At 55.9% G+C, this 115,343-nt stretch carries 89 protein-coding genes, 1 other RNA gene and 2 pseudogenes (1 of these 92 cut by a window edge); 46 read left to right on the forward strand and 46 right to left on the reverse strand.

Annotated elements, in window-relative coordinates; genetic code table 11:
- Both HG15A2_RS01320 and HG15A2_RS01335 read right to left on the reverse strand, forming a co-directional pair.
- Nucleotides 1-1,192, reverse strand: the 5' portion of a protein-coding gene (locus tag HG15A2_RS01320) for a peptidoglycan-binding domain-containing protein (RefSeq protein WP_145057074.1). The gene continues 401 nt to the left of window position 1, outside the view; only the first 1,192 of its 1,593 coding nucleotides appear in the window; it begins with the start codon at nucleotides 1,190-1,192; its stop codon lies off the left edge, out of view.
- A gap of 724 nt (nucleotides 1,193-1,916) precedes the next feature.
- Entirely contained in the window at nucleotides 1,917-2,678 is a 762-nt protein-coding gene (locus tag HG15A2_RS01335) for a thioredoxin domain-containing protein (protein WP_145057078.1), read from the reverse strand.
- Nucleotides 2,679-3,062: 384 nt separating this feature from the next.
- On the opposite strand from HG15A2_RS01335, the gene HG15A2_RS01340 reads away from it, so the two are divergent.
- Nucleotides 3,063-3,275, forward strand: a complete 213-nt coding sequence (locus HG15A2_RS01340) for a hypothetical protein (RefSeq protein ID WP_145057080.1) — start codon at nucleotides 3,063-3,065, stop codon at nucleotides 3,273-3,275.
- Nucleotides 3,276-3,458: 183 nt separating this feature from the next.
- On the opposite strand, the gene HG15A2_RS01345 is transcribed toward HG15A2_RS01340, so the two are convergent.
- On the reverse strand, nucleotides 3,459-5,690 hold the full coding sequence (locus tag HG15A2_RS01345) for a serine/threonine-protein kinase (RefSeq protein ID WP_218932250.1): 2,232 nt from the start codon (nucleotides 5,688-5,690) through the stop codon (nucleotides 3,459-3,461).
- A 259-nt stretch (nucleotides 5,691-5,949) separates the two neighbouring features.
- Between HG15A2_RS01345 and HG15A2_RS01350 the strand changes: the two genes are divergently transcribed.
- From HG15A2_RS01350 to HG15A2_RS01360, 3 genes are all read left to right on the forward strand, one after another.
- On the forward strand, nucleotides 5,950-6,528 hold the full coding sequence (locus tag HG15A2_RS01350) for an ECF-type sigma factor (RefSeq protein WP_145057084.1): 579 nt from the start codon (nucleotides 5,950-5,952) through the stop codon (nucleotides 6,526-6,528).
- A gap of 453 nt (nucleotides 6,529-6,981) precedes the next feature.
- Nucleotides 6,982-8,064 (forward strand): PEP-CTERM sorting domain-containing protein, encoded by a 1,083-nt coding sequence (locus HG15A2_RS01355; protein ID WP_218932251.1) that lies wholly within the window; start codon nucleotides 6,982-6,984, stop codon nucleotides 8,062-8,064.
- Between the two features lie 226 nt (nucleotides 8,065-8,290).
- Nucleotides 8,291-9,811, forward strand: a complete 1,521-nt coding sequence (locus HG15A2_RS01360; protein WP_218932252.1) for a sialate O-acetylesterase — start codon at nucleotides 8,291-8,293, stop codon at nucleotides 9,809-9,811.
- A gap of 160 nt (nucleotides 9,812-9,971) precedes the next feature.
- Here HG15A2_RS01360 and nirB read toward each other — a convergent pair whose 3' ends face one another.
- From nirB to HG15A2_RS01375, 3 genes are read right to left on the reverse strand one after another with little or no spacing between them, the layout of a single operon-like run.
- The gene (gene nirB / locus HG15A2_RS01365; RefSeq protein WP_145057090.1) at nucleotides 9,972-13,025 is read right to left on the reverse strand and encodes a nitrite reductase large subunit NirB; all 3,054 of its coding nucleotides are present in this window, start codon (nucleotides 13,023-13,025) and stop codon (nucleotides 9,972-9,974) included.
- A 33-nt stretch (nucleotides 13,026-13,058) separates the two neighbouring features.
- Nucleotides 13,059-15,314, reverse strand: a complete 2,256-nt coding sequence (locus HG15A2_RS01370) for a molybdopterin oxidoreductase family protein (protein ID WP_145057092.1) — start codon at nucleotides 15,312-15,314, stop codon at nucleotides 13,059-13,061.
- A complete protein-coding gene (locus HG15A2_RS01375) occupies nucleotides 15,311-17,020 on the reverse strand; it encodes a DmsC/YnfH family molybdoenzyme membrane anchor subunit (RefSeq protein WP_145057094.1) in 1,710 nt (569 codons plus the stop codon). The genes HG15A2_RS01370 and HG15A2_RS01375 overlap by 4 nt, the downstream gene beginning before the upstream one ends.
- Before the next feature lie 522 nt (nucleotides 17,021-17,542).
- Between HG15A2_RS01375 and HG15A2_RS01380 the strand changes: the two genes are divergently transcribed.
- Nucleotides 17,543-18,928 carry an MFS transporter gene (locus tag HG15A2_RS01380; protein WP_145057096.1) on the forward strand — a complete coding sequence of 462 codons (1,386 nt, stop codon included), beginning with the start codon at nucleotides 17,543-17,545 and terminating at the stop codon, nucleotides 18,926-18,928.
- Nucleotides 18,929-19,034: 106 nt separating this feature from the next.
- Here the strand turns inward: HG15A2_RS01380 and HG15A2_RS01385 are convergent, their stop codons facing one another.
- Complete coding sequence (locus HG15A2_RS01385; RefSeq protein ID WP_145057098.1) at nucleotides 19,035-19,523, reverse strand: DUF4394 domain-containing protein; 489 nt, start codon at nucleotides 19,521-19,523, stop codon at nucleotides 19,035-19,037.
- Nucleotides 19,465-20,253 carry an ABC transporter ATP-binding protein gene (locus HG15A2_RS01390; RefSeq protein WP_145057100.1) on the reverse strand — a complete coding sequence of 263 codons (789 nt, stop codon included), beginning with the start codon at nucleotides 20,251-20,253 and terminating at the stop codon, nucleotides 19,465-19,467. The genes HG15A2_RS01385 and HG15A2_RS01390 overlap by 59 nt, the downstream gene beginning before the upstream one ends.
- Nucleotides 20,254-20,753: 500 nt before the next feature.
- Between HG15A2_RS01390 and HG15A2_RS01395 the strand changes: the two genes are divergently transcribed.
- From HG15A2_RS01395 to HG15A2_RS01415, 5 genes are all read left to right on the forward strand, one after another.
- Nucleotides 20,754-23,066, forward strand: a complete 2,313-nt coding sequence (locus HG15A2_RS01395; protein ID WP_145057102.1) for an autotransporter-associated beta strand repeat-containing protein — start codon at nucleotides 20,754-20,756, stop codon at nucleotides 23,064-23,066.
- A 161-nt stretch (nucleotides 23,067-23,227) separates the two neighbouring features.
- A complete protein-coding gene (locus tag HG15A2_RS01400) occupies nucleotides 23,228-23,437 on the forward strand; it encodes a hypothetical protein (protein ID WP_145057104.1) in 210 nt (69 codons plus the stop codon).
- Between the two features lie 708 nt (nucleotides 23,438-24,145).
- Nucleotides 24,146-24,469, forward strand: coding sequence for a hypothetical protein (locus HG15A2_RS01405; RefSeq protein ID WP_145057106.1), 324 nt, complete (start codon nucleotides 24,146-24,148; stop codon nucleotides 24,467-24,469).
- Nucleotides 24,470-24,594: 125 nt separating this feature from the next.
- A complete protein-coding gene (locus tag HG15A2_RS01410) occupies nucleotides 24,595-25,728 on the forward strand; it encodes a Fic family protein (protein ID WP_145057108.1) in 1,134 nt (377 codons plus the stop codon).
- A gap of 106 nt (nucleotides 25,729-25,834) precedes the next feature.
- The gene (locus HG15A2_RS01415) at nucleotides 25,835-26,104 is read left to right on the forward strand and encodes a hypothetical protein (RefSeq protein ID WP_145057110.1); all 270 of its coding nucleotides are present in this window, start codon (nucleotides 25,835-25,837) and stop codon (nucleotides 26,102-26,104) included.
- A gap of 161 nt (nucleotides 26,105-26,265) precedes the next feature.
- On the opposite strand, the gene HG15A2_RS23730 is transcribed toward HG15A2_RS01415, so the two are convergent.
- The 7 genes from HG15A2_RS23730 to HG15A2_RS01445 form a co-directional block, all read right to left on the reverse strand.
- On the reverse strand, nucleotides 26,266-26,691 hold the full coding sequence (locus tag HG15A2_RS23730) for a hypothetical protein (protein WP_218932594.1): 426 nt from the start codon (nucleotides 26,689-26,691) through the stop codon (nucleotides 26,266-26,268).
- The gene (locus tag HG15A2_RS24995) at nucleotides 26,607-26,993 is read right to left on the reverse strand and encodes a helix-turn-helix domain-containing protein (RefSeq protein WP_145057112.1); all 387 of its coding nucleotides are present in this window, start codon (nucleotides 26,991-26,993) and stop codon (nucleotides 26,607-26,609) included. Before HG15A2_RS24995 ends, HG15A2_RS23730 begins: the two co-directional genes overlap by 85 nt.
- A gap of 57 nt (nucleotides 26,994-27,050) precedes the next feature.
- A complete protein-coding gene (locus HG15A2_RS01425) occupies nucleotides 27,051-30,143 on the reverse strand; it encodes a TrlF family AAA-like ATPase (RefSeq protein ID WP_145057114.1) in 3,093 nt (1,030 codons plus the stop codon).
- A complete protein-coding gene (locus HG15A2_RS01430; protein WP_145057116.1) occupies nucleotides 30,140-31,420 on the reverse strand; it encodes a DUF2130 domain-containing protein in 1,281 nt (426 codons plus the stop codon). Before HG15A2_RS01430 ends, HG15A2_RS01425 begins: the two co-directional genes overlap by 4 nt.
- A 15-nt stretch (nucleotides 31,421-31,435) precedes the next feature.
- Nucleotides 31,436-32,359 (reverse strand): Abi family protein, encoded by a 924-nt coding sequence (locus HG15A2_RS01435; RefSeq protein ID WP_145057118.1) that lies wholly within the window; start codon nucleotides 32,357-32,359, stop codon nucleotides 31,436-31,438.
- A 553-nt stretch (nucleotides 32,360-32,912) separates the two neighbouring features.
- Nucleotides 32,913-33,167: an HTH domain-containing protein gene (locus HG15A2_RS01440; protein WP_145057120.1), complete on the reverse strand. Its 255-nt coding sequence runs from the start codon at nucleotides 33,165-33,167 to the stop codon at nucleotides 32,913-32,915.
- Nucleotides 33,168-33,308: 141 nt separating this feature from the next.
- Nucleotides 33,309-34,208, reverse strand: a complete 900-nt coding sequence (locus HG15A2_RS01445; RefSeq protein ID WP_145057122.1) for an ArdC family protein — start codon at nucleotides 34,206-34,208, stop codon at nucleotides 33,309-33,311.
- 364 nt (nucleotides 34,209-34,572) lie between these two features.
- Here HG15A2_RS01445 and HG15A2_RS01450 point away from each other — a divergent pair, with 364 nt between their 5' ends.
- On the forward strand, nucleotides 34,573-35,154 hold the full coding sequence (locus HG15A2_RS01450; RefSeq protein WP_145057124.1) for a hypothetical protein: 582 nt from the start codon (nucleotides 34,573-34,575) through the stop codon (nucleotides 35,152-35,154).
- Here HG15A2_RS01450 and HG15A2_RS25000 read toward each other — a convergent pair.
- From HG15A2_RS25000 to HG15A2_RS23735, 3 genes are all read right to left on the reverse strand, one after another.
- Nucleotides 35,134-35,427 carry a GIY-YIG nuclease family protein gene (locus HG15A2_RS25000; RefSeq protein ID WP_145057126.1) on the reverse strand — a complete coding sequence of 98 codons (294 nt, stop codon included), beginning with the start codon at nucleotides 35,425-35,427 and terminating at the stop codon, nucleotides 35,134-35,136. The two genes, HG15A2_RS01450 and HG15A2_RS25000, sit on opposite strands and share 21 nt — an antisense overlap.
- A gap of 40 nt (nucleotides 35,428-35,467) precedes the next feature.
- Nucleotides 35,468-36,748, reverse strand: a complete 1,281-nt coding sequence (gene repC / locus HG15A2_RS01460) for a plasmid replication protein RepC (RefSeq protein ID WP_145057128.1) — start codon at nucleotides 36,746-36,748, stop codon at nucleotides 35,468-35,470.
- A gap of 346 nt (nucleotides 36,749-37,094) precedes the next feature.
- A complete protein-coding gene (locus HG15A2_RS23735) occupies nucleotides 37,095-37,247 on the reverse strand; it encodes a hypothetical protein (protein WP_218932254.1) in 153 nt (50 codons plus the stop codon).
- Nucleotides 37,248-37,422: 175 nt separating this feature from the next.
- Between HG15A2_RS23735 and HG15A2_RS01465 the strand changes: the two genes are divergently transcribed.
- The 18 genes from HG15A2_RS01465 to HG15A2_RS01550 all read left to right on the forward strand — a co-directional run bounded on the left by HG15A2_RS01465 (nucleotide 37,423) and on the right by HG15A2_RS01550 (nucleotide 62,033).
- A complete protein-coding gene (locus HG15A2_RS01465) occupies nucleotides 37,423-38,010 on the forward strand; it encodes a hypothetical protein (protein ID WP_145057130.1) in 588 nt (195 codons plus the stop codon).
- Between the two features lie 595 nt (nucleotides 38,011-38,605).
- The gene (locus tag HG15A2_RS01470; RefSeq protein ID WP_218932255.1) at nucleotides 38,606-39,034 is read left to right on the forward strand and encodes a hypothetical protein; all 429 of its coding nucleotides are present in this window, start codon (nucleotides 38,606-38,608) and stop codon (nucleotides 39,032-39,034) included.
- 122 nt (nucleotides 39,035-39,156) lie between these two features.
- Nucleotides 39,157-39,894, forward strand: coding sequence for a heavy-metal-associated domain-containing protein (locus HG15A2_RS01475; RefSeq protein ID WP_145057134.1), 738 nt, complete (start codon nucleotides 39,157-39,159; stop codon nucleotides 39,892-39,894).
- The gene (locus HG15A2_RS01480; RefSeq protein WP_145057136.1) at nucleotides 39,891-40,424 is read left to right on the forward strand and encodes a hypothetical protein; all 534 of its coding nucleotides are present in this window, start codon (nucleotides 39,891-39,893) and stop codon (nucleotides 40,422-40,424) included. The genes HG15A2_RS01475 and HG15A2_RS01480 overlap by 4 nt, the downstream gene beginning before the upstream one ends.
- Before the next feature lie 64 nt (nucleotides 40,425-40,488).
- Nucleotides 40,489-41,658 carry an ABC transporter permease gene (locus HG15A2_RS01485; protein WP_145057138.1) on the forward strand — a complete coding sequence of 390 codons (1,170 nt, stop codon included), beginning with the start codon at nucleotides 40,489-40,491 and terminating at the stop codon, nucleotides 41,656-41,658.
- 43 nt (nucleotides 41,659-41,701) lie between these two features.
- Nucleotides 41,702-43,327, forward strand: a complete 1,626-nt coding sequence (locus tag HG15A2_RS01490) for an HlyD family efflux transporter periplasmic adaptor subunit (RefSeq protein ID WP_145057140.1) — start codon at nucleotides 41,702-41,704, stop codon at nucleotides 43,325-43,327.
- Nucleotides 43,328-43,365: 38 nt separating this feature from the next.
- Complete coding sequence (locus tag HG15A2_RS01495) at nucleotides 43,366-44,076, forward strand: ABC transporter ATP-binding protein (protein WP_145057142.1); 711 nt, start codon at nucleotides 43,366-43,368, stop codon at nucleotides 44,074-44,076.
- A 45-nt stretch (nucleotides 44,077-44,121) separates the two neighbouring features.
- Nucleotides 44,122-45,264 carry an ABC transporter permease gene (locus tag HG15A2_RS01500; protein ID WP_145057145.1) on the forward strand — a complete coding sequence of 381 codons (1,143 nt, stop codon included), beginning with the start codon at nucleotides 44,122-44,124 and terminating at the stop codon, nucleotides 45,262-45,264.
- Between the two features lie 61 nt (nucleotides 45,265-45,325).
- Nucleotides 45,326-46,744, forward strand: a complete 1,419-nt coding sequence (locus tag HG15A2_RS01505; RefSeq protein ID WP_145057147.1) for a TolC family protein — start codon at nucleotides 45,326-45,328, stop codon at nucleotides 46,742-46,744.
- An 808-nt stretch (nucleotides 46,745-47,552) separates the two neighbouring features.
- Nucleotides 47,553-48,959, forward strand: coding sequence for an efflux RND transporter periplasmic adaptor subunit (locus HG15A2_RS01510; protein ID WP_145057149.1), 1,407 nt, complete (start codon nucleotides 47,553-47,555; stop codon nucleotides 48,957-48,959).
- Nucleotides 48,960-49,012: 53 nt separating this feature from the next.
- Nucleotides 49,013-52,195 carry an efflux RND transporter permease subunit gene (locus HG15A2_RS01515; protein ID WP_145057151.1) on the forward strand — a complete coding sequence of 1,061 codons (3,183 nt, stop codon included), beginning with the start codon at nucleotides 49,013-49,015 and terminating at the stop codon, nucleotides 52,193-52,195.
- Between the two features lie 55 nt (nucleotides 52,196-52,250).
- Entirely contained in the window at nucleotides 52,251-52,925 is a 675-nt protein-coding gene (locus HG15A2_RS01520) for a hypothetical protein (RefSeq protein ID WP_145057153.1), read from the forward strand.
- A gap of 55 nt (nucleotides 52,926-52,980) precedes the next feature.
- On the forward strand, nucleotides 52,981-53,505 hold the full coding sequence (locus HG15A2_RS01525; protein ID WP_246117851.1) for a hypothetical protein: 525 nt from the start codon (nucleotides 52,981-52,983) through the stop codon (nucleotides 53,503-53,505).
- 55 nt (nucleotides 53,506-53,560) lie between these two features.
- The gene (locus HG15A2_RS01530; protein WP_145057155.1) at nucleotides 53,561-55,042 is read left to right on the forward strand and encodes a trypsin-like peptidase domain-containing protein; all 1,482 of its coding nucleotides are present in this window, start codon (nucleotides 53,561-53,563) and stop codon (nucleotides 55,040-55,042) included.
- A 795-nt stretch (nucleotides 55,043-55,837) separates the two neighbouring features.
- Nucleotides 55,838-56,371: a hypothetical protein gene (locus HG15A2_RS01535; RefSeq protein ID WP_145057157.1), complete on the forward strand. Its 534-nt coding sequence runs from the start codon at nucleotides 55,838-55,840 to the stop codon at nucleotides 56,369-56,371.
- Between the two features lie 583 nt (nucleotides 56,372-56,954).
- Nucleotides 56,955-59,102 carry a heavy metal translocating P-type ATPase gene (locus HG15A2_RS01540; RefSeq protein WP_218932256.1) on the forward strand — a complete coding sequence of 716 codons (2,148 nt, stop codon included), beginning with the start codon at nucleotides 56,955-56,957 and terminating at the stop codon, nucleotides 59,100-59,102.
- 75 nt (nucleotides 59,103-59,177) lie between these two features.
- On the forward strand, nucleotides 59,178-61,661 hold the full coding sequence (locus HG15A2_RS01545; RefSeq protein WP_246117852.1) for a heavy metal translocating P-type ATPase: 2,484 nt from the start codon (nucleotides 59,178-59,180) through the stop codon (nucleotides 61,659-61,661).
- 102 nt (nucleotides 61,662-61,763) lie between these two features.
- Nucleotides 61,764-62,033: a hypothetical protein gene (locus HG15A2_RS01550; RefSeq protein WP_145057159.1), complete on the forward strand. Its 270-nt coding sequence runs from the start codon at nucleotides 61,764-61,766 to the stop codon at nucleotides 62,031-62,033.
- 106 nt (nucleotides 62,034-62,139) lie between these two features.
- Here the strand turns inward: HG15A2_RS01550 and HG15A2_RS01555 are convergent, their stop codons facing one another.
- The 5 genes from HG15A2_RS01555 to HG15A2_RS01575 form a co-directional block, all read right to left on the reverse strand.
- Complete coding sequence (locus tag HG15A2_RS01555; protein ID WP_145057161.1) at nucleotides 62,140-63,597, reverse strand: relaxase/mobilization nuclease domain-containing protein; 1,458 nt, start codon at nucleotides 63,595-63,597, stop codon at nucleotides 62,140-62,142.
- The gene (locus tag HG15A2_RS01560) at nucleotides 63,587-63,970 is read right to left on the reverse strand and encodes a plasmid mobilization protein (RefSeq protein ID WP_145057163.1); all 384 of its coding nucleotides are present in this window, start codon (nucleotides 63,968-63,970) and stop codon (nucleotides 63,587-63,589) included. Before HG15A2_RS01560 ends, HG15A2_RS01555 begins: the two co-directional genes overlap by 11 nt.
- Nucleotides 63,971-64,690: 720 nt before the next feature.
- Nucleotides 64,691-65,113 carry a DUF6876 family protein gene (locus HG15A2_RS01565; protein WP_145057165.1) on the reverse strand — a complete coding sequence of 141 codons (423 nt, stop codon included), beginning with the start codon at nucleotides 65,111-65,113 and terminating at the stop codon, nucleotides 64,691-64,693.
- 116 nt (nucleotides 65,114-65,229) lie between these two features.
- Nucleotides 65,230-65,502 carry a hypothetical protein gene (locus HG15A2_RS01570; RefSeq protein WP_145057167.1) on the reverse strand — a complete coding sequence of 91 codons (273 nt, stop codon included), beginning with the start codon at nucleotides 65,500-65,502 and terminating at the stop codon, nucleotides 65,230-65,232.
- Nucleotides 65,499-65,771: a hypothetical protein gene (locus HG15A2_RS01575; protein WP_145057169.1), complete on the reverse strand. Its 273-nt coding sequence runs from the start codon at nucleotides 65,769-65,771 to the stop codon at nucleotides 65,499-65,501. Before HG15A2_RS01575 ends, HG15A2_RS01570 begins: the two co-directional genes overlap by 4 nt.
- 133 nt (nucleotides 65,772-65,904) lie before the next feature.
- Between HG15A2_RS01575 and HG15A2_RS01580 the strand changes: the two genes are divergently transcribed.
- Nucleotides 65,905-66,129, forward strand: a complete 225-nt coding sequence (locus HG15A2_RS01580; protein WP_145057171.1) for a hypothetical protein — start codon at nucleotides 65,905-65,907, stop codon at nucleotides 66,127-66,129.
- Nucleotides 66,130-66,209: 80 nt separating this feature from the next.
- On the opposite strand, the gene HG15A2_RS01585 is transcribed toward HG15A2_RS01580, so the two are convergent.
- Together HG15A2_RS01585 and HG15A2_RS01590 are read right to left on the reverse strand one after the other, a co-directional pair.
- The gene (locus tag HG15A2_RS01585; protein WP_145057173.1) at nucleotides 66,210-69,032 is read right to left on the reverse strand and encodes a serine/threonine-protein kinase; all 2,823 of its coding nucleotides are present in this window, start codon (nucleotides 69,030-69,032) and stop codon (nucleotides 66,210-66,212) included.
- The gene (locus HG15A2_RS01590; protein WP_145057175.1) at nucleotides 69,025-69,624 is read right to left on the reverse strand and encodes an ECF-type sigma factor; all 600 of its coding nucleotides are present in this window, start codon (nucleotides 69,622-69,624) and stop codon (nucleotides 69,025-69,027) included. The genes HG15A2_RS01585 and HG15A2_RS01590 overlap by 8 nt, the downstream gene beginning before the upstream one ends.
- Nucleotides 69,625-69,836: 212 nt before the next feature.
- On the opposite strand from HG15A2_RS01590, the gene HG15A2_RS01595 reads away from it, so the two are divergent.
- From HG15A2_RS01595 to HG15A2_RS25005, 8 genes and pseudogenes are all read left to right on the forward strand, one after another.
- The gene (locus tag HG15A2_RS01595; protein ID WP_145057177.1) at nucleotides 69,837-70,712 is read left to right on the forward strand and encodes a vWA domain-containing protein; all 876 of its coding nucleotides are present in this window, start codon (nucleotides 69,837-69,839) and stop codon (nucleotides 70,710-70,712) included.
- A 78-nt stretch (nucleotides 70,713-70,790) separates the two neighbouring features.
- On the forward strand, nucleotides 70,791-71,597 hold the full coding sequence (locus tag HG15A2_RS01600) for a MotA/TolQ/ExbB proton channel family protein (RefSeq protein WP_145057179.1): 807 nt from the start codon (nucleotides 70,791-70,793) through the stop codon (nucleotides 71,595-71,597).
- 38 nt (nucleotides 71,598-71,635) lie between these two features.
- Nucleotides 71,636-72,205, forward strand: a complete 570-nt coding sequence (locus tag HG15A2_RS23740; protein ID WP_218932257.1) for a hypothetical protein — start codon at nucleotides 71,636-71,638, stop codon at nucleotides 72,203-72,205.
- Entirely contained in the window at nucleotides 72,202-73,650 is a 1,449-nt protein-coding gene (locus tag HG15A2_RS01605; RefSeq protein ID WP_218932258.1) for a type IV secretory system conjugative DNA transfer family protein, read from the forward strand. Before HG15A2_RS23740 ends, HG15A2_RS01605 begins: the two co-directional genes overlap by 4 nt.
- 41 nt (nucleotides 73,651-73,691) lie before the next feature.
- Nucleotides 73,692-74,234: a hypothetical protein gene (locus HG15A2_RS01610; protein WP_145057183.1), complete on the forward strand. Its 543-nt coding sequence runs from the start codon at nucleotides 73,692-73,694 to the stop codon at nucleotides 74,232-74,234.
- Nucleotides 74,235-74,287: 53 nt separating this feature from the next.
- The gene (locus HG15A2_RS01615) at nucleotides 74,288-74,737 is read left to right on the forward strand and encodes a hypothetical protein (protein ID WP_145057185.1); all 450 of its coding nucleotides are present in this window, start codon (nucleotides 74,288-74,290) and stop codon (nucleotides 74,735-74,737) included.
- A 47-nt stretch (nucleotides 74,738-74,784) separates the two neighbouring features.
- On the forward strand, nucleotides 74,785-75,057 hold the full coding sequence (locus HG15A2_RS01620) for a helix-turn-helix transcriptional regulator (RefSeq protein ID WP_145057187.1): 273 nt from the start codon (nucleotides 74,785-74,787) through the stop codon (nucleotides 75,055-75,057).
- Nucleotides 75,058-75,570: 513 nt separating this feature from the next.
- Nucleotides 75,571-76,056 (forward strand): annotated as a pseudogene (locus HG15A2_RS25005) (tyrosine-type recombinase/integrase); the annotation flags it as partial.
- A 331-nt stretch (nucleotides 76,057-76,387) separates the two neighbouring features.
- On the opposite strand, the gene ssrA reads toward HG15A2_RS25005, so the two are convergent.
- Nucleotides 76,388-76,751, reverse strand: a transfer-messenger RNA (tmRNA) gene (ssrA, locus tag HG15A2_RS01630).
- A 263-nt stretch (nucleotides 76,752-77,014) separates the two neighbouring features.
- On the opposite strand from ssrA, the gene HG15A2_RS01635 reads away from it, so the two are divergent.
- The gene (locus HG15A2_RS01635) at nucleotides 77,015-79,543 is read left to right on the forward strand and encodes a 3-keto-disaccharide hydrolase (protein WP_145057189.1); all 2,529 of its coding nucleotides are present in this window, start codon (nucleotides 77,015-77,017) and stop codon (nucleotides 79,541-79,543) included.
- 25 nt (nucleotides 79,544-79,568) lie between these two features.
- Here HG15A2_RS01635 and HG15A2_RS01640 read toward each other — a convergent pair whose 3' ends face one another.
- From HG15A2_RS01640 to HG15A2_RS01700, 13 genes and pseudogenes are all read right to left on the reverse strand, one after another.
- The gene (locus tag HG15A2_RS01640) at nucleotides 79,569-82,055 is read right to left on the reverse strand and encodes a DUF4132 domain-containing protein (RefSeq protein ID WP_145057191.1); all 2,487 of its coding nucleotides are present in this window, start codon (nucleotides 82,053-82,055) and stop codon (nucleotides 79,569-79,571) included.
- A gap of 3 nt (nucleotides 82,056-82,058) precedes the next feature.
- Nucleotides 82,059-82,460, reverse strand: a complete 402-nt coding sequence (locus tag HG15A2_RS01645; RefSeq protein ID WP_145057193.1) for a hypothetical protein — start codon at nucleotides 82,458-82,460, stop codon at nucleotides 82,059-82,061.
- A 189-nt stretch (nucleotides 82,461-82,649) separates the two neighbouring features.
- Entirely contained in the window at nucleotides 82,650-82,991 is a 342-nt protein-coding gene (locus tag HG15A2_RS01650) for a hypothetical protein (RefSeq protein ID WP_145057195.1), read from the reverse strand.
- Nucleotides 82,992-83,217: 226 nt separating this feature from the next.
- Nucleotides 83,218-84,183, reverse strand: coding sequence for a hypothetical protein (locus tag HG15A2_RS01655; RefSeq protein WP_145057197.1), 966 nt, complete (start codon nucleotides 84,181-84,183; stop codon nucleotides 83,218-83,220).
- Nucleotides 84,184-84,316: 133 nt separating this feature from the next.
- Complete coding sequence (locus HG15A2_RS01660) at nucleotides 84,317-85,150, reverse strand: PEP-CTERM sorting domain-containing protein (RefSeq protein ID WP_145057199.1); 834 nt, start codon at nucleotides 85,148-85,150, stop codon at nucleotides 84,317-84,319.
- Nucleotides 85,151-85,714: 564 nt separating this feature from the next.
- Nucleotides 85,715-86,020: pseudogene (locus HG15A2_RS24450) on the reverse strand (DUF1559 family PulG-like putative transporter); the annotation flags it as partial.
- Between the two features lie 90 nt (nucleotides 86,021-86,110).
- On the reverse strand, nucleotides 86,111-86,611 hold the full coding sequence (locus HG15A2_RS01670) for a hypothetical protein (RefSeq protein ID WP_145057203.1): 501 nt from the start codon (nucleotides 86,609-86,611) through the stop codon (nucleotides 86,111-86,113).
- A 316-nt stretch (nucleotides 86,612-86,927) separates the two neighbouring features.
- The gene (locus tag HG15A2_RS01675) at nucleotides 86,928-88,127 is read right to left on the reverse strand and encodes a HupE/UreJ family protein (RefSeq protein ID WP_145057205.1); all 1,200 of its coding nucleotides are present in this window, start codon (nucleotides 88,125-88,127) and stop codon (nucleotides 86,928-86,930) included.
- A gap of 2 nt (nucleotides 88,128-88,129) precedes the next feature.
- On the reverse strand, nucleotides 88,130-89,233 hold the full coding sequence (locus HG15A2_RS01680) for a tetratricopeptide repeat protein (RefSeq protein WP_145057207.1): 1,104 nt from the start codon (nucleotides 89,231-89,233) through the stop codon (nucleotides 88,130-88,132).
- Nucleotides 89,234-89,645: 412 nt separating this feature from the next.
- Nucleotides 89,646-90,698 carry a DUF4331 family protein gene (locus HG15A2_RS01685; RefSeq protein ID WP_145057209.1) on the reverse strand — a complete coding sequence of 351 codons (1,053 nt, stop codon included), beginning with the start codon at nucleotides 90,696-90,698 and terminating at the stop codon, nucleotides 89,646-89,648.
- Nucleotides 90,699-90,982: 284 nt separating this feature from the next.
- On the reverse strand, nucleotides 90,983-92,128 hold the full coding sequence (locus tag HG15A2_RS01690) for a hypothetical protein (protein ID WP_218932259.1): 1,146 nt from the start codon (nucleotides 92,126-92,128) through the stop codon (nucleotides 90,983-90,985).
- Entirely contained in the window at nucleotides 92,094-93,689 is a 1,596-nt protein-coding gene (locus HG15A2_RS01695) for a metallophosphoesterase family protein (RefSeq protein WP_145057213.1), read from the reverse strand. The genes HG15A2_RS01690 and HG15A2_RS01695 overlap by 35 nt, the downstream gene beginning before the upstream one ends.
- A 233-nt stretch (nucleotides 93,690-93,922) precedes the next feature.
- Complete coding sequence (locus HG15A2_RS01700; RefSeq protein ID WP_145057215.1) at nucleotides 93,923-96,406, reverse strand: c-type cytochrome; 2,484 nt, start codon at nucleotides 96,404-96,406, stop codon at nucleotides 93,923-93,925.
- Between the two features lie 168 nt (nucleotides 96,407-96,574).
- On the opposite strand from HG15A2_RS01700, the gene HG15A2_RS01705 reads away from it, so the two are divergent.
- Together HG15A2_RS01705 and HG15A2_RS01710 are read left to right on the forward strand one after the other, a co-directional pair.
- The gene (locus tag HG15A2_RS01705) at nucleotides 96,575-97,411 is read left to right on the forward strand and encodes a 3-keto-disaccharide hydrolase (protein ID WP_246117854.1); all 837 of its coding nucleotides are present in this window, start codon (nucleotides 96,575-96,577) and stop codon (nucleotides 97,409-97,411) included.
- Nucleotides 97,412-97,853: 442 nt separating this feature from the next.
- Nucleotides 97,854-98,429: a VOC family protein gene (locus tag HG15A2_RS01710; protein ID WP_218932260.1), complete on the forward strand. Its 576-nt coding sequence runs from the start codon at nucleotides 97,854-97,856 to the stop codon at nucleotides 98,427-98,429.
- A gap of 41 nt (nucleotides 98,430-98,470) precedes the next feature.
- On the opposite strand, the gene HG15A2_RS01715 is transcribed toward HG15A2_RS01710, so the two are convergent.
- Nucleotides 98,471-100,864: a sulfatase gene (locus HG15A2_RS01715; protein ID WP_218932261.1), complete on the reverse strand. Its 2,394-nt coding sequence runs from the start codon at nucleotides 100,862-100,864 to the stop codon at nucleotides 98,471-98,473.
- A gap of 208 nt (nucleotides 100,865-101,072) precedes the next feature.
- On the opposite strand from HG15A2_RS01715, the gene HG15A2_RS01720 reads away from it, so the two are divergent.
- Nucleotides 101,073-102,620: a YHYH protein gene (locus HG15A2_RS01720; RefSeq protein ID WP_145057219.1), complete on the forward strand. Its 1,548-nt coding sequence runs from the start codon at nucleotides 101,073-101,075 to the stop codon at nucleotides 102,618-102,620.
- Here HG15A2_RS01720 and uraH read toward each other — a convergent pair.
- From uraH to allB, 3 genes are all read right to left on the reverse strand, one after another.
- On the reverse strand, nucleotides 102,547-102,885 hold the full coding sequence (gene uraH / locus HG15A2_RS01725) for a hydroxyisourate hydrolase (RefSeq protein WP_145057221.1): 339 nt from the start codon (nucleotides 102,883-102,885) through the stop codon (nucleotides 102,547-102,549). The genes HG15A2_RS01720 and uraH overlap by 74 nt on opposite strands.
- Before the next feature lie 132 nt (nucleotides 102,886-103,017).
- Nucleotides 103,018-103,536 carry a 2-oxo-4-hydroxy-4-carboxy-5-ureidoimidazoline decarboxylase gene (uraD, locus tag HG15A2_RS01730; RefSeq protein WP_218932262.1) on the reverse strand — a complete coding sequence of 173 codons (519 nt, stop codon included), beginning with the start codon at nucleotides 103,534-103,536 and terminating at the stop codon, nucleotides 103,018-103,020.
- Nucleotides 103,533-104,885 carry an allantoinase AllB gene (allB, locus tag HG15A2_RS01735; RefSeq protein ID WP_218932263.1) on the reverse strand — a complete coding sequence of 451 codons (1,353 nt, stop codon included), beginning with the start codon at nucleotides 104,883-104,885 and terminating at the stop codon, nucleotides 103,533-103,535. Before allB ends, uraD begins: the two co-directional genes overlap by 4 nt.
- Nucleotides 104,886-104,912: 27 nt before the next feature.
- Here allB and pucL point away from each other — a divergent pair, with 27 nt between their 5' ends.
- Nucleotides 104,913-105,818, forward strand: coding sequence for a factor-independent urate hydroxylase (gene pucL / locus HG15A2_RS01740; RefSeq protein ID WP_145057223.1), 906 nt, complete (start codon nucleotides 104,913-104,915; stop codon nucleotides 105,816-105,818).
- A 249-nt stretch (nucleotides 105,819-106,067) separates the two neighbouring features.
- On the opposite strand, the gene HG15A2_RS01745 is transcribed toward pucL, so the two are convergent.
- The 3 genes from HG15A2_RS01745 to HG15A2_RS01760 all read right to left on the reverse strand — a co-directional run bounded on the left by HG15A2_RS01745 (nucleotide 106,068) and on the right by HG15A2_RS01760 (nucleotide 110,202).
- Nucleotides 106,068-107,315, reverse strand: a complete 1,248-nt coding sequence (locus HG15A2_RS01745; protein WP_145057225.1) for a M20 family metallo-hydrolase — start codon at nucleotides 107,313-107,315, stop codon at nucleotides 106,068-106,070.
- Between the two features lie 206 nt (nucleotides 107,316-107,521).
- Nucleotides 107,522-108,274 carry a (S)-ureidoglycine aminohydrolase gene (gene allE, locus HG15A2_RS01750; RefSeq protein ID WP_145057227.1) on the reverse strand — a complete coding sequence of 251 codons (753 nt, stop codon included), beginning with the start codon at nucleotides 108,272-108,274 and terminating at the stop codon, nucleotides 107,522-107,524.
- Nucleotides 108,275-108,897: 623 nt separating this feature from the next.
- A complete protein-coding gene (locus HG15A2_RS01760; RefSeq protein WP_145057231.1) occupies nucleotides 108,898-110,202 on the reverse strand; it encodes a Zn-dependent hydrolase in 1,305 nt (434 codons plus the stop codon).
- Nucleotides 110,203-110,564: 362 nt separating this feature from the next.
- Between HG15A2_RS01760 and HG15A2_RS01765 the strand changes: the two genes are divergently transcribed.
- Genes HG15A2_RS01765 through xdhC form a run of 3 tightly spaced genes read left to right on the forward strand, consistent with a single transcriptional unit; the run spans nucleotide 110,565 to nucleotide 115,326 of the window.
- Nucleotides 110,565-112,154, forward strand: coding sequence for a xanthine dehydrogenase small subunit (locus HG15A2_RS01765; protein ID WP_145057233.1), 1,590 nt, complete (start codon nucleotides 110,565-110,567; stop codon nucleotides 112,152-112,154).
- A complete protein-coding gene (xdhB, locus tag HG15A2_RS01770; RefSeq protein WP_145057235.1) occupies nucleotides 112,154-114,559 on the forward strand; it encodes a xanthine dehydrogenase molybdopterin binding subunit in 2,406 nt (801 codons plus the stop codon). Before HG15A2_RS01765 ends, xdhB begins: the two co-directional genes overlap by 1 nt.
- Nucleotides 114,556-115,326, forward strand: a complete 771-nt coding sequence (gene xdhC / locus HG15A2_RS01775; RefSeq protein WP_145057237.1) for a xanthine dehydrogenase accessory protein XdhC — start codon at nucleotides 114,556-114,558, stop codon at nucleotides 115,324-115,326. The genes xdhB and xdhC overlap by 4 nt, the downstream gene beginning before the upstream one ends.
- Nucleotides 115,327-115,343: the final 17 nt, after the last annotated feature.

Consider the following 115,343-nt stretch of genomic DNA (forward strand, 5'->3'; position numbering starts at 1 on the left):
ACGCTGTCCCAGGGCGAGCCGCGCGGATGCCATCGTAGATGTCTTCATTGGAAGTGATGATGCGAATAATTCGCCCACTATCCGAACCGGCACTAGCGCCCGCGTCGATGTAAGCGACCGCCGTGCTGATGACTTCTATCTCTGCGCGGGAGGTCGATCCATCGCCGAAATTGTGCGTAGAACTATTCGTGTGCATGTCGATGTCCATGCCGACTCGATGCGTGGAATGCGCCGCTGATGAACCATATCCGTCAAACGTCGACATGGCGTTCATCAGTTGCGTGATGCTAGTCGCCGTTTTAGCCGCTGCAGAACCGTTGCGCCACAACTCGTGAGCCCAACTCGTACCGAACCGTTCGGGCTGCGGCGTGTTGCCGGTGCGAGCATTGGTCCCTGGGTCACGTCCCGGCAGAATGTCGAAGTCGCCAATCGCGCCAGCCACGCTGAAAGTGCCGGGCACCTGCGGGTCGGGATCGATCAGCTCTTCCCAAGTCGGTGCGTTCGCAGCGTTGAGCCAGCCAGCCGTGTTGGGACCGACGATACCGTCGACACTTGCTTGTGTGGTATTAATCCCTGCCACGAATGCTGCTTGAAAGGTACGCACCGCCTCATCTGTGTTGGCACCGAACACGCCATCGACCACCAACGACCCGCCACCCTGTGGTACGAAGCCAAAGTAATTGAGCCGGTGTTGCTGCTCAGCCACGAACAGCCGATTGTTCGCCGGATCATTGAGCGATTCAAGACTTTGCCCCACCGAACCCGTGCCAGCGCCCGTGTAACCTGGTCGCACAGTAGCGGAAAACTTCTTCGGTTGGCCGTCAATTAATAGCGAACCGTTGAGCGTGCCCTGAAAGCCGCGCGCTGCGGGATCGGTATCACCCAAGGTCGGTGTGTCGCGCGTGGGATTTGGAAACACCCACAGGCGACCGTCCGACGCGAAACTACCCTGCTGAAGCTCCGAGCTCGTCCGCACGGTATGCCCCGAGAACCCCGACAGAGACAGCCCCGAGAAGTTCGCGCCCGACGGCACACCGGCAAGATTGCCGAAGTCCAGTTCAATCGCATTGCCCGAGCGCCCAAAGAAATCGAGATCGCCGGCAATTGCCGGCTGCAACGCACCGCAAGCGATCAAGTGCAATGCACTGCTGGCGACCAAGACTACAGTCAATTTGCGACAACGATCGATCATCCCTCCATTTTACCAGAACTTCAAGGAACTACGATCTTCTTGACGCGCAATCGTTTCTCACAATATCGCAAACGGAGGCGCCACGATAAGCCCACCTGCCCGCGCCTATTGATAGGCTGGCAGTTGCCTTCGACGTACTGGCGCAGGCGGCATCGAGCCCTGACCCTATAGTTTCCCCGGCGGCCTAAATCACACCGGCTTCTCAAGGCTCATCTGGTTCAGAGCATTATTGTGACGACTGCTCCTGTTCTTATTGGGTCGGGCATCTCGCTGTTCGGAATGCTCGACAACGATATCCTCCTTCAGCATCTAAAGACACGAGCGCTCGCTCGTGGCTTGGTACAGAGCGAGTATCTGGTCGTTTCGTAATGAACGCCGACGTGAAACGTCGAGCACAGTAACGGTGCTGTGCTAAGCAGCAGAGAACAGATTGTCATGTGTCACGAACGGCAAATTGCTACGCAGCAAATGGGTAGCCCACCTGCGCTAGAAAAGGGGCCCGAAATACAACACCACCCGCCGGCGCCCGGGGAAACGGGTACGCCGGCGAGCGGAGCGCTTTGCTCCAACTCGGAACTGTGCTACGTTTCCTCCGGCCCGCAACGGGAGTGATCAAGCGAGCAAGAGCACCAGTGTAGACGGCTCCGGAACGCTTGCCAGTTGTGCAGTGAGTGCTGGACTTGCGCCGAAGTTCGACTACCATTCGGCACCGCTACCGACGGCTCTAAAACGGAGCTTCGCCTTCCAGCATCTTCCGTACCCCTGGCAGCAATTCTCGATAGAGATCGTGCTGCTGATGGGATCGCCCTGTGCCATCGGCACGCAAAACCATTTCCTGGTCGATCAATTGCAGGCCCGGAATCATTCGGTACGATGCGTCGCCAATCATTGAGGGTAAACCGGCCAGTACGATTTCGTTCTTAGCACGTTCCAAACCAAAGTGCTCAGCCCATGCTCGCGCATCTTCAGCCGTTGGGGCACGCATGGCTAGGCTATAGAGCAGTAGGCGAATCTTGACGATCCGATCGTCGGAAAGATCAAAGCCTCCGTACTTCCGAGCTGCTTCCTCGATTGAGGGCAGCCCCGGTTGTGGCGGGATGTCGCGGAACCCACCCCGTTCATGTCCACCGCTAAAAGCTTGGCATGCTTTGCAGGGCATGCCAATGGGCTCAAGCAAGATGATCTTCCCTTTGAATTCGGACAGACGTGTCGGTGTGCCCTCTTGATCGATCAGTTGAAAATCGGGGTAGGTTTCGTTGAGTTTGGGTGGCCAATCGAAATCCTGCGTCGTCGCTCGACTGCTCGGCAAAATCGTTGCCGCGGCAGTTTGCAGCTGTTCTTCGAAGCGAAATGTCAGAAAAATCGTCCCGCAGACGATTATCGAGGTCAGAAGAATCGTTCTCATCGCTACCACCAGACGTACAAGTGTCTTGTTCGACAGTAAGAGTGTAGCTTGCAGAAAGTACCCCAGATGGATGGTCTCCACAGAGAATCTCAGCGCTACTCTCAGGCGACACAAGGACGATATCGAGTCGATCGGCCACATCGACCAACTTACGAGGTGAGTGTCGCTCGACGCCGTATCGCGTTAGAATGAGGGGCACAGCACAAGCAAAGATCCACTAGAAGCCTATCCAACAATTCACAGGGAACTTATGGCGAAGAACCAAAACACAATGGAAAAGCGACGTAGAGAAATGGAAAAAAAGCAAAGAGCAGAAGAAAAGAGAACCCTTCGTCGCGAGAAGAAGGAGCAGAACCAAGAACGAGAGACCCAGGACGCATCCTCGTAAAAGAGGTTTATGTCTATCAACACCAACGGCTGAAGTCGATCCAACGCTGAAGTCGATCCAACAAGTAGAGGTAAGCGATGTTAACAGTAGCTGAGCGGCGAGTATTAGACACCTATCAAGAATATCTAATTACGCCGGGGCAAATGCTATGCTTTTCCGGCCCCAATTTAGAACGGGACAAAGAAACACTGGAGCTCATGAGCGAAAAGGAGCTATTGACCAAAGAGTCTTTCCGAGGTGGATATTCTCTCACAAGATCCGGCTTCGCAGCCATGAAGGATGGCGAGTAGCTCGTTGAGATGCTTGTGGAAGCCGAGCTCACGCAGCGTGCTCTCACTACGAGGGGCCAGATCCGAAGTGAGTTCTGTACTTCATCTTTCCAGAATAGGTGCGACTTTGCGGCAAGTGTTTGTTGGTTCTTCAGCGAATTGCATGGGCTGCTTGCTGCTCCGGCGTTGGCACATAGTTCACGATCAATCCTCTTCCGTGCTTTCAATCTCCTGATTGAGCACCGCCCTGCGCAGCGTAATTCGACAAGCCGCCTCGTAAAACGCGGTGGGATCGTTGGGCCACGATTGAAGAATACTCTCGGTCAGCGATTGCATGAGCTTCACTTGCTCAAGTGCGTGGCCCGGTTTGTCTTGGGCGTCGATCTCTTGCAATTCCGCGACGAGCCGCTCGAAGATTGCGGCACTGTTGGGCTCAGGAGTATCTGCTAATTGGCGGCGTAGCTCCAGCGCTGCTGCTGCGGCTGCTTGTGACTCGTCCTTGTTGGCGGTGTTATTCACGAGCTCGGCGAGGCACTCTGCCAGGGCGGACTGCAGAACGGGATCGCCCGCGCGCTGCTTGAGTAGTTCCTCGAGTGCCGTTTGTGCTTGGCGCAAGTGGTCCTCAGCTGGTGCTTTCTTGTCGAGTGCCGCATACATGAAACCGAGAGCAGAGTGGAGTTTGGCCTGTTCTTCGGGGCCGTTGGCGGTAGGCCAGTTATCTTCGCCGGCCTTAATGATTTGCTGCACAAGCCTTTTTTGCCAGCTCGGTGCGATATGCTCGATGCCGGGTACCTTGCCAAGGAGCTCGTCGAGGCGCCCCTCGAGTACTTGGTTCTTCTTGCCGAGGCGTTGCTTCTCTTCTTGTGCTTGGGCGATGGTTTCGATTTGGGCTATCGAATTTTGCTTGAGTTGTTCGTTTTGCGATTTCATCACAAGGGCTGCCGTGGGGCCGGCGAGAGCAATGAACAGGGTGAGCATTGCGGCGCTGGCGAGTGCCGGTTTGCGTTCTGCCCAGCGCCACAGACGGTCAGCCCGGCTAATGGGGCTCGCCTTAACAGGCTCTCCGGACGCGAAGCGGCGCAGTTCGCTGGCTACTTCTTTAGCGGTAGAGTAGCGCCGATTGGGGTCGCGCTCCAGGCATTTGAGACAGATCGTGGAGAAGTCTTTGGGAATGTGGCGATTGAACTTGCGAAGCTCAGGCACGTCTTCGGTTTGTTTGCGGAAGAGTTGCCACTGATAATCGCCGCGATAGGGCAGCTCGCCTGTGGCCAGTTGGAAGAGCATAACTCCCAGGGCGTAGATGTCTGTTCGGCAGTCCGTCCAATGCGACTTGCCGCCGGCCTGTTCGGGCGACATGTAAGCGGCGGTGCCAAGAATTTGCCCGTCGACAGTCATCGTGACTTCGCCCGTCTGCCGTTTGGCCAAACCGAAGTCCATGAGCCGCGGTTCGCCCTGCTCATCGACCATCACGTTCGAAGGTTTCAGGTCGCGATGAATCACGCCGTGGGAGTGCGCATGCTCTAGCCCATCGGCAATCTGCGCGCCCAGCTCGGCGATATCTCGCGCGGGTTGCGGTGGAGTGGTCGACCAAGAGGCGACCGTGATGCCGCGGATGAACTCGCTGACGATGAACACGACTTCGTTTTCGCGACCAATCTCGTAGACAGGTACGATGTTCGGATGGTGAAGCTGCGCGGCAGCCCGTGCTTCGCGGAAGAAGTAGTCGATCTCTTGAGAGCTAAGATTGCCGCGTCGTGGGATCTTCAGTGCCACGATGCGATCAAGGTCTGTGTCGCGCGCTTTCCAAACTGTGCCAAACCCGCCCATGCCCACGCGACTAAGCAGTTCAAAGCGCCCAATCGATTGCAAAACTGGCGCAGCTACGTCGATCTCGTTGCTCTCGACTAAACTGAAGTGGCTTCCGCAGCTCACGCAGGTCACTTCTTCCAGCGGCGTATCGGCGAGCAACTCCACCGCTTCGCGACAATGTGGGCAACGTATGTGTAAGCCTTGCGAGTCGAGGTGCTGCTTTGCTGGGATGGCACTTGACGAACTAGCCTGTTGCCACTGAACGGTTTCACGATTTGCAGGGCTGGCTTGGTTTTCCCGCGTCGTGACGTGACTCAGCGCTGCGAGTATTTCCGCTCTGAGCAAAGGGTAGGCATCGGCCAGTTCTTTGGGAGTAAGCAGACGCCCATCGGAATTCCGACGATAGTTGAGCTCAATCTCTGCAAGTTCAGCGAGCGCCACGTTGCGACATTCGGGGGGGGCTTCTTGGAGATAATCAAGCAGACCTAGCGTGCCGGTCTTCCCAACTTCTTCCGGCTCCTTCCATGCCGATTCAAAGCGATCGCATAGTTCATCGACCTTCTGCGCAAGTCGCGGAGTGAGCGACGATTCTCCAGACACGACGGTACTCCCATGCTTGCTAGCCATAGTGTGATTGTACTCTATCTGTCGAACAGAATGGTATCTGGTAGAGCCGTGTAGGGTTGAATCCATCCCACAAAGGGCACGAAGATCACAAAGTATTGTTCTACGAATGTAATTCCGATTTCGAGCTTCGTGATCTTTGTGTTCTTTGTGGTAAAAAGCGTGCTTCCAAAATGTGTTGACCGTCACGCTAGGTTAGCAAGTTGGATCGAATTGTCTAAGAGAGTAGGATATAGGGAGGCATTCCCCGAGCGAGACGGAAATGAGCAACGAAGACCCTGGATCGATTACCCACTGGCTACACCAGCTGGCTTCTGACGACGAGTCGGTGGCACAGCAAGGGTTGTGGAATCGCTATTTCACGCAGTTGGCTGGCATTGCGCGCGGACGTTTAACTACCGTGAAGGGCCGCGATGCCGATGAAGAGGACGTGGCGCTCAGTGCGCTGAACAGTTTTTTCTGTGCCGCTCGCGAGGGACGTTTCCCCAACCTGCAAGATCGCACAGGCTTGTGGCCGTTGCTGGTGAAGATGACCGCGTGCAAAGCGATCAATGAAGTGAAACGCCAGCACGCGCAGAAGCGTACCAAAAAGGCAGAGCAGTACGTGCCGGAAATGACTGAGCTGATGGGCGACGCCCCGACGCCGCAGTTTGCCATGGAACTGGCAGAGCAAGTCGATCGATTGATGGCAAAGCTTCCCGACGAACAGTTACGCACGATTGCCGTCATGAAGCTCGAAGGGCATACGAACGCGGAAATCGCGGAGCACTTCGAGATCGTAGAACGCTCAGTAGCGCGAAAGCTGGCCCGCATTCGCGTTGAGTGGCAAGAGCACGCGTAGGAGGGAGCAGCTATTCGGGTTCTCCAACGGTTTTCGTAGCCCCGTAGCAGGACGTCTCTGCCCCGCTCCGCAGGAACTACGCCTTCGGCGTAATTGTTTGTCGTCATTCCTGCTTTGGAAAAACAGCGAAGAGCAAGCTGAATTACGGGCGTAGCACTCTTCTTTAACTTCTCTGCTCGAGCGTGTCCGGTTTCTCTCCGGATTGTTGATCTTACTTTCAGCCCCCCCTTTCTTTGCTTGAAAGCCCCCTGTCTGAAAGCGAGTATTCCCATGCCTGGCCCCGGCACAGCATGCGGGCGACTCTTGTCGAGGACAAGACCTCGCGCCCCTCCTGTAGAACCAGACTGAGCTTCCAAAACCTAACTGGGTTTTGTTTTCCAATTCTGTTTCTCAATGGAAGCCCGTTTTCTGCCGCCTTACTTTCGAGCCGGCCCCACTCAGAGGAGAGTTCTAATGACTACGCTAACAATCAAAGAGATTGCAACCATCAAACGCACCACTTTCAGAAGCTGTGCTGTTACCTGTCTCGTCGCTCTTTGCCCATTGTTGGCACTTGCTGACGAGCAGTACACGCCCGTGGTAAATCCTGTTTCGCCGTTAGGCGTCGATGTCGTTCCTGAGGTGGCTCGTGTGCCGGGTAAGCACTTCACCGATTCACGTGACATGAACTACCAGACGACGCCGCACAGTGTAAGCCCGACCCAGATCGGCCAGTGGGACGGTACGGGTGGCGCACAAAACGGCTTACATTTGGCAAGCTTCAATGGCGAAATGGATGTCTACGAAATCGATGCGATGGCCCAGATCCGTGATCCCCTATTGAACGCCGTAGTCGCAAATCGCACCTCGCTGGTCGTATCGACAAGCTTCGACCAAATGCTCGGCAACGATACGTCGCTTGCTGTGGAGCGTACTAATGGAGCAGCTGAAACCTTTGCCGTGCGTTCGCAGATTGTATCTCACAATCATCCAGGGGGCTTACTCCGTGACATCGACTCAGTCGATTTGTGGGGAAGAGAAGACGTAAACCGCGCCGGCTTCTATTCCTTCCAAGGCGATCCTAACAACACGGCCATCTACACCCATCAAATCCTCGCACCCGGTGGCGTGCAACCCTATGTGAGTTCACTGCAAGTCGCCCTCGCGCTAGGGAACCCCGATCTCGAACCACTATTGGACATCGACGCCCTCATGGTGCGTGACATCGGCACAGGCTTTAATCCTTTCGATGGAACGTTTGGTGCAGGCGATTCGATTCTCTTCAGCATCGCACCGATTCCCAATCCAAACGGTGGCCCTAACGTCTTCGATGGTGGTGAAGTTTGGCACTGGCGTTTCGGACAGCAAGCAGAGTTCCTCAAGCATGGTGGGCACCTGTGGGACACCGCCTTTGATGTGCAAGGCACGTTTGGTACCCAAAGCGAGAACATCGACGCCCTGGAAGCAGTGAGTGCTGTGCCGGAACCAACTTCGCTCTTGCTTGGTGCGACAGGCCTTGCGTGTTTATGGTGCGGAAGACGCCGTCGCATTGCTTGAAGTGAATGACGACTCGACTCTCTGAAAGCCCCTTCGGCGGCCCGTCGCGAAAGATCGCGGCGGGTCGTTTTCTCATTTGTGTAGAGACCGAAACCCTTGATTGCATAGTCGCTGTAGGGATTTGGGTGGCTATCAAAATCGTAGCGGGACAGTTATTCTACGTCTCTAGAAGACTCTTTTGATTCGTACCAAATTGTCAGGCACCTAGCAGGAGCGAATGAGCTTTATGAGAAACCTTAATCTGATTAATTTCTTCCGTGCGATAGTGGTCCTTACTTGCCTCGCCCCCCTACCCTGCTTCGCTGAGGTAAAACTGCCCAACATCTTTGGCGACCATATGGTACTGCAGCAAGGACAGCAGAATAAAGTGTGGGGCAAAGCAGAGCCTGGTGAGCAGGTGACGGTGAAGATTCACGAGCAATCGCAGCAGACAACCGCCAACGATGCCGGACTGTGGAGCGTCTTGCTCGATCCACTACCCGTGGGCGGGCCCTATACGTTGAAGGTGAGCGGCACGAATGAGATTTCGATTGACGATGTGCTCGTCGGGGAAGTCTGGATCTGCTCCGGTCAATCGAACATGCAATGGGTTGTCAACAAAGTATACGATGCCGATCTCGTCAAAGCGGAAGCAAACTACCCGCGCATCCGGATGATTAACTTTCCCAATGTGGGCAGCCAGGAGCCAGTTTGGAAACACGACAAAGCGGCTTGGCAATTGACTACGCCAGAGTCGGTGGGAGCTTTCTCCGCCGTCGGTTACTTCTTCGGTCGGCAGCTACACAATACGATCGACGTACCGATTGGATTAATCAACAACTCCTGGGGCGGTTCGGCGGCCGACGCGTGGGTCAATCGCGACGTTTTAGCGGAACAAGAGTTTTACCAGGAAACCATGAACAAATGGAAACAACGCGAAGAAGCGTACAACGATCTTGCGCTAAAGACCGAGCTTAGCGAGCAAGACAAAAAGAAGCAGCAGCAACTCCGAGGAGCAATGTTCGGCAATCAAAGGCCCGCGAATATCTACAATGGCGTTCTGAAGTCGCACCTGGGTTACGGTATCAAGGGAGCGATTTGGTATCAGGGTGAGTCGAACGCGAGCCGTGCGTACCAGTATCGCAAGCTCTTTCCGCTGATGATTTCCAACTGGCGTGACGAGTGGGGCCAGGGAGATTTTCCTTTCTATTGGGTGCAACTTGCCGACTTTCAGGCAGAGCAAGCCGAGCCAGGCGACAGCGCCTGGGCCGAGTTGCGTGAGGCCCAGACGATGACCATTGCGGCGCTCCCCAATACGGGCGAAGCGGTCATTATCAACGAGGGGGAAGGCTACGACATTCACCCGCGTAACAAACTGATCGTCGGGCAACGCCTGGCCCGCTGGGCGCTAGCAAAGCAATACGACATCGGCATTCCCTGCCAAAGTCCGACGTTTAGTTCGATGGAAAAGCAGGACGGGAAGATCGTACTGTCCTTCACCGAAGTGCATAAAGGATGGCGACCGTTTGATGTGAAGAAGCCGCTCGGCTTTGCCATTGCCGGTGAAGACAAAAAGTTCGTTTGGGCTGAGGCGAAAATTCTGAAGGATCAACGCATCGAAGTCAGCAGCAAGGAAGTAAGTAACCCCGTTGCGGTACGCTACGCCTGGGCAAACAACCCGGTGTGCAACCTTTTCGACGGCGTAGGCCTGCCGCTCACGCCATTCCGAACGGACGACTGGCCGGGGGTTACGGTTGATAATCGCTAGCGCGAGGTGGCGTAGTCGACCCACTCGTTCCTAAAACTGGTGACGTTTGTTGATGGGGTCGTCGCAGCAACCAAATAGGGGCGCGGCGGCGGTAAAAAAGTGACTCTGCCGTAACTCGTGCTACTCTTAGATGAGGCATGATCCTGCGGGAACATGCCATCTAGACTTCTACTGCTTCATGGACTGAGCAGGCAGTACACGCGCTGGGCAATTCCTCTCCGATGATGTGCAGCTTGGTGGCAAGCAAAGCGTCGAGCTGATGCTTGGGCGGCAATTCTACCATCACGCTTTCTCCCTCAATCTTCACAGGGAATACCTTCACGGAGAACTCTTCCCCCGAGAGAGACTCACCACTCTTCAAGGAGAAGGGCTTTTTGTGCAGTGGGCAGGCGACCTTGGGGGTATCGTCTGCGTCGCCGAGGATGCCGCGTGATAGGACGAACGCATTCTTGTGCGGACACATGTTTTGGCACGCATACCACTCGCCACGACTTGTGAAGTTGAAGACCGCGATTTGCACGTCGCCGTACTTGATAGCTGCTCCCCCATCGCGTGGGAAGTCGCTCACCTTACCAGCTTCAATCCATTGCGGCTTGGGAGCCTCGGGGCGCTTTGGCTTCCCGTTGGTTTCCTGCTTCTGCGCGACTTCTAGCTCTTCCTTGGGCATCTCAATTTGCACAAGCTCGCCATCCTTGGGCCAATTTGCGGGCCGATGCTGGCCCCGTTCGTCGATGAACTCGATGCTCGGCTCGTTTTCTTCGGTATTAACGAACTGTCGGTAGAGCTTGCGTTTCTCGGAATCATCGACGACTGCCTTCCATTCGCATTGGTAGGTATCCACCAGATGCTGCATGCGCTCTTCGAGTTCATCGCAAAGGCTGAGTTTGTCTTTAATGACGACTTCTTGTAGGTGAGCAAGACCACCCTCGAGGCCTTCGAGCCAAGTCGAGGTCCGCGTGAGCTTGTCGGCAGTGAAGATGTAATACATCATGATGCGATCGACGTACTTGGTGGTTGTCTCTTCGTCGAGATCCGAAGCGAACAGATCGCCGTGCCGAGGCTTCGCTCCGCCGTTGCCGCCGACATACAGGTTGTATCCCTTCTCGGTAGCTATGAGGCCGAAGTCCTTGCCTTGAGCTTCGGCACATTCGCGCACGCAGCCGGAGACGCCAAACTTGATCTTGTGCGGCGCACGAATGCCGCGGTAACGTTGCTCAAGACGAATCGCAAAGCCGACACTATCCTGGACTCCATAACGACACCAGGTCGTGCCCACGCAACTCTTCACGGTGCGCAATGATTTGCCATAGGCATGGCCGCTCTCGAATCCTGCAGCAACGAGTTCTTCCCAAATTTCGGGGAGCTGATGCAGCTGAGCACCAAACAGGTCAACTCGCTGACCGCCGGTGATCTTCGTATAAAGGCCGTACTTTTTGGCGACTTCACCGAGAACGATTAGTTTTTGAGGGGTAATCTCGCCACCGGGAACGCGTGGCACGACCGAGTAGAGTCCGCCCCGTTGCATATTGGCAAGGAAGCGATCGTTGGTGTCTTGCAACGTGTGGTGATCGGAATCGGCAATGGTGTCGTTCCAAAGCGAAGCCAGGATCGACGCGACAGCTGGCTTGCAGGTTTCACAGCCGTTGCCTTGACCAACATAGCTCAGCAGTTGGTCGAAGGTGCGAAACTTTTTGACTTTCACGATGGTGAATAGTTCCTGTCGCGAGTACGCAAAGTGCTCGCACAGGTTGTTGTTGACTTCGACACCCGATTTCTTAAGTTCGGCCTTGAACAAGTCGGTAACCATCGGCATACAACCGCCGCAGCCGGTGCCAGCTTGAGAGCATGTTTTCACATCAGCGAGCGTCGTGAGGTTGCCTTCGCTGATCGCGTCGCAGATATCGCCTTTGCTCACGTTGTTGCAGGAGCAAACCTGAGCGTCGTCGGGCATCCCATCGACACCCCCCAATGCAGCGGCGGCACCGCCTCCTGAACCGCCGAGCAGATCGCCAGCAGGACAAGGCAGTTCGGTAGCTGTCTTCGCCATTATGGAAAGCGTGCCGTAGTCAGAAGTATCGCCGATGAGGATGCCGCCCAGCAATCGTTTCCCCTTGGGATCGAAAAAGAGTTTCTTGTAGTTGCCACCAAAAGGGTCTTCATAGACCAGCGGCACGGCGGCGCCTGGTTCTGGGGCATTGTTGCCAAAGCTGGCCACGCCGACGCCCATCAGTTTGAGCTTGGTCGATACATCGGCTCCTGTGAACTGAGCCTCGCTACCGGTGAGGTTCATGGCTAGAATCTCTGCCATTTCGTAGCCCGGAGCAACTAATCCGTAGACACGTCCTGCATGAAGTGCTGCCTCGCCGATGGCGTAGATGCTCGGATCGGAGGTTTCAAGTCTATCACTGACAACGATGCCGCCGCGTTCGTGGACATCGAGTCCCGATTCTTTGGCGAGTTCGTCGCGAGGGCGGATACCGCACGAGGCGATAATCATATCAACATCCAGAGTCGAGCCATCTCCGAATTCGATCTGCTCAACGGCTCCTTGGCCATGGATTTCCTGGGTCACTTTGCTGAGGTGGACCTGGACCCCGAGTTCCTCAATTTTTTTTACGAGGATCTTTGAGCCATCTGCGTCGATCTGCCGTGGCATCAGGCGAGGGTTACGCTCGATCACATGCGTTTCAACCCCCAGATCGTAAGCGGCTTTCGCCGCTTCGAGCCCGAGCAGACCGCCACCCAAAACGGCGCAGCCTTTGGCTTTCTTGCCATACTCAATGATTCGTTCTAGGTCTTCAATCGTGCGGTAGACAAAAACGCCAGGTCGCTTGATGCCTTCGACCGGCGGGACGAACGGGTACGAACCGGTTGCAAGTACCACGTGGTCATACGGGATGCTGATGCCCTTAGCGGAGTGGACTACTCGCTGCTGGCGGTCAATTTTATTGGCAAGGTCGCCAATGTGGAGCTCGACGCCATTTTCTTTGTACCAGTCCAGGCGCGCCAGCATGAGTTTCTCAGCATCGCGATGGGCAAAGAAAGTAGTCAACCCAACACGGTCGTAAGCAGCCCGCGGCTCTTCGCAGAACGTAACAATCTTGTACTGTTTGCCGGAATCAAACTCGATCAGCTTTTCGACAAAGCGATGGCCAACCATGCCATTGCCAATGACGACGACTGTTTCTCTATCCTTGTTCGTGGTTGAATGCATGATTGAACCGCCTAGGGACTATGGTGGGAGTTACTAACTGGTGGCAACGTGGTGAGAAGGCGAAATTCGCACAGCGCAATTCTTGTAGGAAGGTTGCCGTGAATAGGGATCGAAATGAGCCAACGTGAGCTGATTCGTGGCTTCATAATGCATGGGGATAAATAACTGTCCCGGTGAAATGGTGGGCGTCACAAAAGCCTTGGCTGTGACACTGCCTCGTTGCGAATCGACTTGGACTACTGAATTGGGACGAATGCCTTCTCGGCGTGCATCCTGGGGATTCAGTTCCACATAGATTTCTTGAGGGTACAGCCCTCGCAGCACCGCAGACTTCGAAGTGCGAGTCTGCGTATGCCACTGCGAAGCGGTTCCCCGTCCGGTCATCAGGAGATAGGGGTAGCGCTCATTAGGTGGCTCTGGCATATCGCGAGAGTCTTCGAACAACAACTGAGCCTTGCCATCGGGGTGGAAGAATCGCCCATCGGCAAACAGTCGCCGCTGGGTGTCGGATTCTTTGCAACCCTCAGGATAGGGCCACTGGATGCCTCCCCGCTGGTCGAGCATCTGATAATTTTCAACGCCTGTGATGTCACAAGGTTGGTGGCGCGATAGCTCCTTGAGCGACTGAAAGACATCCTCAGGTTCTTGCCACTTTTCAAACAGGTCTTCGCAGCCCCAATAATGCGCTGCGAGCCGGAAAATAGAAAAGTCGGCCAGCGCCTTCCCTGGCGCCTTGGCGACCTTCTTCAACAGACCGATCCTTCGCTCTGAATTGATGAATGTGCCCTCTTTTTCGCCCCACCCTGCGGCTGGTAGGTAGAGATCCGCGCGTTGAGCGGTCTCCGTCGAATGATACATGTCCTGGACGACGAGAAAATCGAGCCGCTCGACAATCTCCTTGTAGGTGTTTTGGTTAATCCACGAATGGGCCGGATTGGTGCAGATCACCCAGAGCCCCTTAATCTCGTCGCGCAGAATGCCCTCGATGATGCGGTCGTAAGCCCAACTGTCTTCCGTAGGAATCAGGTTTTCATCGATGTGGAGCGTCGAGGCGACTTTCTGACGATGCTCTGGATTCTTGAAGTCGTGCCCGCCAAGCAAGTTAGTCGTGTTGCTGAACAGTCGCGAGCCCATCGCATTGCACTGTCCAGTGATCGAATTTGCGCCTGTGCCAGGTCGACCGATGTTACCGGTAATCAGCGCCAGGTTAATAATCGCTTGCGCCGTACGGACGCCCTGGTAGCTTTGGTTAACGCCCATGGTCCACCAGAGGCTGACACGCTTTCCTTTATGAATCGTGCGTGCTGCGTAGTGCAGGCTCTCCTTAGAAATGCCGCTGACTCGTTCAACGTATTCGGGAGTATACTTTTCGACGTGCTGAGCGAACTCGTCGAACTCGTTCACGTGCTGCCTGATGAATGGCTCGTCGATCCAGCCTTCGCTGATCAAGATATGAGCAATCCCGTACAGCAACTCTAAATCCGACTTGGGGTTCAACGCTAAGTGCTGCGTCGCGGCTACTGCGGTTTCAGTGGTCCGTGGGTCGAGGACAATGATCTCTGGATTGTGGGGATTACGACAAACACGTTGCCACATAATCGGGTGAGCGATACACAGATTCGAGCCAACTAGTACGATGACGTCCGACTCTTCAAAGTCTTGATAGGTGTAGGGCGGAGCGTCAAACCCGAACGCCTGCTTATAGGCCACGACTGCCGTCGCCATGCATTGCCGTGTGTTGCCATCGCCGTGCAGCATGCCCATGCCGAACTTTGTCAAGCTGCCGAGGTAGGCCATTTCCTCGGTTGGCATCTGACCGGTACTTAGAAAAGCAACCGAGTGATTTCCATGCTTCGCCTGAATGTCTTTGAAGCGATTGCAAAAGGCTTGCATTGCGATGTCCCATTTCACTGGCACCCGGCGACCATGATCGTCGCGTAGCAGCGGCATGGTGCCGCGATCCGGAGAATCAAGCACCGAGAGCGCCTCCCACCCCTTGGGGCAGGCCATCCCTGTGTTCACGGGATAGTCGACCGTCGGTGTTAGATTGACCGCCTCATCATCCTTAAGATGGATGTTGAGTCCGCAACCGGTTGAACAGTATCCACACACCATGGTCGTGGTGGCGTCAGGCTGCTTAGTCGTCGGCAATTGCCCAAGCCCAAACTTGCCTGGAGTGCGGAGCAACTCGTCAGTCAGCGGCCCCTGCCATTGACGGAGAAGCGAACCGAGGGAATCCTTAATCTCGGCGGCCACAGAGCGGTCGGTATTTGACTGTGTTATGCTCATGTACCGGTTGCTCCGGGCATTTTTGGAGCAACCGAGGCGGCGAAGAAGAGATACCGTTCCATCATCTCACCAACAACCAGAAGGACGGTGCTTAGCAGCACAATCAGACCGATGAACAAGGGCTGATAGCTCGTTGCTCCTGAAATCGATGCCTTCTCAGAGAGCAAGACGAGCGGTAGGAGTAGTCCTCCCATTGCTCCTAGGAAGAAACGCAGTAGGTTTGTCATGCTGAGTTCTCCGGTTAATAACAAGGCGGTACGTTTGAGCGGCGAGAATTGTCGGCCCTGTAGCCATACCAAAGCGGAAGCTTCTAGAGACAGTTTTGTGGCAACGGCGATCATGATCCAACGGCAGATGGACTGGCCATAGAGCTGCATGATTGAGTGGGCGGACAATTCTGTGTTCCAGTAGCAGGCAACCAGCGACACCAGCAGAGCGATCGGCAAGCCGAGCACTGCGCTCGTCAGTAGGAAACCGCTGCCCGTTCTGTGCAGACTCCAAAACGGACGGCGCGTCTTCACGTAGATCATGACCGAGCAAAGCACGGCAACGATGCCACTCAATGCCGTCATCAGACCCAAGCCATCAGCCAAATACACGAGCTTGGGTTGGTCCTTGGCCAACCACACGACGGCAGCATTCGCGATTGCAAACCCTGCAAACACCGAGAAGGCGAGAATCTCACGACTCAACCACGAAGTCCGCAATCCTAACAGCGCCCGAAACGCATAGAGCGGCCGTCCCAGGTGAAAGACCGCTGCATTCATTCCCACCAATCCAACAAGAAGTCCGGCAATCGCATAGGCAGGACGAATCGTAGCGAGCATGAGCGGATCAGCCCAAGCTCCCGACACCAAAACTTGTCCAACAACAAAGGCACCGACGGAGAGCTGCGTGAATACTAACATCACGACAAGCGCTAGATGACTATGCTGACGATCGGCTGAGTAATAGTCAGCCGGCAGCATGTTGCGCGGGAGTGGCTTTTTCGATTTGTAAACGGTCGTCGGGAGTGTTATTCCCGGTTCTGGAGCAGTTGGCAGAAACTGATTCGACTCGCTCGCTTCAATCACTGACTCGACATTTACGGTACGTATACTAATGGCTTGGTTTGGGCACGACTGTACGCAGGCAGGTGCTTCGCCAACCGCTAGTCGGTCGTGGCACATGTCACACTTACGCACGATTCCCTTGGCAGGGTTGTATTGAGGCACGTCATAGGGGCACATGAAGATGCAGTACTGGCAACCAATACACTGGTCGTCCAAGTGCCGCACGATGCCGGTCAAGGGATCTTTGTCATAAGCCAACACGGGACATCCAGACAGGCAAGCTGGGTCAATACAATGATGGCAAGCGGTTGTGACGTGTTGAAGAACCGGGAGTTGCTCCGATCCGCCATGCAACATGCCCACGTTGCGCCACTGCTCCGCTTCTTCCAAACCGTTCAAATTGTGGCAGGCAGCCACACACGCTTTGCAGCCTGAACAAACATCGAGATCGACTTCAAAAGCGTACTGCTCGCCCGGCTTTGGCTTGGAGAGTGGTATCAAGTCTCGATAATGGCTCGCAAGCAACGGCTCGCTAGCTTGCTCGTGCTGCTGAGCAAAACGCTCTACCGCCGTGGTCTGCTGTTGCTCGGCGAGCAACGATTCGACCAAAGTTATGCCAGATTCGGGAGCTGCAGGAGCTTCGAGGGTGGGCATGCGGACGGGAGGATCGGAGATGGGAAGGATTCTTAGCAGGCCAGCGCGCAGCTCACCCGTAGGAGCTCACGCAATTCTCGCGCCCAAGAAGCTCCAGGGGGCGTAGCCTGTCTTCAGGTCGCAGCTTGGAGGCATTGCAGGATTCGCAAGGCTAGCTGCAGGCAGCGCCGTATGCGCGTTCTCTAGGCAACGACTGCTTAGAAACCCTACGGGGTCGATGTACTGGTGTAAGAGACATGGACACGGCTATCAATCCAGAAGTGCTAGTGCAGGCGTTTCTGCCTTACTTTCGCAGTAGCGATCTCGACGGCACGTGTTTTGCTTTACTGACCGACGAGGGCAGGCACCATTGAGTACACAAAAAATTCGTTCCTCACAAAGAGAAATGACAACCCACCTCGAAACGCCTCCCTACATACCGCCACCGGTATCTTAAAACGACTCTCTCTACACTTTTCCAAGTATTTGCCATTCGCGGAGCTGCGCTAAAGGTGAGCATCAAAGCCCACGGGATAAAGAACTATGGAACTTCAAAATAAATCCACCTCGCTGTGGAGCAACTTCTTCAAGCTTTCCATGCCGCAGATTCGTGCCTTCCACATGTCGTGGTTCGCGTTTTTCCTCTGCTTCTTTGCCTGGTTTGGCATCGCACCGTTGATGGCAGTGGTGCGAGATGAGTTGTCGCTGACTAAAGAACAAGTGGGCTGGTCGATTATCGCGTCAGTAGCAGTAACCGTCCTGGCTCGTTTGGCTATCGGTTGGTTGTGCGACCGATTTGGGCCGCGCTTAACCTACACATGGTTGCTGGTGCTTGGCTCGCTGCCGGTTATGGGGATCGGATTTGCCCATGACTTTCAGACTTTTCTGATCTTCCGACTCTTGATTGGTGTCATCGGCGCTTCGTTCGTGATTACCCAGTACCACACATCCGTCATGTTCGCGCCGAACGTGGTCGGGACAGCAAACGCAACCTCCGCTGGCTGGGGTAATCTTGGCGGCGGTGTGACGCAATTTGTAATGCCACTGGTTTTCGCCCTATTTGTGACAGTCATGGGTTTCAGTGCGGCTGTTGGTTGGAGGGCTTCGATGGTCGTGGCCGGTGCAATCTGCTTCCTCACAGGACTTGCCTACTACCGTTTCACACAGGACGCTCCCGATGGCAACTTTAAGGAGCTACGCGCAGCTGGCAAGATGCCCTCGACCAAGAAGGCCAATGGCGAGTTCTGGACCGCCTGCCGCGACTATCGGGTGTGGGCATTGTTCGTCGTCTACGGAGCGTGCTTCGGGATCGAACTCACGATCAACAACATCGCGGCCCTGTACTTCATTGATTACTTCGGCCTAGGTTTGGCCGCCGCTGGTGCGATGGCCGCTTCCTTCGGTTTAATGAACCTGTTCGCTCGTACACTTGGCGGAATCTCGGGCGACAAGTTTGGAGCAAAATGGGGACTCCGCGGTCGCGTGACTTGGTTGTTTATCGCACTGTTTTGCGAAGGCATCGCACTGATGTTCTTCTCACAGATGACTGCCCTAGCGGTTGCGCTTCCCGCGCTGATCCTCTTTAGTCTGTTCACGCAGATGTCCGAAGGAGCCACCTTCTCAGTGGTCCCTTTCGTCAATAAGAAAGCTCTAGGAGCAGTTGCTGGCATCGTGGGTGCCGGAGGTAACGCGGGCGCTGTGGCTGCGGGATTTCTGTTCAAGAGCTCAATTGAGTGGCCCACGGCGCTACTAATTCTCGGTGGCTTGGTAACCGCTAGTTCGTTCTTGGCTTTCGCAGTTCGGTTCGATACTGAGGCCGAGGCCGAAGCGAAGGAGGACTTCGTCACCGCCATCAAGAAGAAACAGCTTCCTGCGGCGCGGCCCATCGCCCAGCCCACTCTGGAGCTGGAGTCGGCCCTGAACGCCTAGCACCGTTTACGACACCGTTTCCAGGAAGTGGAGCTCTGGTCTTCGACGAGGCTGCGCCGCGTCAGTCCACGGAAAATTGCCGAAGTGCGCCTCTCCCCGCAGGCAACTACGCCGCTGCGCCGGCTAACTTCCCTTTCAAGCGGCGGGCGTAAACACACACGCAGGTTGCGCGGCGAGGCCGTCTTTGCCTTCGAACCTTCCCCGAGGTCGCCACGGTCCTTAACTCGCCACGGTTGGGCACGCTGCTGGTCGCAAGCCAGGACTTGTCGTCCGCCTCCGAACTCGTATCGCTGTAATACGCGGTGGTGCTCACGGCTCCTGCAAATTTGTTTGCGTAAACCACCTCAGTAATGAGCGGCACGGTGTCATCATGCCCATCACCCGTCGCGTACAACAAGCTGCTATCAGTAGCTGTAGTTCCAGAGTCTACGTTGACTCGAAGGTGCTCTTGGAAATCGTTCACCATCCACAGTTGGTCGGCTAGCGGAAATCGATTGAGCAGAGCTGTTGTCTCTGGTTGAATCGCGACCCTACAGTTACCACACAGGCCAAACACGTCCGTTACTGCGGATCCATTGCGGTGACGAGACATCATAGAGTTGAGTCATTAGCGCAGTGGTTAACAGTTCCGATGATTCGCCCTTGGCGACAACGGCGCCATTTGCCATGGCCAGCGTATTGGTGAAAGCCGGCATGATCTCTTCGACATGATGCGTGACCAGTACTAGGGCAATGTCGTCGGTTCGCTGAGCGAGTTGCTCGAGCGCGGCGAGGAGGTGCTCGCGTGCGCCAGGATCAAGACCTCCGCATGGTTCGTCGAGAAAGATGACCAGCGGTTTGGCCATCCGCGCCCGAGCGATGAGTACCTTTTGACGTTCGCCTTGCGAGAGTGTGCCGAAAGCCTGCGCGGCCAGACTGTCGGCACCGAGCGCAGCGAGCTGTTCGCGCGCTTCATCGAATAATCGCGCATGTAACTCGTCTCGCAGTAATTTGCGGCGCAAGCCAACTTGCGCAAAGCGACCGCTCACGACCGTGTCGAGCGCAGGTTCGTCGGCTGGTACCTTGCCCGGCATATCGAGCGTGACCCAGCCGATGCTCTTGCGTAGTTCTCGCAAGTCGAGCAAACGCTGGCCCAGTCGAGTGACTTCGCCACCGGAGTTCGGCCACAAATATCCACAAGCGATCTTCAGCAGTGTCGTCTTGCCCGCCCCATTTGCGCCAAGAATTGCCCAGTGCTGCCCAGGCTCAACTTGCCAGTTCACACGATCCAGGATGAGTCGCCCGCCGGCGCGGTAGCTTACGTTGGTGAGTTCAAGGATCGACATGCGGAGTTTTGGTTGCGCCCGTTCGTTAAGTGTCGCTAGGAGCCTTGTTAACTTGCAATCTCGAACGCACCGCGAAAGCTCCTAAAGCTCCTGAGGAGGACAGTAAACAAAAACCCTTGCCAAAGCAAGGGTTACGACGCCGCAATTCGCCGACTCGCCATAACAGAATGATTCACGACAGAGGAGGGCGTCGTCGACGCTGATTTGTGATCTGCCAAACCTGCTGAGTTGAAAATCACCTCGTGCAGTTCGCGCGGTTATTAGGCACTAAAGTTTGTCCAAACTAGTGCAATTCGCGAACTCACTGATTTGAAGCGATCAAGAAACCTCTAATAGCCACCAAATCGATTATATCCAGTTCCTGACTGCTACGCCGATGCAGGAATCTGTTAGCAACGAAGCCGCCGAAGAGTTCGAGCGGGCAGAAGTTTCTTGGATTCGCAGGTTTGCGATGCTACGATGATCTAAATGAAACCTGCCTGCATCCAAAAGAGGTCGCCATGACCCGTTTACTTACTGTTGCCGCGTTCCTCCTCTCATTCTCATCTACCGTCCGCGCACAAAGGGCCTACTTTTCGCTCCAGGGGACCATCCCCAACGGTAGCGCTGAAATTGACTTTGGCTTTGATATCGAACGCAGCGTCAGCAAGCCTGAGTTCTTCCGGTTTGAAACGGATAGCTGGGCAGGCGGGACGAACGCCGCGGGCGACGTGATTTCGGCAACCGGGTTCGACTCGGAGCTCGAACTGTTCCTAGGGGCCGCATCGACCCTGGCGCTCAGCAACGAGATCGACGACGGCGGTTCGGGCGAGCCCGACTTCGACGCGCTCATCTCTTGGGACAACGTGCAAACCATTGGCGACCCGCTGCCAAACACGCTCGCGGCAGGCTTTCCCTATCGTTTGGAACTCCGCGGCGTGAATAACGACACCGGTGCCTGGTCCAATGAGTTGGTTGGCCCCGCCGATGCACTCGAATTTACCGGAGCGATAGGAATGAGCGGCGGAACGATCTCCTCCTTGAAGTTCGGCACCACCGGCGCCGGCACCACTCCTGCGACTTACAACCACTCGGTCGGCAGCGGCAACTTGGACCTGACTGGCGACTTGGTTATTGCTAACACGGGGAACGCCGTGCTCGATCTCAGTAGCGAAACCATTTCCGTCGGTGGCACGGCAACCATCAACTCCGGCGGGACGGTCAGCATCACCGGCTCTGGGACGCTCGATGCCCCCGGCGGCGTGAACTTGAACGGTGGACAGATCGTCATGAACAACACCACCGGCCTGCAGGGCTCGACCGTCATACTCAATGCCGATAACGGACTCGACATCACCACTAACTCCGTCAACGCAACACTCGGTGGGCTTGCGGGCGTGGGCAGCTTGGATCTCGGCGGCCAAATCGTCACTTCCGGGGCGGTCGGCGGGGACACCACTTACGCTGGTCGCGTGACGGGGACCAACGTCTCTCGACTACGGCACAATGGTGCTGGCGTGCTCACGCTAACCGGCGGCACAAACGCCAACCCTTCGACTTTTGGCACGCTCAGCGCCGACGGCAGCACGGGCGGGCTCGTGGTCGACGGCGCCCGCATCGACCTCACCAGCACCGTGCTATCAGCCGGTTCGAACACGGCGGTTTCCGCCGTCGACGGCGAGATCACGCTCACCGGCGGCGCCGACGTGGGGATGCCCGCCACGTCGATCGCCATCACGCGGAGCGGCACGCTCACCCTCACCGGCGCGGGCACGTCGCTCTCTGGCCACCGATTTCAAGGCACCGCGGCAGGGGCACTCATTGTCGAGGAGAACGCCAGCCTGCAACTGAACAACACGCTCGCCTTCGGAGTCTTTGGCTCTGCGAGCACAACTTACGACTTTCAGGTGCGATCCGGCGGCAACGTCTCGGTGGCCTCGCTAGGCATCAGTGACACCGCCGATACCCGGGCCGACGCTGTGGTTACCGGCGCCGGCAGCCAGCTATCCGTAAGCTCGATATTGAAGATCGGTTTCGAGGGTTCCACCGCGGCCGGCGCCGTCGGCACGTTGAGCGTCGAACAGGGCGCCGCAGTCGATGTGACGGGCGTTACGCGGCTCACGAACTCGGGAAGCAGCCTTACCATCGATGTCGGGACATTTGAGACCGGAGAACTGCGTAACGATGCCGGAACAACGCCGACAGTCAGCCTCTCCGATCCCGCAGGGGATGTTGCCCTCACCGTGGGCACCGCCAACCAGAGTTCAACCTTCGGCGGCACGATTCAAGATGCCGCCAGTGGGCCGGGCTCGCTCAAAAAAATCGGCGCGGGGACTTTCACCCTCACCGGCGCCAACACTTACACAGGCGACACGATCATTGACGCCGGCACGCTGAGCATTGCCCAGTCCTTCCTCGCCGACGCCGCCGACGTACATCTGCTTACCGGAGCAACCTTCGACTTAGACTTCCTGGGCACTGACCTGATCGACGAGCTTTTCATTGATGGAAGTTCCGAGCAGGTGGGGACCCACGGCGCGATCGGATCCGGTGCCGACTTCCAGTGGTCGCTCTTCAGCGGAACCGGGCTACTGGAAGTGTCGACGTTCTCGGGGATCCCTGGCGATTTCGATGCGGACGACGATGTTGACGGTCTCGATTTCCTCAGCTGGCAACGCAACCCGGCAATCGGAAGCCTCGCAGATTGGGAGTCGAACTACGGCACGTCGACATCGGCATTAGCCGCTTCCCAAGCAGTGCCCGAGCCTGCAGCGTGGGTCCTGCTGGTGGCAGCATGGGCTCCGGTTGTCCACTTGCGTCGACTGAGAAGCTGACTGCTTTGACCCCTAAGGGCACTTAGCCGTTTTGCCGATGGTGAGAAACTTCTGTTCGCCTTACAGCTAGCCGAACGCATATTAATTACATTAATTTTGTGAAAGGACGAGCCGTACTGTAATGTATCTGTGAGCCATCGGCTTCCCCCAATGATCGCAATATGCCCACCCGCAAATTCGCGAAGTTGCATCATTTGCGCCAAGCAATTCTTGGCACTTGGATCTCTGCCCTCGATTCATCGATTCTAGATTCCGCTAAAGCTGTATCGACTGCTGCGGTGATGTTCCGGTCCGATTCGTATCTCCGAGCGCGACTTCATCAGGAAACGGCAACCTGCTTGCACACTTCGGACCTGGCGATGATCGAGTGACAGCCCGTAGCAGATAGGTCAGCACTTGTGACGGCGAAGGGGCTGATAGCAGAACGCTGCACCCACTCGAAACTCATGCCCTGCAACAACTTAGAACAGTGGGCGGCTTGGCAATAACAAGAGGCCGCGGGTTACGAGCCCGCGGCCTTGTTTGCTGCAAGTCGTTACAAATCAAATTACTGATAACGACAAAAGTGGAGGCGGCGGGAATCGAACCCCCCTCGGATATCGAGCTAACTCCTGAAGGCCTATGTGATTGCGCTGAATGCCGCACGTGTCGCGCTGCAAATGCGCTGCACGGATATGGCCCAAATTGTCTTTGCGTGGCATCGATGGACAATGATCTGCGAAAACTACTGCATTCTTGGGGCGATCTGCCGAACCTCATTCGGAAGGCAATCATGTCGCTCGTCGATCACCAAGACGGTAGCAGTTGACTTAGCAATGCGGATAAATAATTGACAAGCGGCTTACAGCTGTGGCAACTTGCTTGCAAGAAGAGAAGGAAGGCAAGATGCGACTGACACAACAACTCGTCCCCTTGAGAATCCGCTTTGCCAAGTACAGCGCGGCTCGCTTAGCCTGCCGCCAGCAATACTCGCCCAAGTTCCACTGGCTCGGGCCGAAGCCGAAGCCCAGCTCTCCCAAGCCGCGACCAAAGCTAGAGCCACGCGGCCCGTCGGGAAGAGGTAAGCGGAAGAGTAAGCGGTGAGTCCAAAGCCACGAAAGCCAAGCTACGAAGCGGCCGTCTACCAGGACGACCCTGATGCGATCGCCACGGTGAGCGTCTTTGACCCCGATCGCAACGCGGTTGTCCCCGTCGAGATTGGCTACTACTACCACGACAAGTCCGTAGGCTCGATCTACCTGCTTGCTGATGTGCGTTCCAAGCAGTTGCTCGCTGAAGCCACTTCCATCGACTTGGTCCGCTTCACTAAGTCGCGCCCCTCGAAGATTTCGCCGAACAAGGACGCAAAGCCCGCCCAGAGCTACCGCCCAACTCCCCCGGCCAAGCCTTACTTGATGTCCTGATCAGGCGTTTGGCCGAACTGTCCAGCTCCACGACCATTTATGCCGAATTTGAGGACAAATAGCGATCTTTCTTGCGCCTTGCGGTGAATAGGGGCTATAATCACCGCATAAGGAGCGGTGATTAGATGCCCTATATCCACGAACTGACTGACTGGCCGGCACTGACTTGGGATAGCGAGATTCTCGCTGCACCCCTGGCCGCTGTGCGCCATCAGCAGGGCCGTCTGCTCGGCAAGATGGACTCCCTAGGTTTTGATCTACGCAACGAGGCCAGCCTAGTTGTCCTGACGGCGGATGTCGTCAAATCCTCCGCAATCGAAGGCGCGACGTTAGATCCCGAAGAGGTTCGATCATCGATCGCCAGGAAGCTTGGGCTCGATGTCGCTGGTTTGCCCCGCCCGAGCCGTGATGTCGATGGAGTGGTCGAGATGATGCTCAACGCGACACAGAAGTTTGACGAGGAGCTGACCGGCGAACGCTTGTGGGGCTGGCACGCGGCGCTCTTTCCAACTGGGCATAGCGGAATCAACCGTATCGCCGTGGGGCAATGGCGTCACGACGAAGAGGGACCGATGCAAGTGGTTTCTGGCCCGATCGGCAAAGAGAAGGTCCATTTTCAAGCACCTTCAGCGGAGCGTCTCAGCGAAGAAGTGAAGCGGTTCCTTGATTGGTTCAACACGCCTCAAGTAGGGGAGTCCCTAACAACTGATCCCGTGCTGGTAGCTGGGCTGGCGCATTTCTGGTTCGTAACGATCCACCCGTTCGAGGACGGCAATGGTCGGATCGCACGGGCGATCGCCGACATGGCACTAGCGCGAGCCGACGGGACGGAGCAACGCTTCTACAGTATGTCTTCGCAAATCGAACTTGAACGTAAGGACTACTATCGGCAACTCGAACATGCCCAACGCGGTGAACTCGATGTGACCGGCTGGCTGGCCTGGTTCGTCGATTGCCTCGGCCGTGCAATCGAGAGCAGCGATGAGCGTCTTTCCGGAGTGCTCAAAAAGGCTCGCCTTTGGCAACACCTCAATACGCAGACGGTCAACGAACGCCAACGCCTCGTCATCAACCGAATGCTCAATGGGTTTGAGGGTTTCCTGACGACCTCGAAGTACACCAAGTTCGCTAAGTGTTCCGCCGATACGGCGCTACGCGACATCCAAGAATTATTGAGCTGGGGCGTCTTGCTAAAGAACCCCGGTCGCGGGCGAAGTACGAGTTATCGTTTGGCGGAACCGGAGAATATTGTTGAGTGAAGCGGATACCTCATCGCGTTTTCTTCAGGGGTATCTTGTCGAATCCACGCACCGATCTGATGCCAGAGTCAAGTCAGATAGATATTACCAAGAGTGCAAACTGAAGATGGTCAAGCTCGTGAAGAAGTCTTTGACTCGCGACATATCCAACTGCTACGCTCGCGCGATGACGAGCGAGAAGAAATACAAACAACTAATTGGTGAGCAGACCCAACTTATTGAGCAACGCAAACACGCAGCTAAAGTACTGCGTGACTTCAATCTCATGAAAGAACTGCTGGCTCCCGAGACACGTATCCAGGGTGAAGTCGAACTTACGGATCGACTAGGACAACTCGACCGACGTCTCGAAGAGATCGATTTCGAACTGATGTGAGCAACGATGGAGTGCAGAAAGAGCAAACTCTAACTGACGTTCCATTAGTGCGCCATAATTGAAAAAGCCTCGGTAATTGCGATGCAGAAGCTCGGAACTTACCACTTCGAGACGGTGGCCATCAACCAGTGGCCAGATGAGAACGTAGGCTCACAAGGAGCTTAAGGCTGCAACTCTGTTGGCCGTCCGTTGACTTTCAACCAGTGGACCAGTTTCTCAATCGCGGCTGGCGGCATTTGCTTGTCATGCCATTGCCACCCATGCAGAGTTGGTAAGTCTACATCCGCTATCGTTCTTAATTCTCCGTTCGTAATAGCTGGCAACGAACTTAGGTCGATTTCCAAGGAAATCGCAAGAACATCAAACGGGCTCTTTCTTGTTGAGGCTTCGCGTATAGGCTCATCCAAGACTGGCTTGGCGGAATTTGCCTGATCTCGCGTGTTTGCAGAAGGCTTGCGAATGGTACTTTCTCTCTTGCGCCCTGGAGTCTCCACGCGAATATTTACCTCTTTCTTAGCTGACTTTTGGCTGGCCCGTGTTGTGTCGGTTGCTGAAGCGATGTGCGTTGTTCGTTCTTGACGAGCCACCGCGCAATCTCTGACTGTCGGTAACGCACCGACTTCCCTATTCGCACAAAAGGAAGCCCGCCGTTGCGCGTGAGATTGTGCACATGACGGGGGCTAATGCCAAACAAGTTGGCGACCTGCTTTCCGGAGAACAATCGACAATCGTTTTCGCCCAGTATAGCCTCAGAAGTCGGAGTGCTTGCTTCGCTTCGTGTCCGGTTATCGTTGACGACTTCGCAGACCAAATCAGCAATCGCAGTCCGCAGCAACGCTAGAGTTGTGCGGACTAATTGCTCAATCTCTTGCTTACCCAAGTCGATCATTGTGATAGCCCGTCAAGAACGCAATTTGTCAGAATCTTTATTATCACTCTCCATGACTTAGGCGATCGGCTTCTGCCATTTCTTGCGACGATTATCAAAAGCTGGATACGTCCCCTCCAAGACATTCACGGCAAAGGCGTTAATGTCATAGTCTTCAATGGCTCCCGTCGCATAAGAGATGCGATTGCCGTCGGCCTTGTCTATAGAAGAACAGATTACTTGGTCGGCATCGCAATACACAGCCAAATTTGGATTGTGGGTGACAATAATGACCTGCCGCCGTTGGCTTGCTGTTCGAATGCACTCCACCAGCAGACGCACAACCGACTCGTTGTCGAGGTTATGCTCAGGCTGATCGATAACGATCGGAATCTGCTCGGTGTCTAGAAGGAGATAGAAGACCAGGAGAAGGGCGCCTTTTTCTCCGGGGGAAAGTTGGGAAATATCCTTGCCTCCAAGCTTGAGATTGTATTCGATCTCCAGGTAGCTCAACCCAAATACATAGTCGTAAAGATCTTTCACCTTTTTCTTCTCTCTCAATTGCTCCTTGATCTGCATCGGTGTCTTTTCGCCTTCACGGACATGGTTTGTTAGCGCATCCACGATTTCCTCTGCGAAAGCCATCGCATTATCCGCATCATTGAAGTTGCATGATTTGAGCCTGCGCTGTACCTCCGCCCGGCTCTCATCTTCTCCATAAAAAGTCCCTTTCTTACCTCTATGTATGAAGTCGAGAAAGTCGCCTTGGAACGACACGGGTTGTATCGATGCGCTGAATTGTATCTCCATCGATTGCGTACTCGATGCAGCGATTTCGGCCACATTTTGGACTGGAGCAAAAAGTCCCTCGTAGCTCTTCTGGATTGCAGAGAGTTCCGAATAAATCTTCTGGACCAACGTTCTCCGCTCGGCTCGCAGTTTCAAGAGCTCACCTGGGATGATATCGGACGCTCTCCTTATTCGAGCGGCATAGAACTCAAAGGTGTCAGGGGTGTCTGCATCTCCCTTGATGCCAGCTCTTCGCACTTCAATGTCCTTAACCTTCTTGAGATACGCCTGGTAGGCTTTTTGAGGGGCAGCAAGCTGCGACTGCAATTTCTCAACACGTCTTTCTGCAGCATTTTCCTTGCCTTCTAGGCCGAGGATTGCGGGTTGGTCACCTTCTGCCTTTATTCCTTGAATGGCAATATCAGCTGTCGACGCGGCAGCTTCAGCTGTTGCGAGATCGCGGTCAATCGGCTCGCGACTTACTTTTAGCTCGACAACGGAAGTAAGCTCAATTCCAGCATTTGCAAATTCTTCTTTATGATCAGTGACGAACGACTCATAGGCAGACTGGAAATTTAAAACGTGTCCCAGCAGTCGGCGAAGTACAGCGGCATGAGCCTTGTTCGTGGCTTTCTCAGTTCGCGCTGAGGCTAGTTCAGCCGTTATGTTGAGATTTGACTCTTGAGCAGCCTCCAATTCTAGCATCCGCTTCTTGCTTTCATCGTCATCTGGCGCTTCTGCGGGCTTATCCACCACCTCAAGCGAGTCAGATTCCTTTTCTATTGCGTCGAGTTCGCGTTGCTTGAGTGCTTGAGCGGACCGATACTCTTGAATCCGAGCAGGGCCGCACTCTTCTTCGTTCCGAACAATGGTGTCGTTTAATTCCTGAAGCTCGGTGCGGAGCTGGTTGATCGCTGTTTCCCGAGCTTCGACAAGGTAGTCGATGAGCTCATCAAGTGTGCCAAGTCCCAGCTGTTGCTCAGTTGGGATATGAGAGAAGATCACCTTCTTAAGCTCCCGACCAAAGTTGGTGTCATTTCCAGCAGCGATCTCATTGCACAACGTCTCGATGAAATTCTGCGGGAGGTAACGGATTCGCTCGGGGCTCATTGTGTCGATTGAATTACTCAGCAAGACTTCGATTGAATTTCCATCAAACCAGTGAACGCAAGAGAGAAACTGATCTGCGCGATTTCCAGGACCAAGAAACCTATCTTCTGTCAGGAACTCCATGGAATTGCAATGAGAGTTGCCGAGCAACGCAAGAATGTCGGCCAGTGCGCTCTTGCCGCTGCCCTTGTTGCCGATGATCGCGATTAAACCTGAGTTTAGTGGCACATCAGTGCCATCGAACCATTGTTCGGTCAGCGTCGAGTCTGCGAGCTTGTTGATCGTTATCCGTTCGATGTACTTAGTCGGATTGCGCGAGACATGGGCTAACTTCGGCGGCTCGTCGCCAATGAAGCACCTTTGCGATGGCTCGTGGCAGACCTGCTTGAGCCCTTTGAAGGTTGGCTGAGCCTTTAGCCACGTAGCACGATTGCTTGGAAACTTGCCGTAGTCAGATGCCCGGTGCGCGTCGCTTCCGCTCAGTACAGGCTTAGCCAATCCGCCAAGATTGTCTATGAATTCGGTGCCAACATTTGGCTTGGTGGGATGGCCGTGTCCAAGAAAAAGATCTACATGCAACGGATCGCGCGTCTCAAAAAAATCAGCCCACTTCATTAGGTAAGAGTCCGTATACGGATGACGTTGCCAATCTAGGTCTTCCATGCCATCGCTCGTGTCGTACGGCTGCACGACTAAGCAGTTATCCTTCCCGACAATCTCTATAGCACGACAAACGGATTCTCGAGTCACTAATGCTGTTTCATGTCCGAGCCGCAACATTTTGTCTTCATCGGTCTTGTCAGCCAAGGAGTAGCCATGAGTCCGAAGTTTTGCTTCATCGTAATCCTTAGCAATATCGATGAAGTTTGGTCGAGTTGCCGAGCGATCAGCTTCCCCAGCCAAACGAAGGTGAGAGATAAAGTCTGCAAAAGACTCGCGAGGTATCGCGGGGTCTAACAGCACGTGCGTATTCAGGCGGAAGTCGGTTGGGGCCGTCATCCTCAACTCCACACCTGGGAAGATTGCCTTTGAACATGATTCCGGATTCCGCTCCAAGTAGTCACGGAGCTTCAGATATCCGTCGAAAGTCCAGTAGTCCATTACACCGAACGCGATGACCTCGGAGTCCTCTATCGCTTTTAATATTGTGCTGCAGAGCGCATCAGACTGCTCTGGCGTGCAATCAGCGAAGCGTTGGCCGTTCCAGTGGAACGACGCAGGCGTATGAATGTGGAGATCCCAACGATTCCAAGACGATCCGTAGTTGCTCACTTTGAGCCTCCTTCGGTGTGATCGGAGGAAAGCCGGGGTAACTCCAACCCCTCAATCTCCTGCAAAGTCTTCCCTGCAATCCCCTGCAAATCCCCATACATCCCAGCCGTCGATTCGACCACGCCGCGAATCTGTGCCTCACGCTTTGCCCAAAGCCGCGTCATGGTTTTCCGCTCCTTCTCCAAGTCTTGTTGCATATCAGAGAACTTCTCAACAATCGCCTCCACGCGATGCCGGAAGCGCGGCCCAGTCAGATACTGGTAAACCAACTCCATCTTGGTCTGTTGGCCTTCGCCTGCTTGGCGGGCCCCCTGCAACTCGATCAAAGCCTGTCGCAGACTGATGGCTACCGGGATCATCAGTCGGGGACAGGTCACCCAGACGCCATCGATGTGCTCGAACGTATCAGATTCGCCGGGCATTGCCTGGGAGACAATGATCGCGCAATCGGCACCGGCGACCCGCTTGTCGTTTCTCAGCTTGGCAAGCCAGCCGTCGCTCCAGTTCTTGGTGCGTTTGGATTCCCAGAGGATCGTACCGCAATGAACAAGGTTATCGCTCATCACCCGGTGCAGGGTGTCGCCGCCGAACTCTCCCTTGGGCACCGGTTCAATCTGATCGAGGGGGAAGGCCGATCGCAATGAGGACTCAACCTCTAGCTCTTGGATTTCTCCTTGAAGCTGCTGCGATCCTTGCTCCGCCTTTTGCTTCAATTCTTCAATCTGCTTCTGCATCGAGGAAATGGTCTTTTCCTTTTCGGCAACCTTGAGCTTAAGCCCTTCCTCGGCTTCGCGCTTGGCCTGCTCCCTCGTCACGGCAAGACCCTCTTGAATACGCTTCTCAATCGTCAGGTCCATCTCACGCTTGGCGTCTGCCAGCTCGCGTTGCATTTTCAGCACTTCCGCTTGCGCCTTCTGCGCCTCCGCGAGCTTCTCGTCGCGTTGCTTGAGTACCTCGTTTAGTTCGGCAAGTTCTTTGGCCTTCTGTTCAAGGTCAGCCCCGAGAAGCAGTCTCGCCTTCTTAGCCTCTTCATTTGCGATAGCTGTTCGCTCGGTCGCCACCTTCTCAGCGACTTGGTCGTCAATGCCAGCCTTCGCTTTCTGCAACTCGTCTTGCTGCTTTTTGAGCGAGGTTTCGCGGGCCGCTACTTGCCGATCCTTGTCCGCCAGCTGCTCTTGGAACTGTTGACGTGTCGATTCAAGCAAGGGTGCAGCAAGCGACTCGGTCAGCTTGATTTCACTCTTGCAAGTTGGGCATGTGATCGTTGGTTCGCTCATACCTTTTCCGTTCGCTTATCCCCATACGGGGTGTTGTTTCCAGTTTGGCGTGAGCCCCATAATCTTGAGCGGGTCGTAGACCGCCGGTGCCTCGTCAATCCGGGCGAACAGTCGGTCTTTCCAATCCGTGTCGAACGGCGCAACCGATGGGGCCCGCTGCATGAAGCGGTAGAGCAGCAGCACAGTGGCGAACAGCCGGTCGTTTCCTGGTAACAATGGCCGTTGCCAGTCAGCCCCGCGTGGCAATTCCGGCTTGATCGCCCACTGCCGATCCCACAGCCGCGAATGATGGGCGCAGACGTTGCGGACGTAGACACAGTGGTGAACGATCTTGACGAGCGTCTGGGGCTGCACACCGTAACGTGCCGCGATTGGCTTCTGGTCCCGTTTGTGCATTCCGCGAAGCATGTGCGAGAGTCCGCCGAAGGACATAATCTCCGTGACGATCCACGTCGGCAGGTCTGGATACTCAGCGTAGCGTGAGCGGAAGTGCGTCACGAACAGCTCGCTCGACCGGTCGGCTTCGATGCGGAGCTTGGCGAGCCAAGTAGGATGGTCGAAGCGGTGGAAGAAGTTCTTGGCATCCAGATACCCAAAGGCACCGTGCTGCTGGCCAAGATGGTAGGCGATGGCCGCCCGCAGATCGACTTCGACGACTTCTAGGGCCTCGGTCACGAGGTCGCGCAGGTCGCGGTCGAACTCGTAGGCATCGCGGACCTTCTCGAAAGTAACGCCTTGGGGGTACTGGTGGCGAGTGTCTTCGAATGCCAAGCAGTAGCCGCTGAACCGGTAATAGTTGACGTGCGAGAGAAAGGCCTCGGCGGCCTCGCGGTCATCGACAGCCAGTCCTCGCTGTTCTAGCAGGGCGAGCTGGTCGGCGGTCGAGAGCCAGGGCTTAGCGTAGGGCTGCTTATTGGACGGGGATCTGGATTTGCTCATGGTCGGCCCCTCACCTGAAGATCAGGCCTGGAGGACCGCCTTGCCGACCCGTGAAGGGCCGACGAACACTCGGAGGTGGCGTGGTTGCCGAGAGCGCAATAAAAAACTCGCCCTTGATGCACGTCACCCCAAGGGGGGAGCGGTGCGGCGAGTGTGTTATTAGTAGTATATCGACAAAATGACGACAATTCAACAAGAATCGTTCGGCAAATGCGACTAGTCTTAGACCCCAAACGATCGAAAATGCAGGTTCTAAGGGCAATTTGACGGTTCGGAGTGCTAGCAAGGGTCGCCGTTTTCCTGGGCTGTTGATGGGTTATCCGAGTCAGCAGCCCGGCTTCGATTGTCTTACCGAACCCGACCTCGTCGGCCAGGATCGCCCCGTAAGTGAGCGGGGTTGAGAAGGCAAACAACGCCGCCGCACCGACCTGATAGGGGTTGAGATCGACCTGCGCGTCCGACAGCACAGCCGTCAGCTTCTGGACGCTGTCCGACGGGCATTGCCGGGTCAGCTCCGAAGCAATTAGCTTGGCGTGGTAATCGGTGATCAAACTCAACGCGGCTTCCTCCCTGCCGCGACAGTCCGTTTGGTAGCCGGATGCTCCAGCACATAGCGCCAAACCGCCCCACTCCGCTCGGCGCGGATGTCGTGCCCCCGTTGCCGCAAGGCGGTCACGTCGCGCGAAACGGTCGGGATCGAAACGCCGAGTTCCTCGGCCAGCTCGGGCGTCGAGTAGTCGCCCGTCTCGATCAGACGCAGGACGGTCTGCAACCGGGTTTCGATTTGTAATGAACGCTCGTAGAGCATGAAGAGTCCTCCGTTAGGCAATCCATGTCTATCACACGGCGATAGAAAGATCAATCGGCAGCGAGCGACCAGTCGATAGTGCGGACAGTGTCCGCACTATTCGCCAGCGGAGATTTCGCGGTCACTGCCCCCCACTATTCGCTACTCGGCCTCAAACGTCACGCCGCGGATATGATCCGCCGCCCGCTGCCCCTGCCCGGCCGCCTGAATCACGAGTTTCTTGTCGTCCTTCAACTTCCGACGCCAGCCCTCAATATACGAGGCCGACTGCTCGATCGTCGGCGGGCTGATGCCGGCCGCAGCGGCAAGAAACGCTGACCCCAGCTCCGCAACCAGCTCTTCCTTAGAGTAGTCGGGCGAGCCGAACGGGCTGACCTTTTCGCCAAGCTCGCGAGCCAGGCGCGACTTGTGCCCGGTCGAGTGTGCCAACTCGTGAAACAACGTGGCGTAGTAAGATTCCCGGCTCTCGAACCGCTCGGGGGGAGCGATCTGGACCATGTCGAGTGCGGGCAAGTAACAGGCAGCGTTGCCGCCCAGCTCAATCGCGGGCGGCTTGGGGTAACCGTCAACGATCCGCTCAGCCTGCGCGATCGGCGCAAACGGCTCGGCCGGTTCTTCATCGGGCAGCAGATCAGGCGTCTTCAAATCCTCGCACTGCATCGCGTTGAACACATTGTAATGTCGCAGCACGGGAATGTTCTGCTCTTCGCCCGTCTCGCGGTCTTCTTTGGTGTACCGCTTCCAGAACACAACAAGCGTTGACTTCTCACCCTTGCGGACCTTCGCGTTCTGCTGCTTGACCTGGTTGAACGTCGCCCAGTAACTTGATTCATAGTTCTTCGCCCAACTGGTGATCGCCAACAAGAACGTATTGATCCCCCGATATGCTTTGCCGGTCGAAAGGCTCTTGGGCATCCCGTCGGAGTTACCCGATCGCTTGATCGGCTGCCGCCACGGGGCGACGCCCTCGTCGAGCAACTGGAGAATGCGGTCGGTGACCTCTTGATAGATGTCCCGCTTGGGTTGTGCTTTCTTTGCCATGCCGCCCTACCTATTCGGGCGGGCGACGTCGCCTGGAGTGATGAACTGGTTCATGCGGCTGCCCTTCTTTAGTCGTTAATGAAGAATCAGCCATGGCACGCAACACCAATCCCTGTCAACAAAAATCGACGACGATTCCCGCCGCTCCGTTTTCTTTTTCCGGTAGGAAGTCCCCTCGAAGCCCCCTTCCGTCGTCGCCATCGCATCGACCCTACACCCGCCCCGGGGGTCGATCGATGGCAGAGACGAGAAGGGAGGCACGCCCCCCCTTTTGTTGTTGTTTTGAGCAGAAGGCTCGTCGATCAACGCCGCCACGCCCACCAACTTCTTGCGGCTTCACCGGGACGCGTGTTAACTTCGCAGGATGAGCGCAAAGCGAAAACCCAAACCGGCGCCGCGCTGCGTCGAATGCGACCGGGGCGTGGCTGACAACCAGACCCACTATCGGCTGGCGGACGAGAGGTGGCGGCTCGACGCCGACGGCTTCCGCTCCCTGGGCGAGCGGTGGAGCGAGCGGCTCTGCGCACGCTGCTCGCTGCTGTTCGAGCTGACCAAGATCGAGCGGTTCGACAACCGCCTCGACGCCCCTTCCGGCCGGCTCCACTGCGGCGGCTGCGACGCGTCGATTCAGCCCGGCGCCACGTACGACACACTCACGATCAGCCGGCAGGACGCCGGCCGCCCCGCCGAGCCGGTCTTCCAGGCGGACGCCTGCGGGGAGTGCATGCGGCTCTACGACGCGATCGGTCTCAGCTTCACCCCCAGCCCCGCCCTGCGCTACCGCTGCCACGCCTGCCGCCAATTGCTCCGCGGCGAGGAGGTAGTGGTCACCCAGGCGATCGACCAGACGCCCCCCTGGGACCCGCTCGGGGAACTCGGCCGCGGCGAGATATTCCTGTGCATGGAGTGCGTGATCTGCGAGTCGTCAACGGCCGACGACGAATAGGCTGCGGAGCCGCTCGACGCGCTGCTCGCTCCGCGCCAGCCAGATGGCCCTCAGCCGCTTCCGCTTCAGCCGCCTCTCGACCAGGAGCGCCGAGTGGCGGTCGGAGTAGCACTCAACGGCCACCAGCCGCCACCGTCGACCCCGAGTCCAGCCCCGGTTTTCAGGCGAATTGTGCTGCCGCAATCGACGCCGGAGGTTCGACGTGTAACCGGCGTAGGTTTCTCCACGATCGGAGAGCAGCAGGTAGGTCCAGTAGCGAGGCAAGCGGAGCATGATCCATAACTGCCACAACGCCACAACCGAAGCAACCGCCTCACGCCGCTTCGCCGCGCCGCTCCAGCAATCCAAACACCGACCGATGCAGCCGCAGCTCCCCCCGTTCCGCCCGGTTGACCATGCCGCGGAAGTAAGCGGCCGGCGATTTTACCGGGTCGTCGTCACGCAGCGTCGCCCGATCGGTCACCAGCAAGCAGACCGCTGCCCCGGTTCTGCCGAGCAAGGCACAAGCGGATGCCCAGCTCGCCTGCGAGATCGCCAGTTCATACCGCAGTTGGTAGGCCGCCTCAACCAAGTCGCCCCACTCCGCTTTTCTAGGCATTCGTGCCCGCAACCGCTCGCTCGCCGCTCCGGTCGCCATCGCTAGCGTCATGTGCGCCAGCCCCGAGCTAGAAACGGGATCATCCACCACCGGCCCCTCCGCTACACTTTCCTGCAAGCCTTTGTCGGTACGACTACCAGAATCTTTAGAAGATTGATTGGTAGATTTGTAGTGAACGAACTTTTGTTCGCTCGGGCATGAACCTTTTACCGTTTCCTTAGCAATAGAAGCGTGCTGAGGTCGTTCTTTGATTTGAGCGGTCTTTAGCCCCATCGCGACGGTCAAAGCATTCAGCAAGCTTTCATGTTGGGCTAACAGCGTTCGCATCGCCGCCAGGTCGAGATGGGTTCGCAACTGAACGGCAATCTCGTCGTAACGCGAAGCGAACGTAGCAACCGCCTCCTCGCTCCCCTCCTCCAAGGTCCATTCGGCCAAGTGCGCTCGCAATTGCCGGCGGTGCCAAGAAATCCGCCGCTTGGTCGCCATCCACGCCTCGTCATAGAGCCGCTTTTCGTCGAGTTTGGCTTGCAGTTCTTCCCGCAAATAAGCGAGCGGCGTCAGTTCCACGCCATAAGCCCATAGGATGCGGCCGCTTTCCGAGCACCGTTGCCCAAAGCGCCGATGATTGCCACTGTCGTTCCAACTGATGGCACCGGCGTCAAATAGCGCCTTCTCTAGCTTCTGCACCTGCCGCTCCGAGACGCCCAAATCGAGCGCTGTCCGCGAGAGTGACTGGTAAACAATCGGCCGGCTCCCCTCCTCCCAGTCACAATCGCGGGTATAGGCCAAGTAGTAGTCCAGCAGGTGGATCATCCGCGGCGAGAAGCCGGCCAGCTTGCCGACCTTCTTCACCAAGAGGAGCAGCGCGTAGCGATCGGCGCCCTCCTCCAGCCCGGTAAAGTCGTCGGCCTTGGCTATCGCTGCGCGGTACGCGGGCGAAGCGATCCGCCCTCCTCCCATCGAGTTGGTTAAGTTGGTTAGATCGAGTGTTTGCATAATCGTTCTAGCGTCCCCTTAGCGGACTGGTAGCAACATGCTAGGTGCGATACTGACAAGCGAAATCGCCGTGCCTTCACTTTTCGATTGCATCGTGTTGCAAAGAGCGCTAAGGTGATGGTGTTGAATCAATCCCCTCTTGCTCTTTGAGCCTAAGACCGCCGCATTGCACGGCGGTTTTTTCATGCTGGATATCTAGCTGAGGTACGCCCTCCTTGGTTGGTGGGTTGGTGAGCAGTGCCAGAACGGCCCGCTCGGTGAGAGGTAGTGCAGCGACGAATCGGCACACCACAGAACGACCCTACATGATTCTTGAGCAGGTTGCACCAGAAAACTGAACAGCTACCTAGTGACCAGTCGTGAGCAGTACGCAGCCGAGTGTGCTGACCAGCGATAGAACAGTTCCTGAGGAGGCTTTCCCCAAGGCATGACTGGCAGTTCGCCTTCGCACTACGCAGGGCAACTGCCCACTCTTGATCAGTGTTGACCAGTTGGTCATGCCCAGCCTGCCCAGTCGGGTGACCGTCCCTGCTCGAGCGTAAGCAGGCTATGCTGCCCAGACCTGCATACCCGTAACCAGTCGTGCCCGGCGGTTTATGAAAAAAGTGCTTGCGCTACTGCCAGCCGCGGTGCTAATGTCACGAGGTGTTCACCTCTGGGCACGCAACTGTTCAATGATGACCAAGACCAAGTATTCCATTTCCGCGGCGAGCCGCGTCACCGGCAAGAGCCGCACCACGATCGCCAAGCACCTCAAGGCGGGCAAGCTGTCGTGCCTGGACGACGGGAGCGGGGCAAAGCTAATCGATGCCTCGGAACTGCTCCGCGTTTACGGAGACGCGTGCGACTTCGCCAGCGAAGAAAAGAACGCGGAGGAGGGGGCAACGACGAGCAGCCATTCATTTGCGACCCCATCAGTTGCTGAAGCAACCAACCTCCGGGAACGCCTCGACAAAGAAGTCGCTGAACGAGAAAGAGAACGCCAGCAACTCCGCGAACAGATTGAACAGCTGCAAGAATCGCTTCAGCTTGCCCAGGAAGGCCACAACCGGGCAACGCTGCTGCTGGAGAACCAGCAAGCCGGAGGAGGGGGCTGGGAAGAAGCGATCGCCAGCATCGAGCGACGCCTCGCCAACCAAGAAGCCGACGCCAAGCAAGAACGCGACAAACTCAAGGCTTCCGCCAAGCGACAGATCGAGCACTACAAACAGCAGCTCGACGCCGAACTGCGCAAGCCTTTCTGGGAGAAGCTGTTCGGCTGAATCAGCGGAGTTCGATTCGCGTCGTCAAAGTGACTGCGCAGCCACCAAGGTGGGCGTCACCGACGCGAGCTACGGAAGCAGTCAATCTGCTGGTGTTGGTCCAACTTCGGCAACCTGACGTCCAACCAAAACCGCTGCGGTCAATCGACCTCAGAAAGGTCGCTTGCGAGCTCGGGTTGCGCTTTCCGCCTTGGTGATTTTGGCAAACAAACTTTTCTAATAGAAGCAGAGGCCCCTGAATTCGTTATTTTGGCTCCATCGGTAGGCATCGCCAACTGGCGCCAGGATAGCGATGCATCAAGCATTATTATTGCTGCTCAGTACCAGGTTTTCCGGCCTTTAACTACGTCGCAAGTGTCTATCCAGCTAGGATTTGTGGCAGTGACATTAAGTTCTATATTTTGGCTAGCATTCTGATCGCTAGTTGACTGTGACCCAGTCGAATTGCCCTCAAGCCACAAATTGCCTAACCTTGGGGCTTTGCCGATCCGATAGATTGCTAAGAGGCTGTGTTTCCTCGCCATTTTGTATAGAGACCGCGTTAGTGTTTCACCGTTACAACAACTTGAAGCGAGGGGTAGCCCTACTTGGGGTAATGCTTGCGCTGTTGTCCGGCGTTCGAGGCTCGCACCTTCTTTGCGAATTGGGTGGTTGCCACCCGACCCATGAGCTTGCCTGCAAAGACAACGGATCGGTAAGCAAAGGCTGCGATCATTCTCACGGCTGCGAGTCGAGTAAAGAGTTGGCCGCTGGCGACTCGCCTACAGCGGACGTTGGGGTGTTGCCGATCGACCGTCCTTGTCCTGCCGACTGTTGGTGCCAGCAAAGCCCTCAGCCATTGGAATTGCCAAGAGCATCCTCACTGTCAGTCGATGTGTTGCTGCTGCAACCCGCTCCCAGTGCGCTAGCGACGATCAATGATGTCAAATCGAGTGCAAAATCACGCTACACCGATGCGGCTGCCGATCAATCCTGCAGTTCGTCCATTGAGCATTGCGCTAGTCTCTGCCGCTTTCTGATTTGATTTCTCTGCTGCAAGCTTTCTGCTTGCACTTGCCATCCCTTGGGCTTAGCCAAGCCGTTACTGGGATTGAGCAGTCTCAACGTTGTTAGTCGGTTCTGGCTGCGCGATTACCTCGCAGCAGAATGCGATCCCATCCATTTACCCGTGAGAAGGAGATTCGTATGCGCACGATGCGTGAAAAATCCGTTGTATTGGTGGCAGTTTCTGCTGCTTGTTGTCTATCCAGCCTAGTTGTCGCAGCGCAGCCACCGGCGCCCATTCAGCAAGTGGAGATTGTCGCTGACAAAATGTGTTGTGCGGGGTGTGCCCGCAAGGTTTCTGGCCAGTTGTATGCTGCAAAGGGAGTGAGAGACGTAGCCGTCGATTTGAAGGCTCACACTGTCAAGGTGACTCTTCCACAGCCCAGCGCGGCAAAGCTAGGACAGCTTTGGCATTACGTGGAACAAAGTGACGGCGGTCCCACAAAACTCGTTACCGCCGCCGCGACGTATACACTGATTCGCCCCAAAGCGGATGCAAACACGGCTCAACAACTTCCACCCCAAAGCTCACCGCTCTACGTCGTTATCGACAATTTGCACTGCCAAGGTTGCGCGAAGAAGATCGCCGCCCAAATCTACGCCATCAAAGGGGTCACGAAAGTTAGCGTGGACATGGCAAAAGAGACTCTGACTGTCGAAACGGCACGAGATACTCAGATTTCGCCCTGGGCAGTGATTGACGCCGTCTCCAGAGCGAAGGAACGGCCACTGGCTGTTCTTGGAAGTCATGGTCAACTCACCATCGAATGGGCAAACAAGGCGACGCCCAAAAATCATCAACAAGCGCAACAACCTAACTTGGGAGGTCTCCAAAGATGAAAGTCATCCATTTCTCACTACTAATTTGTTCACTAGCCATTGTAACCTCGACTGGCTGTGGTACCGCTGCAAATTCCGCGACCAACACGACAACTACTGCGGCAGACATTGATGCGAGTCAGTACCAGCTCGCCGAAGAACCCGATGACGCGGTTGGCGTGATCGCCGCTCGCGAGTCTGCCGTAGACGGTGCGCCCTTAGTGCTTATGGGTCGGGTCGGAGGCTCCGCCAATCCCTGGATTGATGGTCGGGCTGCATTCACATTGCTTGATGCTTCCATGTCCGTTGTCGCCGAAGGTGAAGACTCCGGTGATGACGAGATGTGCTTGGGCGACTGCTGTGCCGTTGATCGGCAAAACTGCACGACACTCGTCAAGGTGGTTGATGCGCAAGGCAAACTTGTGCCAGTGGACTCGCGCGAGTTACTCGGGCTGAAAGAGGCCGACATGGTGGTCGTAAAAGGTACGGCTCAAAAAGACAAAACAGGCAACTTCGTGATGCTCGCCAAGGGCGTCTTCATCCGCAAATAGAAGTTGCTGCAAGTATCGTTGTCACAATGGGCGGTCAAGAACGACGCCAATGGAGATAAGAACTATGTTCGGTCAGAAATTACTTCCTTGGGATTACGGCGTACGGAACTTGTTCCGCCGTCCCTCAAGGAGTGCGCTAACGCTGGTCGGACTAACCATCGTGGTCCTATTGGTACTGGTAGTCGTCGGATTCATCCGCGGTCTCGAAAAGTCGCTTGCAGCCACCGGTAATCCGAACGTCGTGCTGGTCTACGCGCTGTCTTCGGGAGCTGACATCGAGAACTCGTCGATTCCTGGACGAACACCCGCATTGCTATCGGCAAGTGTGGATGGAGTGCGTCGTCAGCATGGCGTTGAGTACGTTTCACCGGAACTCTATCTCGGAACACGAATCACGACGGCCAACATGACTGAACCAGGAATGGGATTAGTCCGCGGTGTCACGACCAGCGCTCCGCTAGTGCGAGGAAAAGTGCAACTAACCGAAGGGACTTGGCCGCAAAGCGGTGAAGTAATGGTTGGTCGGTTGGCTCACTCGAAACTGGGGGCCAGTCAAGACGATCTGGCGGTCGGCCAGCAAGTTGCCTTCGATGGCCAAACCTGGACCATTAGTGGACTGTTCACCGCTGCTGGCTCAGCATTCGAGTCAGAAATATGGGCACCACTCGCGGAATTGCAAACGACACTCAAACGGCAAGACCTTAGCTTGGTGGCGGTCAGCATGGACTCGCCTGATGGCGTGGCTGATATTGATCTATTTTGCCGCGAGCGGATCGACTTGGAGCTAAAAGCTGTTTCCGAAAGTACTTACTACGCAGCGATGCAAAAACACTATAAGCCGGTGCGGATGTTGGGCTGGGTCGTCGTTGCGCTCGTCGCTGGTTCAGGAATTTTCGCTGGCCTCAACACTATGTACGGTGCGGTAGTGGGCCGAGTCCGAGAGTTGGCGACGCTGCAAGCAATTGGCTTTCGTCGTCGTGCGATACTGCTGACGCTCGTCCAGGAGGCGACGCTCTTAGCTTGTGCGGGAGCAATCATGGCGTGTGTCGTCGGAATATTTGTTGTAGACGGGGCCGCTATTCGCTTCACGATGGGAGCGTTCATGCTCACGGTAGACAGCGTAGGAATCGCTGTCGCGTGCGGAGTTGCCGCGCTCTTGGGGATTGTCGGCGCTTTGCCACCCGCACTCAAAGCGATGCGACTTCCAGTCGTCGAAGCCATCAAGTCAATCTAGACAGTCGCTCCAATCAGAATGGTGCGAAAGGCATCCGAGAATCATGTCAGAGAAATCATCACAACTCGATTTGAGCCAGTTGGCTGTTGATCGCGGTACGCCAGCTAAAAAAACGTCGGTGCGTTCCAAGCGTTCTTGGTTCACCAAGTACGTCCTGCCGCTAGGAATCCTGGTGGGTTTCCTTGGCCTCTTCGGCTGGGCGGCAAGAGACAGCTTTCTACCTGCTCAGTCGATCACAATCACCCCGGTGGTGGTTAGTCGAGCCGAGATCAAGCAGGAAGGAACGCCTCTGTTTCAGGCGGCTGGTTGGGTTGAGCCAAGGCCAACGCCTGTCACTGTGTCGGCGCTAGCTCCAGGAGTGATCGAAGATTTGCTGGTGATTGAAGGTCAGCAAGTAAAGAAAGGAGAGGCCGTTGCTCGGCTAATTAATACAGATGCTAATCTTGCATTGGCCGAGGCGAAAGCTAGTCACACGATGCAAGAAGCGGAGGTACGCCGGGCGGAAGGGAATCTTATTGCCGCGAAGACCAATCTCGCCATGCCGGTTAGTCAGCAAGCGGCGCTCGCTGATGCTGAGGCGATGTTGTCGCAGGTACAGCGTGAACGCGAAAACCTACCTTTCGCCGTGCAGGCGGCTAGAACCCGGCAACAATTGGCTGCTGAGAATGTCCGACGCAAAGAAGCTGCCGGTGACGCGATCACTGGCCGTGTCTTAAGGGAAGCGCAGGCCGAATTGGCAACTGCCAGTAACGCCGTGCGAGAGCTAGAGGCTCGCGAACCAACTCTGAAGGCACAACTTGAATCGCTTCGACAAAAGAAGGCTGCACTTGCCCATAAGCTCAGGCTTCTAAGCGAAGAGAAACGCGTTTTGGCGGACGCCGAAGCCAATCTCGCCGTCATGAAAGCGCGCTTGCAGCAAACTCAGCTAGCAGTTGAAACCGCCGAACTTCGGTTGCAACGCATGGTAGTACGTTCGCCGATTGCTGGACGGGTACTGAGTGTGCAGTCTCGGCCTGGCCAACGGCTTTCAGGAATCAATCCTCACTCAGAACAGGGGTCAAGTTCGGTTGTCAGCCTTTACGACCCTGCCATGCTCCAGATTCGCGTCGATGTGCGATTGGAGGATGTTCCACAAGTTCTAATCGGCCAGCCAGCGCTTATTGAAACTGCTGTTTTGGCAAACTCAATTCAAGGTGAAGTGATTTCGGTTACCACGCTCGCGGATATTCAAAAGAATACGTTGCAAGTGAAGGTTGCCGTGATCGATCCACCAGAAGTTATCAAGCCTGAAATGCTGGGCAAGGTGACCTTCCTAGCACCACCTTCTCCAGTTGCTCAAGACGATGGTGATGAATCGCCGTTGCGGCTCTTTGTTCCGCAGTCATTGGTCGCGAGTGGGGAGCAAGGAACTACAGTTTGGCTTGCGAACCTTACGACTGGTATCGCCCAGCAACGATCGATTGAAATCGCTTCCGGTTCAACCGAAGGCGGGCTAGTCGAAGTGACAAGCGGACTCCAGCCGACTGACAAACTGATTGTTGCCGGACGTGAATCCGTGGCTGAAGGAACTCGTGTTCGCGTTACTCGCGAAGACCGAACGCTCTCGACCGGAAAATGGAACCCGAGCGGTGGTCAACCTGCCACGCGGACCGCCTCAGTTTCTAACTAGCTTAACACTGGCTGCCCGCTCAAAAAAAGGATAATCCCATGCCATTAGTCGAAGTCATTGATGTTTCCAAAGAATACGCCAACGGCGAGGAAACGATTCGTCCCTTGGACGGCGTTAGCCTGTCGATTGAGGAAGGCGACTATGTCTCGCTCATGGGGGCCAGCGGTTCGGGCAAGAGTACACTCTTGAATTTGATCGCTGGCATCGACCAAGCTACCGCGGGTGAGATCATTGTCGCCGGGACCGACATCACGAAGCTCTCTCGCGGCAAGCTTGCCGACTGGCGAGCTGCCCACATTGGCTACATATTCCAGACGCACAATCTCATTCCCGTGCTAACGGCTTATGAAAACGTCGAGTTGCCACTGCTGCTGCTACCGATGTCGTCGGGCGAGCGACGTAAGCGGGTTGAGATTGCAATGGAAGCAGTCGACCTCACCTCGCGGGCCACGCACTACCCACGTCAAATGTCGGGCGGCCAGGAGCAACGGGTCGGTATCGCGCGAGCAATCGTCGCCAATCCCACGGTGGTCGTCGCCGATGAGCCAACCGGCAGTCTTGACGACGAGACGACCGAACAGATTCTTCAACTACTCAGCCGTGTCAACGAAGAACTCAACATGACACTGTTAATGGTCACGCACGATGCGGATGCAGGCGCACGAGCAAGACGCCGCATCCGGTTGGAGCGGGGGCGACTGATGGAGAACGGCAAAGAACTCCAAACCGCCAAACTACACACCGCCTAACCTACGCACCATAGTTGCAGCAATAAAGCTGAGGACCGCCGAGTCATGCTTAAATTCATCCCCTACGTTTTCAAAAGTTTGTGGCGTCACCGCGCTCGAACGCTACTCACAGTGAGCGGTACTGCGGTGGCGCTACTGGTGTTTTGCTTTATAGGGGCCGTGCAGCAAGGGATGCTCGCTTTGACTTCAGGCGACGATGCTGGACGGACCCTGATTGTCTTCCAAGAAAACCGATTCTGCCCGCAGAGTAGTCGGCTACCGCAGGACTACGAAAGCACCATCGCAAAATTGCCGGGTGTGCAAGATGTCGTGCCGGTCAAAGTGTTTACGAACAACTGCCGAGCCAGCCTTGATGCGATTGTGTTTCAAGGTGTGCAGCCGGAAAAGTTGAAGGCCTGGAGAGACATTGATCTGCAATCGGGCAATTGGTCAGCCTTCTCTGGCCAAGACGACGCCGCCCTCGTTGGCATTGATGTCGCCACACGGCGAGGCTTAAGCGTTGGCGATAAGTTTACCATCGGCGATGTGTCGGTTGTTGTGCAAGGCGTGTTCAAGTCGCCCGCTGCCGCCGAGAATAACCTTATTTTCACTCAGCTTGATTTTCTGCAAAGGGCACGGGGAGCAAACGATGTGGGCACCGTAACCATGCTAGAAGTACATCTGAACGACACTGCCGACCCAGAGGCTCTGGCAAAACAGATTGATCAAGAGTTTCACGCTGGTCCGGTCGGTACGACCACTCGCACTAAGGGGATGTTCCAAGCCGATACGTTGGCCGATCTCGCGGAACTCATTGGCTTTGTGCATTGGCTCGGCTACGCCTGCGTTGGCTTAGTGCTTTCGCTGGTGGCGACGACGACGGTGATGTCCGTACAGGACCGCATCAAAGAACACGCGGTACTACAGACGTTGGGTCTTCGTCCTCTGCGAGTCTTTAGCTTAGTAATGACTGAGAGTCTGCTGCTCAGCACGCTTGGGGGCATCCTAGGTGTAGCGGGGAGCGTATTGCTCTTGTCCTCAGCTGGCATGTCGGTCGCCGCTGAAGGCGTCACCATTGCGTTTGAGCCTTCATTGTCCCTAGCTATGCAAGGTCTAGTCGTGGCGGTGGCAGTTGGCGTGCTAGCAGGGTTGGCACCAGGATGGCACGCTTCACGCACCGAAATCGTACCCGCTTTACGCCACGCCTAAAGTTCGCAAAGAGTGCAACGTCGTGGTGAACCAACCGATAAATGACACAGGGAGGTCATGGATGACAAATTACATAAGCTTCTTGGTTGCAATATCATTATTGGCGACTGGCTGCGCTTCCGGGCCACAAGAGGTGGCTTCGCTCAAGGGTGCTGGTGATGACACGGGAATAGCTTCTGCGGAAGCGATCAAACAGGTCGAGTACCAGGAATTGGTTTCTCCAGAGTTGATTCAACCGTCAACGGTTAGCGAATCCACTCAGTCACTTGCAAACACCCAAACCCCACAGCGGCTCCCTCCTGCTGAGGGATTGTCGATGGAATCGCTTGAGCAGATGGCGTTGTCGAACAATCCGACAATTGCTCAGTCTGAGGCACGCGTGCGTGCCCTACGAGGCAAATGGGTTCAAGTCGGGCTACCGCCTAACCCAACGGCAGGCTATGTGGCAGGTGAAATCGGCAACGATGGCGCAGCCGGACAGCAAGGCGCGTTTGTCGGTCAAGACTTTATCACTGGGAAAAAGCTCCAGCGAAACCGAGCGATCGTGAGCGCAGAAATTGCTAAGGCCGAACAGCAGTTGGCAGCCGCGCAGCGACGCGTACAAACCGACGTACGGCAAGGCTACTACGAAGCACTGCTTGCTCAGCGTCGCGTCGAGTTAGCCGAAGAATTAGTTCGCATCACCGGCGAAGCCGTTATGTCATCCGAGGCCCTCGTTGAGGCTGAGGAAATTCCCCTGGCTGGCTTGTTGCAAACCGAAGTCCAGCAGCAGAACGCCCTGGTTTTGCTGCGAACCGCCGAGAACGGGCTGTCACGAGCGTGGCGGAGGCTTTCTTCGGTAGCAGGGGGCGTTGACCTGCCTGCTCAGCCGCTTGCTGGCGACATTGGACAAATGCCAGCGTCCCTCGATTGGCAAGAGCAGCTCGCTCGATTGCAAACCGAAAGCCCAGAGGTCGCCGCAGCAATGTCGGAAGTCGACCGAGCTAGGCGAGCGTTGAGCCGGGCTTGCGTCGAAGCGGTCCCCGACGTTAGTACGCAGGTTAGTGTGCAGTACGACGATAGCACCGACGACACAATTGCCGGTGTCCAAGTAGGGATGCCAATACCCCTCTGGAATCGCAACCAAGGCGGTATTCGACAAGCTCAGGCAGAGATTACTCAGGCGGTTCGCAACGTCGACCGCGTAGAACTCGATCTCAAACGCCGACTTGCTGGCGTTTTTAAGGAATACTCTGACGCTCAAGTTACGGCGGAGACGTATAGCAACGACATCCTGCCTCGATCGCAGAAAACATTTGATTTAGTTCAGAAAGGCTATAAACAAGGAGAAGTCGGGTACCTCGATCTGCTGGCAGCCCAGCAAACCTTCTCGCAAACGAACCTTGCTTACCTGGATGCCGTAGGTAATCTCTGGCAGAGCTACGTCCGCATTGAGGGACTACTGCTGGAGGGAAGCCTTGAGACGACACTGGATCGGTGATTCCGCGACATTTCGGGGCAGGCCAGAATTGGAAACGCCTCGCATTGACTTGATATTGCAGCTAAACCGAGAAACCATAGAATACTTAGGCTTGTACCTTTGGCAGGTAGAAAGTCAGTAACCACATCAATCCTGGTTCCGTAAACTCATTGTTTAGGCACTCTATTGCGTCCTGTACTTAGCATCATCGTCGCAGCGTCCTTGTTGGCTCACGCTCTGCTGGGCTGTTGTACGCATGGACTCCACGCGAGTGGAAGTTTGGGATGCGCGCACGCACACACCAGCTTGGCTACGAACTCAATAGAGCATCAACACGACCATTCTCATCCAGGCGAGCAAGGTGTTCACAGCGACCGTTCTCATGACGTTGCTGCAATTTCCAGCGATGAGTGTGATCACGAATCCGAGCCAGCGGCACCTCACGAATGCCGTCACCAGAATTGCAAGTGGACTTCTGGTGACTCGCAGCGGATGAACCTACCGGAGTTTGACGCGAGCTTCACCGTGTTTGCGACACTTGATTCGCTCTCAACCTCAATCAACCTTTCTAGTACCACATCGTGGCTGTACTCTAGCGGCGAACGGACAGTGGCGCTACCGATGCGCTCGCACCTAGCGTTGGGCATTCTTCTTATTTGAGCCGCTCACGAGACTAGCTTTGCAGCCTATAGCAAAGTCACAGATAGTCTCTTCTCTTGCTGAGCGGTTTTATCTTCGTTGACCGATTACGGTCGGCGTTATCTCTCAATCCATCAACGCGTCTAGCCGTGCAGCTATGCGCGGGACGTAGACTCGCGGAGCATCGGCTATGGCCGCCCCTAAACAAAACAAAAAAGCATCCTCAAAGCGATGGATTGTCTACCTGATTGGCATTTGCTGTCTGCTAGCGCTCGGTATCGGCGCTTTCGCGACCAAGAGCAAGTGGATGCCCTATCTCAACTCTAGCGGCATGAATGCGGGTAGTTCCAGCGACCAACAAGAAGCTGATCCACACGCAGGCCACAACCACGGTCAGGCGGGGCACAACGATGCCGCCACAATCGAGCTGAGCGATAAGGGCCTGAAGAACATTGGTTTTATGCCCTATGTTATCGAACCAACTGACTATGAACGCACCCTTACGCTCCCCGCAATTGTTGTCGAGCGACCGGGTGGTTCCCAAATTCACATCACAGCCCCGCTAACCGGCATCGTCACGAGAATATACGCAGCCAATGGGCAGGCAATCAGCCCTGGTGAGCCGCTATTTGAGCTTCGCTTAACACACGAAGATTTGGTCAATGCTCAACGTGATTATCTCACAACGAGCGCCAATCTGGAGATCGTCAATAGTGAAATCAAACGCCTTGAGGGGCTTGGAAAAGGTGTCATCGCCGGAAAACGCATTTTGGAACAACAGTACGAAAGGCAGAAGCTAGAAGTTTCGTTATTGGCAGAAGAGCAGGCGATGCTGCTACATGGCCTCAGTGATGAGCAAGTGCAAGCCATTCGGACTACACGAAAACTATTCCACAGTCTGACTGTCTACGCGCCCGAACACTCTGACACAGAAGAGGCTTGCCAAGGGCCACACCTTTTCACTATCCAACGGCTGGGTATTTCAAAAGGCGAACAGATCGAGGTTGGCCGCGAACTTGCTGTGTTGGCCGACCACTGCGAGTTGCATGTCGAGGGCATCGCGTTTGAAGACGATGCCGCCGAAATCAGGGAGGCGGCTAGCGAGCGAAGGAACGTCAACGCCCGTTTGTTGCGAGGCGACTCTCAAGGTGCTGAAGTAAAAGGCTTGGCAATTCTTTACGTTGCCGACCAAATAGACCCGACCTCTCGCGCGTTGAAAGTTTATTTGAGACTTCCCAACAAGATCGCACTTGATCGCACCGAAGGAGAGAAGCGTTTTCTTGAGTGGCAGTATAAGCCAGGACAGCGAATGGAAATTCGTGTCCCTGTCGAGACCTGGGAGAAGCAACTCGTGCTTCCGGTAGCAGCCGTCGTCGATGAAGGAGCTGAGACGTATACCTATCGCCAGAATGGGGACCACTTCGATCAGGTGCCGGTTCATGTGCTTTATAGGGACCAACAATCCGTTGTTATCGCCAACGATGGAGCGCTCTATCCGCAAGACATAATTGCTGGCGATGGCGCATTTCAAATGCACCTAGCGCTAAAGAATAAGGCCGGGGGCGGAGTCGATCCCCATGCAGGACACAATCACTAACGAGTAGCTAGTTGCACTGACTGAATCGACTGCTCCCTTCGGTAAACCTATCCATGCTTAATGCCATAATCAGATTTGCTCTTCACAACCGCCTCTTAGTGATCGCTGCTGCGATTCTCCTGCTTGCTTACGGCGGATGGCAGGCGACCCAGTTGCCGATTGATGTCTTCCCCAATCTCAATCGTCCTCGCGTCGTTGTCATGACCGAGGCGCATGGTCTAGCGCCGGAAGAGGTTGAAACGCTGGTCACTTTCCCTATCGAAACCGTGCTAAACGGGGCGACAGGGGTGCAAGACGTGCGAACGACTTCAGGTATTGGCTTATCAGTCGTCTATGTTGAGTTCGACTGGGGAACCAATATCTACAACGATCGGCAGATAGTCGCGGAGCGAATGGCTTTAGCCAGCGACATATTGCCGGCAGACGTGTCACCACAACTTATGCCCATCTCCTCGATTATGGGTCAGATCATGATCGTTGGCGTGACAGCCGATGGCGACACGACCCCTATGGAGTTGCGAACGCTCTCCGACTGGGTTATTCGCCAACGTCTACTTACCATTCCCGGCGTCTCGCAAGTCATCGTCATGGGGGGCGACCGCAAGCAGTTTCAGGTGTTGGTCGATCCTGACTTGCTGCTGCGTTTTGGTGTAACCCTCCATGATGTCAAACAAGCTATCGAGGACAGCAATCAGAACACTGCGGGTGGTTATCTCGATGAGCAAGGACCAAGCGAGTTTCTCGTACGATCCTTGGGAAGAGTGCAATCTCTTGAAGAAATTGGCGACATTGTCATCAAACAGAGAAATCGTCAGTCGATTACGCTCTCGCAAGTCGCACGCATCGAAGAAGGGGCTCAGGTCAAGCGGGGGGATAGCTCTGCGTTTGCTCGAAATGACCAAGGCGAAATGGTAGGCGGTCGTTCGGTCGTGCTGACTATCCTCAAGCAGCCCGATGCCGACACACGCGCGGTCACCAACGCAGTCACTGCTGCCTTGGAAGAAATGCGTGCGTCACTCCCGAGCGACGTGCGGATTCTGCCGGAATTCTACCAGCAAAAAGAGTTCATTGACCTTGCGATTGAGAACGTCGTAGAAGCACTTCGTGATGGGGCTATCCTCGTCGTGATTATTCTCTTTCTTTTCCTGATGAACGTGCGGACAACGTTGATCACTCTGACAGCCATTCCTTTGTCGATCGTCATTACGGCAATGGTGTTCGCGGCTTTTGGATTATCCGTCAATACCATGACGCTCGGCGGTCTGGCAGTAGCAATCGGTGAATTGGTCGATGACGCTATTGTCGATGTTGAGAATATCTTCCGGCGGCTCCGTGAGAACCGTCAGTCAAAGCAACCGAAGCCCGAGCTACTTGTTGTATTTCAAGCGAGCGTTGAGATACGCAATTCGATTGTCTACGGCACGATCATCGTCATGTTGGTGTTTATCCCTTTGTTTGCTCTTACCGGTATGGAGGGCAGACTTTTTACGCCACTTGGAATTTCGTACATTGTCTCAATTGCTTCTTCCCTTTTTGTCTCTTTGACGGTTACGCCTGTACTGAGTTACTGGCTGTTACGCGGTTCTAGTACAGAGGGTGAAGAGCGAGATAGTCTTTTATTGCGTGGCCTCAAAGCCGTTGCCGACAAAGTGATTCGTCTTAGCTTGCGGGTTGCTTGGCCGATTCTCGTGCTTGCAACGATAGTGGTTGGCATTTCGGGGTGGGCTCTCCTACGGCTCGAAAACGATTTTTTACCCCCCTTCAATGAGGGCGCTGTGCAGATAAATGTTTTGCTCCCTCCAGGCACGTCTTTAGCAACATCCAACAAAGTCGCCGCCCGTGTTGAGCAGCGTCTTGCTCAGCTCGATGACCTCGTCGCCTTCGTGCGGAAAACAGGTCGAGCCGAACTCGACGAACATGCGGAGGGAGTCAATGTGTCCGAGTTCGTTGCTACCGTCGATCCGAATACCGAACGATCTCGCGAAGAGGTCATTGAAGCGATTAGTGAGGCGCTCGCCGATATCCCAGGTATTGTCACCGCCGTCGAACAACCGCTTGCGCATCTGATTTCGCATATGCTTTCGGGCGTGAAAGCCCAAGTCGCCATCAAATTATTCGGCGATGATCTTGATGAGTTGCGTCGGCAAGCAAAAGGGATAGAAGCAACGATAGCCGATATTGAGGGCATTCGCGACTTGCAGGTCGAACAGCAGGTCATCATTCCTCAGCTTCGCATCGAAGCCGACGGCAAGAAGCTCAAGACGTTTGGACTACGTCGTAGCGACGTGAACGAGTTTGTTGAGACGGCGATGCAGGGGGAGGTCATTTCACAGGTACTTGACGGGCAGCGGACGTTTGACCTGATGGTTCGACTCGGCGAAGAGTTTCGAGAGGATTTAGAAGCTCTGAAACGCCTGCAAATTGAACTGCCCGATGGTGGCAGCGTCAAACTGGAAGATGTTGCCCGCGTCTACAAGGCAGGCGGACCTAACACAGTCAATCGCGAGCAGGTACGGCGACGCATCGTCGTGCAATGTAACGTTTCGGGACGAGGCCTCGTTGACGTTGTCGAAGAAATGAAGCAGCGACTAGAGCCAGTACGCGACGAGCTTCCAACTGGATACTTCATGGAGTTCAGCGGCCAATTTGAGAGCCAGCAGTCGGCTTCTCGGATGATCGCTATTTTGTTTGCCGTGTCGCTCGTCGGCATGTTCTTAGTGCTCTACAAAATGTTTCATTCTGCGAATCTTGCGCTGCAAGTCATGGTGGCGCTGCCAATGGCGTTTATCGGCAGCGTGGCATCGTTGTACTTAACTGACCAAACACTGACAGTAGCCAGCATGGTTGGCTTTATTTCCTTGTGCGGGATTGCCTCGCGTAACGGCATTCTGTTGATCAATCACTATCTGCACCTTGTGAAGTACGAAGGTGAAGGGTGGACACGCGATATGGTGGTCCACGCTGGTAAGGATCGTCTCGCACCAGTGTTGATGACGGCACTGACTTCGGGCATCGGTCTCGTGCCGCTAGCTATGGCTGCGGGTGAGCCGGGCAAAGAGATCCTTTACCCAGTAGCGACGGTAATTATTGGCGGACTGGTGACGAGTACGCTCTTGGAGTTTCTCGTTCGACCAGCACTGTTTTGGACCGTTGGCATATCCGCCGCCAAACAAGTAGTTGAGGCGGGGCAAGAACACATTGAACTAGTAGAAGAGGAGTCGATTGCAGTCGGCTAACGCCGTTCTGCTAACCATTCTGCCATTCCGGCATAGTTACCCAAGGAGGAAAACAATGAAAACCCTGGTATTGCTGGTGCTCGCCTTGCTGAACCCCTTGCTTGTCAGTGGCGTGCAGGCCCAGTCAGCACGCAAGGAAAGCAAACAAGAATTTGTGATTGCCCATCGGCTTAGTGATTGGCAGACAAAACACTTCGAGGACCAAGCGAAGGCACAGCAGCATACGGACGCTCTAAAAAAACTTGGTGCTGAGGTGCGAACGGACCGGCACGATGGCCACATCGACGTGGCTTATCGCCTACGCGGCTGGCAGCCTTTACGCGTTGAATCAGATGTACTTGCGCACCAATGGGAAGATTGGCTGAGAGCAGCCGGCTTTGAGACAATTCACGGACACAGCCCCGACCACGATAAGCACTCCCATCACGAAGGGCATGGTCATGGGCAAGGCAAAGCAGAGGCCCACGGCGATGTCGTCCTGTACCGCGCTCCGGCTTGGGTCGCTCAGCATTTTGATCAGCTCGAACAGGCCGACGAGTTTATCGTGTTGACACAGGCACTCCGCTGCCAAATTGAGAAGACTGGCCACGCTGGGCATACAGATATTCGTTTCGTATGCCCCGAATGGACTGCTGTCGAATTCCCTAACCACAAGGTGGCTGCCGCCTGGACCAAGTGGCTGGAGTCGGTGGGTTTTGAGGTCCAGCACAAAGACCACCACGACCACTAGATTCCCTTACCTATTTGTCCCGTTTTTTATCACTACAAACACTCTGGAGAAAATCATGAAGCTTTCACGTTTACTTGCTATTCCTACTGCTAGCCTCAGCGTTCTCTTGCTCACAGTCATCGGCTGTGGGCAGTCACAGGACGGTACCGTTGGGAGCGCGCCACCCGCGACCGTCGATGCTCACGATCACCCCAGTGAAGGCCCGCATCACGGCGGGCTAATTGAACTCGGCAACGAGGAGTATCACGCGGAGTTGGTGCATGATGATGCAGCCGGAACCGTAACCATCTACTTGCTTGATTCCTCTGCAAAGAACGCCATACCCATTGACGGACCAGAGCTTCTTATCAACCTCAGCCACGACGGAAGCGCGGAGCAGTTCAGGCTTACCGCTACTCCTGATGTGAGCGATCCGACCGGTCTCTCTTCACGGTTCACGTCGACCGATGCTGAACTCGCCGAAGACCTTGATCACGAAGGAGCAGAAGCTCAGCTCGTGGTAACTATCAGTGGCAAGCAGTTTCGCGGCAAGATTGCACACGACCACGACGAGGCTGATCACGAAGGGCATGATCACTGACACAGAGCGACAGCGTTGTGTTTTTGACCCTAAACTATAGGAAAGGAGGATTGCTATGAACGGAGTCATCGTAGCGAGGACATTGCTCACTGCTGTGATAATAGGTGGCTCGCTTATCAGCGATCAGCATTTCGCCCACTCTGCTGAGCCAAGTCACGCGACTGAGAAAAAGGAGGACTCGACAGCGCAGATACTATCGACCGAGTTCCGCGAAGCGGCAGATCGAGCGACACCTGGGCTGGTCACGATTTACACCATGCGTGGGCCACACGAGACTGCCGAGTGGAGGCGTCTGGAGTCGAGGCGTGGCAAGAAGCATCCTAGCTTGCAAGAAACGTCCCCGGCAGTATCCTATCCCAATGAGAGTTCGCCCGATGAGCAAGGCTCTGGGATCGTCGTCAATTCGCAGGGATTGATACTGACGTGTCACCACGTTGTAGCGGGGGCTGATGTCGTGTTCGTGGTCCTACCGGACGGTCGCCGATTTGAGCCAGTCGAAGTGTATGCCGATCCTGAAGCGGACTTAGCCCTGTTGCGGATTGAGGGAGCGGGAGAACTAGCCCCAGTTCGCTTGGGCAATTCCGATGAGTTGGAAATCGGTGATTGGGTTGTTTCACTGGGAAATCCCTACGAACTCAAGCGTTCGGTGAGCGCTGGCATCGTAAGTGCAATGGACCGATGGGTGCCGGGGATTCCCCGGCCCATGATTCAGAATGATGCCGCAACTAATCCGGGTAGTTCTGGCGGTGCCTTACTCAATCTCGATGGAGAAGTGATTGGCATTATTACCGGGGGCTTTAGCTCGCGTAAGGAGTTTCAAGGCATCGGATTGGCAATTCCTGTTAACCAAGCAAAAGAGTTTATCAGTTCGCTGAATAACGAAGCGCCACCCTTACAAGCGTATCTCGGCTGTCAAACTCAGAAGCTTCCCCCCGACTTGGCGAAACAGCTAGAGCTACCGGTTGCTGGTGGACTCTACGTTAAAGACGTCGAGGAAGGCTCTCCCGCTTCGATTGGCGGTATCTCCGAAGGCGACATCATCACTCATTTTGATGGACAGCCAATCGACGAATCGTTTCGGCCTGAGCAACTGTTCGATCAGCCGAGGCCAGGTGAGAAGCATGGGTTTACAGTATTGCGTGATGGGACTTCGATTGCCGTTGAAATTGAGATGACAAGTTATCCTCTTGAACGAACTAATACTCAAATATCGGCTAACGTCCATGCCGAGACATCCTGCGAGTATTTTGACAAGTCACTGGGCCTGGGACTCGCCACACTCACGCAAGACGTGGCTAGAGAGTTGCGTATTCCGTTAGATCAGAAGGGCGCTCTCGTCACTGAGGTTGCGATTGGAAGTCCAGCTTATAAAGAGGGGCTTGCTGCAGGAATGGTCGTTGTGCGCTACAACAGGCACGCGACGGTTGATCCCAAAAGCTACGAAGTAGCGGTTAGCAACGAGCAAGCCGGCGTTCCGGTGTTGATGCTGATTCGCTCTGACAAGGGGAAACATCTTGTCGTGTTTGAAGTGCCGTAAGTTGCTATCGTGCCGAAAGGCATGGTTAAGAGTTGATTTTGTAGAAGGCTTGGAACCGATTTGAAGAATTGAAGTCATGCAAGCCATAACGACTCGACGACAGATACTTAGTGATGCCCGTCCATTCCGCTTCGACTGATGTTGGCGTTAGTATGTTCCGACGTATAAATATGGTCCGAAAGGCCGTGGCTTTATGCCTAGCGGTCGTGCTCTTGTGCCAGACGGTACAGGCAGGGCAATGCGTCTGCTCAAAGAGTCCTACGAAGTGTTCTACATCCTGTGCCTGCCGTGGTAATCTGAGCGGCCATCACGATACTGTTGTCTGTGCCGAATGTTCTGCATCGTGCTGCACCGCTAGTCGCGATAAAAGCTCGATTCCCTCGCAACCTTGCAAGTGCCAATGTCATCCGGCTCCTTTCGGTGCAATTCCGCCCCCTGCGGATGGTACTCCGGAGTTGATTGAACTACTGCAAGTTGCGGTCGTTTATGCACCCTATGAAGCGGTTATGCACACGCCTTCGTCGCTAAGGCAACTCCGCTTTGCTCGGGCGACCGATTCCTGGTCACCACTGGACACATGCGTCCTCTTCTGCCGCTTCTTGGCTTGAATAATGGCTTCCAAGCCTCTAAATGAGTCGCTGACTTAGCTACTCGTTTACAGGTATCCACGCTGCCAATTGATTCTTGTTGCGTCCGCGCGCATCGCCGCCATCGTTCGTGTGATTCTTCCCCCGCTTTGGTGGGCATGCTCAGCGCGTCTTCGCAATTTCAAGCCAAGTTAAAAAGGAGTTTGTCATGTTTACTAATGCATGCGCGCTGCGCGGTGTTGAAAGCCATGTTAAATCTGTTGGTTTTTGTCGTTCCAATGACCTGAGACGGCCTCAACCTCGCGAAAATAGTCGCAACAGCGAAGCGATTGGAGCTGTCATCGTCGTCGAGTTTCGCGATGAGGTTTATGCCTCTATTGCGGCACTGTTGCAGGAATATGGGTTGGTCACTTACCGAGCCGAAAGCGCGACGGAACTCGCAGGCAAGGTAGTTCGCCATAAGGCGGAGCTTGTACTCATCAACGGCACGCAGCCGGGCGAAAGTGCTTGGCTAACCTCTGCCAAGTTGAGAATTATCGACGCCTACAGATCGGTGTGGATCTACACGCCGAAGCGACCCAGTGCGCTGGACGAGTGGCTCAGTATGGCCGGTGTCGACGACATCATCGTTTACGGCGGCATACTGCACTCGCTGATCGACGCGTTGCAGAGTCGCATTGCGCCACGCGCGGCAGGCATCGGTCCTACCACAAGAAAGATAGTAAGCCGAATCTCTGCTTAATTCATTTCTTGGAACCAAGACCTACTGTAACCCAATTGCTTCGCCCGCGGTGGGCGTTGCTATCGAGTTGACTTTTTTCAAGGAGGAATTTGCAGATGCCAAAACTAGGTGTTTTTACGTTACTCGTCGCAGTCGTACTATGCATCGCGGCGACGGGCTGTCAATCAACCAACAAGAACCATCGCCCGGGAGGAGGTTGCCCCAGTTGCGGGCCGTAGAAGTTGGCGAGCTACGCCTTGCTAGATGGAAGCGAAATGCACCAAGTGGCAGGGGGGCTACCCCCTGCCACTCCAGTGCAAAGCTTTCACTATGCCTTTGTGGTTTGAAGAATTGCAACTCGATAGAACGACCTATGAACGGTTTTCGAGAATTAATCAAAGTGAAGGTCGCTGCTGCTGGCATCTTTTTCGAGCAAGATGCCGTAATAGAAAACTTCCACATCCAGTGCATCCATTCATGTATCCTAATGATGTCATGCTTGCGTATTGGCACGAAAGACATTGGAATTAAAAATGTCAGGATGGATTAGGCGTGAGATGCGATCGAGGTCAATTCCCCTAAATCGAGAGGTGAGGAAGAACACATGAGTCGAGCGACAGATGAACCATACCAATTACGCATCCGTGGCATGGACTGCGCTGAGGAGGTATCACTTCTCAAGCGTGAATTGGTTCCGCTGTTGGGTGATGTAGATCGGCTCGGCTTTGATTTGCTCAACGGGAAGTTGACGGTGGATACTTCGTCGCTGGATGTGACTTACGGGGATGTGCTTAATGCGATTGAGCGAACTGGTCTGAAGTCGGAGTCGTGGCGGCGCGATGATGTCGCGACTCGGGACCAATCGTTCTGGGAACGGCATCAACGTTCGCTATTAACCGCTGTCAGTGGGATGTTCGGATTTGCGGGTTTAATTCTGCAATTGTGGAGTACCAGCAATACGGATGCCGTTCCACTGGTATCAATCGTGTTGTACGTCATCGGCATTGTTGCTGGACTCGTGATGGTGCTGCCAAAGGCGTGGCGATCACTCGTTTCGCTGCGACCCGACATGAACCTGCTGATGTCGGTGGCCGTAATCGGAGCGGTGTTGATCGGCGAATGGTTTGAGGGAGCGACGGTTGCGTTTCTATTCTCTTTCTCCTTGTTGCTGGAATCGTGGAGTGTTGGCCGAGCGCGCCGAGCGATTGCGTCACTGATGGATTTATCGCCGCCCACGGCACACTTCCGGGACGAAAAAAGTGGTAATGTCAAGGATATGGCTCCGGCAGATGTGCCCGTTGGTTCTACAGTCGTCGTACGTCCTGGTGAGAAGATACCTCTGGATGGTAGAGTCATCAGCGGCGTTAGCGGTGTTAATCAGGCTCCAATCACAGGAGAAAGCGTTCCTGTTGAAAAAGAATCCGACGACGAAGTGTTTGCCGGAACCATCAATGGCGATGGCTTGCTGGAAATCGAAACGACCAAAGCCGCCGACGATACGACGCTGGCACGCATCATCAAGATGGTAGGTGACGCCGGTTCCAAACGCGCCCCGTCGGAAAAGTGGGTCGAGAAGTTTGCGGCTGTCTACACGCCAGTGGTGATGATCGTGGCATTGCTGATGCTGGTGATCCCACCGCTAGCTTTCGATGGTCAGTGGTCGGATTGGTTTTATCGCTCGCTGGTGCTGTTAGTCATCGCCTGTCCGTGTGCGCTGGTAATTTCGACGCCCGTTAGTGTTGTGGCTGCGTTGGCATCGGCTGCCCGTAACGGTGTGCTAATCAAAGGCGGAGTGTTTATCGAATTGCCTGCTCAACTGAAAGCCATTGCAATGGACAAGACAGGTACGCTTACTCAGGGAGAGCCCGCCGTAGTGGATGTCGTACCGATGAATGGACACAATGAAGCCGAACTGCTGATGCGAGCCGGTGCCTTGGAACTCAATAGCAATCATCCGCTCGCGCGTGCAATTGTCGACGAGGCAAAACGACGAAACATCGAGTTGGCCCCAGCCGAAAACTTTGAAACGATTCAGGGCAAGGGTGCGGCAGGTGTAGTCAACGGAAAGCCATTTTGGCTGGGGTCGCATCGCTACTTGGAACAACGCGAACAGGAAACACCTGAAGTTCACGATCAGCTTGAATCCATGCAGGAAGCGGGGCGAACAGTCGTCGTTGTAGGTAATGACGAACACATCTGCGGTTTCATCACACTTGCTGATGCAATCCGCAAGGAGACTCGCAATGCCATCAGCGAACTGCACGCTGCCGGTATCGAAAAACTGGTGATGTTGACTGGTGACAATGAAGGCACTGCCAAAACGATTGCTGCTGAAGCAGGAATCGACGAAGTCTACGCCGAGTTATTGCCCGAAGACAAAGTCACAGCCATCGAGAATTTGGTCAAGCAACATAAATACGTCGCCATGATCGGCGACGGAGTCAACGATGCTCCGGCGCTGGCCAGAGCCTCACTAGGACTCGCAATGGGTGCCGCCGGAAGCGATGCGGCCATTGAGACTGCTGACATCGCTCTGATGTCGGACGATCTCTCTAAGTTGCCGTGGTTGATCTACCATTCCCGTCGCACGCTGCGCATTATACGTCAAAACATCGGATTCTCACTGGCCATCAAAGTGCTATTTGTGGTGCTAACGTTCGCCGGGTTCGCCTCACTCTGGGCCGCCATCGCTGCCGACATGGGAGCCTCATTGCTGGTGATAGGGAACGGACTGCGGTTGCTCAAAGTGTGAGTTAAAAAATGCGATAACGCACAAGTTATTGGAGGTCCTGGTCAATTAGTTTTAGTCATGAGAAGTTGCAATAATATGAAACCAATAATCGACAAGACAAAACTGGAAATTCGTTTAGTGGTCTCCGGTGTCGAGTACGCTGAAGACCAATGCATCCAACGCTTTATCGAGCTGCTCACTGCCAAACAGGGCGTTGATGCAGCGCATTTGGTGCACGACAATCAGAACACTCCGGGTGAATTCTGTATCCACTTCGATCCGAATGTGGTATCACTTGCAGACGTGCGCGAACTAGCACGCCGAGTCGGGGCGGACATCGAGCAGCGGTACGGGCACTGGTACACAACGCTCTCTCCAATGCACGCTCGACGCGCCAGTGCAATTGAGTCACGCTTACACCGAGTCGATGGTGTCCTTGAAGTCGTCGTCTCCCCAGATGGCGCTGTGCGGGTTGAGTTTGACCGCGAGAAGGCAAATGAATCGAGCGTTCGCAGCGCACTCGCCGACTGGTTGAAAACTACGGCGGAGAATGGACGTGTAAGGAAAGACGATCACGAAGAAGACGAAGATCACGTTCACGATTCCGACAGCGACCACACCGGTCACGATCATGCTCACGACGGTATCTTTGGGCCAAAGTCCGAACTGATTTTCGCTATCCTCTGCGGCGCATTGCTACTGGTCGGATGGCTGATCGAAACGTTTGCAGAAATGTCCGAATGGATTCCACTTAGCTGCTACATCGCTGCCTACTTCTTCGGTGGCTACTACACCGTTAGCGAGGCGATTGAGAAGATTCGGGCGGGTAAATTTGAGATCGACTTCTTAATGATCGTCGCCGCTGCCGGTGCCGCTGCTTTGGGAGCATGGGCCGAAGGCGCATTGCTATTGTTCCTGTTCAGCATTGGCCACGCCTTGGAAGGCTACGCTATGGGGCGTGCCAAACGCGCGATCGAAGCACTCTCGGAACTCGCACCACGAACAGCTCGCGTTCGACGCGATGGAACTGAAACGGAAGTTCCGGTTGAAGAGTTAGTCGTTGGAGACATCGTCGTCATCAAACCTGATGAACGAGTCCCTGCCGACGGCTTTGTCATTGAAGGGGAGTCGAGTGTCGATCAAGCGCCAATCACCGGCGAGAGCGTGCCCGTCGATAAGCGTCCTGTACCGAACGCGGAAGCCGCCGCAGCCGACTCGGAAGCGATCGCTCCCGAACATCGAGTCTTTGCCGGCACGATCAATCAAGCCGGAGCCATCGAGATTCAAGTCACGAAGACGGCTGCCGAGAATACGCTTGCTCGCGTCGTGACAATGGTCAGCGAAGCGGAAACCCGTGTCTCACCAACTCAGAAATTCACGAAACGCTTCGAGCAATACTTCGTCCCGTCGGTGATTGTAACTGTCCTGCTGCTGTTGTTTGCACCGCTTGTGATCGACGAACCATTTTCCGCATCCTTCTACCGAGCTATGGCGGTTCTGGTTGCAGCTAGTCCCTGCGCACTGGCAATTGCTACGCCCAGTGCTGTACTCAGCGGAGTCGCCCGAGCTGCTCGCGGAGGTGTACTCGTCAAAGGGGGTGGTCCGTTGGAAAGTCTCGGTCAACTCGATGCCGTTGCTTTCGACAAGACGGGCACTCTCACCGAAGGCAAACCTCGGGTTACGGACGTGCGTGCAGCTAACGGCATAAAGGAATCAGAGCTTCTTCGTATTGCGATAGCTGTTGAAGACCTCAGCAAGCATCCACTCGCCCAAGCCGTGGTGCGCGACGGGCGAGAGAAATTGAGCGACGGCGTCGATGTTCCCGAGGCAACAAACCTCAAGAGTATTACGGGACGCGGAATTCAAGCTGAGGTCGAAGGTCAGTTGGCTCACATTGGCAAAGATGATCTGTTTAGCGAAGTTGAAGGTTCGCCGCTGCCGGACGCCATTCGCGAATTGGTCGAGTCACTAGAGCGTGAAGGGCGCACGACTATGATCGTTCGTCACGCCGACCGCTATCTTGGTGTGATTGGTCTGATGGATACACCGCGTGAAGCGGCCAAACGGACCATTTCGCGACTGAGAGAACTCGGCGTTAAACGGATGATCATGATCTCCGGTGACAACCAGCAAGTCGCCGATGCGGTCGCCAAAGCCGTCGGACTCGATGAAGCTCGTGGCGATCTGATGCCCGAAGATAAGGTAGCTGAAATCAAGAAACTGAACAGTGAAGCTGGCGTCGCAATGGTCGGCGATGGAGTCAATGACGCTCCCGCAATGGCATCCGCGTCCGTCGGAATCGCAATGGGAGCTGCCGGAAGTGACGTTGCCTTGGAAACTGCTGATGTCGCGTTGATGGCCGACAACCTCGACCACCTACCGCTGGCTATAGGACTAAGTCGCGCGACTCGCAGCATCATCCGCCAAAACCTGTGGATGAGTCTCGGTATGGTCGCGTTCCTCGTACCGGCAACCATCTTCGGCCTCAACATTGGCCCGGCGGTCGCTCTTCATGAAGGCAGCACGCTGGTAGTCGTTTTTAATGCACTACGACTATTGGCTTACAAACCTAGAAACTGAATGGAGGATAGTCATAGAACTCAAGCATATTTTCCCACCTTAATTGAATCAGGCTTCCGCGTTCCATGAGTAGTGAACCTTGGGCGATCAGGACGAAACTACGTGGGAGGCATATGTGCAACCCCTCAATCTGCATTCGGTGCTCTTGACCTCTGCGAGCTTCGCAGTTTGCGTCGCGAAGGCGGTTGCATCAACCGCGGCGTGAACGGCGACAAACTAAGCCGCATCGGTGGTGTTCACCGACCGCAGGAAGAAGACGGCCCAAAACGTCGTCAATCTGACGATGCCACGAATTCCGAAGGGTTCTCGTTCGTGACCAAGGACAACCGTCCGGGGGCACTTAGCGTGTTGCTGCTAAGTGCAAAGGTGTGACCCTCCTGTCTGAGGAGGGAGATCAGCGATCGGCTTACTCGACGGACAGCAAGCAGCCAAGAACGCCCCCGGCTTTTGCCCCTGTGAGTCCGAGCGAAGAGCCATCTTACCGCTCTCGCTCGTCGTCACGACCCCGCCTAGCACCGAAGCCGCGACTGGGAGATTTGCTTCGCAACTCCCGCCACTGATCGATCCGCCGCGCTACCGCCGCTGCGTTACGAGCCGGTAGCAAGTCGCTTGGCTTTGTCTGCTTCTCGACTGTGGGGTAGGGGCTCGAACGGCGATCGGCTGGCTCTAGCTCACGCCGCAGCCGTTCGATCTCACCGCGCAGTTTACGACCCTTCTCAAGCCACTGAGCCCGTAACTTGGCCCGTTCCATGCCGTGCACGAGCAAGCGATCGTTGCGTTCGGCGAGGTAGGCACGCCCCGCAGCAGCCAGCAACTCATCACGACGCTGCCGCAGGCGACTAGCCGATCGCTGTTCGGCCCGCTTCTGCCGACGGTGCAACGCTTGGCTCTCTAGCTGATGCTCTTGCTTCATCGCTTCGGCGCGGGCCCCCGCGTCGCTCAGCAGCTGAAACACCTCACCGATCGTCTTTGCCCGCCCTTGGCGAGCCACTCGCCCGCCAACCAGGGCCCCGAAGTCAATCGCTTTCAGCGCGTTCTGTACGCGGCCCGAAACCCGCTCCTCACGTAGCTCGTGCGCCCGGCGTTCGGCCGCCTGCTCATGCCGCAACTGCTGCCAAAGCGGCCGACACCGCTCACGCACCCGCTTGCGGCCCCGAGCCACCGCTTGCCGACAGTGGCTCACCACCTCGCGCCGCCGCACTTGGTAGCTTTTTTCCAAGTCAGCCAGCCCAATGTCACACTTTGCTTCGAGCCGGCGTGCTGCTTCCTTGAGCTGCCGCGACTTCAGCCGGTGCTCTTCGAGCAGCCGCTGCCGAGCGTCGTTGTCGTTCGCCGCTTCGAGGGCCTCGTGCAGGTGCCGCGGGTCATCCTTGTCGCCCCGGGTGTACTCACCCCGATCGCGAGCTTCGTTGTTGAGCACTCGTTCTTCGCAGTAAATCTTGCCACGTTCTTCCTCGTACTTCTGCGCCCACCGCGACGCCTTCAGCTTCTCGAAGCTCGAAGAGAGGAGGCGGCCATCGTCTGGGTTCACCCGGTTAAGCAGCACATGGACATGCGGCTGGGGCTGATCGTCATGCGCGACGATCAGAGCTTGATGATCGTGCGCCTTCATCACCCGCAGCATCGCCCGCGCGGCGCGGATCATTTCGGCTTGCGACAAGCCATCCGCTTCCTCGGGGTGCCAAGAGAGAGTGAAGTGCTGCACGCACAGCTTGCTCTTGCGCCCGGTGTTTGGGATGCCCGCTTCGCGCTTCAGCCGCGCCTGATCCATCGCTGTAGCGGCCATCACCCGCCAAGCCATGTCGGGGCTCTTGGTGCTGAGGTTGATCGCCTCGGTCCAAGCGACACGCTCGGAGGAGGGGGCGTCCCGCTCGCCGAGCACATAGCGAGCGACGCCGCGGAAGCTGTAAGCCTTCTTGTGGAGTTTAGGGACCATCGGGACGGACAACCTCCTCAAGCTTCACTTCAACCAAGCGGCCTAACCGCTTGATTTCGTTCGGCAATAGCCCCCATTCGGGCCGCAACCGGCGCTCGGTATGACAGTACAAGGCAACCTGGTTTACTAGGTTGCCAAGCGAGCTAACTTCGCGTCCTAAGCGGTTGATCTCACTCACCAAAGCGGGATCACAAGCGGAGGGACCGGCAACGGCCCGCACGGCGTAGTCGAGCACCCGCCGGCGGGTGTACTCGGCTTCGCTCAAGCCGGCGAGCGCCGCTTGCTCCTGGACGTAGCACTTCTCGGCGACGGTGAGGTCGCTTCTCACCGAAGCGGTGCGACGTTCGTGAGGTTGTTTTTTGGGTCGAGCCATCGCTCGTCTCCTTGCTCGTAGCGGCGGACCTTTGGGTCCGCCTTTCGCCAAGCCACCGCCCGCTCGGCGGGCAGGGGGCACGGCGGAAACCCCCCGCATCGAAGGACGGCTCCTTCGCGCTAATCCAACGGGCGTCCGTTTGGTCGTGGGGTCGGGGGCGGCGATCTGCCCCTTGCCCGTGGCGAGCCGAAGGAAGGCTCTCGACGGGCGGCCGGTGCTCTTGGGGTGACCCACTGAGCGCCGGCGCGTGATCCAACGACGCGACGTTGGCCAGACCCTCCCGAGAAGCCCGCAGGGGTTCGGAGGAGGGGTTTTTCGGAACGAAAAACACATCTGGCCGCCCGTCCTTTCAAAGACTTTCACACCGGCGCCAAACTTTCAAGCGAAAACGAAAAACGAAGCCCCGCCAAAGAACCTTAAACGCACCACGACGCGTAGGACCACGGTTGCCATAAGATGCCGACCCGCGACACGCACCGACAGACGCGACGAACGGAATTTTTTCATAAGCCGAGAGAAGTTTTTTGCTCGCGACTGGACAGGCTCGGCCGAAGCCTGCGGCGAGGCTCATCGAGCCCGAGTGCCGACAGCGACCGGCTACGCCGGAGCAAGTGGGCGCCATCACCAAAGCCCGGCAAGAAGCTCAGAGCAGAACGAAGCGAAGTAGGGAAGAACGAACTAGAAAAGCGGAGGCCGATGGATCGGCCTCCGCCCGAGCGATTAGTGTTCGCTCGGCAGGTAAAGCGTCCAGTACCGGCCGTCGAAGCCGCACCAAACGTCGATCGAGGCTAGCGGGAAATCCGTGAATGGGATGTGCTGCGTGATGAAGGCGGATTCGCCCTTGTCCGCTACAGCTGTCAGGATTGCCGCTCGGCTTTCGCTATCGACTTCAAGCCGCCAGAAGTGGACCGTCTGTAGCCGCTCGTCTTGCTGTATCGCCTGCACAAAGGAGTGCGAACCGATCCAGCTGGCGATCGCGTCGATCAGCCAGTACGCGCCCGCTTCTTCGGCAAGGTACTGAACGCCCGGCGTGTAGATCACACGGCGGTTGAGGGGGTGGAAGCAACGCTCCAGGTCGCCGGTGAAGTGGAGGAGTTCGCGGCGGAGCCGGTTGGCTTTCGCTTGTTGGTCGTCGTTGGTCATGGTCGTGGTTCCTTTCTTGGTTGGGGTGGACCTACTCACCCTGACGCGGGTTAGGTCACCCCAGCCAAGAAGAACTACAGCTCTTGCGACGGCCACCGCGAAAGCCATCCGCCGCATCACGATTTGCCCTCCGACGGCTGGTCCAGCAAAGCCGTAGCCCCTTCTTGCACCAGCCAAGCGACAAACTCGTCGCGGCCTTCGTTACCAGCCGCAAGCAACTCGGCAACCGCCACCAGTTCGGCAGCCCTTGCTGTCAGTCGATAAGAAGCCGCTTCGCCTCGCGAAGTCGACGTGTTTCGCCGCCGCAGGATTGCCTCGGCAAGCGCACGCAAACGACCCGGCGACATAATGCCACCGGGCCGCTTGGGGCTAGATGAACCGCAGATCAAGCGGAATCCTGATCGCGTCCGCGGTGCTCGGCACGCAGCTCGACGATCTTGTCGTAAGCCCGCGAGGCAAGGTGCCCGGCTTGCAGGAGTTCCGACGGACCGAAGTAGTTGGTGTCGTGGAACTGTTCGTCTTTGCGGTACGTGCGAGAGATTTGCACGCTGTAGCGGACCCCGCCGGTTTCGGTCGCGTCGCTCCAGATGGTGGCCTTGAGGCCGTTCATGCCGCGGATTTCAGCGGCGGGTCGGTTCTTCGTGGTTTCAGTTGACATGGTAAGTCTCCTTTTCGTTTGGTTAGGTTGAAGTGAGCCTGCTCACCCCGTGCACAGGCAGGTTCATTTCAACCGCAATCGAAAAGGAGTCCTGTCAACGAAGCCTCGCAAGCGATCTGCTGCAATCTGGGGGATGCACTTTTCCCTCGCGACGGCTCCCGTCGGCCTTGGAGTGCTGGTTGCGTACTTCCCGCTCAAAATACACGGCATCCTCGGCGAGTTTCTCCAACTGCTTCCTCGTGACTTCGTAGCGGATCACGCGGTTCGTGCGCCTCTCGTTGTTGTAGCAGTGCACGCAGATAGGGCCGGGCGTAATCCGTTCCGACAGCTCGATGGCGTTACGTCGCTAAGTCGCTAGGTCGCTATGGCCACCCGGAAGGAAGTTGCTCGTGCGGCTATCACAGGGCGTATGGGATCAGGCGAGCTAAGGTGGCCGGATCAGCGACCTCGCTGTGGCAGCTCCTTCGGTCGCGGCGTGACCTTCTTCTCTTTCTGCATCCTTTCAACGTCGACAGGACCAGCGACATGCCACAACGCATGCTCAGTCCACTCTTGCAGCAATTCCGGAGTGAGCCGGTAGGCGGAGTACCCAACGCCCTCCCCCTCGGCGTTAAAGTACCTCGCGTAAACGACCCCAAGTCTGACCGTTTCCATGGGCGTTTTGAATTCGCGATCCGTATAGTGCTTGACCGAGACCGCGCCAGCAGGCCGCATGGGGCTGAGCAGCAGACGGGTTCGCTTGCAAGCTTCGATCGTGTCACGTTGAAATGCCCTCGCGTCCTCCAGCAACGTCAGGATGCTCAAGCTCGCATCAGGATAAGCGTCACGCTCGATGTAGAGGTAGGTCTCTAGCTTCGGCTGGCCGGGCGAAGCGGCGACAGGAGCAACTCCACACCCACACGGCGAATCGTCGTTCCGTATCTCAAACGTGGGGGTAAAGCCGCCGCCGATCAGGCGACCTCTGACAGTTGTCCGTATCCAAACGGGGGGTAGGGAGAGCACGCGATCTCTCGTCAGCTGCTTCAGGTCGACAATCAACTCGGCAGAATCGGCCATGTGAAACCCTTCGCTCGATCCGTAGACGGGATATTCGCCCACAAAGTGAAGATGGCTCAAATCAGGAAGCACTTCGTTGAGCCGTGTCAGGACAAACTTCGAGTAGCTGTAGCGGGCACACTCACTATCAGAGTCAAGCTGATCGAACCAAGCGTTCACACGCTGCTGGCGTTCTTGCTGTGCGGACGGCGGCTTTTCTATTAGAAAGGGCCCTCGCGACACGCCATTGTGGAAATCTATTTTGACCCAGAGGCGATTCGATGATTGGATATCCTTACTGACGAGACGGAAGTATTCGCGTATTTGTTGGTGTTGGAACTTTGGGTCTTCGGGGTTGTCGTCACGTAACTTTTTCAATTCAAGACCAACTGAGGTCATGGGTGCCTCTTGCTTGCTTCTAAAGGACATGTTGAAAATGAGTGGCGTGTAACGTTTTGAGTAGTCTTCGCGCACTACCCAGCCTGTTGGGGTGTCTTCAAAGCATTTAGCAGTTGCCGCTCCGTTAAGAAGTTCGGCTCCGAACAAGTCAGCGTCATCTCTGAGAGCTTGAGAGACTTTGATGTCATAACGAAAGGGTCCGACGGCAGTCCCTGAACCGCCGCTCTGCTCACTTGCTATCCGTATCTCAACGGGGCCGTGGCTGCCAGCAGCGATTGGATCAAGCGGCATGACAAAGGTATTCGCGTCATGAGTAGGACCAAGCTTATTCCAAGCATAATCTCCAACACGGCATTCAATCGCTTTTACTATTCCCAGGAGTTGTTCCGGTATTCGGACGGCTAATTCAGGTTGAGCTGACGGACCTCGCTGCTGTTCTCCCCAAGGCTCAACCAAACGCATGAGACTGCGAGCGGTTACTGCAAAGTCATCCGCTTGGATTGCTGCCAAATCGATGTCGAACGTATCCGAGACAATATCGATCCACGGTGGCTTGGCTGGTTCTTCGGCCACAGGATCAACACCCCTCTTTTTTTCAGGTGAGGCTGTAACAAGGGGGTCGAGTCCCTTGGGAAGCGAGGCGATGCCGAGACCTGTCAACAAAAGCAGCATGAGGATGGCTGCAATCGATTTGGACTTCCCGATAGAAAGCGTTGTCGAACGGTTTGTGCTAACGTGCAAAGCATCCGCTAGGTCAGCAGCTGAAGCGGTCCGCTTGGCGGGATCAGCAGCCATGGCTGCTAAGCAGGCCCGCAGCAATGGCCTGGGCCAATTCGTGACTGCTTGCAATTGATCTTGGTCGTATTGGCAAGCAGCCGCTTTGGAGAGAACACTCTCACCGCTGCCGCCATCGAAGGGGGGGGAACCGGTTCCCAGCCAGTAGAGAGTGGCGCCGATCGAGAAGACGTCGCTTAGCTCCCCATCCTGCTGACCATCGGAAGCGGCCTGTTCAGGTGACATAAAGGCGGGCGTGCCGTGAAATTCCTGGATGGGCGGCAAAGGTTCTCCCCATCGGCTCCGCTCAACGGCCATCCCCAGGTCGATCAGCTTCACGGCCCCGTGGTCGTCAATCCAGACGTTTGCGGGCTTGATATCGCGGTGGAGGATGCCTTGCCGATGCAGGTGATCTACAATGCTGCACAACTCAGCACCAAGCCGAACGACTTCGCTTGCTTCAGGCCGATGGCTGGCGTATTTGTCTGCCAGGGTCATGCCCCGTAAATAGGGCATCACGTAATAGGCACGATCTTCCTGCATCCCTGAACCGATTACCGAAATAATCCCTGGGTGATTGCATTCGCCCAGCAGGCGACGCTCTCGCAATAGCAGCTCGTTGTGGCGAGCAGAGGTGCTGAGTTTGATCGCCACGGTGCTATGAACATCATCTTGTGCTCGTAACACAACCGCTTGCCCACCATCCCCCACGACCTGAGTGACTCGGTATCCGTGCAGCTCAACTGGTAGGCGATAAGATACTGGAAGCCGCGGATATACTGCCGTTAGCTCTGCAGAAAGATCGGGATTGGCGAGCCGCAGTTCATGAAGCGTTGGAGTTCTCCCATGTCGAACTCGATGCTCTTCGATCAAGAGGGGCACGAGCTGGGTGAAGAGAGATGCTCGGAGTCGCACAGGCGTCTCGGCTAGAGTCCGCTTTATCGCCGTCATACCTTCGATGCGAATATGCTCTTCAGCCCCCTCGATCCAAAGACTTAGCGCTGCCTGCTCGTCAGGCGATAAGGCTGAGTAAGTTACCGGATCGTCACTCATCAATCACGTCGCCTTTGCTCAGAGCTGACCGTATCTTTAACAGACGACGTCGCACCTTGTGCTCACCAAGGCCTGTCGCTTTCACAATTTCTGCAGGCGTGTAGCCCTCTAGTTTGAGTCGTGCGATCTTCAAGAGTTCATCGTCCTTAATCGAGTCTTTCAATAGCCCAAGCGCTTCAGCAACATAGGCTTCGACCTGTTCGGGACTGGCCGACTTATCAAAGAATGCAGTCTCGGCGGATCGGCCATCAGTGAGTAAAGGCATCTCACTATAGCGCAGTGCCAACTTGTTCTTCTTGTATTGCTGACTTGCCCGCGCTTTGTCGATTTTACGGTTCAGCTGTTTCTCCAAGATCGGCCAGAGGCTATCGGGATCGTCCGTTGGCGGGAGTTCCCCTTCCTTGGTCTGACGCAGGTAGGTCCGCAACGTACTCATCACCGTATCTTCTGTGCTCACAATTCCCTTCCGCATCCATCTCAGGGAACGTTCAGCTTGCTGGGCCAGTCGGTGCATCAAGGCGGCCCATTCCTCCGAGGAAGGTTCTGGGGAGTTTCTCTCAGGCTTGCCTGCGGATGCGATGTCGTCGTTCATGCGGCTGCGTCCCTCAGTGCGGAAGGTGGGTTGCACCCTAGTGTAACTGGCTCCGGTTCACGGGTCACGCACTGGCGTTATCTGGCAATTGGCTTTTTTTATGAGATTGGGCGCAGATTCTGGGGCTCCCCCCTCCCATTTACATATGTCGGCACAACTTGACGCCTCGTGGCAATAGCCGGCACGCACCAACCTGTACGGGAGAGAACCCAATGTGGAAAAGAATACACCGCCTATCAATCGAGGGCGAAGAGAACAGTAGCGAAACGCTGAGCGACCTGTCGCTGAGCATGTTAGGCGTCCTGATGATCGCCTTCACTGGCTACATCCTGAAGTTCCGTAGCGAGATCGTCGCCCACTCCGAACCACAGACGCCACCAGTAGCGGTCGAGGAGTTTGAGAAAGCTATCCGCCAGCTCGAAAAAGAACTTCGCATTGCTCACATCAAACAAGATCACCTCAAGAAACAAACTGAGGAGAAGACCAAGCCTCTCGGCAATCCTCAACTGTTTGGCCTCAACGGCTCATTGACGAATATTGCTTTCTGCCTGGACCTTTCTGGGAGCATGGTCGGCGAGAATGGTCAGAACTATTCACAGTCACCGGCCGAGCTAGCCAACCGATTCGAGGAGGTGAAGGATCGCCTTAAGCTCATGGTTCGCAGCCTTGGATTTCAAAACTTCACGGTCATCGGATTTGGTGGCAACGGTCAGCCAAACGGAAAGCCCCGACTGGTAGCTTCCACCAATGGGTTGGTGCCGGCGACTGAAGCATCAAGGGAAGCAGCTTGTAGACAGATTGACTTATGGCAGGCGGGAGGCGGCACTCCAACGCTCCCGGCATTACAAGCCGCCTATCGAATGCCCGGGGTGGAGCATGTCGTACTGCTGACAGATGGGCTCCCAACACTTGGCGGCAAACAAGAAGACGTGCTGTCGTTCTTGCGGAGTAACCGTGGTCGTGTGGTGGTGGATGTCGTTGGTGTCGGCGACCAGTCAGTGCAGCCCGACGAAGCCTCCAGCATGGCACTATTGGATTTCACCCGCAGTGTGGCACGAATTACAGGTGGTTTTTTTCAGGCTTGGTAACCACCGCGCTCTTTAAAGTTCCAGGCCGCCTCAACTCATTTACTTCCATTTGCAACACAATTCAAGAAAGGGTCTCTCATGTTGAGAACACTCATTGTCGATTTGTTCGGGCAAGCAGGATTGGTCATCGTACCGTTGGCAATCCTATACGGAGTCTATCACTTCGGTCGACGCACGGCTGATGTCCCGTGGCTGTTAGCCTTCGCTGCTTCGGTATTGTCGATCGCAGGCCTAATACTGATGCAGGTAAAGCTGCTCTCCGACGACATCGCTGGCAACAACCTGCCTGACCCTACGGGAGTGACTTACGTCATCGTCTTGCTGTTCGGGACCGCCCTCTTATGCAACGCGAAGACGTTCTGGAAGGTCAACCGCGAGCTGCACTCAGAACGCAAAGGCCAGGAAGGTGCCACGAGACGCAACCTCCGCAATTGCCTACACCGCCGATCCACAAATAGTACGTCCTTGGAAGACGCGGTTGCCGAGATCGATGCCGAACTGGATGCCCGGGAAGACGTGCCAAGGCTGATCAAAAAAATGCTACCAACGCTCGGTCTGATCGGAACAGTCATCGGCCTAGCGATCGCTATGAACGAACTGGGTGGGGCACTTTCCGCTGCAGTTGGCGGGAAGGGAGATGGGTCAGAAGCACTTCTCCTATCAATGCAGGGTGCTCTTTCAGGAATGGGCGGAGCCTTTATCACGACGCTCTTCGGAGCAGGCTTCGGGATGTTGCTGATGGTCTTAATTACGCGTACTCGCCTGATGCTTACTCATCTCGTGAGCGAAGCGAAACGGCGTCTCGACGATGAAGGCCGCAAGACGGCTGACCAGCCTAAGCCGCCAAGACCACCGAAGGCCCGTTTTCGTCCTGACATGAACTGAATATTTCTCAACAACTCACTAAAGAATGGAGGTGCAACATGAAGGACAAGTTTGGATGGCTACTGCGACACTATGGTATGCAGCGGCTCGTGGTGATCGCTCTCGCATGGCCCATCTACTATGTGGCTTGGTTCATCGTACAGCTCACAGAGTATGGCCAAATGGGGGCCTCGCTTCCCGCGGCGACCAGGGTAGCAACCGGAATGCACGACCTGTGGTTCGGATTCTGGGTAGCGAGCGTGTCGGTTCCGCTGCTGTGGATCGCCAGCTACAAGCTTCCGATCATCGAAGTGCAATGGGGATTCCGATTGATCGCTTTCGCCTGGCTCTTCGATGGCATGGTCGCGATCGTTCAAGGGTGCTGGATGCTCAGAGGAGAGAGTGTCCCGACAGTCGCCCTCGTGCTGCAAGCCTGGGCTTGTGGCAGCGTACTACCACTGCTCATCGGGTTCGTCCCGTGGGCAATGTTGGAACTGTGGGGAATGGTGTCGGAGATCCCACTGCTGAAGCGGTGGGCATACAGCGGCATCGAAGAACACGCCGAATGGATTTCACCACGCAAATTAAAGAAACAAACCCAACCTCTACCAAGGAGACTTTCGATATGAAAATTTCAGGTCACACCATCAATGGTCAATTCATGGGCACAACGCTCTTCGAGCACGGTATCGGCAAGCAGGCGGTGGTCCTCAACGGCAACCACTACTTGACACTAGCCAGCACAGGCGCGGGCAAGAGTATTACGAGCATCTGGCCGCAGCTGCTGATGGGTCGCTACTCCGGCGCGATCGTCATCTCTCCGAAGCCAGAGCATGCCAACCTAGCTGCCTTCCGACACGCTGACCCGGCATTGTTTGAGTTTGGCGCTTCCCTGCCGGAGAACGCGATCAGCTTGGGATGCAACCCGAAAGTAGCGAAGACGACTCGCTATCACCTGCCGCGTAGTCGCAGTTTTTGCCTTGATCCGGGTGGGCAAACGGGGTGGCCTAGCCACCGCTATACGTTCCTTAGCGACGTGGACTGTGATCAGCCAGGGGCGGTCGGACGCCTGTTGGCGATCGCCTCGGGGTCGTTCCCCGACAACCCCAAGGCCAACGACCCCTGGTTCACCAACGGACCCCGCAGTGCGTTGGCCGCCGCGTGTGGCCACTTGTTGACGGCCGGCTATCCCGTCGAGGAGCAGACGCTTCCGTGTGCATTACGGCGGATCATGGGTATCGACCCAGAAACTGGCCGAGCGTCTACGGATGCTCAGGTCGCTTTCCTCGCGGAGATGATGGAGAACCCGGCACTCGGCGGGTTCATTCAGATCGTCGCGGCGTCTGTCAATCAGCTCGGTGAGAAGGCGTTCGGAACGCTTAACAGCGAGTTGCAGACCAAGGGGATTTGGATGCTCGATCCGACGATGGAGAAAGTCTTGAGTGGTCCTTCCGATTTTCGGATTGATGAAATCGGCGTCGATGACTGGCCTGTCACTTTGTTTGCGATCCCACCTCGTGGGGAGCGAGCAGCTGATGCTTGGCTGAGGTCGATTTTTGAACTGGCCGGCCTCGTTTTTCAGCAGCGGAAAGGAGCACCGAAGCGCCCGATCCTCGTCGTCGCCGACGAAGTGGGAATCTGGGGTAAGGAAGTCAATAAAGTGCGCGAGTGGCTGGCCATCATGCGGGACAAGAACGTCAAGCTTTGGTTGCACGCCCAGAACTATCCCCAGCTAGTCGAGATGTACACCGAATCGGGTGCTCAGCAGATTCTCTCGGCTTGTGTACTCCAAGTCTTCGGCTGTTCGGACCCAGAAACTCGCCAGATGATCGGCAAGGAACTAGGGAAGAGAAAGCTTAAGGGGAAACAAAACGACCACGACTACAAAGAGGTCGTCGATCTGGCAGCCGGTGACGCGATCGCCCGCGAGCTTAGCCTCTCCTCATCGCTGCAATACGTCCTAGCGCCCAACTTGCCGCCAATGCGACTAGCCAGGGTCGCTCACGATCGGCTGACAACTGATGATGGTGCCCATTTTGATGGCCTGCCTCTTAAAGGGCACTACGAAGAGTAATGCAATCGTTTTTTCCTACCACCATTCTACAGGAGTAAATCATGCCTTCCGATGACTTCCCCAACGCACCCGACATAGGGCACGCGTTCGAGAGCGTCAAACGAACGACGCCAACTGACAAGGCTCAAGAAGGGCCGCAGCACTATCCAGAAATTGATCGACTTGATCTCTCGACCCGAGACTACACGCCGGGCGGAACCCTGGAGCAGGAGGTGCACACGGGTCTTTCGGATAATGCCCGTCGCGAGTATCAGGAGCGGATGCAACGCGCCGAGCCGCCTGAAGAGGATTATTACCTTGATCAAATCCAGCAACGCTTTGATGAGCAGATCAAAGAGGCTGATCGCAAGCGAGAAGAAGAGCAGATGCGCGACGCAGCCGAGAAAGAGAACACCAATTATGGGAGGGACAACGAGCAGGCTGACCAAGGAAATGAACAAGAGAAGCCACGTCAGCCCCATAACTACGATATGCCAGAGAAGGAAACCACCGAACCGTTGCCGAAGCCACCTGCGCATGGCGTAAAGCCACGACCCGGCCGAACTGGAGGCCACGATCGGTCTGATGATGGCCATGAGCACTGAACCCCACTGATGAAGAACTCTTTACCCCGTAACCCCATTTCAGGAGAGAAACCATGTCTACCGCCGTTGCAGAAATTCGTGACAAGCTCCGAGCGATCCGAGACTTGTGCCTTGCCGATACTAAGGACCTTCGCACGCAGCTCGCCGAGGCGGAGCAGGAACTGGAGCAGGTCGATACCGCCCTCGCGGCGATCGGCGAGAAACCGTCTCGTCGTAAGAAACGCAAACCTGCGGCAACGTCTGAGCGACGTCCTTGTGCCACGAAGGCTGAAGTGCTCGCTGTCATTCACGAGATACTTGGCGAGAACGGTAGCATGCCGGCCGTCGGCCTCAAGAAACTTGCCGGCGAAAAGCTACGCGAACGGGGCAAGAGCCTCTCGATGTTTGCGGCGTTGTTTGCAAAGTGCCTTGGCGATCCATCCCTCGTTGAGAAGACGGCGGGCAGTCTCAGTTTGACGGCCGCTCCTCGTACTGAGCCGAAGGAACGCAAGGTCGGCTTCTGAGGCGACCGATGAAGATTCCCTTCCCCCCCTCTAACAGGAGAAAACTCATGAGAGCTACCAATAACGAGTCCTTGGAAGGCGACCCGCCACCCGCCGTTACGCGGAAGGAGGGTGCATCGCTTTTAGCGACACCCAAGCAGGTCGCCGACCTCCTCCAGGTATCGACTCGTACCCTGTGGCGGATGCGGAGCGCTGGCAGCTTGCCAACACCGGTCCGGCTAGGTGCGGCGGTACGGTGGCGACGCGCCGAGATCGAGGCTTGGATTCGTGAAGGTTGCCCCTCGGCGGGCAACCGCGACAATGATCGCAGGAGGAACTAACCCATGGCTGCTATTTTCAAACGACGCCCGGGCCGCAATGAGCCTTACGTCATCCAGTACGTTGATCACCTCGGCAAGCGACGGACCCGCAAGGGTTTTACCGATAAGGGGCTTACCGAGGAGTTAGCGGGTAAGCTGGAATCCGAAGCCCGCCTGCGTTCGACCGGAATGATTGATCCGTCCCAAGAGCGAATTGCTCAGCAGCGGGCCACTTCGATCGAACTGCACGTCACGGCTTTCCAAGAAAGCCTCAGTGACAATACGCCAAAGTACGTCAAGCAAACGAGCGGACGAATACGGAAGATTGTCACGGGCTGCGGTTTCGTTTCGCTTGCCTGCTTTGAGACCGAACCCGTGCAAGCATTCTTACGTCGGCTTCGGAAGGAGGAGGGGCTTGGTCACCGGACTTGCAACCATTACTTGCAAGCGATTGATGCTTTTTGCAACTGGTGTGTTGCCACTAAGCGCTTAGCGGCAAACCCGCTTGCTGGCATGGAACGCTTGAACGCGGCGATGGACGTTCGCCACCCGCGAAGAGCATTGACGGCCGAGGAAGTCGCTAAGCTGGTTTCCTCCGCCCGCAGTTCAGGCGTGGCTATTCAGTGCTACTCCGGTGAGGAGCGGGCACGTATTTACTTGATCTCCTACTTATCCGGCTTACGGCGAGGTGAGATCGCCAGCCTCAAGCCACTTAGCTTTGATTTGAAAAGCCCAACGCCGACGCTTACCGTAGAAGCGGCTTGCTCCAAGCACCGTCGCAAGGACGTACTCCCGCTTCATCCCGATCTGTCGGCGATGTTGCCTGCTTGGCTCCGGGGGCATCCGCGAAATGCCAAACTGTTTCCGGGTCTTGAGAAGCGGCGGACTTGGCTGATGGTGAAACGCGACTTGGAACGGGTCGGCATCCCTTACAGGAATGATGAAGGAATTGCCGACTTTCACGCTGCCGGTAGGCACTCCCACATCACGGAGCTGCTACGAAGTGGCGTGTCGCTGCCTGAGGCCCGGGAACTAGCGCGGCATAGCGACGTCAACATGACGATGCGGTACACGCACATTGGCTTACAGGACCAGGCCGAAGCGATTGCTCATCTTCCGTCGGCCGTTTCAGCGGATCAAAAACTTGTAAGCGAGCCTGCAATCGAGCCGAACCCGCCGCTCCCCGAGGGGACACCCAAGGAGGCTGCGCTGCAAATGCGCTGCAGATTTTGCAGCGCAACGGGGCATTGGGGGTCAACCGTTGTCAACGAAGCCTCAGACCAGAAACGCCTAAACCCTTGCGAGAGCAAGGGTTTAGGCAATGAAAGTCGCCAGTTGTCAAAGACTGGCAAAGTGGAGGCGGCGGGAATCGAACCCGCGTGCCGAGACCGCTGGACGCAAACATCTACGTGTGTAGTCGTCGAATTTAGGTTCGCGGAGAGAAGCGCCTCGTCGACCAGGCTTTTCTCGCGCTAGCTCGGAACTTAATTTCGCCTTGAGCGTGCCCAGCAATGACTCGCAGCTAGTTGGTTTAGGTGATGGGCGTTCTAACCGACCCAACGACGGCTAGAGGCCCAGACTGCTAGTTAAACTAGGCAGCCAAAGCGTAGTTACCTTCGGCAATTGAAGGTGTGATCAGCTTTTTACGTGGCCCGCTGATCAACCACGACACGCCATTTACGCTTCGCAAATCCGGTCGAACCCTGTTCGCCCCCGAAAGTGAAACGCTCTGGGTACCAAGAAATCTCCTTCTCGGTACAGCACTATAGTATATTCGGCAGACCGCGGGAAGGAAAGCGAGTTAATTTGGGCGGCTCGACGGCTAACGGAATGCTTTGTCGCTAGGAACTCGTTGGATTCGAGCCATTCGCTGACAAGAGAAGTCTTGGCGTGACACGACCCAGGCTAATCGGCCAAGTGGTAAGGAAGAGAATTTGGTAGCAGGTTCCGAACCGGACTCCCCACGGCAGGCAGAGTGATGAATACACAAAGACTCCTAGTGACTATCTGGGCACTAACAACGGGGCTTGTCCTCAGCAGCGTTGTTTCAGCCCAGCAGGAACCACTCAATGTTTGGAAGGCGGAACTCGACAGCACGGGCGATTGGTTCGACCCAACCTTGTGGACGGAGGGCGTGCCCCAAGCAGATCATCTCGTCCATTTGGTGAACCGCAGCGAGACGCAACTGCAAGCAGGACAAGCCGAGGCGGCTTTCTTTTCGTTGAACGGTCAATTCGGCAGTATTCCTCAAGTAAGTCACACCGGCGGTAGCCTAGATGTCGGGGGGCTCATTTCGATTCAGAACGGCATCTACCAACTCATCGGTGGTCAGCTGGAAGCAGAAGAACTTAGCCTGGGCGGTTGGGAGCTCCACCGGCTTTCCGGTTTTGATTTCGACGCGGCCGGTGTTCCGCTACCTGAAAACCTGTGCCCCAATCCTTTGGCATTAGACTTCTTCTGCACGGTGCTGTTTGCAACCAAGCAGCGTTTTGAAATACAAGGCGGCGTTGCCACCATCAATGGCCAAGTCAGCATCAGGCAAGGTCAACTGGAGATGAGTGGCGGCCAGCTGAATGCGGAGTCTCTCCTACTCGACACCTTTGGACTTGTAGACGACTTCAGAGCTTTCCTTCCCTATGGAGGTAATCCTCCAGGCGATATTGATCAGAGCGGCGGCCAGGTGAATCTCGAGTCTGAACTCAAGATACAGAATGGTCGCTACGCGCTAAGCGGCGGCCGTCTCACGGTCGGCGGACTCGCCATGGGCGATCCAGCGCTGGACGACCAGTCGTTCTTCACGGGGCAGCGAACGCCGCGGTTCCAGCAAACCGGTGGCGAGTTGGTGGTGCAAGGAAATCTGGAGATGTGCATTCCAGGGTTCGGCATATTAGAGCCGCTTCCGCTCTTTACGGATGTTGCCTATTTGCTGGAAGCTGGCAGCATCACAGTTGGAGGCGATACGATCGTCGGTAGTTTGGGCGTCGCACCGGCGCAATTCTTGCAATCGGGCGGCACGCATCGCACGGCCGGAACTTTGCGAATCGAAGGAACCGAGAGCATTTACGAACTTTCCGGCGGGCACTTGCAGGTTGGAACTCTGGAGGTTGGCACCGGCCTGTTTAATGAAGGTGGAGCATTCTCAATCACACCCGCAGCCGAGTTGATCGTCGAGTCGCGCGTGACTTTGGGCGCGCTGGCGGAAGTGGCAGCCGTACCAGGAGCCCAGATTCACCTGGAGGGCGGGCAGTTTGAAATCCAAGGCACAGACTCCCAATTGCTCGCCGGGTTGGCAAATCTGTCGCTCGTGGTCACGGGGGGGGACTGGTCGACGCTGGAAGCGGCCAGCTCGGATTTAGGTCAGGGAGAGGAAGGTTTCGTGGATAACTTTGCCTGGGGAAGCCTAGTCGTGGGCAGTATAACGGAAGCTGGCCGGCTGCGCTTAAGTGATCAATTCGGCAACCAAACGAATCTCCTTGCCACAGACTCAGCAGAAGTTTTCGAAGCATTGAGCGTCGAGTTTCAAGAAGCGCTCTATGTCGATCATCTGGTTGTCGCTGAAGGATCAACGCTCGACCTTGCGGGGAGAAAGCTCTACTACCGCACCGCAGATATTACGGGTGAAGTACTGCTTTCTGGTGGGGCACTGATCGCGGCTGTTCCCGAGCCTACGTCGCTCGGGATCTCCCTTCTTGCCGTGTTTGCTTGTAACGGCACATTCTTTCGATGGCGCTTGAGCTGGGAATTTGGTACATTGGTTGGCTTGGATGACCCCCAAATCGCTACCACATCAGGAGCCAATACCATGCGTCGAATTTTCTCCCTGCTTGTAATCTGTTCGCTTGCTATCTGCACGACCACTCATGCTCAAGAAGGCAGCGCGACGAAAGGCAACGCCAGGAAAGCCACCAGGAACAATGCAGCCGACGATGACAAAACAGTCATGCTGTTCAATGGCAAGGATCTCGACGGGTGGGATTTCTACCTTGGCAAAGCAAAACAAAAGATGGAAGACGTGTGGTCGGTTGAGGATGGCATTCTCAAGTGTAAGGGCAAGCCAGCAGGCTACATCTTCACAAAGAAGAGCGACTACGAGAACTACGTGCTGACGCTCCAATGGCGCTGGCCCAACAAGGGTGGCAACAACGGCGTCTTAGTTCATTGCACCGGTAAGAAAGATGTGATCGGCGTCTGGCCACAGTCGCTGGAAGTGCAGATGAAGGCCGACAACGCGGGCGATTTTTGGGTGATTGGCACAGAGATCGATGTGCCCAACGAGGATAAACGCGTGGAAGGCCGACGGCACTTGAATCTCAACGATGGTGCCGAAAAGAAACTGGGCGAGTGGAACGACATGGAGATCACCTGCCAAGGCGCGGAAGTGATCGTAAAAGTGAACGGCAAACTCGTGAACCACGGCACGAATAGTACCGTCACCAAGGGAGCGATTTGCTTGCAAAGCGAAGGCACACCGATTGAGTACCGCAAGGTGGTGTTGCGGCAGCTGTGAGCGAGCTTGGAGTCGTCGACCCAACCTAAGCCGTGCCAATTTGATTCAGAATCGTCGGGTCCTTTATTTTGGTATCATCGGCTAGCATGATTGCTTTACTAAGGATGACGGCTAATCGTTGATCTCCTTCAAAAGGCAGGAACACTTTGTCGCCTGGACCTGCTCCGCGACTTGGTACGATGCACAGATACTGATCATTGGGTTCCATAAGAATGTTCGACGACCCGAGGTGAATCTTATAACTCCGTCGATCACCGCGCACCACGAGGAACTTATCGTCGAAGGTGCAGCGATCAGCAATTTTCAGTCGCGGCACAAGCCGTTCCAGTATTTCACGTCGCGTTTTCGCTGTCGCTGAAAGGTCACCAAAGGCGTAATCTTGCCAGTAGTCGCGATGACGTCCTTCGGGCCCGCCGTCCTGCCACGTCGGGTCGTTGCCCACGCTCGCGACACCAACGAATAGGTCGACATCGCGGAGTATCTCCGAAAGCACCAAAGGTGGTACTTCCTCGAGAGAGAGTGGCTCGGGTTCGTCCCCTCCACGCCACTGCCCCCATCCGTAGCCGCCACCCGCCGCATGCGCGCTGAGCTGAGCTGCGTCAATCGAATAGAATCGAACCTGGTCTGTCGCCAGATAGTGATAGACGCCGGTCTCGTTGGTGTCTGCGCCGTACTCTTCACCGAGGCCTTCGACCCAGAATTCGGCTCGCAATTCCCATTCAGGCAGATTGATGAACGTGGGAGGATATTCGTCATCCACGCAAAGGCGGAGCTTATTCGTCCAGCCGCGTAACGCGCAGAGGGCGTTGTATTGGTGCTGTTTAATGACGTGCGATGCGTAGCGATTCGAATAGCTGCCGGTGTTCCTCTCCGCATCGGTGAGCAGGTAAATCTCACGATGCGCTTGCTTGAACGGTTGCTTGATTTCACGTTCCTCAAAAAATCGACGCCAAGCAATGATTGTCTCATGATCGTGCCCAATGGGATGCCACAAGGAAACTTCGGCATCATTCACTTTGATCGGAGTACCCTCGGAATCGACCAGTTGTCCTTCCAGACAAGTCGCTGCGATGGGCGTTTCTTGTTTTTTCGTCTGGAAGCTCCAAATCAGCCGACGTGCCAGAGTTCCCACGAGTGGGTGATGCAGATAGCGTTCTTTCCAAAGCTCTAGCGGCCACGACTTTGTCTTGAGTTGCATTAGATCGACGCGGTCGCGCTGTGCGGGGAGGATCTTCTGGATGTCTTTTGCGGCGGCCTTTAGTTCCTTCAGTTCGTCCGCGTAGTTGTCTTTGACCGCCTTGGGGACCGACTTCTGCTGCTTACCATCAGGCTTAATCCAGCGAATTTCCGTGGAGGTTGTTCCAGTGACGTGTAGTTCTGCAGTGAAGTCGCCCAACGCTTCTACACGAAGTCCCACCTCGGCCAGACCGTAGGTGGGGACTGCCATTTCCTCGACTTCTTCTGGCGGGACTTCAAGACGTTGCGCAACGGCATTGATCGCTTTATCTATTTGCTTCTGCACGCTCTTGTTGGTGATCTTCGAGCGCATGATCGCCAATTGGCCAATAGCAAGTGGATTGTCAATCTGGCTGAGCGACCAGATGGTGGCATTGGTGACTTTCGTGCTGCGCGGGCCAATCCCGGGGATTTTTTTCTGTCCTGAAAGGCCAGCAGCAGCAATAGCGCGGATAAGATCGTCGTTGGCGCATTGCGAAGCGATCCAAATGAGGCCTTTCATCAGGTCGGCATTGGGTTCGGCAACATCCCATAAGCTAGCCGAAAAGTGAGGCACATCAGAACGTGGCGAAGTGAAAGTGAGGATCCAGTTGGTTAAGTATTTTTGTAGTTGATCAGTCTCAATACGTGCAGCTGATGCCACTGCTTGCTGTAGCCACTTTGAGCTAGGCTTTGCTTTCGAGACTATGCTAAGGTGTTCAATCAACTGGCAAAATACATTACGCTTGGGTTCAGGCATTTGCTCTGTGTCACTGATAAGTCGCATCGTCCAGGGCTCGTCATGATCCACACGAGATGCTATTTTCGGAAGCGTTCCTAGTAACTCATCTAAGCGATGTCGAAGCCTCAAATGCTCACTGTGTCCATAATACCCTTTTGATATTTGCTTCCGAATCGACTCCATCGAAGAGCGCAGCGTAGAACTCATTGCCCGGTCGGATAGGAACAACTCTGTTGCTGTAACAACAGGTCCAACAGTCAAATCTGCTTGTATAAAGTAATCGATAACTTCGAGCAGTTCGTCTTCTGAAAGGGGTAGCTTCCTCTCTAATAGGTTCATGAGCAACATCTGATAGTCATACCAGAACTCGCCTTCGCTATCTAAATCGCCCTTTTGAATCTTAAGAACTTCAGAGAGAACTAGGCGCTGCAAATCTGTTGAGCCATAGAGTTCACGCTCAAGCTCTTTCAACCGTGGTGGTTTTTTGGTCGTATAGGTAGCAAGGATGCTTATGAGCTCGCCCAGAAAAGCAAGGGCATTGGTGCTTTCTGCCACGCTTCACCCTCCCACCAACAGTACAAGCTTCAAGAAAGAAACATCCGTCTCGGGCGTAATCGTGACTTCATCCTCCAGCGATTCTGCTTGTGTATCATTGACGAGAACAAGGATATTGCGTGTGGCGAATGCTTCGAGTGCTTTGTCGAACTGTTCTTGCCAGTCAATCTGCCGCTTTTTCTTCAGCTTGTAACCGTTGAGCGTTTTCTCAGCTTCAGTGGGTTGGATTAAGCCCTTGAAGACGGGCTCCTTGGCTTGGCTCAGATTATAATCTTGCACTTCCTGATAGACGCGCTGCCGGATCAGTTCGTGTACAGTGACGTGCTCAGTAAGAAACTCAAGTACAATCGGCTCGCCACGGTCGCCCGTGGTCGATTCGTCATAAACAGTCAGTGTTGCGGGCATGAATAGCACCTTCAGGGTAAGAGATTACTGACAGGAAAAAGATTATCCCTGTTGCAGCCGTCTGAGGCAAGCTGACCGCGCAAAGACCGCAGCGCGGCTATCAAAAAACACCCATTCCTAGCGCCAGCGAAGGCACGTCGATTGACTACCGTAAGGTGGTGCTGCGCACGTTGTGAGGTGATACCAGCCCTACTGCTCGTAGGTTTGCTGTGGCTGGTAGTGATCTTCAATGCGCTCGAAATGCATCTCGATGCCGCCTGCGAGAAGATTGTAGACGAATCCGTAGAACATGCCGGCGATGAATCCCATGATTCCGTACATGATCGGGGCCATGATCAGGGCTCCGATTCCCACGCCTGCTGCTGCAGCTGGCATATTCATGACTTGGCCATTAGGGCCCTGCATCTGGATGTTGGGCGCAACCATCATGAAGAATGCCATGAAGCTACCAGCAATGAGCCCTGCCAGCGCGCCGAACAGCCCGCTGATTTTTCCACAAGAAAGGACGCCAACACGTTTTAGTTCCATCATAGAAATTCTCCCTGAGAAGTGAAGCAAGCAAGAAACGGACCACGCCTCGTGGCCTAGCAACAGCTTACTTATCCTGCGGGAGAGTGCAATTGAGAAAACGCTTGGCCAAGCACCGTGGCGGCTATCTAGTTCCCGATCCTTCGTACGTTGTACTTACGGAAATTGTTTCCGAGTCCGACTGATGGATGGTGCCCTGCGCGATAGATTACTAAATCAATGTCTTTACTCACGCACCCGTGCGTTCGCGTCGTCGAACGCTCACCAAGCCCAAGGTGAGTGTAGCCAGCAGTGCTGTTCCTGGTTCAGGAACTGCTAGGGAAGCGATCGCAGCAGGCGATGACTCGCTACCGTAATTGACTTGCCAGTCAGAGAGTTCCCCAGGTGTGCTGATATCGCGTTGCCATCTGAGGAAGTCGGACCCATCGACATCGCCGTTGTTGTCGAAATCTCCTGTCCCACTTTCATCCACGATCAGCGTATCCAGGTTGTCCTGTACCCAGGGCAGTGTGATATTGTCCAGCGTGGCGGCCGAGATCTCGTCGGTGCCTGCGGCAATGAAGAACGGATCGGTGTTTTCGTAGCCCTCCATGCGTAGCTGCATAGCAAATAAGTAAACCCCTTCGGGCGGTGCCGGTCCTGTTTCAAATTCTGGACCTAAGTAGAACCAGCGATGGGCGTGTAGCGCGAGGTTGCTGCTGGAGACGGTATCAATCAATTTACCTGGCACCATGTCTGGTGAGCCATCGACAAAAGCGTTATCGGCAAACTGATCTGTGTAGAGTCTCAGTCTGGTATCGCTACTGGGAACCGCGCCGAATTCTACGTCTTCAGTCGTTGTTCCAAGGCCGTCCCAATAGAGGAGATTGGAGGTCATGCCCGCATGGGTCATTGGCAGGAAGTCCCAGTAGAGCTCTCCGCCCACCGGGAGTGCCTCGCTCCCAATTGGCGCGTTGGCCAGGGAAGAAAACGAAGGGACGTCGTTGGACAGGGAGGAAGGGAATACCAGCGAGAAGGCGCGGTCGCCGATGGTTTGATTGCCGGTGGTTGCGTTGTCGAAGCCAGTGACCAGCTTGCCGCCGGCTGCCTGGACGAGAATTCCCCCGTTGTGGGCATAAGCTACTTGGCAGAGTATTGTCGCTGACAATGTTGCGCACCAAAGGAGAGCAAACTTACTTGTTATTGTGAGGTTCATGGCTTCACTCAGTTCTACGAGATTGATTAGGTGCTCTTGTATCGCTTGGCGTAAGGCGTGTAACGAGTGCCGAGACCGTGCGCTTAGGCGGTCGGTCCCGGCGGTTCGTTTAATCGCAAGGGCACTGCTTGGTTTAGCTTCGACGTCGTCGGACGCTACCAGTACCCACATGCAAGATTCCCGCCAGCGCAAGGCTGGAAGGTTCAGGTACGGCTTCTGCGCGGACCTGACTAATCGCGTTGGCAAAGAAAGTGAAGTCGGATCCACCGTAAGTCGGCGCTGGATTGTTCAATGGATCTTCAGAATAGAGCTTCGCCATTTCCCCAATCTCTTCGGCTGCGGCTTCCTGTTCAGCCACCGTGCCGAGGCCCGTAACGGCATCGGTAACGAGCGATACCATGTAGTAAGGCGCTGAATCGGTTAAGCCTTCGACACTGACCGTGAGCTTACCAACGTAGACACCCTCGGCTGCGGTGCCGTTGGGATCGGCAACTCCGAAGAGTGGGTGGGAGTGAAATCCGCCTTCAGCGTCCGACTTTCCAGTAGGAGCGACGCCACTGTTGATACCAGTGGCGCTGGTGAATAGAACCTCGCTGGATTGCCCGTCCCAGTATTGTAGTTCGAGCAGGTTGTACGCGATGTCTGCCTCGGGAGGTAAGGTTTCCTCGTTAGCATCGAAACCAGGCTCGCTCGACCCGAACTGCCAGGGGACTACCGGGTTGGGATTCTGCGGAAGGAGCACCAGTGAAAACACGTTTTCGTGGGGATCAAAAACCAATTGGTCTTCGTCGTCGTCATCCAGAATGGCAAAACCGATATCGACCTGACCATTGGTCGAAAAGAGCGCAATATCGCCGCCCGCCCCGTGGCCGTAAGCTCGTTGGCCGGCACTGAAACCTCCTAAGAGGGCAAGTGTTAGCAATAGTAAAAGTGGAAACTTGAGATGGACTGAAGAAATAGTAGGCATTATGAGTTCTCCGAAAATCGCCATAGAGGCGTTGAGGATAAAAAATTGAAACACCACTGCGGATGTTTGCGTCAGTTTGAGGTAGCCAATCAGTGGTTAATACTGTGGTGGCAGTGCAAAGTTAAACCCCTCGTTGCACCAGTCGAGTATCTGTGACGAAGCGATTGCCGTAACGTGACCATCTGCATAGAGATAGTTCGCCACGCCGCCCGTATGCCGTTCGATCGTCACCTCGTCCTGCACGGCTTGCGTAACTAAATCGTTGGTGAGATTCTCTTCGCTAAACCAGCGATAGGAATGAACGTGGTCGTAGTCGATCCGTAAACGAGCTGCGTTACCCTCGAACATCATGATGGTGGCATGCGTCACGCGCAGGTCGTACAGATCGGCTACTAGTCCTTCGCTGCGAGATTGAACCTCGGCAGCTAATGCCGGGGGCAAGCCTGAGGTATCGAGATTTTCCGCTTCGCGCAGATAACCGTTCATCGCATAGCTGGTGGCAACGATTTCGCTGCCATCGATGCGTTTGATATCCTCTGGACAGAGCCGAATCGAATCGACGTTCTCGGTGTAAGGTGCCAAGCCAGCAATCCACGACTTCTGCTCTTCGGTTTTCTCCGAATCAAGCGTATTGTGGTGCGCCATCAACGGAAATTCCCCGCTGTGTGTGTTGGCGAATTGATGGATCGCTAGACCGATTTGACGCATATTGTTGGCGCACTCCGCGCGCCGCGCAGCCCCACGGGCAGCTTGTACAGCGGGCAGTAAGAGACCAATCAACACACCAATGATGGCGATCACTACCAGCAACTCAACGAGAGTAAAAGCGCGATCACACTGAAACCGACGTCGGGACAGACGTTGAAACATGCGCGGGCACTCCTTTCCCTAAAGGGTAAGGAACAGGGCCGACAGCGGGCAAATGAACGAGCATTTGCCTTGTCGTAAAGAGAACGTGAGCTACACGATGCGCAGGGAAGGTGGCCCACGGGCCAGATAGCATTGCGAGAACCCGCGCGCGGCTAGCTCGTGCGCGTTGCCATGAACGCGGTGGCAGGCGGTGACTTCAAGAGACCAACTGGCCAATCCGCCTTGGCCAAGTTTTAGCGTGGCGAGCACCGCGAGTAACGGGCACGCATGCGGTTGGTGCTGTTGCCCTGACTCCTGAAACGTGGCTCCCGACTCTTTCTGTTGCTTCTTAGTTGCCGTGGAAGTCTCGCTGCCAGCGACCTTCACGGGCCCATGATAATGGACATGGAAGTCGGGGCCGTGAAAGTGATAAAAGCCCGAGGAAGCTTCGCCAGCAAGAACTTCCGCCGCAGTACCCGTCGATACAGAACTTCCCGATTCAACCAGAGCCGATTCAACAAAATAATGCAGCGACTCGCCTGCTAAGCCGATCGCGAGATACAGCAAGGAGAGGGCGATTGCCGTCGCAGATTGTAGCTTGATTCTATTCATCGACGGCTACGGAAAGGACTAAATGTGATGTCTGCGAATGACAGGGATTTCGGTGAGACAGGCCACAATGATCAGCCCACAGCGATCAGCCTAGTCGATTCTTGACTCGATTGCGAACGAATAATGGCAAAGCAGGGTGAATCCCGCGAACGGAACGACAGCTCTCAACCGCCACGGTGATAGCTCATCATTATACGTCCACCCGTGTACACATACGTATGTGACTTCACCCTGGATTCAGAGAATCCATAATTGATCTCTCCCTCTCCGCACTTGCCGGTTTCAAGCATGACTTGCCTATGCCGTGAGCCAATAATCAAAAGGGAAGAATGGCGTAATTCCCGATCCGTTCAATCATCCATAGTGCTGCGATGATTGCGATTACGACGGAACCCGCTTTGAGGATGACCAGTTCGTAGAATTTCGTACCTCGCAGTGCGTACGCAATTGGCAAGAATACGAGCACGATTGCTAGCTGGCCCAGCTCGACACCAACGTTGAAGCCGAAGAGCGATACGGCAAGTGCAGCGCTGGAGAGCCCAAGGTCAAGCAGCACGTTGGCGAAACCAAAACCGTGCACTAAGCCAAACGCAAAAGCGATCATCCAACCTGAGAGGGGCAGCACAGGCCAGAGGTTGTTGACCGAGGTCACGATGATCGAGAACGCGATCGTGGCTTCGACGATCCACCCCGGCAACGTGACGTACTCCATGACCGCCAGCCAGAGCGTGATCGAGTGCGCGATGGTGAATACGGTGACAATCTTCAGCACTTCTTTCGATGCAGGGCGGAAGGCTTCGACCGGTTCCCACTGCCCCTGTTGCCGCACAAGCACTGCCGGAATGAGCAATGAGATGAGAAACAGAATGTGATCAAAGCCGATCCAGATGTGCCAGATCCCCTCCCAGATGTAATCGCGCAGCGTACTCCACAGGCTCGTATCGCTTGTTCTTAATTCCAACATGCGAGAATTTGGGCTCAGTACGTGCGTACTGCTCACGCTGCCATTGTTATAGAGAACTAAGCCGCGGTGTGTGGGATCGAGTTCAAATAGTAGGTCGTAATTAATCTCGATCAGTGTTGCATCGCCCGGGCCATCGGCTTCCAGTTGCAGCACGGCATAAGCGCCGTCACTGTGTTGCGTGACCAACAACTCCGCTACTCGCAGGTTGCAAGCGATGCCGTCGGCAGACATCTCTAGGCGATCAAGTGCATAGTCGGCGATCGATTCTCGCTTGGACTTCAATTCGCCCCAGGTGATGTCGCCATCGTGATTGGTGTCGAGCCCAATGAGGAATTCCAGGTCCTTCAAGGCGATGTCCCACTGCACGGCGAGCTGTTCTCCGCCGCCAGTGATCTTGAGGTAGCTGTCGCTCGGTTTGTGCGCGTGGGCTTGGTTGGTGCAGGAATGCCAACCAAAGAGTGTCAATACAAGCACGCAGCGCAAGCAAGTGAATTGGTTGCGAGGGTCATTCGCTTGCTTGCGCTGCGTGCTTGTATTGCTCCTGAACAGCATAACTACTTGCCTTCTATCTGATTAAGCAATTTGTCGAATTGCACGTCCTGCGTGCCATATTTTTCGAGGAATTCAATGACAGGCTTCGCTGCATCTGGGCGTTTGGCGGCGATGGCTGCTTCCAGCAAGTTGCGCGTGTCACGAGCTTCTTTCTGCTTTTGCCAATTCTTTTGTGCGAGCTCCAGTGCCAGCAGCGGAACGTTCTCCAACTCTAGAGCATAGCGAGACTCGAACCGTCCATGCGGTTCGCTGCCGCGCAGACGAATTTCTTGGAAGCGATTCTCTAGTTGCGACTGGTACTCATCGGCTAGCTTCTCGTCGCCCACTTGTTTCGCGGCGATAGCGGCACGCAGTAGGCTACCTGTGTCGGCTGTGTGGTCACGCACTAGCTCCAGTGCTTCGTTCGCTCGATCTCGATCGAGCAAGAAATCTGTATAGGCACGCATGAGATAGCTGGGCCCCGGGTCGTCGCCGAGGCCTTCCAGATAGCTCTCCTCTGCTTGCTCGTCACGACCTAAGGCACGCGAGATTTCCGCCCGCATGGTGAGCATCCAAGGCACAGTGCCTGGGTAGCGCTGCCTAGCTTCGGGAAGTTTTTGTTGAATCAAATCCAAAGCGGCCTCCGCATTCCCGGTGACGGCCAAGAGAGGAACATTGCTGTACATAATCTCGACGGATCTGGCGAATTCGCTCAGTTTGTTGCGGGCTTCCAACGCCTCGTCGTACTTGCCTTGCACGCGGAGGATGTTAGAAATCTCGATCCACGCTTGCGCGTCACGCGGTTCTTGTTTTACGAATTGCCACAAATCGGCAAGCGCTTCGTCGTAGTCGTGGTCGGTTTCTTTGAGCTTCGCACGCAGCTTGAGAATATCTGCCGGTGCGTCGGCAGCATCCCACCAAGGCCCGAGCGCCGCACGGGCATAGCCATAGAAGCGCGGGTCGCCATCCTGCTTGCCCATTTGCAAGTAGCGTGAGGCAACCGTGCGGGCGAGATCCAGATTCTTGGGATCATCGGCCAGTTGCTGCCGCATGGAAGTGAGCTCGTCCCCACCTGAGAGCAACGAGCGGGGCAAGGTTTCCAGCACTTCGTTGTCGTCTGACGGCAAGTAGGGTTCTGCCGCCGAGGCGCACCTAGCTAGTGCAAGCAATAGTAGAAGACTCGCGCAGAGACTCAGAGACGGCAGAGTTCTTGTTCTCGATGGGATGCGAGCAGTTGGATTCATGACACTAGTTGTACAGAACTTCAATAGGTAGGCAAAGCAGTCGCAGTGGCTGGCTATCTCTAATGGCGGGTCATTGTTAGAACCACAGTGGACACGGAGGTTCACAGAGAACTGGTCAACGAGACAGCCCGGCCTTTTCGTGTACTCCACATTTCCCCAATGGTAAGTGGAGGCCGAAACGCTTCGAAGCGAGAAAAATCCCACAGCGCCGGTCCACTTTGGAAGGCGCTGTGGGATTCGACCAGTCAGTGTTGTTAGATCAAAGTTGCTAAGCCAGTTTCAGTAGATAATCTTACTACGCAGACTTGCGTCGACGCCCCAAACCGAGTGCAGTAATGCCAAGCCCCAGAAGAGCAACGCTCGTTGGTTCAGGAACCAACGCATTGTTGGCGGCTGCAAGGTAGGGAAATGCCCCCGGGAAGGCGACATCGTTGGTGTCCACTCCGTCGCCGATCGGCGTGCTGCTATTGGTAAGCAGCGTGAGCTCTGCGTCGATCACATCGTCAGCGAGCTGGCGACCGTTGAGGAAGCCACCGGCATTGGAAGTGTCAAAAGTAAGTACATCTGGCAGGAGAATGCTCGTAACCGTAGAGGCATGGGTCGAGTCGCCACCATTGAGCGCTTCGATCGTCGCTTGGACATCGGCACCGAATGTCCCGAAATCACCAGCAGGGGCAGCTTCATTGAACTCGTCCTTCCGCGCTGAAGGGATCAGAACGGTATTGATCGCAGGGCGACCGATGCGATCGATTTGTCCACCGCTATCGGAGGTAGTGGCCCAGATGCCGATATTGGAATCGGCACCGTTGAGTTCCGAGCTAGGGACTTCCAGCACAATGGCTGAGACATCCAAACCAGCGAAAAAGTCGTCGCCGGTGAAGTTCAGGCCGTCGTTGAAACCGTTGAGGTCGAAGAAGAAGGGATCTTCGAAGATACCTGCGGTCGAGGTATTACCCGCGCCTGTCGTCGTGGTGCCCAAAACGCCGGCCGTGTAGGCGGCACCATTTCGAGTGATCGTGTAGGCCTGAGCCAAAGACGCTATGGGGCCAAAGGTCGCGTTGTAGGTGACATCTGCTACAGCGTCGCCGTCGTTGTCGATGTTAAAGGTATAATTTGCACCGGTATTGAAGAATTGCCCACTGATGGCACCCGCTCCAGGGTTGACCGTCATGATCAATACGGTGTTGTTGGGGTTGGCCGGCGATTGATAGGCATAGAGGTCGTTGATGTCAGTCGAGCCGTCGGCCATCACGTTGGGCGCATCCAGGTGATCGGCCGCGCGAGTATCTGCAGCAAAGGTAAGGAGAAACGCTGCGAGGAGCGTCGGTAAATAATAAATTTTGGACATGGTACCTCCCTAAAACGGATTACTTACGAGAGGCAAAATACCCCTCGCATGTAAACGATACGCATCGACCGACGGCTTGGATGCTCAATTCCAGCAAAGCAAACAGAACAATCGATCGAAACTCCAAGAAAACTCAAGCAAAACACGCCTAGAGCGGGTCGAAACATAACTCTTGAGTTGCCGAGAGTAGAAACTTCGCACACGGACAAAAGAATAGTACGGTCACAGGCCTGTAGTGGATTTGCTTTTCTTGAGAATCGCCAAAAAAGCAATTGTAGGCGAAGCTACGCGTAAAAAACGCGCGCAACCTCTTCGCAATGCAGCGCCAGCCACTGACGCCGCGTATAGACGGCATGCCCCAGAATGTGATGCCAGGGGCGCAAGCCCTGGTCGTGGTAATCGACCAGCAGCGTAGTGCCCGAGCCAGCGACACGACGGCCGTGGTGGATGCGTGAGAGCAGCCATTCGCTCTCCAAGTCTGCTTCTAATAGTTTCGCCAGAGATAAGTCGGCCAGCAACATTCTTAGCGCGAATGGCACCGGCGGGAAGTTCGTACCGGCAATGCCTACTTGATGTACGTAGTCACCGGCCGTTGCACAGGCGAGCTGCAATGGGTGAAATTGTTGCGGGCCGAGGTAATTTGCATCTCCCTTTTCAGAAGAAGATGTTGCGCGCAATGGTGTTGCTTCGGGCCGATGATTCACGAAGCTCAGGAGCTTGTCCGTTGATTCGGGCCAGGCGTAACGCAGCGGCGTGCCGAACGTCACGTAGTCAACCTTCCAGCTTCGTAGTGGATGGGCGCCATCCGCCAAGATTGCTCGGGCCTGTTCCCAAGCGGGTAGGCTGACGTCCTTGGAATTCCAGCTCTTGTAGTAGCGCTGGGAGTGCGTGAAGAAGTGACCTCGGGCTTTTTCTCCTGCCGCCAGCAAATTGGCCAGCAGTGCCAACACATTGCCGCCGTGGCTATGTCCCCACAACTGGAAGCGTGGGCGCAACGGATGATCGAGTGCCTCTGGCGTGTTGGTCGCGTGGTCCGCTAGTTGAATCAGCAGGCGAATGGCTCCGTCCGCGCGGCCGATATGGTTGTTGAGTCCTGACCAATTGAAGAGGTGAACAGGAATCGGCCACTTGCGGCTTAGACGTCCCGAGAGCGCTGTTTCAAAATCCTTCGCAAATCTCGGCGTGTAGTTACCCGTTTCACGAGCAAAGAAATCGAACACGCGTTTGCGCGCGTGCTGTAAGCCTTCGCCAAGAGCCGGCGCGTAGCGGGCAAGTTCGGTCAACATGCCGAAAGTATCCGTGCCGGCGAAGGTGCCATGCACGCAGTAGATGGCCGCTACGTTGGCATCGTTGTAAATTTCTCCAGCGGCTGCGATGCGCGCAGCGAATTGCTCGCTATCTGGGCTCGCTGGCTCGGGGCGAGGGAGCAAATGGTACGGCGAAGTGGGGCGCTGCGAGTGGTACGCTAGGTGTCGAAATGGGTTGGTCGACGGCATAGCTTCTACTGGTCGCAGGCTGTGAGGTGGTGGGTTGCAATGCGGCGATTGGGGCGGGCTGAACTACCGCTGGTTGCGTAGCGACTGGCTGAATGATGGGCGACGGCGTTTGCTCGACAGGACGATCCACGCGATGTGTCACTCCGCCCAACGTGGCAATGCCAAGGGTGCCGGTCCATGTTTCAAACGGTTTGCCGCGACGTTCATCGTCTTTGAAGAACGCTAGATAGCTTAGCGTATCGGCGGCAATAAATTCATGCTCCCTCGACGAAAATCGTGTTTGCTCGTGAACCCGTCGCCACGTGCCAGAGTTAAAGTACGTCTGGTGCAGCACAAAACCTTCTGCATAGCTGGCATCCAGCGGCACCATCTCCGAGTGGTGGGTGTGCCCGTAGACGATGTGCTTCGCCCGACGATTGCGAAAATCTTGCTCCGCCAGCGCGTGCATGTAGTAGGAACTACTGCTTGCACCGCGAAGTTCACAGATCCATTCTGCCACCCAACTAGCCCATCCGACGGAGAGACGACGGCTGAATTTCAACGCCTTCTGCAAACCGTCCACAATATCCACGGGGCACCAAGTGTCACGTTCGCGTACGAATGGTTGCTCCAGGAATTCATCAGCTAGTTCGTCCCAAATCTTCTTCACTTGCTTGCGCACCGCAGGCTGTGGGCAGGCGCGCTCGAGGAGTCCATCGATCCACACGGGCACTAACAACAACGGGCGGATGTTGTCGATTTCGCGTAGACCAGCCAGTGCGCTTAGCGGCAAGTCGTCGCCCAATTCGCGTTCGACTTGCAGGCCGAAGCGATTGAGCAACTCGATGACAATCACGTCGCCGAGGCTGCTGCTGTTGCGATCTCCCTCGAAGTTAAACGGGTCGAACACGTCGCCGTGGCGTGCGAACACTTTGTGACGTCGCATACTTTGCAGCAGCTCGTTGCTTTCCCACGGCTCGTGTGGGAATGGCGCATCAGGGTAGGTTGCCAATCCCATGTGTGTCGCGACTTGACTACGCAGGCGATTATATTTCTCACCGGGCAGATGGAAAAACCAATCATGATTGCCCACCATATAGTGCGTGCGCACGGGGACCGGGATCGTTAGCTCTGTGACAGGGCGTCCATCGCGCGTGGCACAGGGAATGGTAACTCCATCGCGTGCGAGACGGCGAAACTGACTAAATGAGCGATCGTTCTGCCGAAGTGTTTCCGCAGTGATCTCTGCGACTGTGCTGAAGAATCCTTCGTCGGTCGGATCGCCCCAAGGCCGGGCCGTCGTCTTCAGCCAACGATTCGAGCGTATCACGTCAAGTACATCGCCCAACAGGACGAGATCGATCTGCTCGATCGGCTCGTAGCGACCATCACGTCGGAATGAAGCCGCGGCTGCGAGATCGGCCAACCGTTCGCCCAGAAGTTCGAACGCACCGGGCGAAATGGTTTGGCCACTTGTGCCGTCGGTCAGATGAAGATCGCTGATAATGACCAGCATGAGAACACCACGAACTTGCCTGCGAGAGTAGAAGAGACGCTTCTCCTTTCATCGGCAAACAGCAAGGTAGTCCGTGAGGATTGTTGCGGGTTCGTGTAATGTGATAGCAGTTGGTTAGATACCGACGTACTCGAGCACTCCTTAGCACCCAGCGCAAGCTGGGGATTCGAATCCCCAGTGCTAGCTGCCTTCTTGCTCACACCCTTCTTGGCCCTACGTAGTGCAAGCACGCGCTACTGGTCCTTCTCCCGGTAGGTGCTCTTCAAGTACGCCACCAAGTCGAGAATCTCTTCTTGCGTGAGATTATCCAGCAAGCCCTCGGGCATCATGGAAACGTCCGAGGGTTGAGTCGCTTCGACTTGGTTGATGTTGATCGTAGTAAAGTTGCCCGGGTCGGTCATGTCGCTTTGAATCATGCGGTCATGGCCGCTCAAATTCGCAACGCGACCAACTACCGTGCGGCCGTCGTCCATGTAGAAGATGCTAGCGGCGTACTGGTCGGAAATCACTTTGCTAGGGTTGAGGATTGAATCAAGCAAGTCGTGCGTGTTGAAGCGATGTCCGGCAGGAGTAAGGTCAGGCCCCACGGATCCGCCCTCGCCCTGGATGCGGTGGCATTTGAAGCACGCTGCCGTAGCAAACATCTTCTTGCCGTTGGCTAGGTCACGGTTTTCGAAAACCACGTCGTCCTCGGGCACGAGATCTGCGAGCTTCCACTTGTTCACAAAGGGTCGAGCTTTCAATTGAGCGTAGGGATCGGTTTGCTCTACCTTCTTGTTGAGAATCTCTGTGAGCGACTTCCTATCCTCCGGATTGAGCCTTTCAACGGCATGATTGCGAATACTCAGGAGATAGTCACTAAATGTGTGACCACCACGCGAGCCACCCATCTCCAGAAACCATTGAAAGTACCGCTCTCGCAAAGACTGCGTCCAACCTACACTCGCGTCGCTAAGTATCTTTGCGTAAGCAATTTGCCGCTCCGCAGCACTCGGGTTTAGAAGTAACTCGACTGTTTTCTCAGTGGCGGCAGGTGACTCCGCCGCGACGAGTAGTGTGGCGAGTTCGCGATCAATCGCTTGATTGTCCGTGGGAAAATACGCTTCTAACTGGCGAATCCTTCCCTTGGTCTCCTCCGTCGTTCTTCCGAGACGGCAGAGTACCAGGCCGTAGTTTCTCAGCAGGTGAATACGTTGCTGCGTGGTGAGCTTTTTCCAATCGAGTCGTGCGAGCGCCGCGACGGCACCGGCTTGGTGGTTCTCCTTGCCGCTGTGAGCGAGTGCGGTGATTGATTCTAAAGTTCGCTGCGGATCGGTCTCGTCGGTAGCTCGGCTGGCCCAGATGTCTACGGACTGGTGCTCCAAGGCAATGCGCGCTGCGTAACGCACGAAGAGATCATCGTGTGAAAGGTATTCCCACAGATCGTCCAAATCGGGGGATGCGCCGGGCCTATGAAATGCTTCCAGCTCGCGGCGTAACTCGGCAACCGGTTCTGGCGGCGGGTAGTCGCCCGGGGCGGTTGATTCTCCGCCGACGTAGCTAATGCGATAGAGTCCCGACTGGGCACCCCGACCACCGATCAGAAAGTACATCGCCCCATCAATCGGATTGATCACCATGTCGGTCACAGGCAGAGCCGCTGCCGAGCAGAACTTTTCCTTGGTGGCTTCAAAGCTTGCGCCGTCCGGCTTGAGATGAACTGCGTAGATCATGCCGTAGCTCCAGTCGGCAACGAACAGCGCGTGTTGATACTTTGCCGGAAAGGCGGCACCGGTGCCAAAGGTTACGCCCGTGGGGCTACCGGGGCCGATGTTCTCGACCGGTGGCACGCTATCGGGGTAGTACTCAGGCCACTTGCCAGAGCCGTATCGCCAACCAAATTCGCTGCCACTAACTGCGTGACAAATACGCGTGGGGCGGTACCAGGGAAGACCGATGTCCCACTCCATGTCGGCATCGTAGGTGAATAGCTCGCCGTTAGGATCCAACGCGATGTCGTACTCATTACGATAGCCGGCCGAGAGGAGTTCGAACGATTTGCCTTCCGGGTCGACCTTACAGATCCAACCGCCCGGTGCCATGCGCCCGTTGGCGTGGCCGGCAGGATCAGGGAGACGTGGAAGCACTTGATCTTCCTGCCAGTGCTGCGGGAGACGCGAAGCGGCCAACTCTGGCAGCGTCGTGTGGTTGCCTGCGCAAAGATAAAGCGACTGTCCGTCAGGGCTGAGAATGACGGCGTGCGGTCCGTGTTCTCCGCCACCTTCAAACTCACGCAGCAGTTTCACTTCATCGTATTGGTCGTCGCCGTTGGTGTCGCGAACGCGATAAAAGCCGGTGGCAAGGTCGTCTGACTTGATGCCGTACGAAACGACATAAAGGCTATCGAATGCGCACAGCAAACCTTGGGCGGCACCGATGTTGAGATCGATCGGTTCCACTTTGGTTTCGTCTGTAGCATCCCCTCCTGGAGGCGGCGTGACGCGATAGAGCTTGCCGCCTTGATCCGACACAATCAATCGTCCTTGAGGATCGCTGGTGATCGATACCCAGGAACCTTGCTCATTGGGAACGCTGTAGAGTAGCTCCGCACTGAAACCGGGCAGCACTTGCAGTTTATCCGTGGGAGTAGCTTCTGCCAGCGCAGGACGGAGTAGTTGGCTCCATAGCAGAAGAACAAGTGCACATCGAAGCGCTAGGAGATTTCGGTCGTTAGGCATCAGTGCTTTCAGTCTTGGTGGTATACTAGGTGGCCCTGGTTCGGCAACCTGCAGCGTGGTCGCAATCAGGGCCTACTGTATGTTATAGTTAGTCTTTGGCATACGTCTCAAGCATTATTGACTTAGAGCCTGGCCAAATTTCTTCATTAACTTCTTCGAGGTTTCCCCGTGAATGCTCTTCGATATTGCTTCCTGCTCTCAACCTTCGCCCTAGGTTGCGTTCTAGAGCAACCTTGCCTCGCCAATGAAGCGAATGAGGCCGCCAAGGCGGATATCATCGAGCCAGATGGGGCGACACCCCAGGGAGGAAAATGGATCCAGCTGTTCAACGGTAAGAATCTCGATGGTTGGACTCCTAAGTTTAAAGGACATGAGCTAGGCGAAAATTTTCGCAATACGTTTCGCGTGGAAGATGGCGTGCTCAAAGCGAAGTTCGACAACTGGGAGACCTTCGACAACGAACAATTCGGCCATTTGTTTTACGAGAAACCGTTCTCGCACTACCGGTTGCGGGCAGAGTACCGCTTTGTGGGCGATCAAGTGGAAAACGCACCGGGCTGGGCAATACGCAATAACGGGCTCATGATTCACGGCCAAACGGCTAAGAGCATGAAGCTCGACCAAAAGTTTCCTGATTGTATCGAAGTCCAACTCCTCGGCGGTACGGGCGAGGGGGAGCGGGGTACCTTAAATGTAGTGACTCCCCAAACGCACGTGGTGATCGACGGCAAGCTGAACAAGACGCACGTGATCGAGCGCCACGGACCCACCTTTCATGGGGATCAATGGGTGACGGTCGAGGTGGAAGTTCACGGTAACGATTTGCTCAAGCACTTTGCCTACGTAGATGGGGGAAAAGTACTCGTCGCAGAATACACGAAGCCTCAACTCGACGACGGTACCATGCTCAGCGGCGGTACGATCAGCATCCAAGCCGAGACGCATCCGACGGAGTTTCGGAAAATTGAGTTGTTGGAGTTGAAGAAAGTGGGCAGTGGGAAGTAGGCATGTGGCAGTGTTTAGGGTCTGCCGAGTGGAGCGAGGCGTACCGGGTGTAGGTAATGACCAATGACCAATGCACGTTCGCCAGTCACTTGCGATTGGTTATTGGTCATTCGAATTTGGTCATTCTCTGGAAGGTATGCCTCGCTCCACTCGGCAATACCCTACGGCTGTTGAAACTTCAAGAACAAGGATGGACGTCCATCATTCGAGGGGAGGCGGGCGATCCTTCGGTCCGCCTCCGTCGTCGGCTTCGGTTGGCCGCGTTCGCGAGCACCGCTAGTTGGGCCTCCGACGACGTTCCCGGGAGTTGCTTTGCACATGTACGTGGCAAGCTGTTCAAACGCCTTCAGTCACCCTTTCGCAGTCCGCCGCTGTCGCCTTAGAAGCCGCCGTCGAACGAGTGCCATTGTAGAGATTTTGTGCGGTGTGTCCGCAAATGTTTTTGGCCACTTCTCGATTGGGGTTTTTGCTTGATGGCATCTGGAGCAGATTTCAAGTCGCTGTGGCAGTCCAGGAAACCGGGCGAGGCGTAGCTCGCCGGCTAGAAGAACTAAAGCAACGCTACAGCAAACTCAATAGCGGTACATTCAAGCGAACTGCCCACACGGAGAAACAAATGAAGATTGCCATGACGAGTGTCTTTGTTGACGATCCCGTAGAAGCTCACGAGTTCTATACGAAGACTTTGGGATTCCGCAGTGTCGATTTTCAGCCGGACGCGCAGCTAGCCGTCGTGGTCTCAGCGGAAGATCCCAAAGGCACGACGTTGCTGTTGGAGCCGCGGGGCGACTCGTTTGCCAAGACCTACCAGGAAAAGGTCTACGGTGCCGGGCTGCCGATCATTGTGTTCAGCGCTGCGGATTTAGAAAAGACAAGGAAGGAGCTGGAATCGCGCGGCGTGAAGTTCCGGGACGACTTGGCCAAGCCCGAATGGGGGCTGGAGAACCTGTTTGAGGACACGTTTGGGAATCTGATCATGCTGCAGGGCGAAGAAACATCTGAAACAAGCGAGCAATAGAAGCCTACGTGGAAGACTGCAGTACGTTCTCAGCAAGTGAATTAGCGACGCGTGCGGAACACGATAGAAAATGTCGCGATGAGCGACATGAGAAGAGTGGCTGGCTCTGGCACTTGGCCGACTGTTGCGATCGTGTTCGCGCTATTGCGCTGCCACAGCAGAAAGTCGTCTCCTGAGACCTGGTTGTCCGCGTTGCCGTCGGCACGTAGGTCGTCGGTTGAGCCGTAGGTCGTTTGCCAGAGCGTGAGATCTGCTGCGCTCACTACGCCATCGAGATCGTAGTCGTGAAGAATTAGATCGACTGCAGTAAGCGGTTGGGCAATCGAAATTGCATTGAGCAACAGGCCACCGCCGGTGGCAGGGTCGGACGTCAGAGACAGAATGGTTCCGGCGGTTAGGAACAGCTCATCTTGCCCAAGGATGCCGAACTCTAGGGAGTGTTCTGTGCCACTGGCGCTGCTGGGGGCAAACGAAAGCGAATCGGCAGCGAGCGTAAACCCGTTGTCGTCGTAGCCAGTGAGAGCTGTGAATGGATTGTCGCCGGACACGAATTCTAGCACTACGGTTTCGCTGCCGCCCGTGTTGAGCGCGCCGAGCAGTAGCGACTTGAGCATGACGTCCTCGTCGAACGTGAACTCTATGGCTTCCGGCGTGGCGTAGGTTCCGTTCACTCTGCGCTGCTGGTTGGCACCGCCCGTGTCGAGATTCGAAGCAACTCCAGTGCCGGTTGCATCGGCGTCGAACGTGGCCCCACTGCCGACTGCGCCCAGGGTGAGCGTTACGGCCAATTTGTCTAGCTGCACGGAAGCGAGCCCATCAACACTCGAGCCGATATCATAAGTGATTGCAGGTAAGTGCTGTGGCGCAGGAACCGGGCTGCCGTCGGCTCGCACGGCTGGATAGAGCGCCCCCGTGTTGTCAAGCCAATCACGCAAGTCGCCAGCCGCACGCGCAGCCAGCTTGTACTCTAGCGCGGTCATGTCGCCGTCGGCCAAGTCGTTCACCTCGCCGATGTCGTTATTGAGATCGTAGAGTTCGTACTCGCGCTTCTCATAGAGGTACATCAACTTGTAGCGATTGCCGCCGGCATCGAGTACGACTGTCGAGACGGGATCATCCTGCCCTTGATAGCCTGGAAAATGAAAAAATACAGAGTCGCGGTTCAGTGCCGTTTGTTGCCCCGTCACTAAATCGACGAGCGACTCACCATCTAGCGCGTGTGACGCGGGGCTAGGTGAAGTGGCACTTGCGAGCTCAGCAAACGTGGGATAGAAGTCCACGGCGTGGACTGGCTCGTCAGTTGCGCTTCCGGGAGCCACGCGACCCGGTGCCCAGGCGATAAGCGGCACACGCAGGCCTCCTTCGAACTGCGACCCCTTGCCGCCGCGAAGTGGCGTGTTGTCTGTCGCTTGCAACGATCCACCATTGTCGCCGTAAAAGAAGACGACGGTGTCTTCGGCAATGCTGTCTGTCGAGTTCCCATCTCCGTTGGGGTCTTCGAGGAAGTCGATTAGTCGGCCAATCGCTTGGTCCATGCCTTCCAGCAAACCGGCGTAGGCGGCATTGTCATGGCGTGGGTCGGGCGACGTGCCACCGTTGGCAGCGATGACGTCGTTGTACTTCGTCTGGAGATCGGGGCGCGGCTCGATGGGGGTATGCACGGCGTTGAATGCCACGTTCATGTAGAACGGATCGCCAGAATTAGCCAGCTGCCCCTGCATGAAATCTATCGCCGCGTCCGCCATCGCATCGGTGAGATGTTTGTCTGTGCCAACCAAGGAATCGACATCGGCCCCGTTGGCATACGGCTTGAGATTCGCATCGACATAGGCTTGCGTGTACTGCGCGGCATAGGGATCTAGCCCCGGGCCGATAGAATTACCGAATTGGCCGCCCGAGGCAAAGTAACTGCCCGGCCCACCTGAGGTGCCGCCGCCGTAGTCGAAATCGTAACCGTGTTCTGTCGTGATCTGTCCAGCGTTTTGTGTGGTATGAAACTTCCCAAAGTGAGCCGTTGTGTAGCCGGTGGCTTGCAATGTTTCGCCGACGGTCGTGGCAGCTGTGTCGATGCGCCGATTGTTGGCGGCTCCGATGAGTAAGTCGTTCGCGTCGCCTTCAATTCCCTCCACGTTGTACACGCCGGTGCGCGTTGCGTACTGTCCAGTCAACATGGCAACGCGCGTGGGTACGCAAGTTTGAACCGCATACGCACTGGTGAAGCTCATGCCGCCGCTAGCGAGTGCATCAATGTTGGGCGTTTGGTAGAACGCAGAGCCGTTATCGAAGTTTGTTGCGCCTGTACCCAGGTCGGTCCAACCAAGATCGTCTGCCACGATGTGGATAATATTCGGCTGAGCACTGGCTGGCTTGCCCCATGAGCAGGCCCAAGCAATGAGCAGCAGGGAGCAGGGGAAATGTAATCCTGCTTGTTTCAAGGTGCTAGTCCTAGTGTGGATATTCGATAAGAACCAGTCATTATACACCGCTCAGCGGGTAAGGTTTCGCGGAAAGGGTTTGCCGCCGCGGCTTTGTGAAACGGGTGACTACTCGGCTGCCGCTACTATTCCTGCGAAACTTCTTGCCGAGTTGGTTGTTCCATGACTATCGTAGACTTCTCAGTGATTGACACCTTTCGGGGCAACTATGCGGCTTTCTTCTCTCCTTCCCATCCTGCTGTTTGCTGTTTCTCTGATTCACACGGCAAATTCGAGCTGGGCCCACTCGGGGCACGATCACTCCGTTCCGACGGGCGTTTGGCCTGAGCATGACGACCATGACGAAACGGCAGGAACTGGAAGCACGCTGGTGGCTGCTGTTATTGACTCTGCATCGCCTGGAAGCGACCCTAGAGTTAGCGCCTGGAAGCTGGCCGACGGTTCGACTGGCACAAGCCCGGATAGCGCGATCAACAACGTTGTCAGTAACGTTTTGGCCGATGTGAATACCGTTGCCTTCAACAGTAATTACGTATTCATTCGCACCACGGGGGTCCCCTCGCATTCGCTGGGGCCGTTCAGCAACCCCAACGTCCCTGGCGACGTCGATGCCACGTACCGCATCAGTTGCAATCCGATGGAGCAAACGGGCGCGAAAACCTCCACGGGGCTCGGCTCGATCGGGGTGATGGTCAACGGTGCCGGCTTTTTCAATGCGTCGGACGGCACCTACTGGCGACCTAACAACAATGGGATTACCAACCCTGGCGGGCAACAACCGCCCAATAGCAATTGGTCGACGAACGCGCTATGGTATCGCGCGGTCGAACTGGGCGGCATCGACGACGGCGGCGGGCATCCCTCGCCAGTTAATGGGCAAACCAATCCTAACGGCAGCGGGCTTGGCTTCTACCACTACCACCAAGCGCCGTTTGGACTGCTCGATCAAATCGACCCAGGCAACTACGGCAATATGGGATCGCCCATCGTTGGCTTCGCGTTCGACGGTTATCCCGTTGTCGGGCCGTTCGCCTACGTCGACGATACGATGACCTCCGTCGTTCAAATGCAGTCCAGCTACGGCGTGCATGACGACCGCTTGGCGTTTCCCGACCCTAAGCCAACGGTCGAAGACTATGCCATGGGTTCGTTTCTAGAAGACTTCGTCTACAACGACGGCTCAGGAAATCTCAACGAATACAACATGGCATTCGTGAAGTTTAGCGCCGACGGCCGAGCCATTCTTACCGACGAGTCCGATTCCGAAGGCGATTGGGCCTACTTCGCCACGATTGATGCGCTGGACGCATCGCACTCCAACGACATCACTCGCGACGGTAGCGTTGCTTACCCCTACATCATTGGACCGGAATATTATGGCGTGGTCGATCAAAACGCTGGAAGTATCAACGTGCCGGGAAATGTGACCTACTACTTTGAGTACACCGACGCAGATTTCAATGCGGACACGAACATCGATGGCGGCGATTTTCTCGCCTGGCAGCGTGGCGAATCGCCCGACGCGCTGGACTCTTCCGATCTTCTGAACTGGCAGAACCAATACGGGGTAAGCTCGTCCGCGGCGCTGATCGCCGCACTGGTGCCGGAGCCGGCGTCGATCTTGTTGCTTGGTTTGGTGGGGCTGTTTCTCATCGATCGTCGTCTCTGGCTCGTCACTTCTCTCAACTCCCCCGATACGTTGAATACCCAAACGGCGAGAGCAACAACGGCACGTGGTAGTGTCCGCCGCCATTAGTGACCTCAAAGGCGATATCAACATGCGGATAGAAGCTCGGCGTGTCTTGCTGCTTGAAGTAGTCGGCCACTTCGAAGCGTAGACGATAAACACCCGCGGCGGCTTCGCCTTCGGGCAGAAGATCAGCAATGCGCCCGTCGGCGTTGGTGGTGCCGCGGGCCAGTTCGGTTTCGTGGCCTTTATCATCTTGCAAAAGGATAGCGACAATGCCGGCGGCCGGTTTGCCGAGTGAAATGTCTAAGACGTGCGTGGTGATGGGGCTCATGGGTTCTCCGGGAAATCAAAACTTGAACCACGAAGGGCACAAAGAACACTAAGAAGCTTGTGCTGGCGAACAAGATAGCAGTTCAATCCTTCGTGCTCTTTGTGTTCTTTGTGGTGAAAAAGTTGAATTGTTTTACGAGGGGAGGGTTAGCTTCTCTAGTCGCAGGTGGGTAATCTTGCGTTGCTCGTTAGCGGCGATTTTGAGTTCTTTTTCACTGTCGTTGTTAAGCCGCGCTTCGAGGAGGGCGAGCATCTCGGCGGCGGTTTTGCCGGTGGCGCAGACGATGAAGATGTAGCCAAAACGCTGTTCGTATTCTTCGTTCGCTTGGGCGAAGCGAGCGATGGTCGCCTCCTCTGCCGCGGCCATGCCGGACTGTTCGCCGGAGGACCATTGGCGGTTGCCGGCGAATTTCATTTTTAGCGATTCCATGTCGCCGATCTTCGGGTGGCACGCGAACGCTTCCAGCCAGGCTTCGCGCGGCATGTTGTCGAACACGTGATCGGCAGCGGCAAGCAGTTCCTGTTTTGAAGCGAAGGGGCGCTCGGCGGCGACCAGTTTGCACCACCAACGGGAGCCGCAGCATTGGCGTAGCGTGTCGCGGGCGGCTTCATCGGAGATTTCGTTCAGGTGCGTGATGACGACCGGATTCACAATGCGCGTCCTTTCCCCGGGCTGGATATATTGGGGCCGGTCAACTCACCGCGCAGGTAAGTCCGCTGCAGGACGCCTTGTAAGGTTCGACCTTCGTAGGGTGTGAGCGGGTGGCGGTGATGGAGTTGCTCGCCGTGGACGATGAACTCTGCTGCGAGGTCGAACACGACGAGGTTGGCAGCCGCAGCGACTTGGATTCCAGACTCTAAGCCCACCAGCTCTGCCGGCTTGTGGCATAACCAGTTGACCACTTCAGCGAGGGTGTGTCCGCGCTTCGAGGCTTCGGTCCAAATGATCGGCAAGGTGAGTTGCAAGGAGCTGATGCCGCCCCAGGCGAGGTCAAATCTCCCGCTTTCTTGATGTTTCATTTCGGGCGCACAGGGAGAGTGGTCGGTTGTGATGAAGTCGATAACTCCCTCAGCCAACGCTTCCCACAGGGCTTCACGATTCGCAGCGTCGCGGATCGGCGGAGCGCACTTGTATTGGGTTGCGCCGTCGGGAATCTCTTCCGCGGCAAATGTCAGATAGTGCGGGCAAGTTTCTATGGTGAGGGGCAAACCTTCCCTACGAGCTTCGCGCAACATCGGCACACTACCTGCGTCAGCTAAGTGAACGATATGCGTGCGGCAGCCGGTTTCACGGCACAGGCTGATCATCATCGCGATGGCTTCGCGCTCGAACTGCGGTGGTCGCGTGGCTAGATAGTCCGTGTAGCGACGCGGGTTTTCCATCGCGGGAGTAGGACTCACAAGTTCAGCGTGAACCAACAGCGGCACGTTGCGCTCAGCCAGTAATGGCATGACGGCGCGCAGTTCGCGCTCGGTTGCTGCCGGGAAGTCGTCGATGCCGCTGTGGCAGAGGAAGGCTTTTACTCCCAGGACGCCCGCATCGATCAGAACTTCAATCTCAGACTCGTTGCCCGGCACCAATCCGGCGTGAAAGCCGACATCGGTGTGCAGCTTTCCCTCCGCGACGGCCCGTTTGATTTGCAGAGCTTCGGCCGTCGTCGTGACCGGCGTGCTGTTGAGCGGCATGTCCACCAGCGTCGTGACGCCACCAGCGGCGGCAGCGGCGGTGCCGGTTGCGAATCCTTCCCACTCGGTACGTCCCGGTTCGTTGAGATGCACATGGGGGTCGATGAGCCCGGGGAGAATTGTCAGGTTGCCGAGATCTTCGCCGCCAAAGTCTTCGCTCCGGTGGGATTCGTACTCACCGATGTCGGCGATTTTGCCATCGCGAACCGTAACCGAAGCGGGACGTTCGCCCTCGGGCAGCACAACCCGGTGGCTGCGGAGGGAGAAGTCTCGTTGGTTGTTGGTAGGATTGGATGACACGGTATCGGTTGTCACGGGTGTGTTTCAAGTAGAGGGGGTTTCTTGTATCCTAGCGTAACACGAAACAAACTCAGCGAAACTCCCGAGGTGGCGATGGCCGGCTATTTGAAGCATCAATGTTACGGTAAACACAATGTGCGCGTGAGCAAAGTGCGTCGGCCCCGGCAGGCGGCGTCCAAGGAAGAGCAGCACGAGTTTGTCGAGTTGTCAGTGAACGTGGAGCTGGAAGGCGACTTCGACGCGGCCTATACCGACGGTGATAATCGGTCGATCGTAGCGACCGACACGTGCAAGAATACCGTGTACGGCGTAGCCAAGAACCATTCGATAGATTGCCCCGAGTCGTTCGCGCTGGCCGTGGCGCAGCACTTCATGGAAAGTTACGCGCATGTGAGTCGTTGCCGCATTGCGGTGAGTGAGCGAGTGTGGAAACGGCTACTCGATTCGCCGCACTGCTTCAGTGCTCTCGATAGTCTCAAGCCCACGGCCGTAGTGATCATCGAGCGGGGGAGCGCCCCGCAAGTAACGGCTGGGTTCGAGCAGTTGATGATCGCGAAGACGACGGAGAGCGGATTCTCTGATTTTCAGTCGGGTGAGTTTCGCTCGCTCGCAGATACCGAGGATCGCATTCTGGCGAGTGAAGTCTCTGCTGACTGGGTCTACTCAAACGCGAAAGCTGACTTTAGTAAGGACCGGCAATCGGTGGTAAGCGCTTTGTTGACGCGGTTTACCGATCACTTCAGTCGTAGCGTGCAGGAGACCCTCTACCTGATGGCCCAGGCGGCGTTGGATGCTTGTGCGGATGTGCAATCGATTACGCTTTCGATGCCTAACAAGCATCACTTGCTGGCAGATTTATCGGCGTTTGGTTTGGAGAACGAGAACGAAGTGTTCTGCGTGACCGACGAGCCGTTTGGGTATATCGAGGCGACGATTGAGCGCGAATAGAACTTCTTTTTGTGAACCACAGAGAGCACGGAGGTTCACAGAGAATATTTTTTGTAGGGTGTCGTAAGCTTTAGCGAAACGCACCATGAATAAATTGGTGCGTTTCGCTGTCGCTCACGGCACCCTACGTTCAATAACATCTGCGCTTATCCGTCCGACCAGCGCACTTCCGCGTCACCAAAATACATTCCCTCTGTGAGTTTCTCCGTGTCCTCCGTGCTCTCTGTGGTTCAAAACATAGTGGTCAAGTCATTGAGCAAGCTCGGCCATGGTGAGCGCCAAGGTTTCTACCCCGGCGGCGATTTGTTCGGGGGTGCTGAATTCGTCGCCGCGGTGTGATACGCCCCCTCGGCAGGGGATGAAGATCATGCCCATCGGGGCAATTCTCGCCATGAAGAGCGAATCGTGGTACGCACGGCTGATCATCTTCTGCGAACTGTGGCCCAGGGACTTGACGGCATTGCTGGCAGCGGCGACGATGCGCTCGTCGGATGTCGCCGGTGGGTCGGCGTTGAGGATGCGGCTGCTGAAGGTGACGCCGCGGTGTTGGGCGATCTTGGAGATTTGGCTTTCGATCGCAGTGAGCACAGCATCGCGATTGGGGCCGTCGATGTCGCGGAGGTCGAGCGTGAAGGTGACGCGGCTGGGGATCGAGTTGATGGCACCTGGGTGAATGTCTACGCAGCCGACGGTTGCTACGATGTCCGGGCTGCTGTTCTCGATGGCTAGCGATTCTATTGCTTGAATCATTTCTGCCGCGGCACACATAGCATCGTGCCGTACAGGCATCAGCACTCCACCGGCGTGGCCCCCTTCGCCAGTGATGATGAACTCTGCGGTGGCGGGTGCGGCGATGGCGGTGACGACACCGATGTCGAGCTGCTTCGCTTCCAACTCGGGGCCTTGCTCGATGTGGAGTTCAACGAAAGCGCTGTAATTGTCCTCTGGCAACTTAACGCTGCTTAAATCGCCCTTGAAGCCGGCGGCGGTGCGCACCTTGTCGTAATTGTCGCCTGAATCGTCGGTGAGTTGCAAGAGATCGTCTGGCGAGTAGGCGCCGCTCATGGTTCGACTGCCTGAACAACCTACACCGAAGCGGGTGGGCTCTTCGGAGGTAAACATGACGACTTCCAGAGATCGCCGCGGCTGGAACCCGGTGCGCTGCAAGCTGCGAATTGCTTCGAGCCCACCGAGCACGCCAACCGTGCCGTCGTACATGCCGGCGTGAGGAATCGCATCGCAATGGGAACCGGTGCCCACGGCGGGAGCGTCGCGCTCGCTGCCTTCCCAGCGGGCAAACGTGTTGCCGATGGCATCGACTCGTACCGAGAGTCCGGCTGCTTCGTAGAGCGAGTTGAGATACTTGCGCGCCTTCAGGTCAGTTTCTGTGAACACCACACGCGTCACCGTGGGCGGCGGCTCCGGGCATTCGCTAATTGCGGCCAGCTCGTGGAGCTCGCTCATGAGTTGGTCGATGTCGAGTTGTGGCTTATTCATCGATTCAATTCTCTATGTAGGGTGCGTGAGCTTTAGCGAAACGCACCTCAGGAAAGCGATACCGCTCGTGACCTAACTTGGTGTAAATACAAGCACGACGCGCAAGCGAGTGAATACGTTGGTTAACGATCCACTTGCTTGCGCTGCGTGCTTGTAATTTTCCTCAGCAATAGTGGAAGGTGCGTTTCGCTGTCGCTCACGACACCCTACTTGCTGTTGCTCAGCAACGGGTCGCGGTGGATGTCTTTGTAGTAAATGTATTGGGCCGGTTCTTTGCCCATGGCGACAAACCATTGGGGGCAGTAGGACGCCATCCAGATGCTGTCGCCCTGCGCGACCGGGTACCACTGGTCGTCCAACCGATAGATGCCTTGGCCGGCGCTCATGTACAGGCCGTGTTCCATGATGTGCGTTTCGACGAATGGTAGCGCGGCGCCCGGTTGGTAGGTGAACACGTTGACGGCCATGTCGAAGGCGGGATCTATTGGCATGAGCGTGGCGAGCATGGCGTCTGGGTCGCCCATGAAGGGTTCGGCTGGCGCATCTTTGTGGGAGCCAACAATGCGATTGGGCACGTCGCACTTGGGAAGCGGCTCATATCGCTTCTCGAACACAAGCAGGCTGGCTTCCTTGTCAGCGACTAGCTTGTACTCATCGCCGGGTGGGAACCAGGCGAACTGCTCCGCGGCGAGTGTTTCTCCATCGAGTGTTGCCGTACCGCTAAGCACGTACACCAGGCGCTGCACGCCAGGAGCCGCGCCGGTAGTGTGGCCTTCTCCTGTGCCGTGGACCAAGTACTGCACGAAGCGCGGGCCGCCGCCATTCATGGCAGGGCTGATAAGCACGACGCCCTCGGTGTTTTCCCAACCGACCAGCGGCGAGATGACATGCCCGTCGGGCGCAATGAGCGCGTGGTTGTTGGCCGTGCGGGTGCGGGTTTCGCCGAAGATGTTGTTCACTGTTGGTTGCTCGCTAATTTCGTAATCTACTCACTCAACAGAGTACCAAGCAAATTCCTGTAATGATACGCGTTAGGCGTGGTTTGCTGGCTGACGTTGGTGGGCGTGGGCCGATGTGACTGCGAGTAGTTGCGGTCTGTCAGTCATTTCGCCAGACCGCGGGCCATTTATTCTACATGAACAGATGCCATCATACGTTCAGTAAGTTCGTCTCCGAACATTTCATGAAGTCGCTTTGACAATCGGTCGTGATCGGCTTGCGTTGGAACGGTGCCAAGCGGAAACGCCCAGCCTTCCGATGCGCGAACAACCGTGAGCTCTCCATACGCTTTGGGATATTCAATGAGATACTCTTCTATCCGTGCCTTTTGATTTGACGCAAATCTGTCGTAGTTCTGTCTCGAACCAATAACTAAACCAACAATGAACGCGACTGCCAAAGAGAAGGCAGTGAGAAGACAGGCTAGGGAAGAAGTCCAAAACCGTCGCGAACGCAATATCGAGCGAGGCTGAGAATCGTGAGGCGAATGTGGCATATTGGTTTCCATACAGTGGACCAATGAGCTTGCTGGCAGATTTAGTCATCAAGGGTTGATGGAAAGCTATGGAGGCCAGTTTCGGGATCAATCACCACATCCGGCAAGCCGCTCGACGAAACGGCCCAGCACTTCGATGCCTACGGCTACGTCGTCGCGCTCGACGCGTTCGTCCGGGTGATGACTCACGCCGCCCGGGTGCCTTAGGAATAGCATAGCAGTCGGGAAACGCTTTGCCATCATGACTGCGTCGTGCCCGGCACCGCTGGGGAGTTCGACTTTCGCGTAGCCGCTTTCCACAACTGCTTGGGACAAGAGCTCTTTCAACTGCGAACCCATGACAACGGCTGCCTCGGGTGTTTCTTCGAGCACCGAAAAAGTAGTACCGTCGGCCTGTCCAATCTTCTCGCCAAGGACGAGTAGCTCCTTAATCGCTTGCTCCCGCACTTCGTCCTCGGGGTGTCGCACATCGAGCGAAAGTTCGACGCTGCCGGGAATCACGTTGGGTGCGTTGGGTACGATTTGCAATTGACCAACCGTAGCGCGAAGCCCCTCGACGCGTTGGCCCAAGTCGCTGACCGTGCGAATGAATGCGGCGCTACTCACCAGCGCGTCGCGCCGTCCTTGCATGGGAGTGGTTCCCGCGTGGGCCGCTTCCCCGGTAAAGTTCAGTCGCAAACGTGTTTGGCCGGCAATGGCGCTGACCACCCCGACGGGTGAGCCGCAACTTTCCAGCACAGGTCCTTGTTCGAGGTGCGGCTCGATAAACCCGATAACTTCTTCGGGACTGTAGGCAGAATCCGACAAGCAGTCGGGCGCTAAGCCAAAGTCGACGATCGCTCTACTCAAAGTGGTGCCGTCGGCATCTTGTCGCTCTAGCCATTCCGCTTGGAACTCGCCCACCATCGCGCTGCTCCCCAGATACGGTTTGCTGAAGCGCACGCCCTCCTCTTCACTGAAGCCAACGACATCGATATGAAAAGGGAGCGGGGTATCGCCGAGCAGTTCGACCAACGCTAGACCCATGAGCACGCCCAGCACGCCATCGTAGCGACCGCCGCCGGGCACCGTATCGAGATGCGAACCGACGAGCAAGGCGCGGGGAACTGTGCTCTTGTTGTGGGTTGGGTTCTTGTTGGGGGCTGGGTTCTCGCTGGAAGATGCGCCATCTGTCGGTATGGTGCCCTCTCGACGGCCGATGAGGTTTCCTGCGTTGTCGATGCGTGTTGTGAGATTCGCGGTGCGCATCCAGCCCGAAAGGCGATCGTGCACGTCGTGCATCGGGGGCGAAAGATAACGCCGGGTGATGCACTCCGGGTCCTCTGAACATGCCGCTAGCTCATCGCACCGCGACATCACCACATCGGCAATTGCAACGGTGTTGGGGCTCATGGAAGGTTTCTCAAAGGTTGAAAATGCTGATGTGTCATGCCGAACTGAGACTTGCGGAACGAGCAGTACTACTAGGACGCAGGCCCTAGGGCGATTCAATCCGCTTGCGTCCCAGAAGACCAGCTCCGCCGCTCAGGCGACCGTCGGAATGACACCCGGTATGAACTTTCACTCCTGCTGGCGAATCGACCTGCTGCATTGACGCCCGCCGCGGGCTAACTTATCGTGATATTGGGCAAAAGGCGTCTGTTTTATGCTCTCTACCAGAATCAATCTCCCTCGCGTCGGCAAGGGGCGTCCTGCGATCCTGAGTAGGGGCGACCCAGGAAACTGCTTAACCAAAGCCGGTCGAGAGACTCTTCATGCGCGACCAACTCGTCTTCTATGTAAACGGCACCCGGCATGCAGTCAGCGGCGCAGCAGCTGGTCTTACGCTGAGTGACTATCTGCGCGAGAAATCTTCGCTCACAGGAACCAAGGTCGCTTGTGCCGAAGGTGATTGCGGTGCGTGTTCGGTCCTTGTTGGCAAGTCGAACCAAGCGCAAGACAAAATAGAGTACCAAGCCATCGATGCTTGCATTGCATTCGTTTATCAACTTGATCGACGACATGTGATCACCGTCGAGGGTTTGCATCGCGAAGACCAGCTCACCGAGGTACCTGGGCTCACCGCAGTCCAACAGGCCATGGTGGATTGCCACGGCAGCCAGTGCGGCTTCTGTACACCAGGCTTCGTGATGACGATGCATGGATTGGTCGAAGAACGTCAAAGCACCGAGCGAGCATGCGACTCTCACGACGAGAAGGGTGCAAACGAAGGAAAACTCACGGACGACGAACTGCGATTGGGACTCTCGGGAAACCTGTGCCGTTGCACTGGCTACTCCCAGATTCTTGATGCAGGACAGGCGTTCGATCCGACGACGGTGGAGAGCATTTCGCAGCGATACGACTCGGCTCCGCTGCTAGCTGATTTTAAGAAGCTCGCCGGCGAAGCGGTTCATGTGAATGCTCGCGCCACTGCGGAGGCTAACGGCGTGGCTCAAAATGGCGCACCGGCGGCAAAGTCAGCGCCGGAAATCTTCCTGCCTCAGACGTTAGAGCAGTTACTCGAGCGCAAGGCGAAGCGCCCGCAGGCGACGCTCGTGAGCGGTGCCACGGATTTGGGCGTGCAGCACAATCATGGAAAGATCGCACCGTCGGATATTATTTCCTTGCGTACGGTTGATGAGCTCGATCGCTTGGAGATCGTGGGCGATGAACTGGTCATTGGCGCGACGGTCACTTGGTCGCGTGTGGAAGCCTTTGTGAAAGATCGTATTCCCGAATACTACGAGGTGCTCAAGCGATTTGGTAGTCCGCAGATTCGCCACATGGGTACGCTGGTTGGGAACTTGGCGAACGCTTCGCCGATTGCCGACTCGATACCCTTTCACTATGTCGCCGGTTCGACGGTTGAGTTGGCTAGCACGCGCGGGAAGCGCGAAGTGCTGATCGAGGATTTCTATCTCGGCTACAAACAGCTAGACCTCAAGCCGGATGAGGTGATCGTTTCGATCCGCACACCGTTGCCCGCGGAGAGCACGCAACTGAAGCTGTACAAGAATTCCAAACGACGCGATCTGGATATCAGCGTCATGACGGCTGCATTTTGGTTAGAGCTAGATGGCCCGCTAGAAGAGGGTGCACTGATTCTCGAAGCACGCATTGCGACCGGTGGTGTGGGGCCGACGGTGGTTCGTTTGCCATTGGCAGAGGAGATGCTCGTGGGGAAACCGCTCACCGAGATAACGATGCGTGCCGCGGGCCAACAAGCACGAGAGGAAGTCACGCCGATTTCCGACGTGCGAGGAAGTGCGAACTATCGGCTGCAGTTGGTTGAGAATTTGTTCGTGAAGTGCTTTTTCGATTTGTCTGCGGGACAAGCTCAGCCGCAAGCGGGGATTGTGTAATGGCATCCGTTGGACCTTCTGCTGGCCCCTCCGTTGGAACCGCTTTGCCACACGATTCGGCAGTCGGGCATGTGACGGGCGCTGCGCGTTACATTGACGATATGCCGCGACTTGCTGGTGAACTGTCCGTAGAACTGGTTGGCACGCCAATTGCTGCGGGCACGCTTGAGTCGATCAACACCGAGGAAGCTCGCGCGCTACCAGGAGTCGTGTGTGTACTCACGCATAAGGATTTGCGCGGGCCGAATCACTTCGGGCCGATTTTCACGGACGAGCCTTTTCTTGTCGAGAAGGAGATTTCCTATCTCGGCCAGCCGACCGTGATCATTGCCGCTGAGACAGCTGAAGCGGCAAGCGAGGCACGCAAGCTCGTCAAGCTGGAATGCAAGCCGGCCACGCCACTCATCACGGTGGCCGACGCACGAGCAGCCAATTCGTTTCTTGCTAGCCCGTTGGTGATCGCCACCGGCAAGCAGGCAGAGCTGGAAGCGGCATTCAAAAAAGCGCCGCACACGCTCAGCGGGCAATTCCACTCGCAAGGGCAAGAGCAGTTTTACTTCGAGACGCAAGCCGCCCTGGCCGAACCGGGCGAAGGCGCGGACGTCAAGGTGACTTCCTCCACGCAGAACCCGACCGAAACACAAGCAGTGGTGGCAGAGGCACTTGGCGTAAAGTTCCATCAAGTCGTGTGCGAATGCCATCGCATGGGGGGCGGCTTTGGGGGGAAGGAAACGCAGTCTGCATTGACTGCGGTAGCTGTGTCGATGATCGCCCAGCGCACGCGACGCCCCGCGCGTCTGGTGCTGGAACGCGGCGACGACATGGAGATCACCGGCAAGCGCCACGCCTATGAAACCGACTATCGGATTGCGTTCAACGAGGAGGGGCGAATCCTGGCTGCAGAGTTTCAGTTCTACTCCAACGGTGGCGCGTTTTGCGATCTTTCGACCTCGGTCCTGGAACGTACGTTACTGCATGCGGACAACGCCTACTACATCCCTCACATGCGCGTGACTGGGCAAGTGTGCCGCACGAACCTGCCACCCAATACGGCATTCCGCGGCTTTGGCGGACCGCAGGGCATGGCAGTTATTGAGAACTGTCTGCAAGACATCGCCCGAGCTACAGGACGCGATGCTTATGACGTTCGCCGATTGAATCTCTATCGCGACTCCCAAGATAAGGAGACTCAGCCGAAACGTAACGTCACGCACTACGGGCAGATTGTGCGCAATCACGTCCTCAAGGAGACGTTCTATCAGCTCGTTGGTTCGGCCGATTACGAACGCCGTATGAAAACCGTTGAGAAGTTCAACAGCAGGAGCCGCACGCACGTGAAGGGCATCGCCTTGTCGCCGGTGAAGTTTGGGATTTCGTTCACTACGAAATTCCTCAACCAGGCGAACGCGCTGGTTAATGTTTATACCGACGGTACGATCCAAGTCTCAACCGGCGGCACGGAGATGGGGCAGGGGCTGAACACGAAGATTCGCCAGGTCGTCGCCGATGAGTTTGGTGTGTCGCCCGATCATGTACGAATGATGGTGACTTCCACGGAGAAGAATATCAACACCTCGCCGACCGCGGCCAGTGCGGGAACCGACTTGAACGGGGCGGCAGCACTCGATGCGTGTGCGAAAATTAAGGCGCGGATGTTCGACTACGCGGCGGAACTGTTTGGCCAAGCGGATCTTGGCTACACACCTTCGCCCGAACACATTCGCCTGGAAGAGGGTTGGGTCTTCGACAATCGCAACCCTGACCCTACTGCGCGGATTGAATTTGGTGAGTTCTGTGCCCAGGCACGTCGCGAGCGTGTGGACCTGGGTGCGCGTGGTTTCTACGCGACGCCGGGCGTCGATTTCAATCGAGAAACGGGCCGCGGCAATCCCTTTTTCTACTACACCACGGGCGCGGCCATTGCGGAAGTGACGATCGATCGTTTCACCGGCGAGCTGACGTTCGATCGGGCCGATTTGTTGATGGACGTAGGCAAAATGATCAACCCGGGCATCGATCGTGGGCAGGTGATCGGCGGCTTCATCCAAGGCGTCGGCTGGGTGACGAACGAGGACCTGCGCTATGACGAAACGGGCCGCCTGCTTTCCACGGGCCCGACGACTTACAAAATTCCTAACGTAACCGACCTGCCGCGCACGTTCAACGTAGACTTCATCGACAATCCCAAGCACACGATCAACGTGCGCAAGAGCAAAGCCGTCGGCGAACCTCCGCTCATGCTGGGGCTGTGCGTTTGGCTAGCAGCCAAGCACGCGCTGTCCCACATCGCCGACGAGGCGAGTGTCCCAGGGCCAGTCGAACTGTCGATTCCCGCGACGGCCGAGGAACTGCTCACGAGGATGACGACGTTGACCAAGAGTGCTGTTGAGTCTGCCACAACATGAGCGACCTCGACTTTCTGAATTGCTGCAAAGAACTGGCCGATGCGGGAACACCTTACGTGTTGGTCACGCTGATCGAGGCAATTGGATCAACCCCGCAGGACATTGGCGCGCGAATGCTTGTGACCAGCGGCGGAATTTCTGCCGGTACGGTTGGCGGCGGACGGGTCGAGGCGAAAGCGATTGCCGAAGCGCAAGCGATGCTCGACGGGGGAGTCGACCATCTCCTTCATGACTGGAGTCTGAAAGCCGACGTGGGCATGACCTGTGGTGGTCGCATGCGAATGTTCTTCCAAACCTTCGGCATGCCGAGCTGGCAGGTAATTATCTTCGGCGCGGGGCATGTCACCCAAGCGCTCACGCGGCAATTGCTGCACTTGCCGAGTTGCGGAGTGACATGCATCGACCCGCGCGCAGAATGGCTAGAGCAGCTTCCGGCAGGAATCGCAACTATCCAAACCGACGACCCACCAGCAGAAGTCGAGAGACTGCCTGACGATGCCTACGTCCTGTGCATGACCCGCGGCCACGCGAGCGACCTGCCAGTGTTGCAGCGCATTTTTCAATCGGGCCGCACGTTCCCGTTCCTCGGTGTGATTGGTAGCCGTGCGAAAGCCGCCGTGCTACGCAAGGAACTTGCCGAGACGGGTATTCCCGCGGAGCAAGCCCAGTTCCACTGCCCCGTGGGATTGCCGATCGGCTCGAATCACCCGGGGGAGATCGCGGTGAGTATCGCGGCGCAGTTGTTGGAAGTGCGTGGATCTACCTAGAAAGTTTCGTTAGCCGA

The sequence above is a fragment of the Adhaeretor mobilis genome (assembly GCF_007741515.1).
GTDB classification, from domain to species: domain Bacteria; phylum Planctomycetota; class Planctomycetia; order Pirellulales; family Lacipirellulaceae; genus Adhaeretor; species Adhaeretor mobilis.

What these genes read in the sequence shown, in the direction of transcription:
- HG15A2_RS01660 (WP_145057199.1), bottom strand. Translation starts at nt 85,150, where the DNA reads ATGCCTACTATTTCTTCAGTCCATCTCAAGTTTCCACTTTTACTATTG.
- HG15A2_RS01505 (WP_145057147.1), top strand. Translation starts at nt 45,326, where the DNA reads ATGACAAATTACATAAGCTTCTTGGTTGCAATATCATTATTGGCGACT.
- HG15A2_RS01580 (WP_145057171.1), top strand. Translation starts at nt 65,905, where the DNA reads ATGCACTTTTCCCTCGCGACGGCTCCCGTCGGCCTTGGAGTGCTGGTT.
- HG15A2_RS01645 (WP_145057193.1), bottom strand. Translation starts at nt 82,460, where the DNA reads ATGCCCGCAACACTGACTGTTTATGACGAATCGACCACGGGCGACCGT.
- HG15A2_RS01545 (WP_246117852.1), top strand. Translation starts at nt 59,178, where the DNA reads ATGAAACCAATAATCGACAAGACAAAACTGGAAATTCGTTTAGTGGTC.
- HG15A2_RS01435 (WP_145057118.1), bottom strand. Translation starts at nt 32,359, where the DNA reads ATGAGCAAATCCAGATCCCCGTCCAATAAGCAGCCCTACGCTAAGCCC.
- HG15A2_RS01395 (WP_145057102.1), top strand. Translation starts at nt 20,754, where the DNA reads ATGACCCGTTTACTTACTGTTGCCGCGTTCCTCCTCTCATTCTCATCT.
- HG15A2_RS01575 (WP_145057169.1), bottom strand. Translation starts at nt 65,771, where the DNA reads ATGTCAACTGAAACCACGAAGAACCGACCCGCCGCTGAAATCCGCGGC.
- HG15A2_RS01620 (WP_145057187.1), top strand. Translation starts at nt 74,785, where the DNA reads ATGAGAGCTACCAATAACGAGTCCTTGGAAGGCGACCCGCCACCCGCC.
- HG15A2_RS01490 (WP_145057140.1), top strand. Translation starts at nt 41,702, where the DNA reads ATGTCAGAGAAATCATCACAACTCGATTTGAGCCAGTTGGCTGTTGAT.
- HG15A2_RS01415 (WP_145057110.1), top strand. Translation starts at nt 25,835, where the DNA reads ATGGTCAAGCTCGTGAAGAAGTCTTTGACTCGCGACATATCCAACTGC.
- HG15A2_RS01530 (WP_145057155.1), top strand. Translation starts at nt 53,561, where the DNA reads ATGAACGGAGTCATCGTAGCGAGGACATTGCTCACTGCTGTGATAATA.
- HG15A2_RS01385 (WP_145057098.1), bottom strand. Translation starts at nt 19,523, where the DNA reads ATGATGTCTCGTCACCGCAATGGATCCGCAGTAACGGACGTGTTTGGC.
- HG15A2_RS01355 (WP_218932251.1), top strand. Translation starts at nt 6,982, where the DNA reads ATGACTACGCTAACAATCAAAGAGATTGCAACCATCAAACGCACCACT.
- repC (WP_145057128.1), bottom strand. Translation starts at nt 36,748, where the DNA reads ATGCAAACACTCGATCTAACCAACTTAACCAACTCGATGGGAGGAGGG.
- HG15A2_RS01635 (WP_145057189.1), top strand. Translation starts at nt 77,015, where the DNA reads ATGAATACACAAAGACTCCTAGTGACTATCTGGGCACTAACAACGGGG.
- HG15A2_RS01615 (WP_145057185.1), top strand. Translation starts at nt 74,288, where the DNA reads ATGTCTACCGCCGTTGCAGAAATTCGTGACAAGCTCCGAGCGATCCGA.
- HG15A2_RS01375 (WP_145057094.1), bottom strand. Translation starts at nt 17,020, where the DNA reads ATGCCCACCCTCGAAGCTCCTGCAGCTCCCGAATCTGGCATAACTTTG.
- HG15A2_RS01350 (WP_145057084.1), top strand. Translation starts at nt 5,950, where the DNA reads ATGAGCAACGAAGACCCTGGATCGATTACCCACTGGCTACACCAGCTG.
- HG15A2_RS01500 (WP_145057145.1), top strand. Translation starts at nt 44,122, where the DNA reads ATGCTTAAATTCATCCCCTACGTTTTCAAAAGTTTGTGGCGTCACCGC.
- HG15A2_RS01700 (WP_145057215.1), bottom strand. Translation starts at nt 96,406, where the DNA reads ATGCCTAACGACCGAAATCTCCTAGCGCTTCGATGTGCACTTGTTCTT.
- HG15A2_RS01465 (WP_145057130.1), top strand. Translation starts at nt 37,423, where the DNA reads ATGATGACCAAGACCAAGTATTCCATTTCCGCGGCGAGCCGCGTCACC.
- HG15A2_RS01450 (WP_145057124.1), top strand. Translation starts at nt 34,573, where the DNA reads ATGAGCGCAAAGCGAAAACCCAAACCGGCGCCGCGCTGCGTCGAATGC.
- HG15A2_RS01695 (WP_145057213.1), bottom strand. Translation starts at nt 93,689, where the DNA reads ATGCTGGTCATTATCAGCGATCTTCATCTGACCGACGGCACAAGTGGC.
- xdhB (WP_145057235.1), top strand. Translation starts at nt 112,154, where the DNA reads ATGGCATCCGTTGGACCTTCTGCTGGCCCCTCCGTTGGAACCGCTTTG.
- HG15A2_RS01560 (WP_145057163.1), bottom strand. Translation starts at nt 63,970, where the DNA reads ATGGCTCGACCCAAAAAACAACCTCACGAACGTCGCACCGCTTCGGTG.
- xdhC (WP_145057237.1), top strand. Translation starts at nt 114,556, where the DNA reads ATGAGCGACCTCGACTTTCTGAATTGCTGCAAAGAACTGGCCGATGCG.
- HG15A2_RS01390 (WP_145057100.1), bottom strand. Translation starts at nt 20,253, where the DNA reads ATGTCGATCCTTGAACTCACCAACGTAAGCTACCGCGCCGGCGGGCGA.
- HG15A2_RS01475 (WP_145057134.1), top strand. Translation starts at nt 39,157, where the DNA reads ATGCGATCCCATCCATTTACCCGTGAGAAGGAGATTCGTATGCGCACG.
- HG15A2_RS01675 (WP_145057205.1), bottom strand. Translation starts at nt 88,127, where the DNA reads ATGCTGTTCAGGAGCAATACAAGCACGCAGCGCAAGCAAGCGAATGAC.
- HG15A2_RS01525 (WP_246117851.1), top strand. Translation starts at nt 52,981, where the DNA reads ATGAAGCTTTCACGTTTACTTGCTATTCCTACTGCTAGCCTCAGCGTT.
- HG15A2_RS01540 (WP_218932256.1), top strand. Translation starts at nt 56,955, where the DNA reads ATGAGTCGAGCGACAGATGAACCATACCAATTACGCATCCGTGGCATG.
- HG15A2_RS01610 (WP_145057183.1), top strand. Translation starts at nt 73,692, where the DNA reads ATGCCTTCCGATGACTTCCCCAACGCACCCGACATAGGGCACGCGTTC.
- HG15A2_RS01670 (WP_145057203.1), bottom strand. Translation starts at nt 86,611, where the DNA reads ATGAATAGAATCAAGCTACAATCTGCGACGGCAATCGCCCTCTCCTTG.
- HG15A2_RS01515 (WP_145057151.1), top strand. Translation starts at nt 49,013, where the DNA reads ATGCTTAATGCCATAATCAGATTTGCTCTTCACAACCGCCTCTTAGTG.
- HG15A2_RS01370 (WP_145057092.1), bottom strand. Translation starts at nt 15,314, where the DNA reads ATGAGCATAACACAGTCAAATACCGACCGCTCTGTGGCCGCCGAGATT.
- HG15A2_RS25000 (WP_145057126.1), bottom strand. Translation starts at nt 35,427, where the DNA reads ATGCTCCGCTTGCCTCGCTACTGGACCTACCTGCTGCTCTCCGATCGT.
- HG15A2_RS01605 (WP_218932258.1), top strand. Translation starts at nt 72,202, where the DNA reads ATGAAAATTTCAGGTCACACCATCAATGGTCAATTCATGGGCACAACG.
- HG15A2_RS01495 (WP_145057142.1), top strand. Translation starts at nt 43,366, where the DNA reads ATGCCATTAGTCGAAGTCATTGATGTTTCCAAAGAATACGCCAACGGC.
- HG15A2_RS01590 (WP_145057175.1), bottom strand. Translation starts at nt 69,624, where the DNA reads ATGAACGACGACATCGCATCCGCAGGCAAGCCTGAGAGAAACTCCCCA.
- HG15A2_RS01340 (WP_145057080.1), top strand. Translation starts at nt 3,063, where the DNA reads ATGTTAACAGTAGCTGAGCGGCGAGTATTAGACACCTATCAAGAATAT.
- HG15A2_RS01555 (WP_145057161.1), bottom strand. Translation starts at nt 63,597, where the DNA reads ATGGTCCCTAAACTCCACAAGAAGGCTTACAGCTTCCGCGGCGTCGCT.
- HG15A2_RS01745 (WP_145057225.1), bottom strand. Translation starts at nt 107,315, where the DNA reads ATGAATAAGCCACAACTCGACATCGACCAACTCATGAGCGAGCTCCAC.
- HG15A2_RS01470 (WP_218932255.1), top strand. Translation starts at nt 38,606, where the DNA reads ATGCTTGCGCTGTTGTCCGGCGTTCGAGGCTCGCACCTTCTTTGCGAA.
- HG15A2_RS01520 (WP_145057153.1), top strand. Translation starts at nt 52,251, where the DNA reads ATGAAAACCCTGGTATTGCTGGTGCTCGCCTTGCTGAACCCCTTGCTT.
- HG15A2_RS01445 (WP_145057122.1), bottom strand. Translation starts at nt 34,208, where the DNA reads ATGGCAAAGAAAGCACAACCCAAGCGGGACATCTATCAAGAGGTCACC.
- HG15A2_RS01440 (WP_145057120.1), bottom strand. Translation starts at nt 33,167, where the DNA reads ATGCTCTACGAGCGTTCATTACAAATCGAAACCCGGTTGCAGACCGTC.
- HG15A2_RS01765 (WP_145057233.1), top strand. Translation starts at nt 110,565, where the DNA reads ATGCGCGACCAACTCGTCTTCTATGTAAACGGCACCCGGCATGCAGTC.
- HG15A2_RS23740 (WP_218932257.1), top strand. Translation starts at nt 71,636, where the DNA reads ATGAAGGACAAGTTTGGATGGCTACTGCGACACTATGGTATGCAGCGG.
- HG15A2_RS01655 (WP_145057197.1), bottom strand. Translation starts at nt 84,183, where the DNA reads ATGAACCTCACAATAACAAGTAAGTTTGCTCTCCTTTGGTGCGCAACA.
- HG15A2_RS01510 (WP_145057149.1), top strand. Translation starts at nt 47,553, where the DNA reads ATGGCCGCCCCTAAACAAAACAAAAAAGCATCCTCAAAGCGATGGATT.
- HG15A2_RS01760 (WP_145057231.1), bottom strand. Translation starts at nt 110,202, where the DNA reads ATGAGCCCCAACACCGTTGCAATTGCCGATGTGGTGATGTCGCGGTGC.
- nirB (WP_145057090.1), bottom strand. Translation starts at nt 13,025, where the DNA reads ATGCATTCAACCACGAACAAGGATAGAGAAACAGTCGTCGTCATTGGC.
- HG15A2_RS01430 (WP_145057116.1), bottom strand. Translation starts at nt 31,420, where the DNA reads ATGAGCGAACCAACGATCACATGCCCAACTTGCAAGAGTGAAATCAAG.
- HG15A2_RS01600 (WP_145057179.1), top strand. Translation starts at nt 70,791, where the DNA reads ATGTTGAGAACACTCATTGTCGATTTGTTCGGGCAAGCAGGATTGGTC.
- uraH (WP_145057221.1), bottom strand. Translation starts at nt 102,885, where the DNA reads ATGAGCCCCATCACCACGCACGTCTTAGACATTTCACTCGGCAAACCG.
- HG15A2_RS01345 (WP_218932250.1), bottom strand. Translation starts at nt 5,690, where the DNA reads ATGGCTAGCAAGCATGGGAGTACCGTCGTGTCTGGAGAATCGTCGCTC.
- HG15A2_RS01360 (WP_218932252.1), top strand. Translation starts at nt 8,291, where the DNA reads ATGAGAAACCTTAATCTGATTAATTTCTTCCGTGCGATAGTGGTCCTT.
- HG15A2_RS01585 (WP_145057173.1), bottom strand. Translation starts at nt 69,032, where the DNA reads ATGAGTGACGATCCGGTAACTTACTCAGCCTTATCGCCTGACGAGCAG.
- HG15A2_RS01485 (WP_145057138.1), top strand. Translation starts at nt 40,489, where the DNA reads ATGTTCGGTCAGAAATTACTTCCTTGGGATTACGGCGTACGGAACTTG.
- HG15A2_RS01685 (WP_145057209.1), bottom strand. Translation starts at nt 90,698, where the DNA reads ATGTCCAAAATTTATTATTTACCGACGCTCCTCGCAGCGTTTCTCCTT.
- HG15A2_RS01400 (WP_145057104.1), top strand. Translation starts at nt 23,228, where the DNA reads ATGCCCACCCGCAAATTCGCGAAGTTGCATCATTTGCGCCAAGCAATT.
- HG15A2_RS01480 (WP_145057136.1), top strand. Translation starts at nt 39,891, where the DNA reads ATGAAAGTCATCCATTTCTCACTACTAATTTGTTCACTAGCCATTGTA.
- HG15A2_RS01650 (WP_145057195.1), bottom strand. Translation starts at nt 82,991, where the DNA reads ATGATGGAACTAAAACGTGTTGGCGTCCTTTCTTGTGGAAAAATCAGC.
- HG15A2_RS01380 (WP_145057096.1), top strand. Translation starts at nt 17,543, where the DNA reads ATGGAACTTCAAAATAAATCCACCTCGCTGTGGAGCAACTTCTTCAAG.
- HG15A2_RS01565 (WP_145057165.1), bottom strand. Translation starts at nt 65,113, where the DNA reads ATGACCAACGACGACCAACAAGCGAAAGCCAACCGGCTCCGCCGCGAA.
- HG15A2_RS23735 (WP_218932254.1), bottom strand. Translation starts at nt 37,247, where the DNA reads ATGACCAACTGGTCAACACTGATCAAGAGTGGGCAGTTGCCCTGCGTA.
- HG15A2_RS01595 (WP_145057177.1), top strand. Translation starts at nt 69,837, where the DNA reads ATGTGGAAAAGAATACACCGCCTATCAATCGAGGGCGAAGAGAACAGT.
- HG15A2_RS01410 (WP_145057108.1), top strand. Translation starts at nt 24,595, where the DNA reads ATGCCCTATATCCACGAACTGACTGACTGGCCGGCACTGACTTGGGAT.
- HG15A2_RS01535 (WP_145057157.1), top strand. Translation starts at nt 55,838, where the DNA reads ATGTTTACTAATGCATGCGCGCTGCGCGGTGTTGAAAGCCATGTTAAA.
- HG15A2_RS24995 (WP_145057112.1), bottom strand. Translation starts at nt 26,993, where the DNA reads ATGATCGACTTGGGTAAGCAAGAGATTGAGCAATTAGTCCGCACAACT.
- HG15A2_RS01720 (WP_145057219.1), top strand. Translation starts at nt 101,073, where the DNA reads ATGCGGCTTTCTTCTCTCCTTCCCATCCTGCTGTTTGCTGTTTCTCTG.